General features: G+C 73.9%; 102 protein-coding genes and 5 pseudogenes (2 of these 107 running past the window's edge). 46 read left to right on the top strand and 61 right to left on the bottom strand.

Annotated features, from left to right (window positions below; translation table 11 throughout):
* Both OG956_RS33100 and OG956_RS33095 read left to right on the top strand, forming a co-directional pair.
* Positions 1–219 carry the final stretch of an aminoglycoside phosphotransferase family protein gene (locus tag OG956_RS33100; RefSeq protein WP_330341691.1) on the top strand. The gene continues 927 nt to the left of window position 1, outside the view, so only the last 219 of its 1,146 coding nucleotides appear in the window; the start codon falls outside the window, past its left edge; it ends in the stop codon at positions 217–219.
* 261 nt (positions 220–480) lie between these two features.
* Positions 481–2,451 carry an N-acetylmuramoyl-L-alanine amidase gene (locus OG956_RS33095; protein WP_330341690.1) on the top strand — a complete coding sequence of 657 codons (1,971 nt, stop codon included), beginning with the start codon at positions 481–483 and terminating at the stop codon, positions 2,449–2,451.
* A 16-nt stretch (positions 2,452–2,467) separates the two neighbouring features.
* Here OG956_RS33095 and OG956_RS33090 read toward each other — a convergent pair whose 3' ends face one another.
* The 5 genes from OG956_RS33090 to OG956_RS33070 all read right to left on the bottom strand — a co-directional run bounded on the left by OG956_RS33090 (position 2,468) and on the right by OG956_RS33070 (position 8,043).
* Positions 2,468–2,965: a hypothetical protein gene (locus tag OG956_RS33090; protein ID WP_030339601.1), complete on the bottom strand. Its 498-nt coding sequence runs from the start codon at positions 2,963–2,965 to the stop codon at positions 2,468–2,470.
* Positions 2,966–3,112: 147 nt separating this feature from the next.
* Positions 3,113–4,528, bottom strand: coding sequence for a 3-hydroxybutyrate oligomer hydrolase family protein (locus OG956_RS33085; RefSeq protein ID WP_330341689.1), 1,416 nt, complete (start codon positions 4,526–4,528; stop codon positions 3,113–3,115).
* Positions 4,529–4,661: 133 nt separating this feature from the next.
* On the bottom strand, positions 4,662–5,921 hold the full coding sequence (locus OG956_RS33080; RefSeq protein WP_330341688.1) for an extracellular catalytic domain type 1 short-chain-length polyhydroxyalkanoate depolymerase: 1,260 nt from the start codon (positions 5,919–5,921) through the stop codon (positions 4,662–4,664).
* Between the two features lie 582 nt (positions 5,922–6,503).
* On the bottom strand, positions 6,504–7,406 hold the full coding sequence (locus OG956_RS33075; protein ID WP_330341687.1) for a universal stress protein: 903 nt from the start codon (positions 7,404–7,406) through the stop codon (positions 6,504–6,506).
* A 394-nt stretch (positions 7,407–7,800) separates the two neighbouring features.
* Entirely contained in the window at positions 7,801–8,043 is a 243-nt protein-coding gene (locus OG956_RS33070) for a DUF397 domain-containing protein (RefSeq protein WP_330341686.1), read from the bottom strand.
* Positions 8,044–8,469: 426 nt separating this feature from the next.
* Here OG956_RS33070 and OG956_RS33065 point away from each other — a divergent pair, with 426 nt between their 5' ends.
* Positions 8,470–10,197 (top strand): sulfatase, encoded by a 1,728-nt coding sequence (locus OG956_RS33065; protein WP_330341685.1) that lies wholly within the window; start codon positions 8,470–8,472, stop codon positions 10,195–10,197.
* A 12-nt stretch (positions 10,198–10,209) separates the two neighbouring features.
* Here the strand turns inward: OG956_RS33065 and OG956_RS33060 are convergent.
* Positions 10,210–10,914: pseudogene (locus tag OG956_RS33060) on the bottom strand (alpha/beta fold hydrolase); the annotation flags it as partial.
* Between the two features lie 10 nt (positions 10,915–10,924).
* Positions 10,925–11,818, bottom strand: a complete 894-nt coding sequence (locus OG956_RS33055; protein WP_330341683.1) for an alpha/beta fold hydrolase — start codon at positions 11,816–11,818, stop codon at positions 10,925–10,927.
* A 180-nt stretch (positions 11,819–11,998) separates the two neighbouring features.
* Between OG956_RS33055 and paaK the strand changes: the two genes are divergently transcribed.
* From paaK to OG956_RS33040, 3 genes are all read left to right on the top strand, one after another.
* Positions 11,999–13,303, top strand: coding sequence for a phenylacetate--CoA ligase PaaK (gene paaK / locus OG956_RS33050; RefSeq protein ID WP_330341682.1), 1,305 nt, complete (start codon positions 11,999–12,001; stop codon positions 13,301–13,303).
* Positions 13,304–13,596: 293 nt separating this feature from the next.
* Positions 13,597–13,929, top strand: coding sequence for an ArsR/SmtB family transcription factor (locus OG956_RS33045; RefSeq protein WP_330341681.1), 333 nt, complete (start codon positions 13,597–13,599; stop codon positions 13,927–13,929).
* Positions 13,930–14,094: 165 nt separating this feature from the next.
* Positions 14,095–14,985 carry a TIGR03620 family F420-dependent LLM class oxidoreductase gene (locus tag OG956_RS33040; RefSeq protein WP_330341680.1) on the top strand — a complete coding sequence of 297 codons (891 nt, stop codon included), beginning with the start codon at positions 14,095–14,097 and terminating at the stop codon, positions 14,983–14,985.
* On the opposite strand, the gene OG956_RS33035 is transcribed toward OG956_RS33040, so the two are convergent.
* Positions 14,982–16,478: an acyl-CoA synthetase gene (locus OG956_RS33035; RefSeq protein ID WP_330341679.1), complete on the bottom strand. Its 1,497-nt coding sequence runs from the start codon at positions 16,476–16,478 to the stop codon at positions 14,982–14,984. The genes OG956_RS33040 and OG956_RS33035 overlap by 4 nt on opposite strands.
* 200 nt (positions 16,479–16,678) lie before the next feature.
* On the opposite strand from OG956_RS33035, the gene OG956_RS33030 reads away from it, so the two are divergent.
* From OG956_RS33030 to OG956_RS33020, 3 genes are all read left to right on the top strand, one after another.
* Positions 16,679–18,112 (top strand): cytochrome P450, encoded by a 1,434-nt coding sequence (locus tag OG956_RS33030; protein ID WP_330341678.1) that lies wholly within the window; start codon positions 16,679–16,681, stop codon positions 18,110–18,112.
* Positions 18,096–19,103, top strand: a complete 1,008-nt coding sequence (locus tag OG956_RS33025; protein ID WP_443065630.1) for a (-)-alpha-amorphene synthase — start codon at positions 18,096–18,098, stop codon at positions 19,101–19,103. Before OG956_RS33030 ends, OG956_RS33025 begins: the two co-directional genes overlap by 17 nt.
* 170 nt (positions 19,104–19,273) lie before the next feature.
* A complete protein-coding gene (locus OG956_RS33020) occupies positions 19,274–22,183 on the top strand; it encodes an ATP-binding protein (RefSeq protein ID WP_330341676.1) in 2,910 nt (969 codons plus the stop codon).
* A 1-nt stretch (position 22,184) separates the two neighbouring features.
* Here the strand turns inward: OG956_RS33020 and OG956_RS33015 are convergent, their stop codons facing one another.
* The 4 genes from OG956_RS33015 to OG956_RS33000 form a co-directional block, all read right to left on the bottom strand.
* Positions 22,185–23,750 carry a phytoene desaturase family protein gene (locus OG956_RS33015; protein WP_330341675.1) on the bottom strand — a complete coding sequence of 522 codons (1,566 nt, stop codon included), beginning with the start codon at positions 23,748–23,750 and terminating at the stop codon, positions 22,185–22,187.
* 218 nt (positions 23,751–23,968) lie between these two features.
* On the bottom strand, positions 23,969–26,119 hold the full coding sequence (locus tag OG956_RS33010) for a serine/threonine-protein kinase (RefSeq protein ID WP_330341674.1): 2,151 nt from the start codon (positions 26,117–26,119) through the stop codon (positions 23,969–23,971).
* A gap of 120 nt (positions 26,120–26,239) precedes the next feature.
* Complete coding sequence (locus OG956_RS33005; RefSeq protein ID WP_330341673.1) at positions 26,240–27,082, bottom strand: oxygenase MpaB family protein; 843 nt, start codon at positions 27,080–27,082, stop codon at positions 26,240–26,242.
* A gap of 41 nt (positions 27,083–27,123) precedes the next feature.
* Positions 27,124–27,495 (bottom strand): ferredoxin, encoded by a 372-nt coding sequence (locus tag OG956_RS33000; protein ID WP_330341672.1) that lies wholly within the window; start codon positions 27,493–27,495, stop codon positions 27,124–27,126.
* Between the two features lie 143 nt (positions 27,496–27,638).
* Here OG956_RS33000 and OG956_RS32995 point away from each other — a divergent pair, with 143 nt between their 5' ends.
* Positions 27,639–28,007 (top strand): DUF6479 family protein, encoded by a 369-nt coding sequence (locus OG956_RS32995; RefSeq protein WP_330341671.1) that lies wholly within the window; start codon positions 27,639–27,641, stop codon positions 28,005–28,007.
* A 71-nt stretch (positions 28,008–28,078) separates the two neighbouring features.
* Here OG956_RS32995 and OG956_RS32990 read toward each other — a convergent pair whose 3' ends face one another.
* The 15 genes from OG956_RS32990 to OG956_RS32920 all read right to left on the bottom strand — a co-directional run bounded on the left by OG956_RS32990 (position 28,079) and on the right by OG956_RS32920 (position 44,193).
* Entirely contained in the window at positions 28,079–28,534 is a 456-nt protein-coding gene (locus tag OG956_RS32990; RefSeq protein WP_330341670.1) for an RpiB/LacA/LacB family sugar-phosphate isomerase, read from the bottom strand.
* Between the two features lie 142 nt (positions 28,535–28,676).
* A complete protein-coding gene (locus OG956_RS32985; protein ID WP_330341669.1) occupies positions 28,677–30,209 on the bottom strand; it encodes an ANTAR domain-containing protein in 1,533 nt (510 codons plus the stop codon).
* 138 nt (positions 30,210–30,347) lie between these two features.
* Entirely contained in the window at positions 30,348–30,800 is a 453-nt protein-coding gene (locus OG956_RS32980) for an STAS domain-containing protein (protein WP_330341668.1), read from the bottom strand.
* A 131-nt stretch (positions 30,801–30,931) separates the two neighbouring features.
* Positions 30,932–31,840 carry a glycosyltransferase gene (locus tag OG956_RS32975; protein ID WP_330341667.1) on the bottom strand — a complete coding sequence of 303 codons (909 nt, stop codon included), beginning with the start codon at positions 31,838–31,840 and terminating at the stop codon, positions 30,932–30,934.
* On the bottom strand, positions 31,837–32,784 hold the full coding sequence (locus OG956_RS32970; RefSeq protein ID WP_330341666.1) for a glycosyltransferase family 2 protein: 948 nt from the start codon (positions 32,782–32,784) through the stop codon (positions 31,837–31,839). The genes OG956_RS32975 and OG956_RS32970 overlap by 4 nt, the downstream gene beginning before the upstream one ends.
* A 125-nt stretch (positions 32,785–32,909) precedes the next feature.
* Positions 32,910–33,905, bottom strand: a complete 996-nt coding sequence (locus OG956_RS32965; protein WP_330341665.1) for a glycosyltransferase family 9 protein — start codon at positions 33,903–33,905, stop codon at positions 32,910–32,912.
* Between the two features lie 372 nt (positions 33,906–34,277).
* On the bottom strand, positions 34,278–35,990 hold the full coding sequence (locus tag OG956_RS32960; RefSeq protein ID WP_330341664.1) for a PfkB family carbohydrate kinase: 1,713 nt from the start codon (positions 35,988–35,990) through the stop codon (positions 34,278–34,280).
* Complete coding sequence (locus OG956_RS32955; protein WP_330341663.1) at positions 35,987–36,700, bottom strand: D-sedoheptulose-7-phosphate isomerase; 714 nt, start codon at positions 36,698–36,700, stop codon at positions 35,987–35,989. The genes OG956_RS32960 and OG956_RS32955 overlap by 4 nt, the downstream gene beginning before the upstream one ends.
* Positions 36,697–37,932, bottom strand: coding sequence for a glycosyltransferase (locus OG956_RS32950; RefSeq protein ID WP_330341662.1), 1,236 nt, complete (start codon positions 37,930–37,932; stop codon positions 36,697–36,699). Before OG956_RS32950 ends, OG956_RS32955 begins: the two co-directional genes overlap by 4 nt.
* Positions 37,929–38,891, bottom strand: coding sequence for a glycosyltransferase (locus OG956_RS32945; protein WP_330341661.1), 963 nt, complete (start codon positions 38,889–38,891; stop codon positions 37,929–37,931). The genes OG956_RS32950 and OG956_RS32945 overlap by 4 nt, the downstream gene beginning before the upstream one ends.
* Complete coding sequence (locus OG956_RS32940) at positions 38,888–39,898, bottom strand: glycosyltransferase family 9 protein (RefSeq protein ID WP_330341660.1); 1,011 nt, start codon at positions 39,896–39,898, stop codon at positions 38,888–38,890. The genes OG956_RS32945 and OG956_RS32940 overlap by 4 nt, the downstream gene beginning before the upstream one ends.
* Complete coding sequence (locus tag OG956_RS32935; protein WP_330341659.1) at positions 39,895–40,476, bottom strand: D-glycero-alpha-D-manno-heptose-1,7-bisphosphate 7-phosphatase; 582 nt, start codon at positions 40,474–40,476, stop codon at positions 39,895–39,897. The genes OG956_RS32940 and OG956_RS32935 overlap by 4 nt, the downstream gene beginning before the upstream one ends.
* Positions 40,473–41,468 carry a glycosyltransferase family 2 protein gene (locus OG956_RS32930; RefSeq protein ID WP_330341658.1) on the bottom strand — a complete coding sequence of 332 codons (996 nt, stop codon included), beginning with the start codon at positions 41,466–41,468 and terminating at the stop codon, positions 40,473–40,475. Before OG956_RS32930 ends, OG956_RS32935 begins: the two co-directional genes overlap by 4 nt.
* Positions 41,465–43,099 carry a carbamoyltransferase family protein gene (locus tag OG956_RS32925; protein ID WP_330341657.1) on the bottom strand — a complete coding sequence of 545 codons (1,635 nt, stop codon included), beginning with the start codon at positions 43,097–43,099 and terminating at the stop codon, positions 41,465–41,467. Before OG956_RS32925 ends, OG956_RS32930 begins: the two co-directional genes overlap by 4 nt.
* Positions 43,100–43,134: 35 nt before the next feature.
* Positions 43,135–44,193 carry an NAD-dependent epimerase/dehydratase family protein gene (locus OG956_RS32920; protein WP_330341656.1) on the bottom strand — a complete coding sequence of 353 codons (1,059 nt, stop codon included), beginning with the start codon at positions 44,191–44,193 and terminating at the stop codon, positions 43,135–43,137.
* A gap of 315 nt (positions 44,194–44,508) precedes the next feature.
* On the opposite strand from OG956_RS32920, the gene OG956_RS32915 reads away from it, so the two are divergent.
* The 3 genes from OG956_RS32915 (at position 44,509) to OG956_RS32905 (ending at position 47,013) form a co-directional block, all read left to right on the top strand.
* Complete coding sequence (locus OG956_RS32915) at positions 44,509–45,402, top strand: polysaccharide pyruvyl transferase family protein (RefSeq protein ID WP_330341655.1); 894 nt, start codon at positions 44,509–44,511, stop codon at positions 45,400–45,402.
* A gap of 101 nt (positions 45,403–45,503) precedes the next feature.
* Positions 45,504–46,064, top strand: coding sequence for a hemerythrin domain-containing protein (locus tag OG956_RS32910; protein ID WP_330341654.1), 561 nt, complete (start codon positions 45,504–45,506; stop codon positions 46,062–46,064).
* Between the two features lie 55 nt (positions 46,065–46,119).
* Positions 46,120–47,013, top strand: coding sequence for an IS982 family transposase (locus tag OG956_RS32905; protein WP_330335877.1), 894 nt, complete (start codon positions 46,120–46,122; stop codon positions 47,011–47,013).
* A 335-nt stretch (positions 47,014–47,348) separates the two neighbouring features.
* Here OG956_RS32905 and OG956_RS32900 read toward each other — a convergent pair whose 3' ends face one another.
* The 3 genes from OG956_RS32900 to OG956_RS32890 form a co-directional block, all read right to left on the bottom strand.
* A complete protein-coding gene (locus OG956_RS32900; protein WP_330341653.1) occupies positions 47,349–47,678 on the bottom strand; it encodes a DUF3040 domain-containing protein in 330 nt (109 codons plus the stop codon).
* Positions 47,679–47,809: 131 nt separating this feature from the next.
* Positions 47,810–48,235: a VOC family protein gene (locus OG956_RS32895; protein WP_330341652.1), complete on the bottom strand. Its 426-nt coding sequence runs from the start codon at positions 48,233–48,235 to the stop codon at positions 47,810–47,812.
* 74 nt (positions 48,236–48,309) lie between these two features.
* The gene (locus OG956_RS32890; protein ID WP_330341651.1) at positions 48,310–50,574 is read right to left on the bottom strand and encodes a glutaminase family protein; all 2,265 of its coding nucleotides are present in this window, start codon (positions 50,572–50,574) and stop codon (positions 48,310–48,312) included.
* A gap of 578 nt (positions 50,575–51,152) precedes the next feature.
* On the opposite strand from OG956_RS32890, the gene OG956_RS32885 reads away from it, so the two are divergent.
* The 10 genes from OG956_RS32885 (at position 51,153) to OG956_RS32840 (ending at position 64,139) form a co-directional block, all read left to right on the top strand.
* Positions 51,153–52,271: an ABC transporter substrate-binding protein gene (locus tag OG956_RS32885; protein WP_330341650.1), complete on the top strand. Its 1,119-nt coding sequence runs from the start codon at positions 51,153–51,155 to the stop codon at positions 52,269–52,271.
* A gap of 108 nt (positions 52,272–52,379) precedes the next feature.
* Positions 52,380–54,071, top strand: coding sequence for a sugar ABC transporter ATP-binding protein (locus OG956_RS32880; protein ID WP_330341649.1), 1,692 nt, complete (start codon positions 52,380–52,382; stop codon positions 54,069–54,071).
* Positions 54,068–55,033, top strand: a complete 966-nt coding sequence (locus tag OG956_RS32875) for an ABC transporter permease (RefSeq protein ID WP_330341648.1) — start codon at positions 54,068–54,070, stop codon at positions 55,031–55,033. The genes OG956_RS32880 and OG956_RS32875 overlap by 4 nt, the downstream gene beginning before the upstream one ends.
* Positions 55,030–56,031 (top strand): ABC transporter permease, encoded by a 1,002-nt coding sequence (locus tag OG956_RS32870; RefSeq protein ID WP_330341647.1) that lies wholly within the window; start codon positions 55,030–55,032, stop codon positions 56,029–56,031. Before OG956_RS32875 ends, OG956_RS32870 begins: the two co-directional genes overlap by 4 nt.
* Positions 56,032–56,107: 76 nt before the next feature.
* Positions 56,108–57,133 carry a LacI family DNA-binding transcriptional regulator gene (locus tag OG956_RS32865; protein ID WP_330341646.1) on the top strand — a complete coding sequence of 342 codons (1,026 nt, stop codon included), beginning with the start codon at positions 56,108–56,110 and terminating at the stop codon, positions 57,131–57,133.
* Positions 57,134–57,183: 50 nt separating this feature from the next.
* Complete coding sequence (locus tag OG956_RS32860; protein WP_330341645.1) at positions 57,184–58,275, top strand: aldose epimerase family protein; 1,092 nt, start codon at positions 57,184–57,186, stop codon at positions 58,273–58,275.
* Positions 58,276–58,458: 183 nt separating this feature from the next.
* On the top strand, positions 58,459–61,662 hold the full coding sequence (locus OG956_RS32855) for a TIM-barrel domain-containing protein (RefSeq protein ID WP_330343009.1): 3,204 nt from the start codon (positions 58,459–58,461) through the stop codon (positions 61,660–61,662).
* Between the two features lie 404 nt (positions 61,663–62,066).
* The gene (dhaK, locus tag OG956_RS32850) at positions 62,067–63,059 is read left to right on the top strand and encodes a dihydroxyacetone kinase subunit DhaK (protein WP_330341644.1); all 993 of its coding nucleotides are present in this window, start codon (positions 62,067–62,069) and stop codon (positions 63,057–63,059) included.
* A 67-nt stretch (positions 63,060–63,126) separates the two neighbouring features.
* Complete coding sequence (gene dhaL / locus OG956_RS32845; protein ID WP_330341643.1) at positions 63,127–63,732, top strand: dihydroxyacetone kinase subunit DhaL; 606 nt, start codon at positions 63,127–63,129, stop codon at positions 63,730–63,732.
* Positions 63,729–64,139 (top strand): PTS-dependent dihydroxyacetone kinase phosphotransferase subunit DhaM, encoded by a 411-nt coding sequence (locus tag OG956_RS32840; RefSeq protein ID WP_330341642.1) that lies wholly within the window; start codon positions 63,729–63,731, stop codon positions 64,137–64,139. Before dhaL ends, OG956_RS32840 begins: the two co-directional genes overlap by 4 nt.
* Positions 64,140–64,232: 93 nt before the next feature.
* Here OG956_RS32840 and OG956_RS32835 read toward each other — a convergent pair whose 3' ends face one another.
* Positions 64,233–64,934 carry a glycoside hydrolase family 75 protein gene (locus OG956_RS32835; RefSeq protein ID WP_330341641.1) on the bottom strand — a complete coding sequence of 234 codons (702 nt, stop codon included), beginning with the start codon at positions 64,932–64,934 and terminating at the stop codon, positions 64,233–64,235.
* A gap of 616 nt (positions 64,935–65,550) precedes the next feature.
* On the opposite strand from OG956_RS32835, the gene OG956_RS32830 reads away from it, so the two are divergent.
* On the top strand, positions 65,551–66,525 hold the full coding sequence (locus OG956_RS32830; RefSeq protein WP_330341640.1) for a fibronectin type III domain-containing protein: 975 nt from the start codon (positions 65,551–65,553) through the stop codon (positions 66,523–66,525).
* Positions 66,526–66,845: 320 nt separating this feature from the next.
* Entirely contained in the window at positions 66,846–67,385 is a 540-nt protein-coding gene (locus OG956_RS32825; RefSeq protein ID WP_330341639.1) for a hypothetical protein, read from the top strand.
* 21 nt (positions 67,386–67,406) lie between these two features.
* On the opposite strand, the gene OG956_RS32820 is transcribed toward OG956_RS32825, so the two are convergent.
* The 4 genes from OG956_RS32820 to OG956_RS32805 all read right to left on the bottom strand — a co-directional run bounded on the left by OG956_RS32820 (position 67,407) and on the right by OG956_RS32805 (position 71,607).
* On the bottom strand, positions 67,407–67,952 hold the full coding sequence (locus OG956_RS32820) for a PadR family transcriptional regulator (protein ID WP_330341638.1): 546 nt from the start codon (positions 67,950–67,952) through the stop codon (positions 67,407–67,409).
* 31 nt (positions 67,953–67,983) lie between these two features.
* Positions 67,984–69,999, bottom strand: a complete 2,016-nt coding sequence (locus OG956_RS32815; RefSeq protein WP_330341637.1) for an NADPH-dependent 2,4-dienoyl-CoA reductase — start codon at positions 69,997–69,999, stop codon at positions 67,984–67,986.
* Positions 70,000–70,249: 250 nt separating this feature from the next.
* Entirely contained in the window at positions 70,250–70,621 is a 372-nt protein-coding gene (locus OG956_RS32810) for a hypothetical protein (RefSeq protein WP_330341636.1), read from the bottom strand.
* A 104-nt stretch (positions 70,622–70,725) separates the two neighbouring features.
* Positions 70,726–71,607 (bottom strand): hypothetical protein, encoded by an 882-nt coding sequence (locus tag OG956_RS32805; protein ID WP_330341635.1) that lies wholly within the window; start codon positions 71,605–71,607, stop codon positions 70,726–70,728.
* Between the two features lie 314 nt (positions 71,608–71,921).
* Here OG956_RS32805 and OG956_RS32800 point away from each other — a divergent pair, with 314 nt between their 5' ends.
* Positions 71,922–74,000, top strand: coding sequence for a SpoIIE family protein phosphatase (locus OG956_RS32800; protein ID WP_330341634.1), 2,079 nt, complete (start codon positions 71,922–71,924; stop codon positions 73,998–74,000).
* A 235-nt stretch (positions 74,001–74,235) separates the two neighbouring features.
* On the opposite strand, the gene OG956_RS32795 is transcribed toward OG956_RS32800, so the two are convergent.
* A complete protein-coding gene (locus tag OG956_RS32795; protein ID WP_330341633.1) occupies positions 74,236–75,099 on the bottom strand; it encodes a putative protein N(5)-glutamine methyltransferase in 864 nt (287 codons plus the stop codon).
* Positions 75,100–75,400: 301 nt separating this feature from the next.
* On the opposite strand from OG956_RS32795, the gene OG956_RS32790 reads away from it, so the two are divergent.
* The 3 genes from OG956_RS32790 to OG956_RS32780 are packed head-to-tail and all read left to right on the top strand — an operon-like array spanning position 75,401 to position 79,722.
* On the top strand, positions 75,401–77,197 hold the full coding sequence (locus OG956_RS32790; protein ID WP_330341632.1) for a hypothetical protein: 1,797 nt from the start codon (positions 75,401–75,403) through the stop codon (positions 77,195–77,197).
* A gap of 45 nt (positions 77,198–77,242) precedes the next feature.
* A complete protein-coding gene (locus OG956_RS32785) occupies positions 77,243–78,484 on the top strand; it encodes an AAA family ATPase (RefSeq protein WP_330341631.1) in 1,242 nt (413 codons plus the stop codon).
* Entirely contained in the window at positions 78,481–79,722 is a 1,242-nt protein-coding gene (locus OG956_RS32780) for a vWA domain-containing protein (RefSeq protein ID WP_330341630.1), read from the top strand. The genes OG956_RS32785 and OG956_RS32780 overlap by 4 nt, the downstream gene beginning before the upstream one ends.
* Before the next feature lie 169 nt (positions 79,723–79,891).
* Here the strand turns inward: OG956_RS32780 and OG956_RS32775 are convergent, their stop codons facing one another.
* Positions 79,892–80,992, bottom strand: coding sequence for a hypothetical protein (locus OG956_RS32775; RefSeq protein WP_330341629.1), 1,101 nt, complete (start codon positions 80,990–80,992; stop codon positions 79,892–79,894).
* Between the two features lie 124 nt (positions 80,993–81,116).
* On the opposite strand from OG956_RS32775, the gene OG956_RS32770 reads away from it, so the two are divergent.
* Complete coding sequence (locus OG956_RS32770; RefSeq protein WP_330343008.1) at positions 81,117–81,515, top strand: MarR family winged helix-turn-helix transcriptional regulator; 399 nt, start codon at positions 81,117–81,119, stop codon at positions 81,513–81,515.
* 177 nt (positions 81,516–81,692) lie between these two features.
* Here the strand turns inward: OG956_RS32770 and OG956_RS32765 are convergent, their stop codons facing one another.
* Complete coding sequence (locus OG956_RS32765; RefSeq protein WP_330343007.1) at positions 81,693–82,451, bottom strand: GNAT family N-acetyltransferase; 759 nt, start codon at positions 82,449–82,451, stop codon at positions 81,693–81,695.
* A 5-nt stretch (positions 82,452–82,456) separates the two neighbouring features.
* Positions 82,457–83,380: a quinone oxidoreductase family protein gene (locus OG956_RS32760; RefSeq protein ID WP_330341628.1), complete on the bottom strand. Its 924-nt coding sequence runs from the start codon at positions 83,378–83,380 to the stop codon at positions 82,457–82,459.
* 170 nt (positions 83,381–83,550) lie between these two features.
* Here OG956_RS32760 and OG956_RS32755 point away from each other — a divergent pair, with 170 nt between their 5' ends.
* The 6 genes from OG956_RS32755 (at position 83,551) to OG956_RS32730 (ending at position 89,085) form a co-directional block, all read left to right on the top strand.
* On the top strand, positions 83,551–84,156 hold the full coding sequence (locus OG956_RS32755; RefSeq protein ID WP_330341627.1) for a sulfite oxidase-like oxidoreductase: 606 nt from the start codon (positions 83,551–83,553) through the stop codon (positions 84,154–84,156).
* A 172-nt stretch (positions 84,157–84,328) separates the two neighbouring features.
* Positions 84,329–85,048 (top strand): ferredoxin reductase, encoded by a 720-nt coding sequence (locus OG956_RS32750; RefSeq protein WP_330343006.1) that lies wholly within the window; start codon positions 84,329–84,331, stop codon positions 85,046–85,048.
* Between the two features lie 228 nt (positions 85,049–85,276).
* Positions 85,277–85,861, top strand: a complete 585-nt coding sequence (locus tag OG956_RS32745) for an Rv1733c family protein (protein WP_330341626.1) — start codon at positions 85,277–85,279, stop codon at positions 85,859–85,861.
* 108 nt (positions 85,862–85,969) lie between these two features.
* Positions 85,970–86,938 (top strand): acetylxylan esterase, encoded by a 969-nt coding sequence (locus tag OG956_RS32740; protein ID WP_330341625.1) that lies wholly within the window; start codon positions 85,970–85,972, stop codon positions 86,936–86,938.
* Between the two features lie 108 nt (positions 86,939–87,046).
* Positions 87,047–88,213 (top strand): serine hydrolase domain-containing protein, encoded by a 1,167-nt coding sequence (locus tag OG956_RS32735; protein WP_330341624.1) that lies wholly within the window; start codon positions 87,047–87,049, stop codon positions 88,211–88,213.
* Positions 88,214–88,341: 128 nt separating this feature from the next.
* Positions 88,342–89,085, top strand: coding sequence for a GntR family transcriptional regulator (locus tag OG956_RS32730; RefSeq protein WP_330341623.1), 744 nt, complete (start codon positions 88,342–88,344; stop codon positions 89,083–89,085).
* Here OG956_RS32730 and OG956_RS32725 read toward each other — a convergent pair.
* Positions 89,055–89,807 (bottom strand): class I SAM-dependent methyltransferase, encoded by a 753-nt coding sequence (locus OG956_RS32725; RefSeq protein ID WP_330341622.1) that lies wholly within the window; start codon positions 89,805–89,807, stop codon positions 89,055–89,057. The two genes, OG956_RS32730 and OG956_RS32725, sit on opposite strands and share 31 nt — an antisense overlap.
* Before the next feature lie 90 nt (positions 89,808–89,897).
* Here OG956_RS32725 and OG956_RS32720 point away from each other — a divergent pair, with 90 nt between their 5' ends.
* Complete coding sequence (locus OG956_RS32720; RefSeq protein WP_330341621.1) at positions 89,898–90,296, top strand: nuclear transport factor 2 family protein; 399 nt, start codon at positions 89,898–89,900, stop codon at positions 90,294–90,296.
* 43 nt (positions 90,297–90,339) lie between these two features.
* Here OG956_RS32720 and OG956_RS32715 read toward each other — a convergent pair whose 3' ends face one another.
* Entirely contained in the window at positions 90,340–90,642 is a 303-nt protein-coding gene (locus tag OG956_RS32715) for a hypothetical protein (protein ID WP_330341620.1), read from the bottom strand.
* Positions 90,643–91,350: 708 nt separating this feature from the next.
* Between OG956_RS32715 and rho the strand changes: the two genes are divergently transcribed.
* Positions 91,351–92,499: a transcription termination factor Rho gene (gene rho / locus OG956_RS32710; protein ID WP_330341619.1), complete on the top strand. Its 1,149-nt coding sequence runs from the start codon at positions 91,351–91,353 to the stop codon at positions 92,497–92,499.
* Positions 92,500–92,598: 99 nt separating this feature from the next.
* Positions 92,599–93,432 (top strand): annotated as a pseudogene (locus OG956_RS32705) (D-alanyl-D-alanine carboxypeptidase family protein); the annotation flags it as partial.
* A 59-nt stretch (positions 93,433–93,491) separates the two neighbouring features.
* Here the strand turns inward: OG956_RS32705 and OG956_RS32700 are convergent.
* Entirely contained in the window at positions 93,492–94,880 is a 1,389-nt protein-coding gene (locus OG956_RS32700) for a glycosyltransferase family 87 protein (RefSeq protein ID WP_330341618.1), read from the bottom strand.
* The gene (mptB, locus tag OG956_RS32695) at positions 94,877–96,280 is read right to left on the bottom strand and encodes a polyprenol phosphomannose-dependent alpha 1,6 mannosyltransferase MptB (protein WP_330341617.1); all 1,404 of its coding nucleotides are present in this window, start codon (positions 96,278–96,280) and stop codon (positions 94,877–94,879) included. Before mptB ends, OG956_RS32700 begins: the two co-directional genes overlap by 4 nt.
* A 127-nt stretch (positions 96,281–96,407) precedes the next feature.
* On the opposite strand from mptB, the gene OG956_RS32690 reads away from it, so the two are divergent.
* A complete protein-coding gene (locus OG956_RS32690; RefSeq protein ID WP_330341616.1) occupies positions 96,408–96,554 on the top strand; it encodes a hypothetical protein in 147 nt (48 codons plus the stop codon).
* 22 nt (positions 96,555–96,576) lie between these two features.
* On the opposite strand, the gene OG956_RS32685 is transcribed toward OG956_RS32690, so the two are convergent.
* From OG956_RS32685 to OG956_RS32630, 12 genes and pseudogenes are all read right to left on the bottom strand, one after another.
* Positions 96,577–97,515, bottom strand: coding sequence for a glutaminase (locus OG956_RS32685; protein WP_330341615.1), 939 nt, complete (start codon positions 97,513–97,515; stop codon positions 96,577–96,579).
* A gap of 64 nt (positions 97,516–97,579) precedes the next feature.
* Positions 97,580–98,992 (bottom strand): aspartate ammonia-lyase, encoded by a 1,413-nt coding sequence (gene aspA, locus OG956_RS32680; RefSeq protein WP_330341614.1) that lies wholly within the window; start codon positions 98,990–98,992, stop codon positions 97,580–97,582.
* A 65-nt stretch (positions 98,993–99,057) separates the two neighbouring features.
* Positions 99,058–100,074 carry an asparaginase gene (locus OG956_RS32675; RefSeq protein ID WP_330341613.1) on the bottom strand — a complete coding sequence of 339 codons (1,017 nt, stop codon included), beginning with the start codon at positions 100,072–100,074 and terminating at the stop codon, positions 99,058–99,060.
* Between the two features lie 177 nt (positions 100,075–100,251).
* Positions 100,252–100,986, bottom strand: a complete 735-nt coding sequence (locus tag OG956_RS32670) for a FadR/GntR family transcriptional regulator (RefSeq protein WP_330341612.1) — start codon at positions 100,984–100,986, stop codon at positions 100,252–100,254.
* 118 nt (positions 100,987–101,104) lie between these two features.
* Positions 101,105–101,941, bottom strand: coding sequence for an undecaprenyl-diphosphate phosphatase (locus tag OG956_RS32665; RefSeq protein WP_330341611.1), 837 nt, complete (start codon positions 101,939–101,941; stop codon positions 101,105–101,107).
* 75 nt (positions 101,942–102,016) lie between these two features.
* The gene (crcB, locus tag OG956_RS32660) at positions 102,017–102,391 is read right to left on the bottom strand and encodes a fluoride efflux transporter CrcB (RefSeq protein ID WP_330341610.1); all 375 of its coding nucleotides are present in this window, start codon (positions 102,389–102,391) and stop codon (positions 102,017–102,019) included.
* On the bottom strand, positions 102,388–102,768 hold the full coding sequence (locus OG956_RS32655; RefSeq protein ID WP_330341609.1) for a DUF190 domain-containing protein: 381 nt from the start codon (positions 102,766–102,768) through the stop codon (positions 102,388–102,390). Before OG956_RS32655 ends, crcB (OG956_RS32660) begins: the two co-directional genes overlap by 4 nt.
* Positions 102,765–103,226 carry a fluoride efflux transporter CrcB gene (gene crcB, locus OG956_RS32650; protein WP_330341608.1) on the bottom strand — a complete coding sequence of 154 codons (462 nt, stop codon included), beginning with the start codon at positions 103,224–103,226 and terminating at the stop codon, positions 102,765–102,767. The genes OG956_RS32655 and crcB (OG956_RS32650) overlap by 4 nt, the downstream gene beginning before the upstream one ends.
* A 68-nt stretch (positions 103,227–103,294) precedes the next feature.
* Entirely contained in the window at positions 103,295–104,263 is a 969-nt protein-coding gene (locus OG956_RS32645; RefSeq protein WP_330341607.1) for an SMP-30/gluconolactonase/LRE family protein, read from the bottom strand.
* A 151-nt stretch (positions 104,264–104,414) separates the two neighbouring features.
* Complete coding sequence (locus OG956_RS32640; RefSeq protein WP_330341606.1) at positions 104,415–104,702, bottom strand: helix-turn-helix domain-containing protein; 288 nt, start codon at positions 104,700–104,702, stop codon at positions 104,415–104,417.
* 193 nt (positions 104,703–104,895) lie between these two features.
* Positions 104,896–105,129 (bottom strand): annotated as a pseudogene (locus tag OG956_RS32635) (arabinogalactan endo-1,4-beta-galactosidase); the annotation flags it as partial.
* Positions 105,130–105,163: 34 nt separating this feature from the next.
* Positions 105,164–105,558, bottom strand: a pseudogene (locus tag OG956_RS32630) (beta-galactosidase trimerization domain-containing protein); the annotation flags it as partial.
* 259 nt (positions 105,559–105,817) lie between these two features.
* On the opposite strand from OG956_RS32630, the gene OG956_RS32625 reads away from it, so the two are divergent.
* Positions 105,818–106,168: a VOC family protein gene (locus OG956_RS32625; RefSeq protein ID WP_330341605.1), complete on the top strand. Its 351-nt coding sequence runs from the start codon at positions 105,818–105,820 to the stop codon at positions 106,166–106,168.
* Between the two features lie 85 nt (positions 106,169–106,253).
* Positions 106,254–106,652, top strand: coding sequence for a MarR family winged helix-turn-helix transcriptional regulator (locus OG956_RS32620; RefSeq protein WP_330341604.1), 399 nt, complete (start codon positions 106,254–106,256; stop codon positions 106,650–106,652).
* A gap of 86 nt (positions 106,653–106,738) precedes the next feature.
* Here OG956_RS32620 and OG956_RS32615 read toward each other — a convergent pair whose 3' ends face one another.
* From OG956_RS32615 to OG956_RS32595, 5 genes are all read right to left on the bottom strand, one after another.
* Positions 106,739–107,137: an SseB family protein gene (locus OG956_RS32615; RefSeq protein ID WP_330341603.1), complete on the bottom strand. Its 399-nt coding sequence runs from the start codon at positions 107,135–107,137 to the stop codon at positions 106,739–106,741.
* Positions 107,138–107,300: 163 nt separating this feature from the next.
* The gene (locus OG956_RS32610; protein WP_330341602.1) at positions 107,301–107,852 is read right to left on the bottom strand and encodes an isochorismatase family protein; all 552 of its coding nucleotides are present in this window, start codon (positions 107,850–107,852) and stop codon (positions 107,301–107,303) included.
* A complete protein-coding gene (locus OG956_RS32605; protein WP_330341601.1) occupies positions 107,849–109,363 on the bottom strand; it encodes a purine-cytosine permease family protein in 1,515 nt (504 codons plus the stop codon). Before OG956_RS32605 ends, OG956_RS32610 begins: the two co-directional genes overlap by 4 nt.
* Before the next feature lie 111 nt (positions 109,364–109,474).
* Entirely contained in the window at positions 109,475–109,798 is a 324-nt protein-coding gene (locus OG956_RS32600) for a DUF2795 domain-containing protein (protein ID WP_330341600.1), read from the bottom strand.
* A 10-nt stretch (positions 109,799–109,808) separates the two neighbouring features.
* Complete coding sequence (locus OG956_RS32595; RefSeq protein ID WP_330341599.1) at positions 109,809–109,955, bottom strand: hypothetical protein; 147 nt, start codon at positions 109,953–109,955, stop codon at positions 109,809–109,811.
* Positions 109,956–110,132: 177 nt separating this feature from the next.
* Between OG956_RS32595 and OG956_RS32590 the strand changes: the two genes are divergently transcribed.
* The 3 genes and pseudogenes from OG956_RS32590 (at position 110,133) to OG956_RS32580 (ending at position 111,928) form a co-directional block, all read left to right on the top strand.
* Positions 110,133–110,327, top strand: a complete 195-nt coding sequence (locus tag OG956_RS32590) for a DUF2795 domain-containing protein (RefSeq protein WP_330341598.1) — start codon at positions 110,133–110,135, stop codon at positions 110,325–110,327.
* 105 nt (positions 110,328–110,432) lie between these two features.
* A pseudogene (locus OG956_RS32585) lies at positions 110,433–110,639 on the top strand (helix-turn-helix domain-containing protein); the annotation flags it as partial.
* Positions 110,640–110,854: 215 nt separating this feature from the next.
* On the top strand, positions 110,855–111,928 hold the full coding sequence (locus OG956_RS32580; protein WP_330341597.1) for an NAD(+)/NADH kinase: 1,074 nt from the start codon (positions 110,855–110,857) through the stop codon (positions 111,926–111,928).
* Between the two features lie 62 nt (positions 111,929–111,990).
* Here OG956_RS32580 and msrA read toward each other — a convergent pair whose 3' ends face one another.
* On the bottom strand, positions 111,991–112,512 hold the full coding sequence (msrA, locus tag OG956_RS32575) for a peptide-methionine (S)-S-oxide reductase MsrA (protein ID WP_330341596.1): 522 nt from the start codon (positions 112,510–112,512) through the stop codon (positions 111,991–111,993).
* Positions 112,513–112,760: 248 nt separating this feature from the next.
* On the opposite strand from msrA, the gene OG956_RS32570 reads away from it, so the two are divergent.
* On the top strand, positions 112,761–113,178 hold the 5' end (the start) of the coding sequence (locus OG956_RS32570; protein ID WP_330341595.1) for an archease. 611 nt of this gene lie beyond the right edge of the window; the window shows 418 of its 1,029 coding nt (coding positions 1–418); the start codon lies at positions 112,761–112,763; its stop codon lies off the right edge, out of view.

Genomic DNA, 113,178 nt, shown 5'->3' with positions numbered 1-113,178 from the left:
GCCTTCCTGGTCAACCTGATGCTGCTGCTGACCCGGGAGATCCGGACCTACGAGACGGCGGTGCAGCGTTCGATGCACGAGGTGACCCCGGCGGCACCGGGCACGGCCCACCCGGGTGCTGCGCCGTCCGGCGAGGAACAGCGGCTGCTGCTCAGGCGGCTGCACGACGACTGCCAGATGGCCCGCAGGGCCGTCCGAGCGGCGGTCGGCACTCGCTGACGGGGACGACGGTTCCGCGGTGCGCCTGAGCGGCGGCGCACCGCGGACCTTCGTGCGTCCGGGGCCGGCCGTGGCCACTGGTGTATGCCAGTGACGCCCCGCAGGCCCGCGCACCGCCGTCGCGAAACTCGCCGAAACCCCCTCGTGACGTGGGAAATCGCCTGACCCCAGGCATCATTGACGGATCGTCGGCAAGCGGGTACCACTGACCCAGCTCGGCGCCAGACGCCCCGCCACGCCCACCGGTCACAGGAGGCCGCATTGCGAGGTTCCGCCACCGATTCCCCGTCCACACCCGGCCACAGACATCTGCGGCGCGCCGCCGTCCCGCTGGCCTCGGCGGCACTGCTGCTGCCGCTGCTCGGCGCGGCCCCCGCCCAGAGCGCCGGCGACTCCTCCGCCGGCCGGCTGCAGCACGCGTTCGCCACGGCGTCGGCCGAGTACCACGTGCCGCAGAGCGTCCTGCTCGCCGTCTCCTATCTGCAGTCGCGCTGGGACTGGCACGCCGGCGCGCCGAGCGTGACCGGCGGCTACGGCCCGATGCACCTCACGGACGCCCGCACCGCGATCGCCACCACGGAGCACTACGCCGAGGGCGCCGAGGACGCCCGCGGCGACAGCGAACGCGCCGCGCTGCACCCCGACATCAAGGTGCCGGCCGAGTCGGCGCTCCCGGCCCGCCTGAAGACCCTGCCGAAGGCGGCGGAGCTGACCGGCCTGACGGACCGGCAGCTGCGCACCGACCCGGAGGCGAACGTGGCCGGCGGGGCCGCCCTGCTCGCCGCCGCGCAGAAGCAGCTCGGCGAGCCGCTGAGCTCCGACCCGGCCGACTGGTACGGCGCGGTGGCGCGGTTCTCCGGCGCCGACGACAGGGCGACCGCCGCGGCGTACGCCGACGACGTGTACGACGTCCTGCGCACCGGCGAGGAGCGCGTCACGGACGACGGCCAGCGGGTCGCGCTGGCCGCCCAGCCGGGGCTGACCGCCGACACCGCCCAGCTGCAGAAGGCCGGTCTCGGCACCCTGCCCACGGACGGCGTGGAGTGCCCCATGTCGGTGTCCTGCGAGGCGGTCTGGGCGCCGTACGCGGAGTTCGGGGACGGCGACTACGGCAACCACGACCTCGGCGACCGGCCGGTGTCGCAGGCGATCAAGTACATCGTCATCCATGACACGGAGGGCGCCTGGGACGGGGTGATGAACCTGATCCAGGACCCGACGTATGTGTCGTGGAACTACACGATCCGTTCCACGGACGGTCTGATCGCCCAGCACGTCAAGGCGAAGGACGTGGCCTGGCACGCGGGCAACTGGGACGTCAACGCCCGGTCCGTCGGCATCGAGCATGAGGGTTTCCTCGCCAATCCGGACGCCTGGTACACGGAGGCGATGTATCGTTCCTCCGCCCGGCTGGTGCGGTATCTGGCCGCCCGGTACGGCATCCCGCTGGACCGGCAGCACATCCTCGGCCACGACAACGTGCCCGGCCCGACGGCGTCCACGATCCCCGGCATGCACACGGACCCGGGTCCGTACTGGGACTGGCGGCACTACTTCCAGCTGCTGGGCCACCCCTTCCGGCGCACCGCGGGCAGGTCGGGCGGGCTGGTGACGATCCTGCCGGACTACGCCGCGAACCAGCCGACGTACACGGGCTGCACCACGGCGGGCCAGCCGTGCACGGCGCACGGCTCCAGCGAGGTGCGGCTGTACTCGGACCACGACGTGAACGCGCCGCTGATCAAGGACGTCGGGCTGAAGAAGGACCCGACCGAGGACGTGAACGACCTGTCCTCGCGGGTCTCCACCGGCCAGCAGTACGCGGTCGCGGACCGCTGGGGCGACTGGACGGCGATCTGGTACCTGGGCCAGAAGGCCTGGTTCCGGAACCCGGGCTCGGCTCCGGCCGCGGTGCCCGCCGCGGGGCTCGTGATCACGCCGAAGGACGGCCTGGCGAGCGTCCCGGTGTACGGCAGGGCCTACCCGGAGAAGGAGGCGTACCCGGCGGGCGTGCCCGCGCAGTCGGTCGTCCCGCTGCCGTACACGATCCCGGCCGGGCAGAAGTACGTGGTCGGTGACGAGGTGCCGGGCGAGTACTACTACGCGGTCACCTTCACCACCGACTCGCACCGGGTCGTGGTGGGCAAGGACCTGTACTACGAGATCCAGTACGGCCACCGGGTCGGCTTCGTCCGCGCGGCGGACGTGACCCTGGAGGGCTCGGCCGGCTGAGCGCGGCCGGACGGCCTCAGCCCTGCTGGAAAAGCTCCGCCGGGAGCGGCTTCAGCAGGGCGTACAGGTCATCGGTGATGGGGCGGTCCCAGGCGGCGATGGTGACGAGGACGCCGTCGCTGCGGTCGAACTGGACGCAGGAGATCCGGGACTCGGACAGCTTCAGCCGCCGCACGATGAGGAGGTTGTCGCCCTGGAGGACCGGGGTGTCCTCGACGCCGACGACGGTGACCTCCTCGTCGTTCTCCAGCGCGAGCAGCAGCTGGCCCACCTCGAAGGGGATCTCGCCCTCGGCGACCTCGCGGGCCGGGGAGCCCTCGGGGAGGTTGCCGATGATCATGGCGGGGCCGCGGCCGCCGAAGAGGTCGTAGCGCAGGAAGACACCCTGGCAGGTGCCGTCGGGGGCGGGCAGCAGGCCCGCGCCGAGGTTGCCCGGCCAGTCGCCCGGGTCCATGGCCAGCACGTCGAAGTCTGGTCCGGCAGGGGTTGCGCTGCGGCGGCGGAGGAACGACATGCGGCCATGGTACGTGGGCTCGGCGAGGCGCGCCGGGAAGGGGCCGTCACAGGCTGCGGCGGTCTTTCGGCCGCGGGGCTCGTGGCGGCCGGCCGCGCGGCGCCGGGCGCCCCTCGGCGCGCCCCGCCGGGGCCGCCGCGCAGCCCGTCACCGCAGCGGGCAGCTGGTCAGCAAGGCGGCCGCCGTCGCGCCGGGCGGGCGCGGGACGGTGTGGTCGGCGGGCGGGCGTGCGTCCCCGGTGATCCAGTGCTCCAGGGCTTCGAAGGCCGTGTGGTGGCAGGGCACCATCGGGCGCAGCCGGCCGGGGAAGGCGTCGACGAGGGAGTCGGTGTGCGTGCCGTCCTCGATGCGGTAGTAGCGCAGCAGGGAGCCGCGGCCGGCCGCGTCGACCATGCGGGCGTAGACGTCGGAGTCCTGGCTGATCGGCAGCAGCACGTCGAGGGTCCCCTGGAGGGTGATCAGGGGCTTTCCGATGCGTCCGGTGAGGGCGATGCGCTCGACGGCGCGGTGGACGGCCGGGGGCCGGGACGCGTAGTCGTAGTCGGCGTCGCAGGCGGGTGAGCCGGGGGTGCAGAACGGAGTGCCGGCCTCGGTGGCGCCGTCGTAGCCGGGGTCGAGTTCCTCCCGGTAGATGCGCTGGGTGAGGTCCCAGTAGACCTGGTAGTGGTACGGCCACAGGAACTCCGAGCCGGCCGGGAAGCCGGCCCGGTGCAGCGCGGCTTCGGCGTCGGCCGCTCCCGGGCCGCCCGCGGCGTACGCCGGGTAGTGGCGCAGCGCCTGCGGCAGGAAGGTGAGCAGGTTGGGGCCCTGCGCGCGCCAGAGGGTGCCCTCCCAGTCGACTCCGCCGTCGTACAGCTCGGGGTGGTTCTCCAGTTGCCAGCGCACGAGGTAGCCGCCGTTGGACAGGCCGGTGGCGATGGTGCGGGCGGGCGGGCGGTGGTAGCGCTGGGCGACCACGGCTCGGGCGGCCCCGGTGAGCTGGGTGAGGCGGGTGTTCCATTCGGCTATGGCGTCGCCGGGCCGCGTGCCGTCGCGGTAGAAGGCGGTGCCGGTGTTGCCCTTGTCGGTGGCGGCGTAGGCGTAGCCGCGGGCGAGCACCCAGTCGGAGACGGCCTTGTCGTTGGCGTACTGCTCGCGGTTGCCGGGCGTGCCGGCGACGACCAGGCCGCCGTTCCAGTGGTCGGGCAGGCGGATGACGAACTGGGAGTCGTGGTTCCAGCCGTGGTCGGTGTTGGTGGTGGAGGTGTCCGGGAAGTAGCCGTCGATCTGGATGCCGGGGACGCCGCTGGGCGTGGGCAGGTCCCTGGGGGTGAGTCCGGCGTAGTCGGCCGGGTCGGTGTGGCCGGTGGCGACGGTGCCGGCGGTGGTCAGCTCGTCCAGGCAGTCGGCCTGCTGGCGGGCGGCGCCGGGCACCCGGAGCTGGGCGCGGCCGGCGCAGTGGCCGTCCGGTGCGCTGGTGGGCGCCGCCGTGGCCGGGGTGGTCAGCAGCAGGCAGGCCGCGGTGAGCGACAGTGCGGTCAGGGCGGTTCGGCGGATGGGCCGTCTGTGCGGTGTGGTCGGCATACGGGTTCCTCCGGCTGTGGGTGGACGCGCTGGAGGCTAGGGGCGGAGGGGGTGCACCGGACATGTGTGGGGCCGCCATGAAGACGGCCCCGGCAGCGTTGTCGGCCACCATGAATGCACTACTGACCACCCGTCAGGGGCAGCCGTTGTCCGCGATGGTGAAGTAACCCGCGGGCTGCTCCTTGAGTGTGTGGGTGACGAACGTGTTGTACAGGCCCATGTTCTGCTGGGATCCCTTGGCGTAGGTGTAGCCGCCGCTGGTGGTGGCCCTGCCGGCCAGCACCTGGGCGTAGTTGCTCGCCGTCCAGCAGGAGGCGCTGCCGCCACCGCCGCCGCCTCCTCCTCCGCCGCCGCCCGGATCGGCGGTCTCCAGGCCGAAGAACCGCGCGATCCAGTAGCTGGAGCAGATCGACGCCGGGAAGTAGGGCGCGCCCGTGCTGCCGCACTGCTCGGTGCCGGTACCCGGGTCCACGGGGGTGCCGTGGCCGATGCCGGGGACCTTGTCGACCTCGACGGCGACGGTGCCGTCGGCGGCGAGGTACTGGTCCTGCCGGGTGGCGTCGGGACCGATGGCCGTGGTGCGGCTCGGGGTCTGGGTCAGGCCGTGCAGCGCGGTCCACTGGTCGCGCAGCTCCATGGCGTTGCGCGGGACGACGGTGGTGTCCTGGTCGCCGTACCAGATGGCCGTGCGCGGCCAGGGTCCGGCGTACGACGGATCGGCGTCCCGCACCCGCTGCGCCCACGCGTCGGGGCTCAGGTCGACACCGGGATTCATGCAGGTGTAGGGGCTGTTGTCCTTGGTGCAGTCGTAGGGCAGGCCCGCGACGACCGCTCCGGCGGAGAAGACGTCGGGGTAGGTGGCGAGCATGACGGCGGTCATGGCGCCGCCCGCGGACAGACCGGTGACGTAGACGCGCTGGGGGTCGGCGCCGTAGGCGGTCACGGCCTGGCTCACCATCTGCCGGATGGACAGGGCCTCGCCCTGGTCGCGCCGGTTGTCGCCGGCCTGGAACCAGTTGAAGCACTGGCTCGGGTTGTTGGCCGTGGTGGTCTCCGCGAACACCAGCAGGAAGCCGTCCCGGTCGGCGAGCCGGGGCAGGCCGGAGTTGTCGGCGTAGACCTGCGCGTTCTGGGTGCAGCCGTGCAGGGCGACGACCACCGGCGGGTGCGCGGGCAGCGACGCGGGCCGGTAGACGTACATCGTGAGGGCGCCGGGGTTGGACCCGAAGTCGCTCACCCTGGTGAGCGTCACGGACGCCTGGGCGGCGGGCAGGGGTCCGGCCAGCGCGGTGCCGACGACCACGGCGACGACGGCGAGCAGGCGTAGCAGGATGCGGTGGAGGCGGGCGCCGAGCCGGTCTCGGGGTGCGGCGCCGGACGGGGGCAGGGGCATGGGCGGCTCCTTCGCAGGACACGTGTCCCGGCCGCTCGTGCGCGGGGCGGCGCGGGGAGCGCCGGGTGTGGCGGAACCGTACGTACGCCCGGTCTGCGCCACCATGGCGCGGGGCACCACAGTCGTGCCCGCGCCGGTCGGCACCGGACGGATTGCGGGGCGCCGCGCGCTCTGCTAGGGCCTGGCCAAGGATGCGCGGTGTCACCCGGGGCGAGGCCGGACCGCGTACCCGGCCGGAAGGCGGCCGGGCACGGACCACCTGCCCCGAGACCGGCCTGGTCCCCCAGGCCCGGCAGACCGGCATCATCCTCGAAGCCCGGCAGACGGACGTGGTCGCAGGGCCCGGGGCCGGGGACGCCGCGCGTGCTCCCGGCAGTTCGGGGCCGCACGTGCTCCCGGGCGCTCGGGGCCGTGCGTGCCCCCAGCAGCTCAGGGCCGCACGTGCTCCCGGGCGCTCGGGGCCGTGCGTGCCCCGGGCGCTCGGGGCCGTGCGTGCCCCGGGCGCTCGGTGCCGCGCGTCCCCCCGGCACCTCGGGGCCGTGCGTACTCCCGGCCGCTCGGGGTCGCGCGTGTCCGGGTCGCTCAGGCCTCGCCCGGCGGCGGGGGCACCACCGCGACGGGGCTGGCCGCGTGCAGCAGGACCGCCTGGGTCACCGAGCCCATCATGCGGGCGGGTGCGAGCAGTCGGCGCCGGTGCCGGCCGACGACGACCAGTTCGGCGTCCTTGGAGGCGGCGACGAGCCGGCCGGCCGCGTCGCCGGGCAGCGCCTCGGCGTCGGCGCGGACGTCGGGGTGCCGTTCGCGGTGCGGGGCGAGGAAGCCCTCGGCGAGGACCCGGGTCTCGGCCTCGACGGCCGCCTGGTCGATCACCGGCGGCACGAGCTGGCCGGGCGCGGACCAGGTCTGCACCGGCCAGGGGTAGGCGGCGATCACCTGGAGACGGGCGCCGCGCAGGGCGGCCTCGGTGAAGGCGAAGGAGAGGGTGGCATCGTCGGGGCTGTCCGCGTGCAGGCCGACGACCACCCGGGGGCCTGGCTCGGCCGGCCCCTCGCCGTGCACCTCGCGGCCGGGCCGGGGCACGATGACGACCGGGCACTCCGCGTCCCGGGCGGCGGCGAGGCCGTTCGAGCCGAGCAGCAGGCTGGCGAAGCCGCCGCGGCCCCGGGAGCCGAGCACCAACAGCTGGGCGTCCGCACCGAGTTCGGGCAGCACGGCGCCCGGTACGCCCTCCAGGGCGACGTACTCGACCGCCGGCCCGGCGCCGCGATCGGCGAACCGGGCCCGCACGTCGTCCAGGACCGGGTCGCCCTCCGTCTCGGGCGGCGCGGCGACCAGCACGTCGGCCTGGCCCCAGGCGGCGTACTGCCGTACGTGCACCACGCGCAGGGGTGCGGCGCGACGGCGGGCGGCGTCGGACGCCCACTCCAGCGCGCGCAGGCTGTCCTCCGAGCCGTCGACCGCGGCGATGACCGGCGCAGTGCTCATCGTCCCTCACCTTCCGCCACACGCTTCTCCTTGCCCGGGCCAGCCTGACGCAGGCCGCGTCCCCAGCGGGTCCCTGCCGGTCGCGTGTCCGGAAATCCGCGTGGAACACACCCGGTTCGGCTGCCGGTGTCCGCGGGGGACGGGTTCGGCGCGGGGTGGTGCGGTGCGGTCTGACTGCCGTGCGGCGCGGTGCGAGTACCGTGCGGTGCGTCCCGGTGCCGATGCGGGCGCGCGGCACGGATGCGGCGCGAGGCGGAGGCGGTGCGGCGCGGATGCGGGTGCGGCGCGGCACGGATCCGGGTGCGATGCTGCCGGCGTCCGAGCGGCTCGCGTCCGGCGCCGGTGCCGTCGATCGCGCCGCCGTGTCCTCGCGCCGCCGTGCCTCCGTGCCGGCTCAGGTGAGGTCGAACTCCCCTTCCCGGGCTCCGGAGACGAAGGCGCCCCATTCCGCGGGCGTGAAGATCAGGGATGGGCTCTCCGGACGGCCGCTGTTGCGCATCGCGATGAAGCCCTCGACGAAGGCGATCTGGACATCGCCCAGTCCTCGGCTGCTGGACTGCCACTCGGCCTTGCTGAGATCCAGCTCCGGCTTGTCCCAGCCCGCGAGCGGGTGCTGCTGGATGGTGCTCTCGGCCACGTCCGTGCTCCTCCCGGTTCCGTCGTCCGCGGGTCAGCCTAGCGACCGCTCACGATGCCCGACAGGGCACGTCGGGAGGACTTTCCGGACTCCGGTGGCTCCGCTCCCCCGGGCCCTGCGGAGAGGCCAACTCCCTTACGGGGGCGGTGGCTCCGGTGACGCGCGAGCCGGTCGCCGTGGAGGGGGGCAGCGCGGCGAGAGTGACTGCGGTCGGCGCGCGGAGGCGGCGGTGGCGGCCGACCGCCGGCGGCACCCGGGCGTATCCGGCCCGCACCACACCGTAGGGCTACTCTCTGCGCGCGATCGACCTTGTTCGACTACGTTGGGTGACTGTCGGTCGGACGAGTGGTGCCGGTCCCGACCTTCCGCACCGGCACAGGACCACGCACGGAAGGACTCCGGGTGTCTCACCACACGCCTAGTCACTTGCCGGGGAACACGGACGACGAGACGGACGCAGGGCCGACGGAGCCGGAGCGCGGCACCGGGCCGGTGGGGGGAGCGGCTGCCGGCGCCCGGCCGCCCGGACGGCGGGCCCGCCTGGTGCGGGGTGTGGCCGTGGGGTCGGCCGTCCTCGCCGTCGCCGTGCTGCTCGCCGCACTGCTGCTGCCGGACCGGCCCGACCGTCTCGGGCCCGCCGCGTTCGTGCGGCTGCCTGCCGAAGGCATCCTGCTCGCCGCCGTGCTGCTGGTGGTGCCGCCGCGGGCGAGGCGGGCCGGGGCGGCGGCCACCGGCGTGCTCATCGGGCTGGTCACGCTGGTCAAGTGCCTGGACATCGGCTTCTATTCGGTGCTGTACCGCCCCTTCGACCTGGTGCTCGACTGGGGCCTGCTGGGCAACGCGGCGGACTATGTCCGGGACACCTCGGGCCGCGCGGGCGAGCTGGCCGCCGTCGCCGGCGCCGTGTGCCTCGCGGTCGCCGTCCTCGTCCTCACCGCGGGCGCCGCGCTCCGGCTGAGCACGCTGCTGGTCCGGCACCGCGCGCGGTCGGTCCGCGTGGTCCTGCTGCTGGGCACCGCCTGGATCACCTGCGTCGTGTTCGGGCTGCGGACGGGCGCCGGTCCCGTCGCCTCGACGCTCGACGCGGGGCTTCTCGGCCAGCGCGCCACGCAGGTCCGCGCCTCCCTCGCGGACGCCCGCCTCTTCCGGCGCGAGGCCGCGCACGACGCCTTCGCCCACACGTCGCCCGGCCGGTTGCTGACCGCTCTGCGCGGCAAGGACGTGCTGTTCACGTTCGTCGAGAGCTACGGCCGTTCGGCGATCGAGGACCCGGAGATGGGCCCGCGGATCCAGAAGGTCCTCCAGGAGAGCGGCGACACCCTCAAGGCCGCCGGGTTCCGGGCGCGCAGCGGCTGGCTGCGCTCGCCGGTCACCGGCGGCGGCAGCTGGCTCGCCCACTCGACCTTCCTGTCCGGCCTGTGGATCAGCAACCAGCAGCGGTTCCGCACCCTCACCTCCAGCGACCGGACCACCCTCACGGGCGCTTTCCGCAGCACCGGCGCCTGGCGCACGGTCGGCGTCGTGCCGGGGGTGCTGGTGGCCTGGCCGGAGGGCCGGTTCTTCGGCCTGGACCACGTCTACGACGGCCATCACCTCGACTACCGCGGCCCGGACTTCGGCTGGTCCCAGGTGCCGGACCAGTTCGCCCTGCAGACCTTCCAGCGGCGGGAGTTCGGCAAGCCGGGCCGGGGCCCGCTCATGGCGGAGATCATCCTCACCTCCAGCCACTATCCCTGGGCGCCCGTGCCCCGCATGGTCGACTGGGCGAAGCTGGGCGACGGCTCGGTCTTCCAGCGGATCAGGAGCGAGGGCAGGACCCAGGACGAGGTCTGGCAGACCCCCGAGAGCGTGCGCACCGCCTACCGCGACTCCGTCGCGTACTCGCTGAACAGCCTGGTCGGATTCCTGCGCCGCTACGGCAACCGGAACACGGTGCTGGTCTTCCTGGGCGACCACCAGCCCGTGCCGGCCGTCACCGGGAACAGCCCCCGCAAGGACGTGCCCGTCACCCTCGTCGCCCGCGATCCCAAGGTGCTGGACCGGATCTCCGGCTGGGGCTGGACGGAGGGCCTGAAGCCCGCCCCGGACGCGCCCGTCTGGGCGATGGACCGCTTCCGCGACCGGTTCCTGAAGGCGTTCGGGCCGCGGCCGTAGCCCTCGGTCGCTTCAGCGGTCGAGGAACTCCCGCAGCACGGCGAGGAACTCCTCCGGACGGGTTTCGTGCACCAGGTGCCCCGCGTCCACCGTCACCAGCGACGCGCCCGGGATCTGGCCGGCGAGCTGCGCCACCTGATCCTGCGGGATGGGGCTGGTGGGACCGCCGCCGATGACCAGCGTCGGCATGGTGATCCGGTCCATGTGGTCCCACCACACAGGATCGGGGGCGTTGCGCTGCTCGTCGGTGGCGCGCACCATCGCCCAGTCGAACGGCAGATCTCCCTCGGGCCGTTCGGCGGGCGGCCGGGGCGGGTCGAGCGGCACCGGTGCGCAGACGTCCTCCAGCACCAGCCGCCGTACGGCGCCGGGATGACGCTGGGCCAGCAGATAGGCGACGATGCCGCCCAGCGAGTGGCCCACGAGGTCGACGCCGTCCAGGCCGAGGGCGGCCAGCAGGGCGTGGACGTCGTCGCTCATCGCCTCGGCCCGGTAGTCCCCCGGCCAGGTACTGCGTCCGTGACCGCGCAGGTCCGGGGCGTGCACCCGGCGCGGACGCGGGGGCGACGCCAGCCGCTCGGCGATGTGCGTCCAGTCCGCGCCGTCGGCGCCCCGGCAGTGCAGCAGCACGACCGGCGGGGCCTGCGCCGGGCCCCAGGACCGGCAGGCGAGGGTGATGCCGTTCGCCTCGATGGTGTACGGCGCCGTGGTGTCCATGCCCGGCACGCTAGCGGGGCGGTCGCGCCCCGGCCGCCCACTCTGCCGAGGACAGAGCCGCGCCCGCCGGTCGCCCGAGGAAGGCGAGGGTGCGCTCGCGGAACCACTCCGGGTCGTCCAGCCAGGGGTAGTGGCCGGCGCCCGGCTGGACGGCGACCTCGGCGTTCGGGAAGGCCTCGGCCGCTCGGCGGACGAGGTCCGGGCGGGGGCCGCCGTCGAGTTCCCCGGCGTGGAGGAGGACCGGCGCGGTCAGCCGGGCGAGTGCGGCCCGCGTCGCGTCCGGGGTGAAGGCGCCGTCGGCGAAGTAGCGCTCCCCCGCCTCCTCGTTGGTCTGCTCGACGTCGGCGTCCGCGTGCGCCCTGGCGGTGTCGTCCCAGCGGCCGTAGAAGAACGGCAGGAAGACGTCGTCGAAGTCGGCCTCGCCCGCCAGCCAGGCCCGGAAGGCGGGGAACGCCTGCGCGAACCACCGCTCGTCCGCGCGCAGCCGGGCCGCGGCCAGCCGGTCCTCGGGCGTCGCCCGCAGGCCCAGCGCGGACGGGTTGGGCGTGATCAGGAGCAGCCGCCGGATCCGCTGCGGGTGGCGGGCCGCGTAGAGCACGGCCAGGGCCGCGCCCGCCGAGTGGGCGAGCAGGTCCATGCGCTCCAGCCCCAGGTGCGCACGCCACAGCTCCACGTCGGCGACCATGCGGTCGCAGCGATACGTCGCCGGGTCCGCCGGCGGCCCGGAGTCGCCGGTGCCCCGCAGGTCCAGCAGGGCCAGGCGTCGGTGAGCGGCCAGCCCGCCGAGGTCTCCGAGGTAGGCGGAGGCCCGCATGGGCCCGCCGGGCAGGACGGCGAGCGGTTCGCCGTCGCCGCGCAGGTGATAGGCGAGCCGGGTGCCATCGGGTGTGGTGAGGGTTGGCATGGCCTGATCATGTCGGTCCGCCCCGGCACGCCGCAACGCGTTACCCCTCGGAGCGCCGGGTGCGGAAAAAATCCTCGTCGGCCTCTTGCCTGCGGCGCCATGGACTGTATTACTGACCCCGGACGGAATCGACCGAATGATCGGTCGTCCGGAATGGGAGTGCGGCGAGGAGACGACTCGATGGCGGATGCGACGGACCTGCTGGACGCGGGTGAACGGCTCGGGCACGAGGAGCTGCGCGAGCTTCAGCTGGAGCGGCTGCGCGCCTCACTGCGGCACGCCTACGCCAACGTGCCGTTCTACCGGGAGTCCTTCGACAAGGCCGGCGTACGCCCCGAGGACTGCCGTTCCCTCGCCGACCTGGCCCGTTTCCCCTTCACCACCAAGGCCGACCTCAGGGAGAACTACCCGTACGGCATGTTCGCCGTGCCGCGCGAGCGGATCCGCCGGCTGCACGCCTCCAGCGGCACCACGGGACGCCCCACGGTGGTGGGCTACACGGACAACGATCTCTCCATGTGGGCCGACATGGTGGCGCGGTCGATCCGCGCGGCCGGCGGGCGGCCCGGTGACATCGTGCATGTGGCGTACGGCTATGGGCTGTTCACCGGCGGCCTGGGCGCCCACTACGGCGCCGAACGCCTCGGCTGCACGGTCGTCCCGGCCTCCGGCGGGATGACGGCCCGTCAGGTGCAGCTGATCCAGGACCTCCGGCCGGCCGTCATCATGGTGACCCCCTCCTACATGCTCACCCTGCTCGACGAGTTCGAACGGCAGGGCGTGGACCCGCGCGGCACCTCACTGCGCGTGGGCGTCTTCGGGGCCGAACCCTGGACCGAGCAGATGCGGCGCGAGATCGAGGAGCGGTTCGCCATCGACGCCGTCGACATCTACGGCCTCTCCGAGGTGATCGGCCCGGGCGTGGCGCAGGAGTGCGTGGAGACCAAGGACGGGCTGACCATCTGGGAGGACCACTTCTACCCGGAGGTGGTCGACCCGATCACCGGCGAGGTGCTCCCGGAGGGCGAGCGCGGTGAGCTGGTCTTCACCTCCCTGACCAAGGAGGCCATGCCGATCGTCCGGTACCGCACCCGGGACCTGACCCGGCTGCTGCCCGGCACGGCGCGGGTCTTCCGGCGCATGGAGAAGATCACCGGGCGCAGCGACGACATGGTGATCCTGCGCGGGGTCAACCTGTTCCCGACCCAGATCGAGGAGATCGTGCTGCGTACGCCCGGTGTGGCGCCCCACTTCCAGCTCCGGCTGACCCGGGAGGGCCGCCTTGACCGCCTGACGGTCCGGGCCGAGGCCCGCCCGGACGCGGGCCCGGAGGCGCGGGAACTGGCGGCCCGGTCCATCGCCGCGGCCGTGAAGGACGGGATCGGGGTCTCCGTCGACGTGGAGATCGTGGAGCCGGAGTCGCTGGAGCGGTCGGTGGGCAAGATCCGCCGCATCGTCGACCTGCGGCCACGGGCGGCCGGGTAGGCGGGCGGGGGCCGTCCGGAGCCGCCCCGGCCACCGGGCACGTGCGGGGCAGGGCCGGCGGGCGGGCGGCCACACTCGCCTCGACCACCGAGCAAGGGAGCGCCCGCAGTCGGTTCGACTCCCTGGCAAGGGGGCGCCCGCAGTCGCCTCGACCACCGGGTCAAGGGAGCGCCTGCAGTCGCCCGCCTCGACTCCCTGGCGCGGGAGCAGCCTCAGGCGGCTCGGCTGCGAGGCAAGGGGCCGGTCGTATCGACGTACCGCGAAACGTCGCAGCAGCCCTATACTCCGGATCCATGACGGACACCGCCCCCACCCCGGACCCGCACCTGGTCAACGCGCTGCGGGCGCTGTCCAATCCGATGCGGCTGCAGATGCTGCGCTGGCTGCGCGAGCCCGAGCGGCACTTCCCCATGGAGACGGCCATCGCCGATCCGGCCGAGGTGGGTGTGTGCGTGAGCCACATCCAGGCCAAGGCGGGCCTGGCCCAGTCGACCGTGTCGGCGTATATGGCCGAACTCCAGCGCGCGGGCCTGGTCCGGGCCACCCGCGTGGGCAAGTGGACCCACTACAAGCGGGACGAGCAGCGCATCGCCGACCTGGTCAGGGAGCTGGGGCAGACGCTTTAGACCGGCGAGCCCCTCCCCTCGCACCCCCCTCTCGCGATCCCCGCGTCCGCTCCCCTCCCCCCGCCCCCGCCACGCCGGCTCCCCGCTTGCGCATCGTATCGAGATTCTGCGATATTTCGAATCGAGCAACGGGAATCGTTCGATCCATCTCGCGAGGGAGCACCCATGAACCTCGGAACGTTCGGGATCTACACCTTCGACTTCGAGCACCAGCCGGCCGCGCGGATCCGGGACTCGGTCCAGGAGCTGGAGGACCTCGGCTGGCGGGCCGTATGGATCCCGGAGGCGCTCGGGCGGGACGCGTTCACGCACGCCGGGTATCTGCTCGCGTCCACGCAGCGGCTCGTCGTCGTGAACGGTATCGCGCGGATCTGGTCCCGGGAGGCGACCTGGACGCACGGCGCCTCGGTGCTGCTGGCGGACGCCTATCCGGGGCGGCACGTGCTCGGCCTGGGCTTCGGCGGGCAGCCGCGCGCCGGGGTCAAACCGCTGGCCGCGATGGCCGGGTATCTGGACGCACTGGACGCCATGGAGAGCCCGAATCCCGGCCCGGCCCAGCCGGTGCGGCGACTGCTGGCCGCGTACGGCCCGAAGATGCTGGAACTGGCCCGTGACCGCGCCGAGGGCGCCCACACCTACCACGTGAACACGGCCCACACCACGCAGGCCCGGCAGATCCTCGGCGCGGACGCCTTCCTCGCCGTCGAGCAGGCGGTGCTGTTCGAGACCGACCCGGCCCGGGCCCGCGCCCTCGCCCGCGAGCACCTCGCCGGCTACCTCGAAACCCCGTACAACATCGCGAAGTTCCGCCGGCTCGGATACACCGACGACGACCTCTCCGGCGGCGGCAGCGACCGGTTCGTGGACGACCTGGTGTTCTGGGGCGACCCGGAGACGGTCGTGGGCAAGCTGCACGGGCACGTGGAGGCGGGCGCCGATCATGTCGCGGTGCAGGTGATCGGTGTCGAGCCGGGCGGATCGGCACTGCCGCACTGGCGGGTGCTGGCCGACGCCCTGCAGCCCGGCAAGGCGCCGGCCGGCCAGGGCCTCGGCTAACCGCCGAAGCGGTCCCGCAGTGCGCGCTTGAGGATCTTCCCGCTGGCGTTGCGCGGCAACTCGTCGACGAACAGCACCCGTTTGGGCGCCTTGAAGGGAGCGAGCTTCGACTTCACGTGCGCGATCAGCTGCTCCTCCGTCACCTCGCCGCGCGGGACGACGACCGCCGTGACGGCCTCGATCCACCGCTCGTCGGGCAGGCCGATCACGGCGGCCTCGGCGACCGCCTCGTGCGTGTAGAGGGCGTCCTCGACCTGGCGTGACGCCACCAGGACGCCACCGGAGTTGATGACGTCCTTCACCCGGTCCACGATCGTGAAGTAGCCGTCGGCGTCGCGCACCGCGAGGTCCCCGGAGTGGAACCAGCCGCCCCGGAAGGCCTCGGCGGTCTCCTCCGGCTTGTCCCAGTAGCCCTCGCACAACTGCGGTGAGCGGTAGACGATCTCACCGGGGGTGCCGTCGGGCACGTCCTCGCCCTTGTCGTCCACCACGCGGGCGTCCACGAACAGCACGGTACGGCCGCAGGAGTCGAGCCGGCCCTCGTGTTCGTCGGGGCCGAGCACCATGGCCAGCGGGCCGATCTCGCTCTGCCCGAAGCAGTTGTAGAACGCCAGCCGCGGCAACCGCTCGCGCAGCCGCTCCAGCACCGGCACGGGCATGATCGAAGCGCCGTAGTACGCCTTGCGCAGCCCGTCGAGGTCGCGGGTGGCGAAGTCGGGCCGGTTCGCCAGGCCGATCCACACCGTGGGCGGCGCGAAGAGGCTGTCCACCCGCCCGGTCTCGATCAGCTCGAACAGCCGGTCCCCGTCGGGTGCGTCCAGGATGATGCTGGTCGCGCCGACCGCGAGACAGGGCAGCAGGAACACGTGCATCTGGGCCGAGTGGTACAGCGGCAGCGCGTGCACCGGCCGGTCACCGGCGCTCAGGTCGAGCGCGGTGATCGCGCTCAGGTACTCGTGCACCAGGGCCCGGTGGGTCATCATGGCGCCCTTGGGCAGGGCGGTCGTACCGGAGGTGTACAGCAGCTGCACCAGGTCCTCGGTGCGGGGTTCGGGGCCGTCGTACGGCGGCGCGTCCGCCAGCCGCGTGAGGAGTGAGTTATCGGCGTCCCGCAGCGGCAGCACCCGTACGCCGTCCGGCAGCCGGCCGGCGAGGTCCGGGTCGGCGAGGACGAGGGTGCTGCCGGACTGGCCGACGAGGTACGCCAGGTCGTCACCGGTCAGGTTCTGGTTCACCGGCACATGGACCAGGCCGGCGCGGGCGCAGGCGAGGAAACCGATCAGGTAGGCGTCGGAGTTGTGGCCGTAGGCGCCGACCCGGTCGCCGGGCGTGAGGCCGTGCGCGAGCAGTACCGAGGCCGCCCGGGAGACCGCGGCGTCGAGTTCGCCGTACGTCCAGCGGCGCTCGCCGTACTCCACCGCGAGGCGGGCCGGGGTGCGCCGGGCGCTGCGCCGCAGCACCCCGTCGACCGTGCTGCCGTGTCCCTGGGTCATGGCTCAGGATCCTGGAGCCGGCGCGAAGACAGGTCAAGCACGCGCCGGATTCAACTTTTTGCTTCCGTGTGCTCCCGTGCGCCCCTGTGCAGAAAGGTTTCCGATAAACGCGCGCCGATGAACCTGGGCAAGAGCAGGTGGCAGTTCAACTCCGAAAGAACTCAACACGTTTCGCGTGTCACATCGGTCAGGAGATACCCATGAGCCGTACTGAGCCCGAACAGAACCGGACGTGGACGACAGGTACTGCTCCCGGCATATTCCCGTTCCTCGGTCACGGTATCGCCTTCTACCGCCGGCCGCTGGCGTTTCTGAATTCTCTGCCCGCGCACGGGGATCTGGTCGAGATACGGCTGGGTCCGCAGCGCGCCTGGATGGTGTGCCACCCCGAGCTGGCGCACGAGGTGCTCATGGACCCGCACACGTTCGACAAGGGCGGCCCGCTCTACGACAGGCTCGGCAAGCTGATGGGCGACGGCCTGGTCACCTGCCGCCAGACGGCGCACCGGGACAAGCGCAGGCTGCTGCAACCCGCCTTCCGGCCCTCCCATGTCACCGTCTACACCGGCCTCGTCACCGAGGAGGCCGAGGCGGTGTGCCGCGCCTGGCAGCCGGGCCGTACGGTGCCCGTCACCGAGGCGATGACGGCTCTGACGACCCGCGTGATCAGCCGGGTCCTGCTCTCGGACTCGCTGGACGACGCGACGGCCGCGGAGGTGCGGCACTGCCTCACCGACGTCGTCCGCGGCCTGTTCGTCCGCACGGTCGTGCCGATCGACGCCCTCTTCCGGCTCCCCACGCCCGCCAACCGCCGCTACCGCCGCGCGCTCTCCCGCCTGCACGCGATCATCGACGCGGCGATCGCACAACGGCACGGCGGCGCCGAGCACGACGACGTGCTGGGCGCCCTGCTCGCGGCCGCGCACGGCACCGGCACGGCCAAGCCGATCAGCGACCAGGAGGTGCACGACCACCTGATCACGCTGCTGCTCACCGGCGCCGAGACCCAGGCGCTGGCCCTGGCCGCCGCCTTCAGCCTGCTCGCCCGCCATCCGGAGGCGGAACGCCGCCTGCACGCCGAGGTCGACGCCGTCCTCGCCGACGGCCGGCCCCCCGGCCCCGACGACCTGCCCCGTCTCGCCTACACCCGGTGCGTCGTCTCCGAGACCCTGCGCCACTCGTCCCCCGGCTGGCTGTTCACCCGCGTCACCACCAGGGAGACGGAACTGGCCGGGCGCCGGCTGCCCCAAGGGGCCACCGTCCTGTACAGCCCCTATCTCCTGCACCACGATCCCGCCTCCTTCCCCGACCCCGAGCGCTTCGACCCGGACCGCTGGCTGCCGGGGCGGCCCACCGCGGCACAGCGCCGCGCGATGATGCCGTTCTCCGCGGGCAGCCGTAAGTGCCTCGGCGACGAGTTCGCCATGGTGGAGGCCACGGCGGCACTCGCGACCATCGCGCACCGCCGGCGGCTGCGCCATCTGCCGGGCCGTGTGGAACGGCCTCCGCGTCCCGGCATCACGATGGGGCCGCGGTCGTTGGTGATGGTCTGCGAGGACCGTGCAACGTCAACAGCGGCCCGTCGCGCGTCGGATTCCCGGAGGGCAGGTGACCACGTTGTCGGCAACGCATGAGGACATCCCGGTCGGCGTACCGGCCCGCGCCGCGCTCCTCAATCTGGGGGACCTGATCGACGCCCGTCTCCACATGCCTTTCCCCTGCCTGCGCAATCCCCATGAAGCCGAAGCCGCCGCCGGCGTCGACACGTGGCTGAGCAAGTGCGGGCTCAGCGACGAACCGGGGGTGACGGCCATGATCGCCCGCACGCGCCCCGCCGAACTCGCGTCCTGCAACAGCCCGACGATGGATTCCGGGCTCCTGCAGATCATGGCCAATCAGATCGCCTACCAGTTCGTCTACGACGACCGCGCCGAGGACCTCGGCCGGCGCTGTCCGGACCGGCTCCTGCCGATGCTGTGCGAAAGCATCTCGATCCTGCGGGACGGCCGGCCGCCCAGCACCCCCCTCGGAGCGGCTCTGTCCGATCTCCACCGGCAGGTCCGTGAGCGGTGCACTCCCGCGCAGGCCGCGCGATGGGCCTGGAAGAGCCGCGAATACGTGCACGGCCTGCTGTACGAAGCAGTGGCGCAGACCCGGCCCGCTCGCCTGCGGACCGAAGTCTGCACCGCCATACGGTCGCTGACCGCGGGCATCGAACCGTTCTACCCGCTGTCCGAGGCCGCCCAGCCCCAGGAACTGTCCCCGGACGAACTCCACCACCCCCTCGTCCAGCGGCTTGGGCGCCTGTCGGCCGACGCGGCGGTGTGGATTCCGGACCTGTTCTCCGCGGTGAAGGAACAGCGGGCGGGCGACATGATCAACCTGGCCCTGGCCCGGCAGCGCGAACACCGATGCTCGCTGCAGGCCGCCGTCATCCTGGCCATCCGGCAGATCAACAGCACGATCGAGGAGGTCCAGAAGCTCCGTGCAGAGGTCGAACCGGAACTGAGCCCCGCCGGCATCGGCTACGTGGACGGCATGATCGGCTGGATCAGCGGGTGTTACCACTGGTCCCGCACCGTGCCGCGCTACGCCGATGTGGCCTCGGTGCCCGCCCTGCCGTAACGGGTCCCGGCGCCCTCCGAGAGGAGCGCATCCACGCTACCTACCCAGCGAGCGGCATTGTCGCACCCTTCGGCGCAGGATTCATCCCATGGTGTCCATTCAGGACTGTTGGATCCCGGCGAGGCGTACGCTCGACTTCCCCGGCCGAACGACAGAAGGCGGTACGGCACATGGCGACGGAGCCGCGGCAACCCGTCTCGGAGCAACAGACGTTGATCGAGCGCAGCCGGGAGCTTCGGGCCCTCGACGCCGCGTTCCGCGAGCTGCGACGCACCAGGGACGGTCGGCCACGGGCCAGGCGCAGGGGACTGCTCGCCTTCACCGGGCCGGCCGGACTGGGCAAGACCGCACTCATCACGGAAGCCCGGGACCGGGCCGCGGAGCACGGATTCACGGTGCTGTCGGGCAGGGGCGCGGAGACTGAACAGGGCTCGGCGTTCCGCGTGGTGCGCCAGCTGCTGCAGCCCTCCCTGGCCGCCATGGACGGCCCGGAGCTCCGCGCTCTCCTGGGAAGTTGGTACGACATCGTCGCCGCCGTGCTCGGCCTCGAGGCGAAGGGACGCGCCCCTGCCCCCGACCCCACCGGGGTCCGTGAAGGCCTGGACTGGGTCATGACACGCCTCACGGTGAACAAGGCGCCGGTCGTCCTCCTTCTGGACGACCTGCACTGGGCGGACCCCGAGTCCCTGAAGTGGCTCGCCTCCTTCGCACCACGAGTCCATGACCTTCCCCTGCTGATCGTGGCCGCCTACCGGCCCGACGAACTGCCGCCGGAAGCCGGCGGACTGCGCGCGCTGGCGGGGCACCACGGGGAGCGCCCGCACGACCTGGCGCTGCTCAGCGCCGACGGCGTGGCGCGGATCGTCCGGAAGGAACTCGGAGAGACGGCCGAGGACCGGTTCTGCAAGGAATGCTGGTCCGCCACCGGCGGAAGCCCCTTCGAAGCGGTGGAGCTCGCCATCGGCCTGGCCAAGCGGAAACTCAGGGGCACCGAGGACGACCTGCCCGCTATGCGCGAGCTCGCCGCGGCGATCAAGGGACCGGGGCTGATCGAGCGCCTGGAACGGCTCGACACCGGCACCGTCCGCTTCGCCCACATCGCGGCCGTCCTCGGATCGCCCTTCTCCCCCCATCTCGCCGCCACCATCGCCGCGCTCGGCGAGGACGCCACGGCCGAGGCGATCCAGAAGCTGCGCGCAGCCAGGATCCTGGCCGGCGGTCACGGCCCGGAAGGGGAGATCGAGTTCCTTCACCCGCTGATCGCCACGACCATCTACCGGTCCATCAGGCCGGCCTTCCGTGCCGGTCTGCACAACGCCGCCGGGGAAACAGTCCTGGCCCTGGGATACGGTCCCACCGCAGCAGCCCGCCATCTGCTGGAGGTCCCCTGCGAGGGCCGGCCCGAGGCGGTCACCTGTTTCCGCGAAGCCGCCCGCGAGTATCTCCGCGCCGGGGCGACCGAGGCCGCCCGGCGTCTGCTGGATCGCGCACTGCGGGAACCGCCTCTCCCCGAGGACCGTGCCGCCGTTCTTCACGAACTCGCGTGCGCCACGTTCCTGATCGAGCCCACGGCGACGGTCAGGCATCTCCGTCAGGCGCTGTCCGAGCCCGACGTCGACCCCGATCTGCGCGCCTCCATAGTCTTCCGGCTCACGCAGGCTCTGGCCCACACCGACCAGCTGGCCGAGGCCGTGAGCGTGGCCACCGAGGAAGCGAGGCAGGCGCGGAATCCGCGCGTCAAACTCCGTATGCAGGCCGACCAGTTCGTCTGGGGCATGTTCCGCGCCGACGACCGCGACTCACGCGCGCGCTCCCGGAGACTCGCGCGTCTGGCCGACCAGTTGCCCGGCCGGAGCCTCGAGGAGCGCTACATCCTGGGGCTGCGGGCCTGGGACGCCGTCCTGCGCGGCGAACCGCGGCAGACCGCTGTCGCGTATGCCGAGAAGGCGCTGGACGGCGGCATGAGCTGGACCGACGAGAACCGCGGGTTCGAGGTACCCGCTTCGGTGGCACTGGTCTTCATGTACGGCGACCAGCCGCGACGCGCCGAGGAGCTGTTCAGCAGGGGCATCGCGGAGTGCGTGGCCAAGGGGTGGCGCGGCTCCCACCTGGCCCTCGGCCAGACTCTCGCCGGTTACATCCGGTACCGCCGCGGATGCCTGGCCGAAGCCGACGACCTGGTCCGGGACGGTCTGCGCATCGCCGGTGAGGTGGACGGGGCCGTGCCCGCCCAGTGGTTCGCCCTCGGCATCCTGATCCAGACTCTGCTGGCCCGCGGGCGTGTCACCGAGGCGCGCGCCGTCGCAGACGAACACCACTTCGGTGAGACGACTCTCAACGCCGTCATCTATCCCGACCCCCGCACCGTCTACGCCGAACTCCTCCTGGCCGAAGGCCGGCACGCCGAGGCCGTGCCGCTGCTGGCCTCCGTCGGGGAGTGGCTGGACGGGCGGGGCTGGCGCAACCCGGCGTGGTGTCCGTGGCAGCTGCGGCTCGCGACCGCCCTCGCTCCCACCGCGCCGGAGGAGGCGCTCGGCCATGCCCAGGACGCCGTGAAGCGGGCCCGGGACTTCGGTTCGGCCTCCGCCGTCGGGCAGGCCCTGCACACACTCGCCGAGGTGACCGGCGGGCCGGCGGCGCTCGACCTGTACGCGCAGGCCGTCGACCATCTGGAGCAGTCGCCGGCCGCCTGTGAACTGGCCCGCGCCCAGATCGGGCACGGCGCCGCGCTGTCCCGCAACGGCCGGTTGCAGGAGGCCGCCGACCGGCTGTACCAGGGGCTGGAGGGCGCCGTCCACTGCGGGGCCGAGGCCCTGGCCGCCCGGGCCAGGGCGGAGCTCTCGACCGCGGGCCTGCGCCCGCTGCCGCTGCGCTACGCCCAGGCGGACACCCTGTCCGCCCACGAGCGCCGAGCCGCCGAACTGACCGTCCAGGGGCAGCCGGTGCCGGTGGTCGCCAAGGAGCTGAGCCTGACGGAGCAGGGCGTGCGGCAGTTACTGTCCAGCGTGTACCGCAAAATAGGCACCGACTCCTCGGGCCTCGCCAAGTTTCTGGAGGGCTGTCCTCAGCCGCCCTCGTGACTCATGAGGTGGCCTCCAGCACTGCCATCGCCGCGTTGTGTCCCGGCACGCCGCTCACGCCTCCCCCGCGTACGGCGCCCGCGCCGCACAGCAGGACGTTCGCGTGCCGGGTCTCCACTCCCCAACGGCCCGTGTCCTCCTGGGCGTAGGGCCAGGACAGGGCGCGGTGGAAGATGTTCCCGCCGGGCAGCCTCAGGTCCCGTTCGAGGTCGAGCGGGGTCTTGGCCTCGATGCAGGGGCGGCCGTCGGCGTCGGTGGCCAGGCAGTCGGCGAGGGGTTCGGCGAGGTGGGCGTCGAGCTGGGCCAGGGTGGACTTCAGCAGCTCCTCGCGCACGGCGTCGTTGTCCCGGTCGAACAGCCGGGCCGGGGTGTGCAGGCCGAACAGGGTGAGCGTCTGGTAGCCGCGCCCGGCGAGGTCGGGGCCGAGGATGGTGGGGTCGGTCAGGGAGTGGCAGTAGATCTCCGAGGGCGGCACGGCGGGGAGTTCGCCGGCGGCGGCCTGGGCGTGGGCGGTGGCGAGCTGCCGGTAGCCCTCGGCGATGTGGAAGGTTCCGGCGAACGCCTCGCGCGGGTCGACGGCCGTGTCGCGCAGCCTCGGCAGCCGGGTGAGCAGCATGTTGACCTTGAGCTGGGCGCCCTCGGCGGGTTCGGGCGCCGGGTCGCCGGTGAGGGCGGCCAGTTCGTGCGGGGAGGCGTTCACCAGCACGTGCCGGGCGGCGGCCACGCCTTCGCCGTCGGCCGTGCGGTAGGTGACCTCGGCGCGGTCGCCGTCGGTGGCGATCCGGACCGCCTCGTGTCCGGTCGCGATGACCGCGCCCGCCGTACGGGCCGCCGCCGCCAGGGCGTCGGTGAGGGCGCCCATGCCGCCGACGGGCACGTCCCAGGCGCCGGTGCCGCCGCCGATGACGTGGTAGAGGAAGCAGCGGTTCTGGGCGAGGGTGGGGTCGTGCGCGTCGGCGAAGGTGCCGATCAGGGCGTCGGTGAGGACGACGCCGCGCACGAGGTCGTCCTCGAAGGTCTCCTCGACGGCGACGCCGATCGGTTCCTCGAACAGGGTCCGCCAGGCGGTCTCGTCGTCGATGCGGCGGCGCAGTTCGTCGCGGGTGGGCAGCGGCTCGGTGAGGGTGGGGAAGACGCGCTCGGCGACGCGCGTGGTCATGCCGTAGAAGCGCTGCCAGGCCTGGTACTCGCGCTCGCCGCCGGTCAGCCGGGCGAAGGCCTCCCGGGTGCGCTGCTCGCCGCCGCCGACGAGGAGTCCGGTGGGCCGGCCGTCGCGCTCCGCCGGGGTGTAGGAGGAGATGGTGCGGGCGCGCACCCGGAAGTCGAGTCCGAGGTCCCGGACGATCTTCTGCGGCAGCAGGCTGACCAGGTACGAGTAGCGCGACAGCCGGGCGTCGACGCCGGCGAAGGGGCGGGTGGAGACCGCGGCGCCGCCGATGTGGTCCAGCCGTTCCAGCACCAGCACCGACCGGCCGGCGCGGGCCAGGTAGGCGGCGGCCACCAGGCCGTTGTGTCCGCCGCCGACGATGACGGCGTCGTAGGTGCGGGTGTGCTCGTTGGCAGGCATGGTTCTTCGTAACACGTGATGATCCACGACGGCCAGAGGCATGCCCTGTCCCTGCCGGCCGGGCACGCCCGTGTGACCTGCGCCGGTGCCGCCCGCCAACCGTACTGGGGTGGGCACACGCGATCCCGGGTGCGCAGGGGCGACACGGAGGTCGGCATAGGCGATCCAGGGCGCGCACATGCGATACGGAGGTGGGCAGAGGATCGGCGGGCGCGGGGTCAGGCACCGTCCGGTGCCGGCCGCAGGCGGAGCGCCGCGACCCTGCGGTACAGGTCGCCCGCCTCTCTGCCGTGGCCGAGCCGCTCCAGGCAGTGTGCCTCGTCGTCGCGGGCGGCGAGGGTGTCGGGGTGGTCCGGGCCGAGGCTCTGCTCGCGGGTGGCGGCGAGTCGCCGGTACTCGGTGAGGGCCTCCGCCCAGCGCCCCAGCCAGCCGAGGGCGACCGCGACCTCGCGGCGGCTGACGAGCGTGTCGGGGTGGGCGGGGCCGAGGATCTGCTCGCGCAGCAGGCAGACGTCCCGGGCCTCGGCGAGGGCGTCCTCCCAGCGCCCGAGCCGGCCGAGGTTGACTCCGAGGCCGTGCCGGGCGCGCAGCGTCTCGGGATGGGTGGGGCCCTGGACGCGGGTGCGGTCCGTGATCAGCTCGCGGTACACGCGCAGGGCGTCCGCGCTGCGGCCGAGTCGGCCGAGGCTGAGGGCGGTCTCGTAGCGGGCGGCGAGGGTGTCGGGATGGTCGGCGCCCAGGACCCGGGCCCGGGCCTCGGCGACCGCGCGGTAGAGGGTCAGAGCCTCCTCCCAGCGGCCCGACTGGCCCTGGGCGTAGGCGAGTTCGCAGCGCGAGACCAGGGTGTCGGGGTGGTCGGGGCCGAGCACCCGGGCGCGGGCGGCGGCCGCCTCCCGGGCCGTACGGCAGGCGTCGTCCAGCAGGCCGAGCCGGCCGAGGGTGCAGGCGAGGTTGTGCCGGCAGCGCAGGGTGTCGGGGTGGTCGGGCCCCTGGACGCGCATCCGGGCGGCGAGTACCTCCGCGTACACCTGGCGGGCCTCGACGTGGCGGCCCAGCCGGCCCAGCGTGTAGGCGGTCTCCTGGCGGGCGGCGAGGGTGTCGGGGTGGTCGGCGCCGAGCAGCCGGGCGGCGGCCTCGGCGAGGTCGGTGTAGGCGGCCAGCGCCTCGGTGGCGCGGCCGGCGCGGAGCAGCGCGCCGGCGGACTCGTACCGGCCGGCCAGCCTCCCGGGGCTGTCGGCGGTTGTGCGCTCCGCGTGGGGGACCGGCACGGCCCGCCGTACGGCCGCCGGTCCGGGGCGGCCGGGCGTGTCCGGGTGACGGCGGTCGCCTGCCGGGCACGGCATCGCGTCCCGTCGGGGTGCGTTCCAGCGGCCCGACAGTGCCGCCCCGGCGTCCGGGGGCAGGGCGCCGGGTCCCGTGCCGAGCGCCTTGTGGCCGGTGGTCATGCCGCAGGTCCAGGAGGGCAGGCGGGCCGCGCCTCGCCTCTCCGGGATCCCGATCGCCGTGGCCGAGGGGCCCGTTGGACGAGCGTCCCGGAGCCGGCGGACCAACTCCCCGGCGTCGCAGGGCCGTTCCTCGGGCCGTTTGGCGAGGAGGCCGAGGATGACGTCCTCCAGGTGTCCGGGCAGGTCGGGACGCAGTGCACGCGGGGGCCGGGGCGGGGTGTCGCGGTGCCCGATGAGGATCGCCCAGGCGTCCTCCAGGTCGAACGGCGGGGCGCCGGTGGCGAGTTCGTACAGCACGCAGCCCAGCGAGTACAGGTCGCTGCGCTGGTCCACCCCGTCGCCGCCGATCTGTTCGGGAGACATGTAGTGCGGGGTGCCGAGGGCGACGCCGGTGCCGGTCAGCCGGGCGGTGAGGCCGATGTCGTGGCCGAGGCGGGCGATGCCGAAGTCGCAGATCTTCACGGCGCCGTCGGTCAGGCGCACGATGTTGGCCGGCTTCAGGTCGCGGTGGACGACGCCCTGCTTGTGGGTGTAGGCGAGGGCGGCGGCGACCTGTCCGGCGATGTCGAGCACGTCGTCCACCGGCAGCGGATGCCCCTTGTTGCCCGCCAGCAGCCGGCTCAGGTCGCGACCCTCCAGCAGCTCCATGACCAGGTACGGGATCCCGTCGTACTCGCCGAAGTCGTGCACGACCGTCACCCCCGGGTGCGACAGGGCGGCGGCGACCCGTGCCTCGCGGCGGAACCGCTCCCCCAGGACGGAGGCGAGGGACGGATCGTGGTACGGCCCCAGCGGTTTGAGGCACTTCACCGCGACCCGCCGGCCCAGGGACTCGTCCCGGGCCCGCCACACCTCGCCCATACCGCCGCGCCCGATCAGGTCGAGCAGCCGGTACCGGCCCTGAACCAGCCTGTTCTCCCCCATAGCGATCCGCCGCCCCCGTCGCCGTCCGCCCCGCCGCCGGGAGGCCGCACGGCACCGCGCCCGGCCGCACCGCGCCGGTCCGGTCCGCGTCGTACCCCCCTGCTCGTCCAGTATGGCGGTCTATGGCCGGACTTTGTACGGTGCCGGACGCGCCTGCGGTCCCAGCCTCGCCATGGCCCGCAGGATGTGTTTGGGCGGCAGTTGCCAGCGCACACGTGCGGGAACGCACCGCAGCAGGGCGCCGGTGCCCCGCAGCCGGCGGGTGACGACGGCGGGTGCGGGGGCCGGTCTGCCGTACAGCGCGTGGGCGTACGGCGGCAGAGCGGCGTACGCCAACTGCGCCACGCGCCGCCACAGCACCTCGCGCGCCGGGATGAGGAGGGGGTGCGTCGGAGGGCGGAGCAGGAAGTCGTCCACCGCGCGTGCCTCGGGGCCCGCCGCCAGGTGCGGGCGCACCGCGGCGAAGTACGCGGCGAGTTCCGCCCGGCTCGCGGGGACGGTCCGCGGGTCGAGCCCGACCAGGCGGGCGCTGACCCGGTGTTCGGCTATGTACCGGTCGGCCTGGGCGTCGGTGAGGGGGAAGCCGGAGCGGCGCAGGACGTGCAGATAGGAGTCGATCTCCGCGCAGTGCACCCACAGCAGCAGCTCGGGCTCGTCCACGCCGTAGCGCTCACCGGTGTCCGGGTCGGTCGCCTTCAGCATGCTGTGGATCCTGCGCACCCGGGCACCGGCCCGCTCGGCGGCCTCGGTCGTGCCGTACGTCGTCGTGCCGACGAAGTTCGCGGTGCGCATCAGCCGGCCCCAGGCGTCGCTGCGGAAGTCGGAGTTCTGCATGACTCCGCGCACCGCGCGCGGATGCAGGGCCTGGAGGTAGAGCGCGCGGACGCCGGCGACCCACATCATGGGGTCGCCGTGCATCTGCCAGGTCACGGAGTTCGGCGTGAACAGCCCGGGGTCGCCCATGCCCGCAGGCTAGCGCCGCGTCCTGAAGCCGATCCAGGAGGTCAGCTGAGACTGCGCAGGAACTCCGAGCACGCTTCGGCGCAGGCGCGGCAGGACGCCGCGGCCGACTCGGCGCCGGGCTGCGAGTCGAAGGCGCGGGCGCACTCCAGGCAGACCGAGCGGCACCACTCCAGCCTGACCCGGATCTCCCCCTCGTCCTTCAGGCTCTCCTCGCCGAGGACATGGCACGTGGCGTCGCACACCTCGGCGCACATGATGCCCAGCCTGCGCACCCGCTCGTTGGACTCGGCGCCGTCGGGGTCGACCAGGCTCGCGCGAACCGCGCAGGCCCGGGCGCACTCCGTGCACGCCTGGGCACAGGCGAAGCGGTCCTCCAGGAACCGGTAGAGCTGCTGGGAAGTCGGCGATGTCACACCCAGCGGGTAGCCGGGGCGCGGGGGCGCAAACCCGCTCTCGCGGACGAAGGGCCCATCCCCCGGGCAGCACCGCCACCGGTCCGCTACCGATCATCGAAGCTGTCCGGTTCGTCCGGTTCTGTGCTGGGTATTCCTCTCGTATGGATACTGCCTCGATGCAGCTGGCCGCGACGAGCGGCCTGATAGTCCTCGTGCTGTTCGTCGTGATCGGCCTGGGGCTGATCGGGATGCTCGCCGGAGGTTTCTGGCTGACCTCCCGGGTCAAGTACCGCGAGTCCCCCCGGCCGCGGCCCGAGGAACAGCCGAAGCTGCCGCCGGAGGGCCCGGTGGGCGAGCTCCGGGAGAACAGGGAGTCCCAGGAGGTTCCCCGGACACCCGAGGGCGGCCGCCCGCTCACCCCGTACGAGCTGACCAACATGGACTCCAGGCCGAGCGCGTCGAAGGACCGTCCGCGCTGGAGCCGGGGTTCCAGCGGCTCGTTCGGCGGCGGCGGACTCGGCGCCCACTGAGTCCGTACGCCCGAGCCCGTACGCCGCATCGCCGAGGTCAGGCTCCACCGCCCGTCGGACGCCGTGCGCCGCTAGGCATCCGTCCTGGCGGCGTCCAGGCGGCCGACGCGGGCCACGTTCTGCCGGTCCTCGGGGTCGTCGCTGGGTTCGGCGGCGAACCAGGCGTCCAGGATCTCCTTCAGCAGCGGCTCGGAGGTCAGGCGCAGACTCAGCGCGAGGACGTTGGCGTCGTTCCAGCGGCGGGCGCCGTCCGCGGTGGCGGCGTCCGTGCACAGCGCGGCGCGCACGCCGGGCACCTTGTTGGCCGCGATGGACGCGCCCGTGCCGGTCCAGCAGCACACCACCGCCTGGTCGGCGGTGCCGTCCGCCACCTCCCGGGCGGCCGCCTCCGAGCAGGCCGCCCACTGCGCGTCGGCCCCGGGCCGCAGCGCCCCGTGCGGGCGCACGTCGTGGCCGCGCCGTCTCAGCTCGTCGAGGAGAAGGCGGGCCACGGGTTCGTCCATGTCGGAGGAGACGGAGATACGCATACGGCCGAGCGTAATCGGCCGCTACGGCGCGGCGCAGGGCCGGCGGCCGTGCGGCGGTTCCGTGCTCCGTCCTGCCGGGCGGGCGCCGGTGAGCGCGCCCTTCGGTGCGCTCACCCGGCGGTGCCCGGGACGGGATGTGCGCTCACTCAGGGTGGTCGGGGCGCTGCGCCGGAGGCGTGCCGCCGCCTTCGCCGCCGCCCTTGCGGCCCTTGTCCGTGCCGTGCGGGCGGGCGCCCGCGCCCTGGCCGGCTCCCTGGCGGGCCTTGAGCTCGCCGCTGTCCTGCGGGGTGGCGCCACCCTTGTCACTGCGCCGCTGTTCGGGCTGCTGCGGATTCGACATGCGCCGGTCTCCCTCCGGGTGGTGCGTGCTGCGTGCGGGGTCCGGGTTCCCAGGCCGGCCGGGGTCACCCATGCCGTGCTCGGCGGGCGGCGCGGTGGCGGTCAGCGCCCGGTGGAGGTGCTCGAGGGCGTCGAGGAGTACGGAGCGGTGGTACCAGCTCAGCCAGGCCGCCGCGTCCGCGGCCAGCAGACCGAGGGCCTCCGCCTGGGCCGGGGTCGGCCGGTGCCCGGCGTCGGGCCAGTGCAGGGTGATCACGCCGGTGCAGGAGCCTGCCGAGGACAGCACCGGGACGCTCTGCAGGGCGGCGGTGCCCGTGCTGAGCAGGACGCGCCGCGACTCCTCGGAGAGGAGCGCGTCGGCGGCCACGTCGGGCACGCTCACCCGGCGCCCGCGCAGCCGGGCGAGCGCGTCGGCCGTGCCCTCCTCCCAGCCGCGCACGAGGTGGTCGAGAAACGCGTCGGGGCAGCCGTAATGGGTCTCCGGGACCAGCGCGTTCACGGCCGGGTCGACGAGCAGCACATACCCGGCCGGGGCCCGCCCGATGGCCAGCGCCTCGTGCAGCACGGCGTCGATCATCTGCCGCCGGTAGCGGGGGTCGCGGCCGTCCCGGGCGAGGATCCGCAGCTGCGGCACGGGCAGGGGGCGGCGGCCCGGGAACCACACCTCGCCGTGCGGGGGGCGGGCCACGACGACGGCGGAGACGAGGACGCGCAACGGCACGTTGCACCGCTGCGAGGCCTCGCGCAGCGCCCGGAAGGCGCTGCCGGAGTCCGGCAGGCCGTAGCGGACCATGAGGACGCCCTGCGCCATGCCGATGACGGGGGCGGTGCGCACCCGGGCGCGCAGCGCGCGGACCTCCGTGCGCAGGTCCTCGTAACTGGGCCGCAGCGGATCCGCCATCTGCGACCGCCAGGCGGGCAGGTCCTCCGCCGGTGAGGCGGCGCGGGCCAGCTCGCGCAGCGCCTCGTCGAGAGTGGCGTAGAGCCGTACACCGTCCAGGCGGGCCAGGTGCACCGCCTCGCGCACTCCGGGGCGGGCCCGGACGATGATCAGGTCCGGGCGTCCGGTGCGGGCCCGGGTCGTCTCGCTGAGCGTGTGCAGGACGGCGGCGCCGCCGAGCTGCACGTGGGCCATGTCGAGCACGGGCCTGAGTCCCGCGCGGTCGGCCTCCTCGAGGTGGCCGCGCAGCTCCGCCGACCAGGCCTGGGCGCCCGCGGCGTCGAGGCTGCCGGACATGCGCAGCAGCAGCGCTCCCTCGGCGGGCAGCCCTTCGACGACGGACGACTCGATGACGAGCCGTGCCGGAGCGGCGGGCGGGTCGGAAGAGGGCTTCATGGCATCACCCGGGCGGGACGTCGCGACGGACTGGGGCGGCCTCTTCCCGACCTGCGGCCACGGTAGGGGCCCGGTGGCCGCCGCGCCATGCACCGCGCCGGTCGGGGCCGGGCGTGCGCTCGCCGGCCGGCCGTGCGCTCACCAATCGGTGCCGCCGGGTGCGGGGCCCGTGCGTCTTCGGGCTTCCAGGGAGCTCAGGGCCGACGCCATGGTGGCGTGCACCCGGACGCCGGGCAGCCCCGCGGCGCGCAGCGCCTCGCGCACGTGCGGCCGGGGCTGTACGACGGGCAGGGCGCGGCCGGAGAAGGCGAGGACCCCGGTGGCCCGGTCCACGGACCGCACGGCGGCGGCGCAGGCGAGGTACACCTCGGTCATGTCGAGGACGGCGTGTTCGGCGGCCCGGTCGGCCTGGGCGATGTGCTCGGCGAGCGCCTCGGAGAACTCCACGGCGTTGGAGGCGTCGACCGTGCCCCGCGCCTTCAGGACGCTGACCGTGCCGGTCTCCGGCCGGTGCTCGTGCACGGTCTGCATGAGCAGCGGGGCGGGGCCGCCGGGGCGGGCCCGGGGACGGGACAGCTGACCTTTTTCCATGGGCGTCGGACTTCCTGGCTGGGAAGGTGCGGGAAGGATCAGCCGGCCGCGTCTTGACCGGGAGTTCACTGTGCCTCCGGCCCCACAGGTGATGCAACGATTCGGCTCGGGCGTGTCGCGCCCCGGCCGGCTCAGCCGACGTACCGCCGGGCGGGTGAGGTGCGGCGGGCCCGTTCGAGCGCGGCGAGCCGGCGTTCCAGGTCCGGCGGCACCGGGTCGCGCTGGCGCAGCACCCAGGGCAGACCGGCGGTGGCGTGGGCGAACGCGCGCACCGAGGCGGCGTCCCGGGGCACGGTCCGCAGCAGGTGCCCGGTGCGGCGCAGCGCCGGCAGCAGGGGGCGGCGCAGCCAGGTGAACCACAGGGTGTTGCGGATGCCGAGGACGCGGCGGGCCGTGCTGTCGCGCAGCCGGGAGGCGTGGTGGTGGACGGTGAGCTCCTCGGCGTAGGCCAGCCACCAGCCCTGCCGCAGCAGGTCGCAGGCGAGCAGTTCCTCCTCGCCGCCGAGCCACAGACCGGGGTGGAAGCCGCCTCCGGACCGGAAGGCCTCGGTGCGCAGCACGGTGGCGCCGGCGAGGAAGGAGCCGAGGGCCGGTCCGGGGAGCCAGTCGGGGCCGGTGAGCGGGGACTCGCGCAGTTCGCGGACGACGGGGTCCTCGGTGCCGTCCGGTTCCACGACGATCCGCGCGGTCACGGCGGCGAGCCGGGGCCGGGCGTCGAGCAGGTCGGCGGCGCGCCGCAGGCTGCCGGGCTCCCACCAGGTGTCGTCGTCGCAGAAGGCCACGTAGGGGGTGGTGACGTGCCGGACGGCGAGGTTGCGGCCGACGGCGCCGAGGTTGCGGCCCGGGCGCAGCAGCGTCACCTCGGGGAAGTCGCGGGCGACGGCTTCGGCGGTGCCGTCGCGTGAGGCGTTGTCGGTGACGATCACGCGGGGGCGTTCGGGCAGCCGGCGCAGCAGGCGCAGGGTGCGCAGCAGTTCCGCGCGGCGGTTGTGGGTGATCATGACGACGGTCGTACGGCCGTCGGGCCCGCCCCGGGTCATCGCCGGCCGCCTTCCCCGGCGCCGGCGCGTCCGGCCGGGTGCCGGTCGAGCATGCGGGCGGCGTGTTCGACGTGCGGGGGCAGGGCGCGGCGCCGGGCCAGGGCGGCCGGGAACCGGGCGAGGGCCTCCTTCAGGGCGCGGCGTGCCCCGGGGCGGTCGGCCGCGGCGGCCAGCGCGAGGTCGGTGCCGGCCCGCAGGACGACGGGCCAGGGGCGGCGCAGGCAGGTGGTGAGGACGTGGTTGCGCCGGACCAGGAAGGGGCGGCCGGTGCGGCCGTCGGTGCCGGGGTGGTGGCGGGCGCGCAGGGAGGGTTCGTAGGCGACGCCCCAGCCGCCGGCGGCCAGGTCGTAGGCGAGCAGGGTCTCCTCGCCGCCGAAGAAGAGCAGCGGGTGGAAGCCGCCCACGGCGAGGAAGGCCTCCCGGCGCACCACGCTGGCACAGCCGAGGAAGCCCAGCACCGGGCGGCCGGGCAGGTCGGGCTCGGGCGGCAGGGGCGAGTCGGCGAGGACGGCGTTGAGGGGGTCCTCGTCGGCCTCGTCGCCGACCAGCGTGCGCGCGGCGAGCAGGCCGAGCCGGGAATGGCGGTCGAGGAGATCGGCGGCGCGGGCGAGGCTGCCGGGCTCCCACCAGGAGTCGTCGTCGCTGAAGGCGACGTAGGGCGTGCGGGCGTGCCGGACGGCCAGGTTGCGGCCGAGGGCGCCGGTGTTGGCGGCGGGGCGCAGCAGACGGTCCAGGGCCGGGTGGCCGAGCACGGCCCTGCGGGTGCTGTCATCGCGGGAGTTGTCGACGACGATGACCGGCGGCCGCTCGGGCAGCCCGGCCAGCGCGTCGAGCGTGCGCAGCAGGCTGGCCGGCCGGTCGCGGGTGATCACGGCGACGCTGACCCGCGGATCCCCCGCAGCCGCGGCCCCACGGGCGGTGCCGGGCACGGACTCAGTGGACACGCGCCACCTCCCCTCGGACGCCGGCCCTGCCCGGCAGGACGGCCGGTCCGTCACGGCTGATCATGGCGACACCGACCCGCGGATCCCCCGCAGCCGCGGCCCCACGGGCGGTGCCGGGCACGGACTCAGTGGACACGCGCCACCTCCGGTCGGGCGTCGGGGGCGCCGTCGCGGACCGGGCGCAGCAGGGTCAGGCAGGCCGCGGCGACCTCGCCGGAGCGGATGCGCAGCAGGCGGGCGTCGGGGGTGGGGCCGTGCGGGTCGCCGGGCGGGCCGGGCTTCCACAGGGCCAGGTGGCGGCGGCTCGGGGGCGGCCCCCACAGGCGCGGGGAGACGGGGCCGAACAGGGTGACCGAGGGAGTGCCGTGGGCGACCGCGAGATGCGCCGGGCCGGTGTCGCCGCTGAGGACGAGGGACGCCCCGGCGACCAGTGCGGACAGCTCCCCGTACGGCAGGCCGCCGGCGAGCACGTCGCCGGCGGGCAGTCCGCTGCGCTCGGCGACCGAACGCACCAGGGCCTCCTCGCCGGGGCCGCCGGTGAGCACCACGTGGTGGCCGGCCGCGCGCAGGCACCGTACGACGGCGGCGTACCGCTCCCCCGGCCAGCGGCGGGAGCCGGAGGCCGCGCCGGGATGCACGACCACGGCGCCCGGCACCGGTGACGGTGTGTCCGGCTCGGGGAGGCGCAGGTCCAGGGGGTCCGCCGGGATGCCGTAGGCGTGCAGGAAGGCGCACCAGCGGTCCCGTTCGTGGGCCTGCGCCTGCCAGGGCGGGCCGTCCGGGCAGGCGTGCGCGAGCAGCCGGCGCGGGTGCAGCGCGGCGAGGGCGTCGCGGCTCTCCGGGCCGTTGCCGTGCAGGTCGATCGCCACGTCGGGCGGCGGTCCGGCCCAGTGCGTGAGGGACGGCACCGCCCGCCCCGGCGCCTCGGCCGGGAACACGGCGTCGACCGCCCCGGTGGCGAGGGCCGCCTCGGTCAGCCCCGGCGGCAGGGCGAGCAGGATCCGGTGCCCGGGAAAGGCCCGGCGCACACCGCGCAACGCGGGCACACCGGCAAGCAGATCACCGAGGCCCAGGGCGCGCAGGACCAGAACGGTCGGGGAGCGGTGCAGGGTGAGGGTCACCGGATGGGTCCTCCGAAGGGTGCGGGAGCCGGGACTCGACGAACGGGCGGGTACCACGCGGCGAGCGGCCGACGCCTTGCCGAGGGTCTACGGCCGGGTGGGCGACGAACGGTGGCACGGCGGGCCGGGCCGGGGCGGTGACCGAGGCTCTCTGAGCGGCTCCGGCCGCGTGGACGATGACGGTGGTGCGGCCGACCGCGTCCGGGACGAGGGGGGACGCCCCGCCGGGTGTTGCGCCGCCGGCAGGCATCGGACCGGGCGGGACGCGGGGGTCGCCCGGTGCCTCCACGCCGTCCTCCTGCCGGGGCCGGGTCGGGACGGCGGGCGGGCGACAGCCTCCGGGTGAAGCCCCGGCCGGGCCGGCGGCGGTGGTCACCTTGTGCGGCCTGCGGCCGGGGCCGGGCTCTGGGCGGCGCGGCGGGCCAGACCGGTGGTGGAGCGGCCGTCGAGGTACGGCAGCAGCAGGACCTGGCCGCCCCAGCTCTCCACCAGGGGCTGTTCCGGCAGCTCGGTACGGGCGTAGTCGCCGCCCTTCGCCCAGATGTGCGGGCGGAGTTCGCCGAGGATGCGTTCCGGCGTGTCCTCGTCGAACACGGCGACCGCGTCCACGCACTCCAGTGCCCGCAGCACCCTGACCCGGTCGGCGACGGGCACCAGGGGGCGGCCGGCGCCCTTGCGGCGGCGCACCGAGTCGTCGGAGTTCACGCAGACGATCAGGCAGTCGCCGGCCCGGCGTGCGGCCTGCAGGAGGGCCACGTGCCCGGCGTGCAGCAGGTCGAAGCAGCCGCCCGCGGCGACGACGGTGCCGCCCGCGCTCCGCACCCGGGCAGCCGTGCGCACGGCGTCACTGGTGGTGTCGCCGTCCGCGGGCGCGGCCTGGGGCGGGTCCGGCTGCTCGGCGGCGGCGACCGCGCGGGCCCCGCCCTCGGCGACATACCGGGTCGCGGCGTGCACGGCGGCCTGTACGGCGGCCTCGGTGAGCGCCCCGTCGGCGAGCAGGCCGGCGGCGGTCGCGGCGAACCGGTCGCCGGCGCCGCACGGGTCGCCTGCCGCGGCGGCCGGGGTCGGCACCAGCAGCGGGGTCTCACCGTGGGAGAGCAGCGCGCCGCGCTCGCCGAGGGTCACGGCGACGGCCCGTGCCCGCCAGGCCCGGACCAGGGTGCGGGCATCCCGCGCGGCGGCGCGCAGCCCTTCCTCGTCGCCGGACCCACCTGAGCCGTGAACCCCGTGGGACCCGTCCGGCCCCTCGGATCCGCGGGCCCCGGCGAAGCCGCCGGACGGGTCGGACGCACCGGTCCCGCCAGAGCCGTGAGACCTGCCCGAACGCTCGGCTCCGTGAGCCCCGGCACGGTCGCCGGACCGGCCGGACTCACCGGCCCCGCCGGACCCGTACGCCCCGTCGGAGCCGCCAGCCGCGTGGAACCCGCCGGACCCGCCCGCCCTCTCGTAGCCGCCGGACCCACCGGACCCGGACAGCCCTCCGACCCCGCCGGACCCGTCGCCACCCGTCACGTGCCGGGCGAAGGTGCGGGCCTCCTGCGCCGACGGTGTGACCAGGCGGACGCCGGGGACGGGGGGAAGGCCGCGTACGTGGGGGTCCCAGACCATGGGGGCCGGCGTCCGGGCGAGGGCGTCCCGCAGGACGTCGGCCGTGCCCCGGCCGTAGTCGGCGACCAGGATGCCGCGGGCGCCGGTGATCGCGTCCTCGGCGGCCCCCGTCGCCGCGCGGGCGCGTCCCTCGCCGTCGTCCAGGCGGAGCAGCGGCCGGTCCCCGGCCAGGACCCGGGTCTTGCTGCTCAGCGTGCCCTCCAGCGGCACCTCCACCAGCTCGACCCGGCCCGCCAGCAGCTCGCGCAGGGTCCGGCTGGCGCTGTCGTCGCCGAGCGCGGTGACGAGCGTGACCGGGCGGCCGTCCGCCGCGGCGAGACAGGCGGCGAGGGCCGCGCCGCCGGGGCGGGAGCTGCGCCGGGCGCCGTGCACCACCGGCACGGGGGCGTCCGGGGCCAGGCGCTCGGCCCGGCCGCACAGGTCGTGGTCGAGCAGTGCGTCGCCGACGACGACCAGGGGGGTGCGCGTGCTCGTCATGTCTGTCCCTTCCGGTGCGCGGCGGGCGCGACGGTGCGGGCCCGGCCGACGAGCCGGCCGACGACGCCCGGCCTGCCGTCCACCCCGTCGCCGCCGGCCCGGCCGGCCGCTCCGCGCTCGACGGCCTGGTCGAAGGCCTCGCACAGCATGTGCACGGCGACCAGGTGGAGTTCCTGCACGGTGGCGGCCACCGGCGCGTCCACGCACAGGGCCTCGTCGGCGCCGAGCTGGAGCGGGTTGGGCGCGCGGCCGGTCAGCGCCCACACCGTCATGCCCAGGCGGTGGGCGCGGTCGGCGGCGGCCAGCAGGTTGGCGCTCGCGCCGCTGGTGGACAGCAGCATGAGCACGTCCCCGCGGCGGCCGTGGGCGGCGGTCTGCCGGGCGAACACCTCCTGGACGCCGTAGTCGTTGGCGATCGCGGTGGTGGAGGAGGTGTCGGCGTGCAGGGCGACCGCGGAGAACGGCGGCCGGTCGTCGCGGTAGCGGCCGACGAGTTCGGCGGTCAGGTGCTGCGCCTGGGCGGCGCTGCCGCCGTTGCCGGCGACGAGCAGCCGGGCTCCGGCGCCCAGCCTGCGGGCGAGTTCGCCGCCCCACCGTTCGAGGAGGGGACCGTGGTCGCGGAAGGCGTCCAGGGCCTTCGCGAGGTCGTCGCAGTGAGTGGCGCCCACGGCGCCGTCCACGGGGGTCTCGGTGCCGCTGCCGGTCTTCATCGCACCACTCCCGAGAGCGAGGGGATCGAGGAGACGGCGCCGTACACCGCGGCCACGCCGTCGGCCACCCGGTCCCATGTGTAGTGGGTCAGCACGCGCCGCCGGCCGGCGGCCCCGTAGCGGGCGAGCCGTTCGGGGTCGGCGAGGAGGGCGCGCACGACCGGCCCGAGGTCGTGATCCTCGTCGGCCGGCACCAGGACGCCGGTGGTGCCGTCCACGACCGTGTCGAGCTGGCCGCCGACGGCGGTGGCGACGACCGGGGTGGCGCAGGCCATGGCTTCCAGCGGGACGATGCCGAACGGCTCGTAGCGCGGCAGTGACAGCACGAGGTCGGCGTCGGCCATCAGGGCGGGCATCCGGTCCCGGCCCACCCCGCCGAGCAGGGTGACGCGGTCGGCGACGCCGTACTCGGCGGCGATCGCGGCGAGGCGGCGGGCCTCGGGGTCGGCGCCGAGCAGCCCGGCCCCGGGGCCGCCGGCGACGACCAGTTCGGCGCCGGGAATGCCGGCGAGGGCGCGGATGGCGCGGTCGAAGCCCTTGCGGGGCACCAGCCGGCCGACGGACAGGAGCCGTTTGCGGGCGCCGGCGGGCCGGATCCGGGGGGCGGGCCGGAACTGGTCGGGGTCGACTCCGCAGGGCACGATGCTGATCCGGTCCTCGTCCAGGCCCATCGCCTTCAGTTCGGCGACCTCGTCGCTGCAGGTGGCGATGATGCGGGCGCAGTCGTGGCCGACGGCCTCCTCTATGGCGAGGCGCTGCGGCGGGCTGGTGTCCGAGGCGCCCTGGTAGCGCTTCTTCACGGTGCCCAGCGCGTGGTAGGTCTGCACGACCGGTATGCCGAGCTCGCGGGCTCCGGCCAGGGCGGCCAGGCCGGACATCCAGAAGTGGGCGTGTACCACGTCCGGTGGGTCCAGCGACCACTGCCGGGCCAGGAAGTCGCCGAACTCGCTCATGTGCGGCAGGAGTTCGTCCTTGGGGACGGGTGCGGGCGGCCCGGCGGGCACGTGCACCACCTGCACTCCGTCGTCGAGGGTCACCCGGTCCGGCAGGTCCGCCGAGTCCCGCCGGGTGTACACCGTGACCCGGTGTCCCCTTCTGGCGAGTTGCCGGGCGACCTGGGCGACGTACACGTTCTGGCCGCCGGCGTCGGGTCCGCCGAGCGCGGCCAGCGGGCTGGCGTGCTCGGACACCATGGCGACGCGCCCGGCCGGGTGGCGGGTACGGCTGCTCATCGGGTGACCTCCTTGATCAGGCGCTCCCAGTCGTCGAGGAAGCGCCGCTCTCCGTAGCGGGCCTGTGCCGCCGCCCGGGCCGCCGCGCCGGTGCGGCGGGCGAGTGCGGGGTCGGCGAGAAAGGCGCGTACGGCGTCCTCCAGTACGTCGAGGCGGTTCGAGACCACCCCGGCGCCGTCGGGGACCGCCTCGCGCACCTCGGTGGTGTCGAGGGCGACCACCGGCATGCCCAGGAACATCGCCTCCAGCAGCGACAGCCCGAGCGAGGTCCAGCGCACGGGGTGCAGATAGAGGCGGCAGCGGGCCATCTCCCGGTGCAGCTCGTGCTGGGGCAGGTCACGCGTGCGGCAGCGTTCGGGCGGCAGGCCGAGGTGGTCGGCGAGCCCTTCGGTGCGCATGCCGAAGACGTCCAGGGGTGCGCAGCGGGCGAACCGGGGCAGCAGGTCGGTGCCGGTGGTCCGGCCCCGGCGCACGGGTTCGTTGACCACGACGGCGGCGCGCCGCTCGGTGCCGGTGTACAGCGGGCCGGGATCGATGATGCCGTGCTCGACGACCTCGGTCGGGGCCTGGCCGCTGTCCCACATGAGCCGGTTGAAGTGGGTGACGTGCACGATCGGGATCGCGGACTGCGCGGCCAGCGGGTGGGGCTGGCGTTCGGGCGTCTCGTCGGGACTGTTGTGCTCGACGTACACGGCGGGCACGTCCACGCCGGGCCGGCGGCCGGTCCAGCGCAGGGCCAGGTCGAGTTCGTGCGGCCGCTGCAGCACCATCAGGTCGATGTCGGCGTCCCAGAGTTCCTTCGGGGTGCGTTCCTCGACGGTCTGCGGCCAGTCCCAGGTCACGGCGCGGCCGAGCCCGTCGGGCCCGCGGTCCTCGGTGACCGGGACCAGGTAGGTGTGCAGGCCCTGCACGAAGGCGGTGAGCCACGATCCGTGCACGTGCCAGACGAGGATGTTCATGAGTGGCGCTCCTGGATGAGCTTGTGCACCGCGCGCACCACGTCCTGCCCGGTGACCTCGTCCAGGCAGGGGTGTCCGGGCACGGGACAGGTCAGGGCCCGGGTGTTCGCGCACGGCGCCGACTGGTCGCCGAGCAGGATGGCGGGGACGCCGTACGGCGCCCAGCGTCCGGCGGGCACCACCGGCGCGAACAGGGACACGACGGGGGTGCCGACGGCCGCGGCGAGGTGGGCGGGTCCGGTGTTGGCGCTGATCACGACGTCGGCCATGCGCAGCACTCCGGCCAGGGTGCGCGGGGAGGTGCGGCCGCCGAGGTCGACGGCCAGGTCGCCGCTCACGCAGCGGGTGAGCACCCGCTCGTGCGGGCCGCCGGTGACGACCACGCGGTGCCCGGCGTCGGTGAGCAGGCCGACCGCCTCCGCGCAGCGCCGCGGGCTCCAGGCGCGGGCGGGGGCGCTGGCCCCGGGGTGCAGGACGACGTAGGGGCCGTAGCCGGTCAGGGCGCTGGTGTCGGGGGGCGGCAGGACGCGCAGCCTGCCGTTGTCCCCGGCGGGCAGCCGGAAGCCCATGGCGGCCGCGGTGTCCAGGGCCGCCTCGGCCTCGTGCCGGCCGGGCAGCCTGCGGTGCCGCACGTCGAGCAGCCGTCCGGGGTGGTCGACGCTGTCGGCGCCGATCCGGTGCACGCCCGCGAGGCGCAGCAGCAGGGCGGTGGGCAGGGGGCTCTGGTGGAAGGAGGTGAGGACGAGCGCGGAGTCGAAGGCGCCGGCGCGCAGCCGGGCGACCAGCGCGTCGATGTCCCCCGGGTCCACGTCCGGCGGGTCGAAGCCCTCCCAGGGCGCCTCCCACACCACCAGCTCGTCGACACCGGGCAGCAGTTCCGCGGCGTCGGCGCCGCGCGGCCCGCACAGCAGGGTGACGTGCGTGCTGTGGGCGGCGACGGCGCGCACGGCCGGGCCGGCGAGCAGCACGTCGCCGAAGCTGTCGAGCCGGACGACGAGGGACCTCATGGCGACGGCCTCCCCTCCGGGACCGCCGCCTGCGGCGGGAGCGGGCGCGTCCGGTCCGGGGCCGCCGCGAGCGCGCCGCGTACGGCGGTGAGCAGGTCGGGGGCGCTGTCCTCGGCGAAACGTGCCACCTCCGCCGGCGCCGTGGCCGCGTTGGGGACGAGCACCCCCCGGGCGCCCGCCGCGCGGGCCGCCAGCACGTCGGCGGCGATGTCGCCGATCACCAGGCACCGGGCGGGCGGGACACCGAGGCGCGCAGCGGCCGTGAACACCAGTCCGGGGCGCGGTTTGCGGCAGTCGCAGCCGGCGTCCGGGGCGTGCGGGCAGAACACCCAGGTGTCCAGGCCGCCCAGCAGGGTGTCGGCGCGCTCGTTGACCCGGCGCACCTGGTCGGCGGTGAGCAGTCCGCGCCCGATGCCGGACTGGTTGCTGACCACCCCGGTGGCCAGGCCGTGGGACCGGGCGAGGGCGACGGCCTCGGCGGCGCCGGGCAGCAGCCGGACGCGGTCGGGGTCGCCGTTGTAGGGCACGTCCGCCACGAGGGTGCCGTCGCGGTCGAACAGGACGGCGCACACGGTCATGCGGCGCCTCCCAGGGGTCGGGCGTGCCGGTGGCGGACCACACCGCGCAGCCAGTGCCGGACGGCGAGGGGCGGTATGAGCACGCTGGTGCCGGCCATCGAGGCGATCTCGCGGGCAGTGCGGGGGCCGGGCAGGATGCGGGCGAGGGCGAACTCGGCGGTGCCGAGCGTCCACAGGGCGGCGCAGACGGCCGCGGCGCGGCGGCGGCCGGCGAGGGCGCAGCCGGCGGCGGCCAGCGCGGCGCCGGTGACCGCCAGGTGGCGGGGCAGCCGGCCGCGGGGCGCCTCGGCGCGGCTCCACCAGTCGCGGCCGTGCAGCCGGTTCATCAGCGCGTCGTCGGCGTTGCCGCGCTGCGCGGGCAGCGAGGCCCACCAGTGGGCGGGGCGGACCGGGTGGCGGGTGACGCGCCGGCCGCGCCGCAGCGTCCAGCCGGCCCGCTGCACCCGCAGGGCGAGGTCGGCGTCCTCGCGGAAGGCGCGCGGGAAGCGCTCGTCGAAGCCGCCGGCCCGGGTGAGCGCGTCGGTGCGGTAGGCCATGTCGGCGGTGGCCCAGGCGGCGTTCTCCAGGCCCTTGGTGTTGCGTTCCCAGTCGGTGGGCCGGCGGTCCAGGGGCAGGGGGACATGCAGCTGCCCCTGGATGCCGCCGACGTCCTCCCCGGCCTCCCGCAGGTCCTCGGCGAGCAGCCGGGACCAGTCCGGGAGCACCTGGACGTCGTCGTCGAGGAAGACCGTCCAGGGGGTCGTGACGGTACGCCAGCCGGCGTTGCGGGCGGCGGCCGGGCCCTTGCCGCCGGTGCGCAGGGTGCGTATCCGTTCGCGCAGCGGCCCGGCCGCGTCCAGCGGCAGTGCGCCGTCGGGTGCGGGCCGGTCGTCGACGACGATCACCTCGTGCGGCGGGTTCCCCTCGGCCTCGGCGAGCGCGCGCAGGCACTCGGCGAGGCAGGGGCGGCCGATCGTCGGGACGACGACGCTGTAGGCGGGCGCGCCGGTCATGCGAACGCCCTCCCGCGGCGGACCGCGAACGGGCCGAGCACCAGCAGGTCCACGGGTGCGGAGCCGAAGCACTCCAGGGCGTCGCGCGGGTCGTCGACCATGGGCCTTCCGGCGGTGTTCAGGCTGGTGTTGACGACCACCGGCAGCCCGGTGCGCCGCTCGAACCCGTCGATCATGCGGGCCACCAGGGGCTCCTGGGCGCGGTCGACGGTCTGGATGCGCGCGGTGCCGTCGACATGGACGACGGCCGGGATGCGGGCCTTCCACTCGGCGGCCACGTCGTGCACGAAGAGCATGTGCGGGCTGGGCAGCGGACCGTCGAAGATCTCGGCGGCGCGCTCGGCGAGCACCATGGGCGCGACGGGCCGGAACTCCTCGCGTCCCTTGACGGCGTTGAGGCGTTCCAGGTTCTCCGCCCTGCCGGGGTGGGCCAGCAGGGAGCGGTGGCCCAGGGCGCGCGGCCCGTACTCGCTGCGGCCCTGGAACCAGGCCACGATCCCGTCGGCGGCCAGCGCCTCGGCGGCGGTCTCGGCGATGTCTGCGGGCTCCTCGTACGGTACGGCGGCCCGCTCCAGCCACTGCCGCAGCTCGGCGTCGCTCCAGCCCCGGCCGAGCGCGGCCGTCGGCATCGGCTGCAGGGTGTCCTTCTGGCCCGCGACATGGGCGGCCGCGCCGAGGGCCGTACCGGCGTCCCCGGCGGCCGGCTGCACCCACACGTGCTCGAAGCCGCTCTCCCGCCACAGCCGGGTGTTGGCGACGCAGTTCAGCGCGACTCCGCCGGCCATGGTGAGCGCGTCCTCGCCGGTGTGTTCGCGCAGCCACCGGGCCAGGGCGAGCATGGCCTCCTCCAGGCACAGCTGGGCGCTGGCGGCGAGGTCGGCGTGGTCCTGGCTCCAGGAGCCGCCGGCCGGGCGCGGCGGGACGAACTCGGCCCAGGGCACGGGCCGGGCCCGGAAGCCGCCCCCGTCGCCGGGGCGGACGTACTCCCGCAGCCGCTCGGCGAAGCGCGGGGTGCCGTAGGAGGCGAGTGCCATCACCTTGAACTCGTCGCTGCTGCGCAGGAATCCGAGGTGCTGGGTGAGATCCTCGTAGAACAGGCCGAGGGAGTCGGGCAGTTCCTGGGTGTGCAGGACGGTCAGCTCCCGGCCGGTGTAGCGGCCGGCCAGGTGGGAGCCGCATTCGCCGCGGCCGTCGAGGACGAGCACGGCGCAGTCCGGGTACGGCGAGACGGGCCCGGCGGAGGCGGCGTGCGCCACGTGGTGGGGGACGAACCTCACCTTGGCCGGGTCGAGGCCGGGCAGCGCCTCGGCGAGGAAGCCGGGGGCCTGGCGGGCGTACTCCTGGCGGAGGTGGTCCCAGGGGTCGTTCAGGCCCATCTCCTCGGCGGGCCGGGCGAGCGCCGGATCGTAGGAGTAGGCGACGGCGTCCAGGTCGGACGGGGTGAGGCCGGCCTGCTGCAGACACCAGCGGGCCGACTGCTCCGGCAGCTCCCACGCGGAGAAGGGCACGGGCCGTTTGCCGTGCTTGCGGCGCGAGAACCGCTCCTCCTCCGCCGCCGCCACGACCTTGCCGTCGGTGATCAGGGCGGCCGCGGGGTCGTGGAAGAGTGCGTTGATACCGAGGACGTGCATGCGGTGTCTCTCTCCTGGGCGGCGGGCGGTCGGGGTCAGGGCTGCGACGCGGGCGCGCCTCCCGGGGGCCGCGCGGCCGGCTGCCGCACCGGCGCGCCTTCGGGGGGCGTGGCGGGCGGCTCGTCCTGCGGCTGCTGCGCGGCGAAGTAGGCGATGGTCTGTTTCAGGCCTTCCTCCCACGGGATCTGCGGCGACCAGCCGAGCAGTTCGCGGGCGAGCGCGGTGTCGGGCCGGCGCCGGCAGGGGTCGTCCACGGGCCGGTCGACGAACGCGATGGGTGAGCGGGAGCCGGTGAGGGCGACCACTCGGCGGGCCAGGTCGGCGACGGTGATCTCGTCGCTGCCGCCTATGTTCACCGGCCGCACGGACCTGCTCGCGGCCACCCGCAGGACGCCGTCGACGGTGTCGTCCACGTAGCACAGCGAACGGGTCTGGCTGCCGTCGCCGGTCACCGTGAGCGGCTCCCCGGCGAGCGCCTGGCAGATGAAGGTGGGCACCGCGCGGCCGTCGTGGACCCGCATCCGCGGCCCGTAGGTGTTGAACAGCCGCACGATCCCGGCGTCGGTGCCCCGGGCACCGGCGTGCGCGGTGACCAGCGCCTCGGCGAACCGCTTGGACTCGTCGTACACGCTGCGCGGCCCGATCGGGTTCACGTTGCCCCAGTAGCCCTCGTGCTGCGGGTGGACCAGCGGGTCGCCGTAGACCTCGGACGTGGAGGCGAGCAGGAAGCGCGCCCGGTCGCGGGCGGCGATCGTGAGCGCGTTGCGGGTGCCGAGACTGCCGGCGTCCAGGGTCTCCAGGGGCAGCCGGAGGTAGTCGGCGGGCGAGGCCGGGCAGGCGAAGTGCAGCACCAGGTCGTACGGCCCCGGCAGGTGCTGCACGCAGTCCGGGGCGGAGACGTCCACCTGCACGAACCGGAAACCGGGCCGGTCCTCGAGGTGGGCGACGTTCTCCCGCCGCCCGCAGACGAGGTTGTCGGCGCAGTCGACTTCGACCCCCGAATCCAGCAGCCTTTCGCACAGATGGGAGCCGAGGAAGCCGGCGCCGCCGGTCACGAGAGCGCGCCGCCAGGAAAACGGTGTGTCACCAGTCATGGGGCTGTTCCTTCGTCCACGTCGTCGCGCCCCGGGAACGCTCCTGCCTGGGCGTTCGGCGCGTACCGCGTCGCCGGGCCGGGCTCGTCGGCCCCGACTCGGGTATCGGGGACAGGGCCTGGGTCCCGCTGGTCCGGAGGACCGCCCTGTACGGCCGCCGCTGGCTGGACGGCACTGGCAGCGGAGTGCCCCTGCCAGTTGGTTTCACACGTTGGATTCTTATTCTCCGGAACCACGGGTACTCGCGCGACTCCGGCGTCACACGGCGCTCCGGCGCAACGCCGCGGGCAGGTCCGGACAGGCCGGGAGAGGGGCATGCACGACGAGATCACCGACGCGCTGCTGGGCGCCCTGCGGCGCGCCGGCCGGTCTCCGCGGCGCGTCCTGCTGACCGGTTGGTTCAGTTTCCGGGACGGCGAGGCGACCGCCGGGGACGTGCTCGCCGAGCGGCAGGTGTCGGCCGCGCTGACCCGGGCGGGCATCCGGCACGACACGGCGTGGAGCCCCGGTTTCCGTCCGGGTGCGCTGTCGCTGGAGACGGCGCGCCCGGAGGCGTACGACACCCTGCTCTTCGTGTGCGGTCCGGTGCACGGACCTCAGGTGGCCGCGCTGCATGCCAGGTTCGCGACCTGTCGGCGACTGGCCGCCGGTGTCTCGGTCGTCGATCCGGCGGATCCCGCGGCCACGGGCTTCCATGAGATCGTCGCCCGGGACGGCGCCGCGGCCCCGGCCCGGCACGACCTCGCGGCCACGGCCCCGGCGGGCCCGCTGCCGCCGGTCGCCGCGGTGGTGCTCTCGCACGGGCAGGGCGAGTACGGCGCCCGCCGCCGCCACGAGGAGGTCAACGCCAGGATCACCGGCTGGCTGGGCGGGAAGGACTGCGCGCGGATGCCGGCCGACACCCGGCTGGCCTCGGACGACTGGCGGCTGTGCGGCACGGCCGAGCAGTTCCTGGCGCTGGTCTCCCGCTGCGACCTCGTGGTCACCACCCGGTTGCACGGCCTGGTGCTGGCCCTGCGCACCGGCACCCCGGTGATCGCCGTGGACCCGGTCGCGGGCGGCGCCAAGGTCACCGCCCAGGCGCGGGCGGTGGGCTGGCCGGCGCTGCTGAACGCGGCGGAGCTGCGCGAGGAGGCGCTGGACCACTGGTGGCGGTGGGCTTTGTCCGAGCCGGGCCGGACGGCCGCGGCCCGCCACTCGATGGGCTGACGGGGCGCGGGCGGGCCGTGTAGCGCGCCGTACGCGGGGCACTCGACGCGGCGACGGCAGGCCGTCATGGGTCGCCGCGATGTCTCGCAGGAGGTAAGGACATGGGTCACGGCGGAAACGTCATCCAGGAGCTGACGACCGATCACCGCGAGGTCGAGGAGATCTTCGGCCGCATCGAGGCACTGCCGCCCGGTTCCAAGGAGCGCAAGGACCTGGCCGACGAGGCCACGATCGAGCTGGTACGCCACTCGGTCGCGGAGGAGGCCTATCTGTACCCGGCGGTGCGCGAGCACATCACCGGCGGGGACGCCCTGGCCGACAAGGAGCTCGAGGACCACGCCAAGGCCGAGCAGATCATGAAGGACCTGGAGAGCTGCCAGGCGGACGATCCGCGGTTCGACTCGCTGATGGCGCAGCTGATGAGCGAGATCCGGTCCCACATCACGGACGAGGAGCAGAACCTCTTCCCCCGGCTGGAGGCCGCCTGCCCTCCCGACGCGCTGATGGACCTCGGTGACAAGGTGCGCCGCGCGAAGAAGACGGCCCCCACCCGCCCGCACCCGTCCGCCCCGGACACTCCCCCGGCCAACAAGCTCCTCGCCCCCGGAGCCGGCCTGGTCGACCGCATGCGCGACGCCCTGACGGGCCGCGGCAAGCACTAGACGAGTAAGTCCGAAGGGGCCGAGTGCATGAAGCGAGGGTCTCGTTGGTCCGTTTGTGACGACAGACCTCGAAACCCTCGCGACTGCACTGTACGTGAAGATCGATGACTCTCTGGCAGGATCGCGTCGATGGGGCCGCCCGCCGAGCCTGAGCGATGCCGAGTTGTTGACGCTGGCGGTGATGCAGGCCCTGCTCGGGTTCGTCTCCGAAGCCCGCTGGCTGCGGTTCGCCCGCGTCCATCTGGCGGCCGAGTTCCCCTACCTGCCCGGGCAGTCCGGGTACAACAAACGCCTGCGGGCCGCGAACACGCTGATCAGCAGGTTCATCCGCACCCTGGCCCGGGACAGCGACCTTTGGCACGACGACGTGTGGATCGTGGACTCCACCCCCGTGGAGTGCGCCCGCTCACGGCCCACCGCGAAGCGCTCCGACCTGGCCGGCTGGGCCGGCTACGGCTACTGCCCCTCGCACTCCCGGTTCTTCTGGGGCCTGCGTCTTCACCTTGTGTGCACCCCCGGCGGCCTCCCGATCGCCTGGGCCCTGGCCAACCCCAAAGTTGACGAACGCGAGGTGCTGGCCGACATGCTCACCGGCGACCAGGACCTACTGGCCACCCACCCCGGACAGACCATCGTCGGCGACAAGGGCTACGTATCCAGGCACCTCGACGCCTTCATGGCCGAGCACGGCCTGACCCTGCTGCGGCCGACCTACCGCAACATCACCCCCCGGCCCGGCGAACACCTTCTCAAGCCCATCCGTCAGCTCATCGAGTCGGTGAACGACACCCTCAAGGGCCAGCTCGACCTCGAGCGTCACGGCGCGAGAACCCCCGCCGGCGTTCTCGCCCGTGTCGGACAACGGATCCTCGCCATGACGACCGCGATCTGGCACAACCGCAACACAGGCCGAGCCATCACACGCTCACTGATCGCCTACGACCACTGACCAACCCTTCGGACTTACTCGTCTAGAGCCGGAAAGCCACGGGGGAGGCGGCGGTACCGGGGGGCGTGGACGCGCTGCGGCCCCGCGAAGGCTCGCGCCGGCCTCACCCCGCTTGGAGCTTCGGCTTTCATCCGCCCGGCGTAGGGTCGCTTCTGCCCACCGCCCACCCGGTGTGTTTCGGTCTCGCCCAGCCGTCCGGCGGCCCTCGCCCTGCTCCTCGTGCCCTGCGCTGCGAAGTGCCGCCGAGGTACGGGCCGACCCGCCACTCCGCTGGCCTGCCTCAACGCGCGTAGCCGGAGGTCGCCCCGGGCGCTCCAACTCGCCCCCGACACCGCTCAGAACCACGGCCGCGTGGACTCTCCTTGGCGGGTGCGGTGCCGTACCGTTCGGCACAGGAGGCGGAAGGCCTGGACGAGGGTCAGCGGCCAGAGGAGCGCGAAGCACCCCAGAAGTGCGGGGTCCGAGGTGCGGACGCCCATGACGGCCGCGAACGCCGAGGCGGCTCCCAGCAGCAGCACCGCAAGAGGGAGCCACACTTCCCGTCGGGCGTCTCCCATGCGGCGCGCGAACCGGCGGTCCCGCCGGAGGTCCGTCTCGATCTGCACGAGCGCCAGCCGTTCGCGCAGCGACAGCCGTACGTCGTCGTGCATCTCCCAGTCGTCCACGGCAACGGCACCTCCTCCGCCGGTCAGCGGCTCCCGCCCCGCAGACCCGAGTTCCCCGAACCGCCCGCCCGATACGGAACCCGATCCGCACCCGCGCGGCGCCCCGGCATCCCGGCGCCCCGCGCGGGTGCTCAGTCGAGACAGAACTCGTTGCCCTCGATGTCCTGCATCACGATGCACGAATCGTTGTCGTCGGCCAGCAGTTCCACGCGTACCGCGCCGAGCGCGACCAGCCGTGCGCATTCGGCCTCGAGCCTGGCCAGGCGCTCCTCCCCCACCAGCCCTGTGCCCACCCGCACATCGAGATGGACCCGGTTCTTGACGACCTTGCCTTCGGGAACGCGCTGAAAGAACAGTCGCGGCCCGGCACCCGAAGGATCGGCGCAGGCGAACCAGGAACCCCGGTCCTCAGGCGGCCGCGAGCGATCGAACTCGTCCCATGTGGCGAACCCCTTCGGCGGCGACACGACATACCCCAGTACCTCGCACCAGAAGCGAGCGACCCGCTCGGGTTCCGCGCAGTCGAAGGTGACCTGGAACTGCTTGGCCGATGACATGCGCGCACCCTAACAACGCGGCTGTGTCGGAGTGCCGGTGGCAGATGTGCTGCCGCCGGCACCGGTCGGACCGGCTAGCGGCGCAGGCTCAGCAGCGCGAACACGCCGCCGGCCACCGGGCGGGCCTGGAAGCCGCTCTGGGTGTTCGCCGCGGTGTCGTACCAGTCGGTGAACGGCACGCGTGAGGGCGAGGTGTGCGCGAACCGGTAGAGCGCGGAGATCAGCACGTCGCTGACCGGGTGGTCGTGCAGCCACGCGGCCGTCCACATCTCCCAGTCGCCCTTGGTGTAGCTGTGCCGCAGGTCCAGCGGGACACCGAACTGGTTGGCCTGCGACAGGTACCAGTCGCCCTCCTTGTGGGCCACGTCGCGCGGTACGAGGTTCAGCCCGAGCAGCGAGTCGGGGTAGCCGTTGTACTTCAGGCTCCACGTGCCGGGCTGGTCGTAGGCGAGCCTGAGATGGTCCTTGTCGGTGTCCTGGGCCTTGTCCACCCACTGGCCGATGTAGTCGCGGGCGGTGCCGCCGTAGTGGGAGCTGTCGGAGGGGTTGCCGGCCGCGGTCGCGATCCGGCTCATCGCGCCGATGGCCAGGATGCCTTTCAGGGCGAGGTTCGCGCTGTGGGCGATGAAGCCGGTGAAGTCGTCGGTCTGGTTCTGGTAGCCCGGGTCGAGGGCGTTGTCCACCAGGTAGTCGGCCCACTGCTTGAGGATCGTGTAGTGCGCGGACGCGAACGCGGCGGCCGTGGCGGAGGTGCTGCGCGCCAGGTAGGCGGCGGTCATCAGCAGCATGTTGGCGGACTCCTCGACCGGCATGTCCTCTTCGTTGCCGTCGTTGTGCCCGCTCGCGTCGGGATAGCTGGAGCCGAGGTCGTGTTCGGCGAACTTCTTGGGCCAGCCGCCGTTCTCCGCGTAGTCGAAGAGCGGTTCGAGGAGCAGGCCGAGGTACTGCGGGTCCAGGTAGAGGAACACCGGCATCGCGGGGTAGGTCACGTCGATGGTCGAGACGTTGCCGTCGGAGGAGATCTCCTTCAGGAACGCCCAGGGCTTGCCCTTCCTGCTGACCAGTTCGGTGCCCGCGAACGCCTGCCGGAGGGAGAGCGCGCACAGCGCGGCGTACTGCGCGCCGCCCGCGGCCGTCGCCTCCGCGCGGACCTTGTGGTCCAGGGCCGCGGTGCGCTTCTGCGCCGCGGCCGCGTCGGAGTGGAAGAAGGCCGCCATGTCCTGCCAGTTCGGCCAGTACGACGTCCACAGCGGCGGCAGCTGCTCGCCGAGGTAGCTGACGGCGGGCTCGCGGACGTGCCCGACCGACAGCAGGGCGCGGGTCGAGCCGCGCACGCTGCCGAGGTCGAAACGGAAGGCGAAGACCGGCCAGTTGTCGTTGATGGCGCGCGGCTGCCGGGTGTCGGCGGAGTCGGCCAGTGCGTGGCCGGCCAGCGCGGCGGCGCGGACGCTGGTGTCCGAGCCGATCTGCCAGCTCAGCCCCGGGCGGTTGGTGGCGCTCCACACCACGGTTCCCCAGGAGGCCATGTCGCCGTTCTCCCTGAGCACTCCGGGGCTGTCCGGAGCGAAGGACAGGGAGGTCGCCGTGGTGCCGCCGGAGCCGGACAGCTGCTGCTGGGACCACCGGATCTTCGTCCCGGAGTCGCCCGAGGCCCACTCGCCGGAGATGTCGAAGTACAGCGAGACGTCGTGCGCCGTGCCGTCGGAGCTGCGCACGTCCGCGATGACGTACGACAGCGGCATCGACTGGCGGCGCAGGTCGCCCGGTTCGACCGGGGAGAGGAACGTCAGGGTCAGTTCCGCGCCGCCGGCCTCGAAGACGAACTCCGAGCGGGTCGCGGTGAGGGTCAGCGAGCGCTGCGCCGCGCCGCGGGAGAGCGGGTGGTCGGGGACGTTGGGCGCGCCCAGGAACAGGTAGTTGGTGCCGTCGACCCGGATGACGCCGGTCATGGCGGTGGTGTGGCCCGTCCAGAACGCCGGCCAGTGGCCGGTCGGCAGATCGGCGTTCAGCCACGTGCTCAGGTACGGCGAGCGTACGGCCAGCGGTACGGCGGGGGGCCGGATCGGCTCGAACGACGGAGCCGCCAGGCCCGGGAAGCGGCTCCCCGAGGAGTCGGGGACGGCCGTGGACGTCTGCTGCGACGGCCGAGCAGCCGCGGCCTGCGCGCTGGGAGTGAAGCCCGGCAGCAGACCGGCGCCGGCCGCACCGAGGCCGACGCCGGTCCACCGGATGAGACCGCGGCGGCTGAGTCTCCCGTCCTCGGCGTCGTGGCTGGCCGGGGAATCGGGGACGTTCGAGTCGTTCGCAGGCAGCTCGGTGTTGTCGTTCCTTGGTGTCATTCGGTTCTCCTGGAGGAGCCGCTCGGGGAAGAGGGTGAAGAACTGGCGGGAGCGCGCGGGGCGTTGACGCGCTTCGGTCCGCCGGGAAGGAGCCATGAGGGGACGACGGACGGCACCGGCATCGAGCACAGGGCTGAGCGTGAAGGTCGCAGAAGGTCGCTACTACAACGATAGAAAAGCGAGCAGGACGATGACAGCACAGCCTGGTTGCCGTGTCCACCCTTCGGCGCCGACCGGGATGCCCGGCCATGGGTACCGCGGCGCTTTCGGGCTCAACTACCCGTTTCAAGTGGGTACTTGGCGCTTGCGACGCCTTCGGATGACCGACTGAAGACGGTCTCGGGAGCCGGCCTTTACCCGCGGTACCGGCGTTCACGTGGTCTGCGCTCAAGTCGATTGCTGTGAAAGCGAGCTGACGTATTGACAGTTCCGGCGGCCGTCCTCCACTGTGCCTCTACATCGTTGTATGGATGTGTCAGGCCAGGTCGCCCCACAAGCCCGCCCGGCCGGTTCTCCCGCTCTGACTTCCTCAGAACTCCCGCACGCTCCGACCGTTTCGACGAGGATGTGATCGGCGCATGTACTCCTTCCTCCGGGCCAAGGCCGTGTCCGCCGCGGTACTGACCGCGGGCCTGTGCCTGGCCGCGACCGCCTGCACCAACTCCGGTGACGGCTCTCCCTCTTCCAGCGCCGGCGCGAGCAGCGGCGACAACACCGCGGCCGCCCAGCAGCTCGCCTCCCCCAGCGCTTCCGCCGCCGGCCCGGCGTGCACGTACCAGAGATACGCGGGCGGCGTCCCGAAGCTCGACATCACCGACGGCAGGACCGTGGTCGGCTTCTCGCAGTCGGAGTCCACCAGCAACCCCTTCAGAGCCACCGAGACCAAGAGCATCGAGGCGCAGGCCAGGAAGCTCGGCGTCAAACTGATCGAGCGGAACGCCAACGCCGACGTCAACACCCAGAACTCGCAGATCGAGGACATGATCGCGCAGGGCGCCAAGGCCCTGATCGTGGCCCCGGAGAACTCCGACGGCCTCGGCCCCGCGCTGGCCAAGGCCAAGGCGAAGAAGATCCCGGTCCTGACCATCGACCGCTCCGTCACCGGCACCGCCTGCACGGACTTCATCGCCTTCATCGGTTCGGACTTCTACGGCCAGGCCCGGACGGCCGCCGACGACCTGGCGGGCGCCACCGGCGGCAGCGCGCACGTGGCGATCCTCACCGGCAGCCCCGGCAACAACGTCACCACCGACCGGACCAAGGGCTTCGAGGACCAGGTCAGGGCCAAGTACCCGAAGATGAGGATCGTGGCCTCCCAGACCGGCAACTTCGCCCAGACCGACGGGCAGAAGGTGATGGAGCAGCTGCTCCAGGCGCACCCCGGCATCGACGCGGTCTACGCGGAGAACGACGAGATGGCCCTCGGCGCCATCCAGGCGATCAAGTCCGCCGGGAAGACCCCCGGCAAGGACGTCAGGATCGTCACCATCGACGGCATCTCGCAGATGGTGCAGAACGTCGCCGCCGGCCAGGCCGTCGCCGACATCGAGACCAACCCGCGGTTCGGCCCGCTCGCCTTCCGGTCGCTGCAGGACTTCTACGGCACCACCGGCGTACAGCCCAAGGTGATCATCAAGGACGGTCACTTCACGTCCGCCAACGCCAAGCAGGCCCTGTCCCAGGGCCTGGTGTACTGACCGAGCCACCAGGTCCGGTGGCCGTGGCAGGCCCACGGCCACCGGGCCCGCGGCACCGGCCGCCGAACAACGCCATCGCGTCCGGCGGTTCCGCATGAGGAGGCAGACGTGGTCCAGCAGGACCCGGATCCCCGGGGCGACTTCGTCCTGGAAGTCACCGGGGTGAACAAGAGCTTCGCCGGCGTGCACGCGCTGCGCGACGTGGACTTCGCGTTGCGCCCCGCCGAGGTGCACGCGCTCATCGGCGAGAACGGCGCGGGCAAGTCCACTCTGATCAAGGTGATGACCGGCGTCCACCGGCCGGACTCGGGCACGGTGCGGCTGGAGGGACGCCCACGCGCCTTCCGCAACCCGCTGGAGGCCCAGGCGGCCGGCATCTCCACCATCTACCAGGAGGTCAACCTCGTCCCCCTGATGTCGGTCGCGCGCAATCTGTACCTCGGCCGCGAGCCGCGCCGCTTCGGACTCGTGGACGTCGCCCGGATGAACCGCGAGGCCACCCGGGTGCTCGGCCGCTACGGCGTGCACGTCGACGTCACCCGCCCGCTGCGCACCCTGGGCCTGGGCGCCCAGCAGATGGTGGCCCTGGCCCGCGCGGTGCAGATCGACGCCCGGGTGGTGATCATGGACGAGCCGACCTCCTCGCTGGAGCCGCGCGAGGTGGACATGCTCTTCTCGGTCATCCGCGGCCTGAAGGAGCAGGGCATCGCGGTGGTCTACGTCAGCCACCGGCTCGACGAGCTGTACGCGATCTGCGACCGGGTCACCGTGATGCGGGACGGCGCGGTCGTGCACACCGGTGCGATGGCCGGACTGGAACGGCTCCGGCTGGTCTCCCTCATGCTCGGCAGGGAGATGTCCGCCGTACGGGACAAGGGCAGCACCGCCTTCGACACCGAGCGCCACGACCGCCGCGAGGGCCAACCCGCCCTGCGCGCAAGGGACCTGTCGGTGCGTCACCGGCTGCACGGCGTCTCGGTCGACATCCGTCCCGGCGAGGTCGTCGGCCTCGGCGGGCTGCTCGGGGCCGGCCGCAGTGAGACCGCCAAGGCGATCGTCGGCGCGCTCGCCACCGAGGGCGGCTCCGTGGACGTCGAGGGGCGGACGCTGCACCGGCGCAGCCCCGCCGCCGCGATCCGCAACGGCGTGGTGATGCTGCCCGAGGACCGCAAGCTCGAGGGCATCATCCCCAACCTGTCGGTGCGGGAGAACATCTCGCTCGCCGCGCTGCCGCGCCTGTCGCGCGCGGGCCTGGTCTCGCAGGCCAGGCAGGACGAGATCGTCTCGTTCTTCATGAAGCGGCTGCGGATCAAGGCCTCCGGCCCCGAGCAGAAGGTGGGTGACCTGTCCGGCGGCAACCAGCAGAAGGTGCTGCTCGCCCGCTGGCTGTGCCTGAACCCCAAGGTGCTGCTGCTCGACGAGCCGACCCGGGGGATCGACGTCGGCGCCAAGACCGAGGTGCAGGCGCTGATCGACGAACTCGCCGGCGACGGCCTCGGCGTGCTGCTGATCTCCTCCGACCTGGAGGAGCTGATCGAGGGCTCCGACCGTGTGGTGGTCCTCAAGGACGGCCACGTCGTCGGGCACCTGGCCGAGGGGGAGGTCACCGAGGAGGGCCTGCTCGGCACGCTGGCCACCGCGTCGGAGGAAGCCGCCCGGGCACCCGCCGCCGGGAAGGAAGCCGGCGGCCCCGCGGCGGGCGAGGATGCGTCCAGTGAGCCGCCCGCAGCCGATGAGGCGGCCGCCGCGGACCGGGCCGCGGCGGCCGAACCGGCACCGGTCGAGGAGAAGCAGCGATGACGTCTCTCGCGTGGAGCGGTCCGGTGGCCGACCGGGCCCGCCTGTTGCGCCTGTTGCAGGAGTACGGCGTCTACGCCGCCCTGATCGTGCTGTTCCTCGTGGCCGTCGGCCTGGACACGTCGTTCGTCGAGATGAGCAACCTCCGCGTCCAGCTCTTCCAGCTCGCGCCCACGCTGCTCGTCGCGCTCGGCATGGCTCTGGTCATCGGCACCGAGGGCATCGACCTGTCGGTCGGCGCCGTCATCGCGCTGGCCGCCTCCGTCGTGCCGCTGTACGCCGGGTACGGACTGGGCGGGGTCCTCCTCGTCGCCCTCCTGATCGGCGCGGCCTCGGGCGCCGTCGGCGGCGCGATGGTCGCGTTCGCCCGCATCCAGCCCATCGTGGCCACCCTGTCGCTGATGATCGGCGTGCGGGGCCTGGCCGAGATCATCAACGGCAACTCCGCCAAGCCCGTCACCCAGTCCGGCGTCCTCGGCCTCGGCTCGCGCGTCGTCGGCGGGCTGCCCGAGATGGCGTGGATCGCCGCGGTGTGCGCGCTGCTCACCGGTCTGCTGGTGCGCCGTACCACCTTCGGCAGGCAGTTGGTGGCCGTCGGCGACAACCGGCAGGCCGCGTGGCTGTCCGGGCTCCCCGTGCGGCGGGTGCTGATCACCGTGTACGTGGTCTCGGGGGTGCTGGCCGCGCTGGCCGGTGTGCTCATCGTCGGCCACGGCGCCGAGGCCGATCCGGCCAACCAGGGCCTGAACATGGAGCTCAACGCCATCACCGCGGTCGTCGTCGGCGGCACCCCGCTGTCGGGGGGCCGGGTGCGGGTGCTCGGCACCGTCGCGGGAGCGCTGTTCATGCAGCTGATCACCGCGGTGCTCACCCAGCACAACGTGCACACGTCGTACACCCAGATCGTCGAGGCGGCCATCATCTGCTGCGCCGTGTACGCCTCCCAGGAGCGTGGTACCCGATGACCTCCACCGTCCCGGCCGCCGCGCGGACGGCAGCGGACGCACCGCGCCTCACCCTCGGCGAGCGGATCGCCCCGCAGATCCAGCGGCGCGGCGCCCTGGCCGTGCTGGTGCTGGTGGTCGCCATCGCCTCCGCGACCTCGTCCACCTTCCCGACCTGGTCCAACGTCAGCAGCATCCTGGGCAACAACGCCTTCGTGTGGCTGCTGGCCCTCGGCATGACCTTCGTCATCATCACGGGCGGCATCGACCTGTCCGTCGGCTCCATGTACGCGCTCGGCGGAGTGCTCGGGGCCTACGGTTCCACCCACGGCACCTGGCAGGCGATCCTGCTGCCCCTGGCCGTCGGCGCCGCCTGGGGGGCCGTGCAGGGACTGCTCGTCGCCCGGGCCCGTATGGCCCCGTTCATCGTCAGCCTGGTCGGGCTGCTCGGACTGCGCGGCCTGATGCAGGCCGTCACCGACGAGGGCGCGACCACCTATCTGGTGCCGCAGCACTCCGCTTTCCGCTCCCTCGGCGCGGGCACCTGGACCCCGGTGCTGATCGTGGCCGTCTTCTTCGCCCTGGGCGCGCTGCTGCTGACCCGGACCGGCTTCGGCGCCACCCTCACCGCGATCGGCGGCAACGAGAACGCGGCACTGCTGCTCGGGCTGCCGGTGGCCCGCGCCAAGGTGCTGGTCTACGTGCTCTCGGGCACCCTGGCCGCGGCGGCCGGCGCACTCGGCGGCGCGCGTCTGGGCTCCGGTGTGACCACGATCGGCGTCGGCTACGAACTGACCGCCATCGCCTCGGTGGTCATCGGCGGCACCCTGCTCACCGGAGGCAGCGGCTCGGTCGGCGGAACCGTCGGCGGCGTGCTGCTGCTCGCGGTCATCCACAACCTCATCGACCACTACTTCTCGCAGTACGGCTCCGCCTTCACCGATACGGTCAACGGCGCCTTTCTGGCCGTGGTAGTCCTGATGCAGGCCCTGCTCAGCCGCACCCAGCAGCTGGAATGAGCAGCCGCGTCCGGCCCGGCACGGCCGACCGGCGTACGGCCGCAACCACCCCTCCCCTTTTCGAGAAAGGATCGCCGTGGGCGTCAGCCTGAAGGACGTCGCGCTGCGCGCCGGCGTGTCGGTGAAGACCGTCTCGAACGTCGTCAACGACTACCCGCACGTGACCCCCCGCACCCGAGAGCGGGTCCAGCGTGCCATCGACGAGCTGGGCTACCGGCCCAACCTGACGGCGCGTCACCTGCGCAAGGGCCGTACCGGTCTGATCACCCTGGCCATTCCGGAACTGGGCAACCCCTACTTCGCGGAGGTGGCCGGGGCGGTCATCGACGCCGCCGCCCGGCACGACCTCACGGTGCTGCTCGACCACACCGCCGGGCTTCGGGAGAGGGAGCTGCTGGTCTCGCAGGGCTTCCGCTCGCACGTCATCGACGGCCTGATCCTCAGCCCGATCCAGCTGGAGCACACGGACCTGCTGGACCGGCCCGAGGGTCCGCCCATGGTGCTGCTGGGCGAGCGCGAGTACGAGGGCCCGCACGACCACATCATGATCGACAACGTGGGCGCGGCCCGGATCGCGGTGCGCCATCTGCTCGACCTCGGCCGGCGCCGGGTGGCCTTTCTCGGAGCGCGCCGCGAGAGCGCCCGCCAGCCCGCCCACCTGCGCCTGCGCGGCTGGCGGGAGGCCATCACCGCGGCCGGCCTGGTCCCCGACGAGTCCCTGGTGGTGGCCACCGAGGGCTACGACCGGGCCGACGGCGCCGCCGCGATGGCCTTCCTGCTGGACCGGGACCAGCGTCCCGACGCCGTCTTCGCCTACAACGACCTGATCGCGCTCGGCGCCATGCGCACCCTGGTCGAACGCGGACTGCGGGTGCCCGACGACATCGCGGTCGTCGGCTTCGACGACATCGAGGAGGGCCGCTTCGGAGCGGTCTCGCTGAGCACCGTCGCACCCGACAAGGCCGGACTCGCCCGCCTCGCCGTCGACTGTCTGGTGGAGCGCATCGCCGCCCGGGGAACGGACACGCCGCCGGCGCCCCGCCTGATCCAGCCCGGCTACCGGCTGATCGTGCGCGAGTCCACCGCGGTCCGCAGGGCCTGACCGGACACCGTCCGCGCGCCGCCGTACACCTCCGACGACCGAGGACGAGGATGTCGACACCTCACTGCACCGTGACCGGCTCACCGTACGGCACCGCGCCCGACGGCACGGCGGTGCACCGCTGGCGGCTGGACTCCCCCAGCGGCGTCAGCGCGGACGTGCTCACCTTCGGAGGCATCGTGGCCGGCCTGCGGGTGCCGGACCCCGCCGGTGACGTCGGCGACATCGTGCTCGGCCTGCCCGGCATGGCCGCCTACCGCGCCGCCCATCCCTACCTCGGCGCGCTCGTCGGCCGGTACGCCAACCGCATCGCCGGCGGTGAGTTCACCCTCGACGGACACACCCATCGCGTGCCCGCAACCGACCGCGGCCACGCGCTGCACGGCGGCCCCGACGGCTTCCACCGGCGGGTCTGGAAGGGCGGCCCGGCCTCCGGCGGCGGCGCCGGGCCGGCCGCGCTGAGCCTGCGCCTGCGCAGCCCCGACGGCGACATGGGCTTTCCCGGCGCCCTCGACGTCGAGGTCACCTACAGCCTGGACCGCCGCGGCACCCTCGCCGTCGAGTACCGGGCCCGCACCGACCGCGCGACCGTGGTGAACCTCACCAACCACTCCTACTTCAACCTCGCCGGCGCCGGCCACGGCGACGTGCTCGGTCACACCCTTCAGCTGGACTCGGACGCGTACCTGCCGGTGACCGCCGAGGCGATCCCGCTCGGCCCGCCCGCGCCCACCGCGGGCACCGCCTTCGACTTCCGTACCGCCCGCCCGATCGGGGACCGGATCGCCGAGGAGGACCCGCAGCTGGCCGAGGCCGGCGGGTACGACCACTGCTGGGTGCTCGCCCCCGCCGCGATCCCGGGCGCGTTGCGCCGCGCCGCCCGCCTGGCCGACCCCGGCAGCGGCCGGCGGATGGAGGTGTGGACCACCGAGCCGGGCATCCAGGTGTACACCGGCAACGCCCTCGACGGATCGCTCGCGGGAACCGGCGCCGGACGCTACGAGCGCCATGGCGCCGTGTGCCTGGAGACCCAGCACTTCCCCGACTCGCCGAACCGGCCGGAGTACCCGAGCACGGTCCTGCGCCCGGGCCAGGAGTACCGCAGCCGCACCGAGTTCCGCTTTCCGCACCTGACGGCCTGAGCCGCCCTCTGGTGCCGCGGCGGCGCCGGGGACGTCCTGCGACGCCCCGGACAGCACGGCAGCCACCAGTCAACCGACCGATGAATGAACGGAGTTGACATGACAGTCCCCTCGAGGAGACGACGGCGCGGAACACTGCGGCGTCAGCTGGGCGCGGCCGCGGCGCTGGCCGTGGCCGCCGCCATGACGCCGGCGGGCGCCGGCCCCGCCGCGGCCGGCGAGGCGCGGCAGGGCCACCGCGTTCCGGCCGTCACCTCCGGCGACGCCCGCTTCGAGGTTCTCTCGCCGACGCTGATCCGCACCGAATACGCGGGCGACCACCGGTTCACCGACGACCCCACGTTCAACGCGACAGGCCGCGACGGCTTCGCCCCGGCCTCCTACACCGCCGAGACCTCCGACGGCTGGCTGACCATCACCACGAGCGCGCTGACCCTGCGCTACCGGGTCGGCTCGGGGCCGTTCGACGCCCGGAACCTCTCGGTGCGCCTGAAGGCGGGCGACGCCCCGGTGACCGCCGCCCCCTGGCAGCGGCTGACCTGCGGGCCGGGCGAGCTGTGCGAGGCGGAGAACCTCCGGCTCGACGGCGTGTCCGTGGCCTCCGACCACGCCGGCCACACCGGCGCCGGCTTCGCCGCGGGGTTCACGGCGATGGGCAGCTCGGCGTCCGCCGACATCGATGTCAAGGACGCGGGGACCTACGACTTCGCCCTGCGGTACGCCAACTCCGTCGGCGGCGACGGCAAGGACGAGACCCGGACGCTGACCCTGTCGGTCGACGGCGGCGCCCGGCAGACGGTGACCCTGCCCACCACGGGCAGCTGGGACACCTGGAAGCTCGCCACCGCGAGCGTCGCGCTCGGCGCGGGCCACCACACGATCGCGCTGACCCGCAGCGCCTCGGACAGCGGGAACGTCAACGTCGACAGCGTCGCGCTGGTGCACCCCGGCGAGCCGTACCCGCCGGTGTCCCGCACGGCGATCACCGACTGCCTGCTGGGGGTGAGCTGCGAGGCGGAGGCCGGCCGGATCGCCGGCACCGCGACCAGCGCCACCGACCACCAGGGCTACGCGGGCAACGGCTTCGTGGCCGAGCTCAACCAGGGAGCGGGCCTGACCACCCATCTGGTCGGGGTGCCCGCCGACGGCACCTACACCCTGCGGGTGCGCTACGCCAACGGCACCGGCGGCGACGGCCTGCACCAGACCCGCACCGCGTCGGTGACCGCGGGCGGCACCACCGGCACACTGACCCTGCCGGCGACGAAGGACTGGGACGACTGGCAGACCGCCTCCGTGCCGGTGACCCTGAAGGCGGGCGAGGACGACATCACCCTCGGCTGCCCCGGCACGACGAGCTGCCACGTCAACCTGGACACCGTCTCCGTGACCCCCGCCGGCGCCGCGGCCCCGCAGCCGCACCTCGCGCTCGGCGGCTACCGCCGCGGCCTGGACGGGGTGACCGGCAACGGCGCCGCCCCCGCGACCACCCCCGGCCTGCTCCACAAGGACGGCTGGTACCTGCTGGACGACACCCCGTCGGCGCTGTACGACACCGCGGCGCAGAAGGTGACACCGCGTCCCTCGCACGGCGGCGAGCCGTACCAGGACGGCTACCTCTTCGGTTTCGGCCACGACTACAAGCAGGGCCTCACCGACCTCGCCACCCTGACCGGTCCGCCCGCGCTCCTGCCCTCCTGGGCGTACGGCGTGTGGTACTCGGAGTACATCGACCGCACCGCGGCCGACTACGAGAACACCATTCTCCCCGCCTTCCGGTCCGAAGGCGTCCCGCTGGACGTGCTGGTGACCGACACGGACTTCAAGGCCGTGAACAACTGGAGCGGCTGGGAGATGGACCCGGTCAAGTTCCCCGATCCGAAGGGGTTCTTCGACTGGTCGGCCGCGCAGGGGCTGCACAACACACTCAACGTGCACCCGAGCATCCTCGCCTCCGACCCCCAGTTCGCCCAGGCGCAGGCCACGGCCAAGGGCAAGCTGACGAAGGGGGGTTGCGCCGCGGGCGCCTCGGTGGAGAACAACTGCTACACCTTCGACTTCGGCGACCCCGACCAGCTCAAGGCCTATCTGGACCTGCACCGCACCATGGACGAGCAGGGCAACGACTTCTGGTGGCTCGACTGGTGCTGCGACTCCTCGCAGTCCTCGCTGCCGGGCGTGACGCCGGACGCCTGGATCAACCAGCAGTACGCCACGCTCCCCGGCAGGACCCTCGGCCGCGGCTTCGTCCTCTCGCGTGCCTACGGCTCCCTGCAGGCCGGCGGATACAGCGGCCAGCAGGCGCTGCCGACCGGCCCCTGGGCGGACAAGCGCACCACCGTGCACTTCACCGGAGACACCTCCTCCACCTGGGGAGCCCTGAAACTGGAGGTCGGCTACACCCCGGGCGAGTCAGCGGCGACCGGCATGGCCGCCATCACCCACGACATCGGCGGCCACAACGACACGACGGGACTGACCGGTTCGGAGACCTACACCGACGGCGGGCAGACCCGCACCACGCACAAGCTGCCCGACGACATGTACGCCCGCTGGGTGCAGTTCGGCGCCTTCCAGCCGGTCGACCGCCTGCACAGCAACCACAGCGACCGGCTGCCCTGGCAGTACGGCGCAGAGGCACGCAGGTCCGCCGACCGGTTCCTCAACCTCCGCGAGAACCTGGTGCCGTACACCTACTCGCTGGCCGAGGAGGCGAACCGCACCGGCGTGCCGATCGTCCGCCCCACCTACCTGGAGTATCCGGAGCAGGCCCAGGCGTACGCCACGGCGGGCAGCGAGTACTTCTACGGCCCGGACGTCCTGGTCGCCCCGGTGACGACGCCGGGGACGACCGCGACCACCTCGGTGTGGTTCCCGCCCGGGCAGTGGACCGACTACTTCACCGGCAGGACCTACCAGGGCGGCACCACCCAGGACGTCACCACGGGCCTGGACACCATGCCCGTGTTCGTCAGGGCCGGCGGCATCCTGCCGGCCCGCACCCACGACGTCGCCAGTGACAGGACCGAGCTGACCGGCGTCACCCTGACCGTCGCCACCGGCGCGCCGGGGTCGTACCGCCTGTACGAGGACGACGGGACCACCACGCAGAAGGGACACAGCGCCACGACCACCATCCGGTACGGCCGCAGCGGCTCGCGCCACACCGTGTCGATCGGCCCGGCGCGGGGCTCCTTCCCCGGCCAGGTGAAGAACCGGCAGTGGACGCTGTCCCTGCTGGGGATGTCCCACCCGCCCACGAAGGTCACCGCCTCCGGCGTCCGGCTGGCCGCGTCCGGCTACCACTGGAACAGCGCCACCGGGACGCTCACGGTCACCCTGCCCCCGCACAGCGTCCGCGCGCCGGTCACCGTCACCTGCCAGTAAAGAGCGTGCGGCCGCCCGTGTCCGGCGCGGGCGGCCACACCGGCTCCGCTCTCGGTCGTCTCCTCACCTCTCCGGCGCGGAGCCGGGACCGGGACGAGGCCCGGGCCCTGCCGGAGGGCCGGGTCGACGCGCTCGTCGCCCGCGTCCGACTCCGCGCAGAACCTCCTCACCCGCGCAGCCTGACATGCCGGGCCGAACAGCCGCAGCGCCGCAGGTGACCTCCGCTGCCGCAAGGCCGATACTGCCCATAGACGGGACAGGCGATCTGCCGCATCGGGCGGCCGACGCGACCTGACGGCCCGTCAGCCAAGTCGACACCGAGTCGGCGAAAGCCGCCCTGACCGCCGGTGACCTGCGAAGACGCAGGTCAGGAGCCCTAGTGTTAAGCTCGCGAGGAGACACCCATGAGGATGCTGATCAACGTGCCGGAGACCGTCGTGGCGGACGCGCTGCGCGGGATGGCGGCGGCGTATCCGGATCTGACCGTGGACGTGGAGCACCGGGTGATCGTCCGCCGGGACGCTCCGGTGGCCGGGCAGGTCGCGCTGGTCTCCGGTGGCGGGTCGGGGCACGAGCCGCTGCACGGCGGGTTCGTCGGCCCCGGCATGCTCTCGGCCGCCTGCCCCGGAGAGGTGTTCACCTCACCGGTGCCGGACCAGATGGTGCGTGCCGCGGCGGCCGTGGACAGCGGCGCCGGCGTGCTGTTCGTCGTGAAGAACTACACCGGCGACGTGCTCAACTTCGACATGGCGGCCGAACTGGCCGAGGACGAGGGCATCCAGGTGGCCAAGGTGCTCGTCGACGACGACGTGGCGGTCACCGACAGCCTGTACACGGCCGGCCGGCGCGGTACCGGCGCCACCCTGTTCGTGGAGAAGATCGCCGGCGCCGCCGCGGCCGAGGGACAGCCCCTGGAGCGCGTGGAGTCGATCGGGCGTCAGGTGAACGCGGGCTCCCGGAGTTTCGGCGTCGCGCTCAGCGCCTGTACGACGCCGTCGAAGGGCTCCCCCACCTTCGATCTCCCGGACGGCGAACTGGAGTTGGGCATCGGCATCCACGGCGAGCCGGGCCGGGAGCGGCGGCCGATGATGACCTCCGGGGAGATCGCCGACTTCGCGGTGAACGCGATCCTGGAGGACATGCCGCCGCGCAGCCCCGTACTCGTGCTGGTCAACGGCATGGGCGCCACCCCGCTGCTGGAGCTGTACGGCTTCAACGCCGAGGTGCAGCGGGTGCTGCGCGAGCGCGGGGTCGCGGTGGCCCGCACGCTCGTCGGCAACTACGTCACCTCCCTGGACATGGCGGGCGCCTCGGTGACGCTCTGCCAGGCCGACGAGGAACTGCTGCGCCTGTGGGACGCGCCGGTGCGGACGCCCGCGCTGCGGTGGGGGATGTGATACGGCCGACGAGGCGACCACATCCCGTATCACGGCGCCCAACTTTCCTACCCTGCAAGGAGATCCAGTGCTCGACGCCGACTTCTTCCGCCGTTGGATGGCGGCGACCGCCGCGTCCGTGAACCGCGAGGCGGACCGGCTCACCGCCCTCGACTCCGCCATCGGCGACGCCGACCACGGCAGCAATCTGCAGCGCGGTTTCACGGCCGTGCGGACCGCCCTGGAGAAGGAGGCGCCGGACACCCCCGGCGCGGTCCTGGTGCTGGCCGGGCGGCAGCTCATCTCCACGGTGGGCGGCGCGTCCGGGCCGCTGTACGGCACCCTGCTGCGCCGGACCGGCAAGGCACTGGGCGATGCCGCCGAGGTCGGGGAGGAGCAGCTGGCCGAGGCGCTGCGCGCCGGCGTGGACGGGGTGATGGCGCTCGGCGGTGCCGCCCCCGGCGACAAGACCATGATCGACGCCCTGCTGCCGGCCGTGGACGCGCTCGGCGACGGCTTCGCGGCCGCGCGGGCCGCCGCCGAGGAGGGCGCGGTGGCCACCACCCCGCTGCAGGCCCGCAAGGGCCGGGCCAGTTATCTCGGCGAGCGCAGCATCGGCCACCAGGATCCGGGCGCGACCTCCTCGGCGCTGCTCGTCGCCGCGCTGGAAGAGGCGGCGGAGGGCGGCCGGTGAGCGACGAGAAGGTGGTCGGGATCGTGCTGGTGTCGCACAGCGCGGAGGTGGCCGCCTCGGTCGCCGAACTGGCCAAGGGCCTGGCGGGCGGGGCGCCCGCCGTGCCGGTGGCCCCGGCGGGCGGCACCGAGGGCGGTGGGCTCGGCACCAGCGCGGAGCTGGTCTCCGCCGCGGCGGCCTCGGTCGACCGGGGGGCCGGGGTGGCGGTGCTCACCGATCTCGGCAGTGCCGTGCTCACCGTGAAGGCGCTGATCGCCGAGGGCGACGAACTGCCGGACGGGACCCGGCTGGTGGACGCCCCGTTCGTCGAGGGCGCCGTCGCGGCGGTGGTCACGGCCGCCGCGGGCGCCGATCTCGACGCGGTGGAGGCCGCGGCGAAGGAGGCGTACGGCTACCGCAAGGTGTGACGCGGCCGCAAGGTGTGACGCGGCCGCGAGGGGTGAGGCGGTGCCGAGGGGCGACGTGGCCGCGAAGTGTGAGGTGGCCGTGGGGCCGGCCGGTCATCTGTTCGCGACGAACAGCCTGGCCAGGCGCGTTCCCGCGGCCACCGCCGCCGCGTGGTCCTGGAGGGGGGCCACCCGGGAGTTCTTGAAGACGACGTAGGTGACGCCGGAGGGGGTCCCGCCGACGCGCGGGTCGGCCCCGATGCCGAGGCCCCGGGCGGTGGCGTAGGACGCCTCGCCGATGATGTCGCGCGGACCGGTGTCGCCGACCACGGCGTACTGCACCCGGTCCTGGTAGATCACGGCGGCGACGGAACCGCCCCGCACGCCGTGCGCGCCGGGGTTCCAGATGCGGCTCCGGGCCGGGACGACGATGTAGGGCAGGGCGGCGGCGTTCAGCTGGCGGCCGTCCGACTGCTGACAGGCGGTCGTGGCGGCGAACTGCGGGTCGGTGCGCCGGTTGCAGCGGGCGGTGGGCCGTCCGTCGCAGTCGACGTCCAGGTCGGCCTGCCAGAAGACGGCGTCCCGGGTGTCGCAGACGGGCACGGTCGCGGGGCCGCCCGCGTCGGTGCGGTACCGGCCGTGCGAGATCCGGCGGCACTCGCCCAGCCGGGCCAGCAGGTCGCCGGCCGCCACGGCGCCCTCGCTGTGGGCCCCGTGATGGGCCCGCGGCGGGGCGGCGACGGCCGGGTCGGGCAGCGTGGCCGGGGTGAGCAGCGCGGCGCCGATCATGGCCGGCGTCAGCAACGGGACAAGCACGATGAGGGACCCTCTCGTCGGGGACGGGGCGGACGTCCGGCCCCTGGGGGCCGGACGTCGAGCACACTTTGGTGCGGGTCCGCACCCGCGAACGCCCCGGCCGCACGTCGAGGGGGCCGGATGGAGCACCTTCTGACCACCCGTGAGGGACATCGCCCGCAGAGAGCGGCGGCGGCAAGCAGACGGCGGCGACGGTGACGGCAGGGGCCGGGGGCCGGGCCGATACCGGTCCGGATCCCCCGGCCGCCCGCGTCGGCGCGGGATCGGCGACGACAGCGTGTCCGCGCCACAGGCATGAACTTCCCTGCTCGCGCGGGGAGTTCAGCCGTAGGGAGCCTCAGCATACGTAACCTTCCGGCTCGGTCACCAACGCGGGCCCCGCAGCGGTCACTCACCTGGCCCGTCCTCGGTCACCTGCCTGGAGCCGCACGCGTCACCCACAGGAACCAGCGCGGCTCCCCACCGCTGCCCTCTTGCCCTCGCCGCACCGGCACCGCCATATTGGTCCGGACCTTTGCGTGACGGGTCTTTGCATGACGGGTCTTTGCGTGACCGTCTTCACGTGACGGCCCTTCTGCGTGATGTGCCGATGCCGCCGTCCCCGGGAGGCAGAGCCGTGCGACGCGTTCCCTGGCCGCTCGTGCCGGTCTGCTGGGTCCTGCTGCTGGTCGCGGCCTGCGGCTGGGGCGGGGCCGGCGAGGGCGACGAAGGGCGGGCGCCCGGCGCGCCGGCCGGGGTCACCGCGCAGGCGGGCAGCGCCACCAGCGTGCACGTGATGTGGGACGCGGTGCCGGACAGCACGCGGATCCGCGTCTACGAGGTCTATCGCGGCACCACGAAGGCGGAGGAGGTGCCGGGTTCGCAGCACATGGTGGACGTCACCAGGCTCAGGCCGTCCACCCTGTACTCCTTCACCGTGCGCGCCCGGGACGCCGAAGGGCGGCTCGGCCCGCCGAGCCGTGCGGTCCGCGCACGGACACCGGCCCTGGCGGCGGCGGACCGCTCGGCGCCGGCCCGGCCCGCCGATCCCGCCGGGCGGGTGCTCGGCGCCCGGGAGGTCCAGCTGTCGTGGGGCGCGTCCCGCGACGACCGGGGCGTGGTGTCGTACGAGATCCGGCAGGGCGGGACGGAGATCCACAGCGTGGGCGGGGACCAGACCGCGGCCGTGGTCACCGGGCTGCGTCCCGGCACCGCGTACGTCTTCACGGTGCGGGCCCGGGACGCCGCCGGCAACCTCTCCCCCGCGAGCGCGCCGGTGCGCCTCACCACACCGGGCGCCGACGACGGCCGGGACACCGCGCCCACCGGCTTCACCGCGCACACGCACCGCTCCGGCGGGGCGTACTACATCGACCTGGCCTGGGACCCGCCGCGCACGGACGGCGTCATCACCGAGTACCAGATCCGGCTGGACGGCACCGCGACGACCTCCCTGGTCTGGGGCGGCACTCCCCCGCGCGGCCGCTCGGCCTACAGCTTCTACGCCGGCCGCACCGCGGGAGAGCACCACCGCGTACGGCTCCGGGCCAGGCTCCCCGACGGCACATGGGGCGGCTGGACCCCGCAGCGGGCGGTGACGACAGCCGGCTGACAGAGCCACGCTTCCCGCACCCGCTGAGGGCAGCCGCCCCGAAGGGGCGCGGGGAACCGCGCGATCAGCCGCAGGCGAGCCGCACCCGCCACCGCACGGCACGGCGTCCTGCACGCAGCGAGGCGCCCCCGGCCCCGTCCCGGGCACACGCCCAGGCGCCCCCCTGCGCCGGCCGGAGGACACGGCCACCCGCCCGGCCGCCTCCCGGGTGCGCGCGCACGGGGACCCGCGTTGGCTGCTGACCAGGCAGCACGGACGTTTCCCGGCCCCCGGCGGCGCGGCGGACGTCCCGCCGACCGCGCCCCCCGAAAGGCCAGCCCATGCACACCTCGCACCACCTCCTCCGCTCCGGCCCCGCCCTGGCGGCCGCCGTCGTGCTCCCGGTCGCCCTCGCCGGGCCGTCCGCCGCGGCCCCGGGCATCTCCGTCAGCACCACCGGATCCACCGTCTCGGTGGTCACCAGCGCATGCTCCGAGACCAACGGCAACTGGGGCACGGCGGCCCTGCTCACCGGCAAGCAGAGCACCTTGGCCGAGGGCCGGCAGGCGGCGCTGGCGGGCACGGCAGAGCGTCAGTCCGCGGCCTGGAAGGGGGTGAGACCGGGGACGTACACCGTGCTCGTGGTGTGCTCCGACGGCAGCGCGGCGGGCAGCCAGGCGGTGACCGTCTCCTCCCGCCCGGCGCCGAAGACGGCCTCGTCGGCCTCGCCGGCGCCCGCCCGGGGCGTGCTGAGCGGTCTGGCCGGAGCCGCCCGGGACCACGGCCCGCTGACGCTGGGCGTCGGCGCCGCCGTCGTGGGCACCGGGATCGTCGCCACGGCCTGGTATCTGCGCCGGCGCGCCAAGCCGTACCGGCTCTGATCACCGGCCGCGGCCCCCGGATCAGCCGCCCTCGGGCAGTTCGGCGAACTCCGCCAGCGCGTGGCCGAGCCACTGGGTCCAGAAGGTCTCCACCTCGATGCCGGCCCGCAGCACGAGGTGGCGCAGCCGGTCCTCGGGGGCGTCCCGGCCCGGCGGGAAGTCCCGCTTCTCGATCTCCTCGTACTCGGCCAACTGCCGCCGGTGCAGCTCCAGATGGCGGCGCAGGTCCGCCTCCAGGCCGGCCGTGCCGACGACCGCCGCGGCGCGCAGCCGGAGCAGGAGGGCGTCCCGCATCGGCTTGGGGTCCTGTGCGGCGGCGGTCCAGCGGGCGAGTTCGGCGCGGCCCGCGGGCAGGACCTCGTAGCTCTTCCGCTGCCCGCGGGCCGGCGCCTCGGCCGGCAGGGTGCGGATGAGGCCCTCGGCCTCCAGCCTGCCCAGCTCGCGATAGATCTGCTGGTGCGTCGCGGACCAGAAGTAGCCGATCGACTTGTCGAACCGGCGCGTCAGTTCCAGTCCCGACGACGGCTTTTCCAGCAGCGCCGTCAGGATCGCGTGCGGCAGTGACATGGCCCCATCCTAGGGATCGCCGCGCGGCGCCCTACAGCGCCGCCGCCAGCTCCGTGCCCTGCTTGATGGCCCGCTTGGCGTCCAGTTCGGCCGCGACGTCCGCGCCGCCGATCAGATGGACGCTGCGCCCGGCGGCGGCCAGCTCGTCGTACAGGTCGCGGCACGGCTCCTGGCCGGTGCACAGCACCACGGTGTCGACCTCGAGGACCGTGCTCTCCCCGCCGACGGTGATGTGCAGGCCGGCGTCGTCGATCCGGTCGTAGCGCACGCCCGGGACCATGGTGACGCCGCGGTGCTTGAGCTCGGTGCGGTGGATCCAGCCGGTGGTCTTGCCGAGGCCGGCGCCGACCTTGCTGGTCTTGCGCTGGAGCAGGTGCACCTGGCGGGGCGGGGCGGGCCGCTGCGGCGCGGCGAGGCCGCCCGGTGCCCGGTAGTCCATGTCGACGCCCCAGGCGCGGAAGTACGTCGCGGGGTCCTCGCTCGCCTTGTCGCCGCCGTCGGTGAGGTACTCGGCGACGTCGAAACCGATGCCGCCGGCGCCGAGGACGGCGACCCGCTCGCCGACGGGGGCGCCGTCGCGCAGCACGTCGAGGTAGCCGAGGACGCGGGGGTGGTCGACGCCGGGGATGTCCGGGACGCGCGGGGTGACGCCGGTGGCGACGACCACCTCGTCGTAGTCCTCCACGGTCCCGGCGGTGACCCGGGTGCCGAGGCGTACGTCGACGCCGTGCGCGTCGAGCTGGTGGCGGAAGTAGCGCAGGGTCTCGTCGAACTCCTGCTTGCCGGGGACCTTGCGGGCGACGTTGAGCTGGCCGCCGATCTCGTTCGCGGCGTCGAAGAGGGTGACGTCGTGGCCGCGTTCGGCGGCGCTGACCGCGCAGGCGAGGCCGGCCGGGCCGGCGCCGACGACGGCGACGCGCTTCTTCAGCCGGGTCGGGGCGAGCACCAGCTCGGTCTCGTGGCAGGCGCGTGGGTTGACCAGGCAGGAGGTGATCTGGCCGCTGAAGGTGTGGTCGAGGCAGGCCTGGTTGCAACCGATGCAGGTGTTGATGGCCTCGGGCGTCCCGGCGGCGGCCTTGGCGACGAAGTCGGGGTCGGCGAGCATCGGACGGGCCATCGACACCATGTCCGCGTAGCCGCCGGCGAGCAACTCCTCGGCCAGCTCCGGGGTGTTGATGCGGTTGGTGGTCACCAGCGGCACGGACACCTCGCCCATGAGCTTCTTGGTGACCCACGTGTAGGCGCCGCGCGGCACGGAGGTGGCGATGGTCGGGATGCGGGCCTCGTGCCAGCCGATGCCGGTGTTGATGATCGTCGCCCCGGCGGCCTCGACGGCCTTGGCGAGGGTGATCACCTCGTCCAGGGAGGAGCCGCCGGGGACCAGGTCCAGCATGGAGAGCCGGTAGATGACGATGAAGTCCTCGCCGACGGCCTCGCGGACCCGCTTGACGATCTCGACGGGGAACCGCATCCGGTTCTCGTAGGAGCCGCCCCAGCGGTCGGTGCGCCGGTTGGTCTGGCGCGCGATGAACTCGTTGACGAGGTAGCCCTCGGAGCCCATGATCTCCACGCCGTCGTAGCCGGCCCGCCGGGCCAGGCGGGCGGCGCGGGCGTAGTCGTCGATGGTCCGCTCGACGTCCGCGTCGCTCATCTCGCGCGGCACGAAGGGGCTGATCGGCGCCTGCAGCGGGCTGGGCGCGACCAGGTCCTGGTGGTAGGCGTACCGCCCGAAGTGGAGGATCTGCATCGCGATCCGGCCGCCCTCGCGGTGCACCGCCTCGGTGACGGCCCTGTGCCGCTCGGCCTCCGCCTCGGTGGTGAGCCTCGCGCCGCCCTCGTACGGCCGCCCCTCGTCGTTGGGCGCGATACCGCCGGTGACGATGAGGCCCACCCCGCCGCGGGCGCGCGCCGCGTAGAACGCCGCCATCCGCTCGAAGCCGCGCTCCGCCTCCTCCAGGCCGACGTGCATGGAGCCCATCAGCACCCGGTTGGGCAACGTGGTGAAGCCCAGGTCGAGCGGGGTCAGCAGATGCGGGTAACGGCTCATCGGGCCCTCCGTGCGCGGTGTCGTCGCCTCTTGTTGTAGAGGACACGCGCACCATTGTGCAACTAGTTGCACAATCACCGGGGGTGACACGGACACGGACCACTGTGTACCTACTGGTATGTACACGCACGGTACGCGCAAGGACGACTCGAGAACACGGCCGCCGACTGGTCCTTCGGCGACGGCGAGGCGCGGTACGCCCCGGCGGGCCAGGAGCCGGCCGGGGCGCTGCCGCAGGGCCGCCGGAAGGTCAGCGGCTGCGCAGCCGCAGGTGGAGGTCCCGTTCCTGGTCGCCGGAGGCCGTGCAGGTCTCCTCGACGGTGAACATCGAGTCCAGGGTGTGCCGGAACCGGTCCACGGCCCAGTAGCCGCCCTGGACGTCCGCCTGGACGGGTGCGTCGAGGTGGACCGGCGGGCAGCCCGGCCCCCGGGGGTCGGCGACGTCGTAGGTGCCGAGCCACACCATCGGCCGAACCTCGTGGAGCTGCTGGGGGATCTCGTCCTCAGCCCGGTCGGACGCGAAGCAGTGGCTCAGCGCGTCGAAGACGAGCCGGGCGTCCTCCTTGGAGCCGCTGATCTCCACCGTGACGGTTTCCGGGTGCGACCCCTCCGTGCGTGCCATTGATCGCTCCTTTCGTGCCGCGCCGCGGTGGAACGGGGTACCCCGTCCAGCCGCTTCCATCCTCAGCAAAGCACCACCGGCCCGCCGGCACACCCCAGACGGGGTCAGCCGCGGGTGAACCGGTACGTCTTGCTGTCGGTCAGGACGCAGAAGCCGGGCGACATCACGATCACGCGCAGGGTCCCGGTGCGGCGGTCGTAGTCGATGCCCTCCGCCTCGAAGGTTCCGGAGCAGGAACTGCGCAGGGGCAGCTGGCGCAGGGCCGTGACATGGCCGGTGACGTCCGAGGAGCCGTTCGGCGGGGCCGACAGGTCGATCTGGAGCAGCGGCTTGGTGATGCCGAAGAGGCTGCCGTCCGGGTCGTCCGAGGAGCACAGCAGGGTGGTGGGGCCGGAGAAGTCGCAGCCCTGGACGTCGCGGACGGCGTGGTCGAGGTTGACCGTGGAGGCCTGCGGGAGGTTCGCCGAGGGTGAGGTGGAGGGGTTGGCTCCGGGGGTCGGGAAGACCAGCAGGCGGTTCATCGTGCCCCATTCGCCCGACAGCATCCACTGGCCGTCGGGCGAGACCGCGTCCCAGGAGTTGTTCAGGGCCTCGCCGGGGCCGAGCGTGTGAACGTACTCCGACCAGGTGCCGTCGGGCGCCTGCACGCGGTACATCTTCGAGTTGCCGGAGTCCTGCTGGTAGGGCTCGATGTAGTAGCCGTTGTACGAGGCGTCGGGGTCCCCGACGTGATTCCAGCCGCGACCGGAGACGCTGATGGGAATGGTGCCGATACCGGTGTACCGGTTGGGGCTGCCCGCCGGGACCTCGACGGAGGTCAGGCCCTGGCTCTCGTCCAGCGCGCGGGCGTGGTCGGAGCCGGTCTCCGTCCAGGTGTCGGCCGCGGCGGCGGGCCCCGGGGCGGACAGGGACACGACGGCGGCGGTGGCGAGGGTGACGAGTCCGGCGAGAGCTGCGTGACAACGTTGCCGGGCGGGCGCGGGCATGGCCGACTCCTCGGACGGGGTGGGGGGCGGGAACACTCGGTCGGCGGACAGTCTGGCGTGGCGTGATGGTCATGTACAGACCAATGCAGCAACATGAACGTGAACTCTCCCCGTCCGGCCGCAAGACGTGCAGGATGTGCGGGAAAGGAGCGCTCCCCCCGGCGTGACGGCTTCGGCGGACGTGCACCGCTGTGGTGAGAGATGGTGGAGGTAACCGGCGAAGGCGCCGGAGAGTCGGGTGTGAGCACGGTGGACCAAGGGGAGTCGGCACGGGGGACGACGTGCCGTGCGGACGGGCGAAGGCGGTGCATGGCATGAGTGCAGCCGAGGCTCCGGCGGCGGAGGGCGGCGAGCCCGTGCGCGGACCGGTGCGGCCGGGCGGCCTGCTCGACGTGCTGCGCGTGGCGTCGGTGGTGCTGGACGCCACCGGCCGCATCGTGCTGTGGAGCCCGCAGGCGGAGGAGCTGTTCGGCTACAGCGCCGAGGAGGCCCTCGGCCAGTACGCGGCCCGGCTCATGGTCCACGAACGCCACTTCGAGCTCGTCGGCAGGCTCTTCGCCGATGTGATGCGCACCGGGCAGAGCTGGGCCGGCGGCTTCCCGATCCGGCACAAGGACGGCAGCACCCGCGTGGTGGAGTTCCGCAACATGCGGCTGCTGGACGACCGCGGCGACGTGTACGCCCTCGGGCTCGCCGCCGACCAGTCGACCGTGCGGCGGCTGGAGCAGGACGTGGCGCTGTCCGAGCGGATGGTGAAGCAGTCGCCGATCGGTTACGCCGTCCTGGACACCCAGCTGCGGTTCGTCTCGGTCAATCCGGCCCTGGAGAAGATCAACGGCGTGCCCGCCGCCGAGCACATCGGGCGGACGCTGCGCGAGGTGCTGCCGATGCTGGAATCCGGCGGGGTGGAGGCCGGCGCCCGCCGGGTGCTGGAGACCGGCGTGCCGGTCATCGACGACACGACGGTCGGCCGCACCCCCGCCAACCCGGACGAGGACCGCATCTGGGCCTACTCGCTGTACCGGCTCGAGGACGCCATGGGCAACGTGCTCGGCGTGGCGGTCACGGTGGTCGACATCACCGAGCAGCACCGGGCCTCGGTGGAGGCCGAGACCGCCCGGCGCCGGCTCGCCATCGTCGCCGACGCCTCCGCCCGCATCGGTACGACGCTCGACCTGGACCGCACGGCCTGTGAGCTGGCCGAGGTGGCCGTGCCGGAACTCGCCGACGTGGCCGCGGTGGACCTGCTGGACGCGGTGGTGGAAGGCCGGCGCAGCACGCTCGGTCCCTCGGAGGCGGCGATGATCCGGGCGCTCGCCGTGCGCCCGCAGGACGGCTCGGACGCCGTACGGGCCGCGGATCCGCCCGGCCGGATCGCCCGGTACGGATCCGACCGGCTGGTCACCGAATGCGTGCGCACCGGCGAGCCGGTGCTGGTGCCGCAGGTGAAGGACGCGGACCTGCCGCGCATCGCCCGCTCCCCCGAGGCGGCCGAGCTGCTGGGCCGCGCCGGGCTCCACTCCTACCTCGCGGTGCCGCTGATCGCGCGCGGCGAGGTGCTGGGCGCCCTGGACCTCAAACGCACCCGCAATCCGGCGCCGTTCGACGAGGACGACGTGCTGCTCGCCCGGGAACTGGCGGCCCGCGCGGCGGTGCAGATCGACAACGCGCGCTGGTACCAGAACGCCCGCAACACCGCCCTCACCCTGCAGCGCAGTCTGCTGCCGAGCCGTCCGCCGGTGACGACCGGCCTGGAGGTGGCCTCCCGCTACCAGCCCGCCGGGGCCACCACCGAGGTCGGCGGCGACTGGTTCGACGTCATTCCGCTGGAGGGCGGCAAGACCGCGCTGGTGGTGGGCGACGTGATGGGCAGCGGGCTCAGTGCGGCCGCGACCATGGGACGGCTGCGCACGGCGACCACCACGCTGGCCGCGCTGGACCTGGACCCGGCGCTGCTGCTGGAGCACCTGGACAAAACGACGTCGGCCCTGGACCACTCGATCGCGACGTGCGTGTACGCCGTCCACGATCCGCATCTGCGGCAGTGCCGGATCGCCAACGCCGGCCATCTGCCGCCGGCCCGCGTGCGCGCGGGCCGGCCGCCGGAACTGCTCGCCCTGCCCACCGGGGTGCCGCTGGGGGTGGGCGGGGTCGCGTTCTCCACGGTCACCGTCGACCTCGCCCCCGGCGACGAGCTGGTGTTCTACACCGACGGGCTGGTGGAGACGCGCCGCCACTCCCTCGACGAACGCCTGGACTTCATGCTGTCCCTGCTCGACGACCCGGGCCGCCCCCTGGAGGAGACCTGCGACCTCCTCCTGCGCACCCTGCACCACCCCGACAACCACGACGACGTCGCCCTGCTGATCGCGCGGGCGCAGGAACTGGCCTAGGCGTACTGCCCGGGCGGGTTGGCCCAGTCTGTGCTCCGACACCGTCCGAATCGGGTGACGGGTGAAGGCCTCCGGTTGAAGGCCTCCGGTTGGGGAGCGGAACTGTCGAGGAACCGCTCCGCCGGCCAGGAGGCCTTCGTGTCTCACGCTGACGGCGGTTCCGCAGACGCAGCCACTCTCCGTACAGCAGGCGGGCGCGGACTGGTGGCTCCGCCAGGGCAGCCGTCGGCGGCAATCATGGCCGGGGCTGAGGATCGATGCCCTGGGACCGTGACGGGCTCGGAGGCCGGACGCCGATCACCACGTGCGCGGACAGTTCCTCCGACACCGCCAGACGGGTCGTCAGGCCGGCGTCCGTGAAGGCCCGGACGGCGGCGGGCGCCTGGCGTTCGCTGGTCTCGGACAGCAGGCAGCCGCCCGGCGCGAGCCACTCCGGGGCGTCGGCTGCCACCCGGCGCAGCAGGTCCAGACCGTCCGCGCCGCCGTCCAGGGCGGCGCGCGGTTCATGGTCGCGGGCCTCGGCCGGCAGCAGGGGCAGTTCGCCGGTCGGTACGTACGGCACGTTCGCGGTGAGGATGCCGATGCGGCCGCGCAGCGCGGCGGGCAGGGCCTCGTAGAGGTCGCCCTGGTGGGCCCGGCCGGTGAAGGCGGCGAGGTTGCGTCGGGCGCACCGTACGGCGGCCGGGTCGATGTCGGCGGCGTGCACCTCGGCCCCGTCCAGGGCGGCGGCCAGCGCCGCGCCGAGCGCACCCGAGCCGCAGCACAGGTCCACGACCACCCGCGCGTCCGGAGCCTGTGCCAACGCCTGGTCGACCAGGAACTCGGTGCGACGGCGGGGGACGAACACCCCCGGTTCCAGCAGGATCCGCAGGCCGTGGAACCGGGCCCAGCCGAGGACCTGCTCGAGCGGCAGCCCGGCGGCACGCCGGTCCACCATCGCGGACACCTCGTCCTCGGTGCGGGCGGTGTCGAGGATCAACTCCGCCTCGTCCTCGGCGAAGACGCACCCCGCGGCACGCAAGGCGGAGACGACGGCGGCAGCGGAGGAAGCAGAAGGGGATGGGGAGGGGGAAGAGGAAGGGGGACCAGAAGGAGGCATGGAGGCCGAATGCCTTTCGGAGCGCGGGGGTCGAGGGGCGCTCCCGCGGTCACCGGTGCCGGCGCACCGAGCCGTCACGAAGGGGGAGCACTCCCGAGGGCACAGCGGTGATGGGTCCCACCTCCTCGGCGCTCGGGGCCGCGTACCTCCGCGACCGGACGGCCACCATACCCCAAGGGACGGCGCCGGATTCGCGCGGGAAAACGCGTGGCGCGGGCGACGGACGGGCGGCTACGCTCGCCGGGATGACGACTCACGCCTCGCACCGATTGGGGGTCCCGTCCGCGCAAGGTGAGCGCTGATGCTCCCTTCCACCGCGCACGGGGATTCCCGGCTTTCCTTGTGGCTGCGCGTACGGATGTACGCCGTGCCACCGTCCATGATCGAGCTCGCCACCCGCCGCCGTCTGGCCGGGGACTGGGCCGGGGCCTGCGCCGCCGCCCGGGTCGACGTCGACCTCGAGCTGCGCCGCGTCGCCCGCGCCCACGGCCGGGAGATCGCCGCCTCGGTCCGCGCCGACCTCCGCCGTCTCGCCCCGGACCTGCTGCGCTGGCACATGCCGAGGATCGCGCCGGACGGGCTGCTGCGCCCCGGCCTGACCCTCACGCTGGCCCGGTACGAGCGACCCGGCCGCACCGGCCCCCTGCACCTCGTGGCCCGTACGCCCCCGGCCTGGGCGGACGCCGGCCAGCGGATCGGCCTCGCCCTGTGGGATCCGGCCGAGCCGTCCGCCGGCCGCCATCCGCACCCCCGCCCGAACCGCCGCTACCGGCTCGATCTGCACCGGCATCTGTGGGACGCCGACAGGGCCGGTGAGCTGCGCGAACGGTCGGGGGCCGACGATCCGGCGCCGCCGGACGCCGATCCGCTCGCCCTCGCCCCGCCCGGGCACGGCTGCGCCGTCGGCCGGTGGGCGGCCGAGGCGGCCCTGCTGCTGCACGCCGAGGGCCGCACCGGCGGCCCCTTCGCCGTACGGCTCAGCAGCCGCCGCCGACTGCTCCTGACGGTGGCGGAGGACGCGGGCGAGGCCCGGAATCCTGCGGGGGATCGGGGCGACGGCCGGAATTTTGCTGAAGGCCGGAACGACGGCTGGAACCCTGCGGGGGACCGGGCCGACGGCCGGAACCCCGCTGCAGAGCAGGGCAACGCCCGCAACGCCGCTGGAGACCGGAGCAACGGCCGGAATCCTGCGGGGGATCGGGGCCACCCCCGAAACCCCGCCCGGGGCCGGGACGACGGCCGGAACCCCGCTGGAGAGCGGGGCAACGCCCGGAATCCTTGCGGAGATCTGATCGGCGCCCGGAGTCCTGCTGGGGATCGCCGGAACCCCGCTGGGAGCCGGGACCACGGCCAACCCGCCGAGGGGGACGGGCGCGTGGTCGGCCCGGGTGCCGGGGCGGTGCCTTCGGCCGGGCTCGGGCGCCGGGCTGAGAGCCCCGGCGGCGCGCCGCGGCTTCGGCTCGTCGGCGAGCTTCCGCCGGGCGGCTTCTCCGCGGTGCCGGTACTGCCCGACGCCGCGACCTGGGTGGCGCCCGACCTGGAGTTGCTGCGCGCCGGGCTGCTCGGCCCGGAGCGGTTGCACCCCTTGGTCGCCGCCGCGCTCGCGCCCGGCCGGGAGGCGTCCGGTGCGGTCGCCGGACCGGATCCGGTGGCGCGGGCGCGTCAGGTCGAGTGCCGGGGCGCCGCCCACCGGATCGGCCTGGTCGACGGCGTCCTGGCCCCGCTGGACCACGATCCGGACGAGATCCGGCGCGAGGAGCTGCTGGCCGCGCTCGGCGGACCGCCACTGCCCTGCATGCGGGCCGTCGACGAGGCCCACCGGCGTCCGGACTGCCTCGCCGGTGTGCGGGAACGGCTCGACCACGGCGACATCGAGGGCGCCCTGGCCGTGGTCGAGGGGCTGCTCGGTCCCGGCGCGGTGCTACGCGAGGGGCCGCTGCGGGACGAGCTGACCACGGCCGCCGAGCGGCGCATCGCCTACGGCCTGTACCGGGCCGGTTTGGCGGCCCCCGGCGGCATCTCCGCCCACCCGGTCCGCCGCACCGCGCGGAACCGCCGCCCCACCCGACGGCAGACCCGCACCGTCACCTTCTTCTGAACTCACCCCCGCTCACGCCTACTTCACACCCAAGGTGATTCCCTCATGACCTCACGCGCTTACGCGCCCCTGCCGGCAGACCGGCCCGCCGCCTCCCCACTCGCCGTGGCGGACGCCCTGTCGGCCCTGCTGCGCGACACGACCACCGAACCGCGCTCCGACGACCAGCTGGAGGCACTCACCCTGGCCGTGGCCGCCGACCTCCCGGTCCTGCTGTGGGGCGAGCCCGGCATCGGCAAGACGGCCGCGCTGACCCAGCTCGCCACCGCCCTGGATCTGCCGCTCACCACCGTGATCGCGAGCGTGCACGAGCCGTCCGACTTCTCGGGCCTGCCCGTCGTAGGAGAGGATCCCGCGGTGCAGGGCGTCCCGCTGGCCCCGCCGGACTGGGCGGTCCGGCTGGTGCGGGCCGGGCGGGGACTGCTGTTCCTGGACGAGCTGTCCACCGCTCCCCCGGCGGTGCAGGCGGCCCTGCTCCGGCTCGTGCTGGAGCGGCGGATCGGCGCGCTGCGGCTGCCGCCCGGAGTGCGGATCGTGGCCGCCGCCAACCCCCGCTCCTCGGCGGCCGACGGCTGGGAGCTGAGCCCGCCGCTGGCCAACCGGTTCGTGCATCTGCAGTGGGCCCACGACCACGACGTCGTCGTACGGGGGCTCGGCGGGACCTGGCCGCGGGCGACCCTGCCCCGGCTCGACCCTGAGCGGCTGTCGGGGGCCGTGGCTTATGCCCGGCGCGCGGTGTGCGGGTTCCTCACCGCCCGGCCGGGGCTCGTGCACCGGCTGCCGGGCGGCGAGAGCCACCGGGGCGGCGCCTGGCCGTCGCCCCGCAGCTGGGAGGCGACCCTGCGGCTGATCGCGTTCGCGACCGCCGCCGGGTCCTCTCGGGATGTGCTGTCGCTGCTGGTGCGGGGCGCCGTCGGGGACGGCCCCGGGCTCGAACTGCTGGCGAGCCTGGACCGGATGGACCTGCCCGACCCCGAGACGCTGCTCGCCGATCCGGCCGGAGCGGAACTCCCCGAGCGCGGGGATCTGCGGCAGGCCGTGCTGGACGGGGTGGTGGCCGCGGTCCGGGGCCGCCCGGAACGGGCCCGCTGGGACGCGGCCTGGGCGTTGCTGGTGCGGGCCGCGGAGACGGGGGCGCCGGACGTCGTGGTGGTCCCGGCCACGACCCTGGCCGCCCTGCGCCGGGACGACTGGGCCGTACCCGCGGCGATCGAGCGGCTCACCGGGGTGGTGTCGCTGTCCCGGCGGGCCGACGAGGCCGCCCGGGTCGCCGGAGCCCGCCGATGACGGCGGACGCGCCCGGCGCGCTGGACCTCGGCAAGCTCTTCGCCGCGCGGCTGCACGCGGCCCGTGTCCGGCCGTACCTGGCGACGGCCCTGTTCGCGCTGCGGCCGGTGGAGTCCCCGCAGGTGCCGACGATGGGGGTGGACCGGCACTGGCGGTGCTATGTCTCCCCGGCGTTCGTGGACCGCACGCCGGTGGCGGAACTGGCGGCGGTGTGGGTGCACGAGGTGGCGCACCTGCTGCGCGACCATCACGGACGCGGCGACCGGTTCGCCCGCGAGCACCGGCTGACCGGTCCGGCGGAACGGCTGCGCATGAACATCGCCGCCGACTGCGAGATCAACGACGACGTGTACGGCGACGGGCTGCCGCGGCCCGAAGGCGCCGTGACACCGGAGAAGCTGGGGCTGCGCCCCGGTGAGCTCATGGAGGACTACCTGCGGCACTACCGGCTCGGGCCACGCCTGGAGCGGCTGGCCTGGCTCGACTGCGGCAGCGGCGCCGACGGGCTGGACCGGGAGTGGGAGCTGGGGCCGGCCGGCGCGCACGGGCTGAGCGCACAGGAGCGGGACGCGATCCGGTTCCGGGTGGCGCGGGGCATCAAGGGCACCCCGGGCAGCGCCCCGGGGGGCTGGCGGCGGTGGGCGGAGGAGGTGTTCCATCCGCCGCAGCCGTGGCGCCGGTTGCTGGGCTCGGCGCTGCGGTCCGCGGTCTTCGCTCCGGGCGTGGGCGACGACTACAGCTACGGCCGGCCGGCGCGGCGTTCGGCCGGGCTGCCCGGTGTCGTCCTGCCGAGCCTGCGGCGCAGGCCGCCGCGGGTGTGCGTGGTCATCGACACCTCGGGGTCGGTCAGCGACGCCGAACTGGGCAGCGCGCTGCTGGAGGTGGCCGCGATCTGCCGGGCCGTAGGCGGCCGGCGGGACCTGGTCTCCGTGCTGTCCTGCGATGCCGCGGCCCGGACGGTCCAGCCGCTGTGCCGGACGGAGGGCATCGAGCTGGTGGGCGGCGGCGGGACGGACCTGCGCACCGGGTTCGCCCGGGCGCTGCGGACACGGCCCGACGCGGTGGTGGTCCTGACGGACGGCCAGACACCCTGGCCGGCCGAACGGCCCCCCTGCCGCACGGTGGTCGGACTCTTCCCGCGGACCGGCGGTGCGTACGGCGAGAACGGCCCCGACGACTGGGCGAACACACCACCGGCGTGGGCACGGGTGGTGACGATCGGGTCGGGGCGCGGGTGAGGGAGTGCGGGGGTGAAGGCGGTGGGGGTTGCGGGATGGGTGAGGGGTGAGCGGGGGCAGGGCGGGGGTGCGGGGGTGCCGGGGGTGCGGGACGGGTTGAGTGACGGAGTTGGGGGCCGGCAGGGGGGCGGCGCCCGTCGCCGGGCACGCCCCCTGTGTCCGGGCCGGGTCAGACGCCGACCGTTTCCTCGGCCTCTTCCTCGGCCGTGCGCGCGTCCACCTCATCGGTCAGGCGCGGCGCCGGGTGCGCGCCGTGCGTGGCGGTCGCCGTCGTGCCGGTCGCCGTGCCGGTGTGGCCGACGGCGTGGCGGGCGTGCCGCGGCCGCTCGTACAAGGCCGCGACGCCGGTCACCACCAGGCCCACGAGCAGCCAGACCAGGAGCGTCCAGACGTTGCGCGAGAGACCGTCGTCGCCGAAGTACAGCACGCTGCGGACGCCCTCGACGAAGCCGGCGCCGTTCCAGAAGGCGTGCAGGGTGCCGAAGAAGCCGTTCTGCAGTTCGGGGCGGAACAGCCCGCCGGAGCTGGTGAAGTTGAGCATCACGAACAGCACCATCATGGCGAGCGTGGTCCACCGCTCCAGGAAGGTGTGCAGGCCGGTGCCGATGAGGAGGATGCCGGCCGAGTACAGCCAGGCCATGCCCCACACGCTCGCGAGGTCGTGGTGGGCCAGCTGGAACACCGGCCCGGCAAGCAGCGCTCCGATGCCGCTGACCACGGCGGAGACGCCGAGCGCGAGCAGGGCCCGCACCCGCATCGGGAGGGCGGCGCCGGCCGCGCCGATCGCGGCGACGGAGGCGTAGGAGCCGATGCTGAGGGCGATGAGCAGGAAGAACAGGCCCTGGCCCGTGGGGTCGTCGGCGACCGGCTCGGCCACGTCGGTGACCTTCAGCGGGACGCCCTGCCGGGCGGCGACCGGTGTGAAGACCTTCTCCACGGCGGTGGCGCCCATGTCGGAGGCCGCGCTCGCCACCAGCAGCTCGGGGGACGTGGCGCTCGGCACGTAGGCGCCGGTGACCTCGCGGGACTTCAGGAGGCCGACGGCGTCGGCGCGGTCGGCCACCGTCCGTACGTCAAGCTTGTCACCCGCGGCGTCCTTGACCGTCTGGGCGAAGACCTTCGCCTGCGGGGTGTGGCCGACGACGGCGACCGGCATGTGGTGCGGCTCCGGGGTCACGAAGGCCCCCATGTACGCGAGCCCCATGCCTATGCACATCAGCAGCGGGGTGATCAGATGCGTGAGCACATGGCGCAGCGCCGGTGACCTCATCGCGGGACAACCTCCAATGGTTGGCTTATACAACTTCCAGTCCAGTTGTACTATACAACTACAACGTCGGAGGAGGTATTCCGTGAGCGCAGCGGAGTCGGCCGTCGAGACGATCCAGCGCGAGATGACGATCTTCGCGCGCCGGGCGCGCGCCTCGGCAGGCCGGATGCACCCCGAGCTGTCGCTGGTGTCGTACACCCTGCTCAGCCATCTGGAGGAGCACGACGGCCGCCGGGCGACGGACCTGGCCGCACACTACGCGCTGGACAAGTCCACGGTCAGCCGCCAGGTGGCCGCGCTGGAGCGGGCCGGGCTGATCGAGCGCCGGCTGGACCCGGACGACCACCGGGTCCAGGTGCTGCATCTGACGGAGGCCGGCCGGGAGATCCTCGCCCAGGTCACCCGCAGCCGCCGGGCGGCCTTCCGCGAACGGCTGGCGAACTGGCCGGAGGAGGACCTGGTGCGTTTCGCGGCGTACCTGGAGCGCTACAACGCGGGACCGGACGAGACCGGCTCCGTCTGACAGGCCGCCCCCTCCCGACCGTCACGCCACGCCGACCGCGGGGCCACCGATATCGCGGCATGCCGCACCCGCCGCAAACGCCCGCGCCCGCCCCTCATGCAACCCCCACCGCGAGAGCCACCGGCATGGGGGCATCCCACCCCTTCAACAAGCCTCCCAAGCCCACCCCCACGCCCCTCACGCCACCGGAACCGCCGCCGCCGACGCCTCATCGGACAGCCGTTGCGGTGCGCGGGCCGCGAGGAACGCGGTGCGGCGGCGCAGCCGGAAGCCCAGGGACTCGTACAGCCGGATGGCAGGCGTGTTCTGGGCGCTGGTGTGCAGGAAGGGCGTCTCGCCGCGCTCCCGTATGCCGTGCGCGACGGCGAGGATCAGCCGGGTGGCGAGTCCCTCGCCGCGGAAGGCGGGGTCGGTGCAGACCGCGCTGATCTCGGTCCAGCCGGGCGGGTGCAGCCGCTCCCCCGCCATGGCGACCAGCGCGCCGCCGCGGCGGATGCCGAGGTAGGTGCCGAGCTCGACGGTGCGGGGCAGGAAGGGGCCCGGCCGGGTGCGGGCCACCAGGTCGAGCATCTCGGGCACGTCCGCCGGGCCGAGGCGGACCGCCTCCGCGTCGGGCGCGGCGGCCAGGCCGTCGTCCACGAGCTGCACGCCCTCGATCCGGAAGGTGGTCTCCCAGCCGTCCGGCACCTCGCCGCGGAAGCCCGGCAGCGGTATCTCCGCGCCGGGACCGGCCAGGGCGGCGAGGTCCGCCCAGTCCCGCGCGTCCGGGTCGTCGGGCAGCGCCAGCCACGGGGAGACGTCGACGGGATAGCGCAGCACCCGGCCGCGCCGCTCGGCGAAGTGGGCGTGCGGGCCGGTCAGCGAGGCGAGGGCGGGGTTGTCGAGGACGTGCGGGGCGTCGGCGGCGACGGCGTCACCGGCGCCCCGACCGGCTATGCGGCTCACTCGGCCACCTCGATGACGACCTTGCCGAGGGCGTGCCCCTCCTCCACCGCGCGCAGCGCCTGGCCGGCCTGCTCCAGCGGGAAGACGCGGGTGACGTGGGGATTCAGGGCGCCGCGCGCGGCGAGGTCGGCCACCGCCTCCAGGACGGCGGCGGTACGGGCCCGCCGGACGGGGGCGCCGCCCAGCGCGGCGACGGCCTCCGGCGGCGATCCCGCGGTGACCAGCTTGCTCCGGTCCTTCAGCAGCTCGGCGCTCTCGGCGAGCACCGGGCCGCCCACCAGGTCGTACACCCCGTCGATCCCGTCCGGTACGGCGGCCCGCACCCGCTCGGCCAGATCCGGTCCGGAGGACACGTGCACGGCGCCGAGCGACTCCACGAAGTCCCGCTTGCCCTCGCTCGCCACGCCCACGACGTGCAGCCCGAAGGCGCGGGCGATCTGCACGGCCGCGCTGCCGACACCGCCGCCCGCGCCCGTCACCAGCAGGGTCGCGCCACCGGGCAGGTCCAGCTGGCGGACGCCGTCGTAGGCGGTGGCGGCGGCGACCGGCAGCGTGGCGGCGTCACGGAAGGACACCGCAGCGGGCTTGTGAGCGCTGACGGCGGCGGTCAGCAGGGCGTACTCGGCGTAGCCGCCGTCGGCGGTGGCGCCGAACACCTCGTCGCCGGCCGCGAAGCCGGTGACACCCGGGCCGGCCTCCTGGACGACACCCGCCGCCTCGCTGCCGAGGACCCGCGGGAAGACGGGCTCGCTCTCGCCGGGGCGGCGGAAGCCCTGGCGCAGCTTCCAGTCGACGGGGTTGACGCCCGCGGCGCGGACCGCGACCAGGATCTCTCCGGGACCCGGGCGTGGGCGGTCCAGGTCGATCAGCGCCTCGGTCTCCGGTCCCCCGTACCGCGTGTGGACGTACGCCTTGGGCATGCTCTTCCCTCGCTTCTCTCGCGCTGCCACCGGTCTACCGGTGCCGGCACCGAGGGCAAAGGAGAAGCGCCGCAGGGCTATTCCCACGGCCCGAAAGAGTTCATACGGCTGCAATCATCCGGGCGATGACCAGGGACGGAGCACCCGGAACGACCGCGTACGGTTGAAGGATGAACGTAACGCGAGGCTTCACGGGCCGCCCGCGCGTGCACAACCCCGGGCTGCCGCCCGGGCAGTACGACGCGGGCGAGGACTGGCCCGTCCTGTCCGCCGAGGTCACCCCCGACCTCGCACCGGCCGACTGGTCCTTCCGCATCGACGGCCTCGTGGAGCGGCCGCACACCTGGGACTGGGACGCGGCGCACGCGCTGCCGGCGTCGGCGTACGACGGCGACATCCACTGCGTGACCGGCTGGTCGAAGTTCGGCGTGCGTTTCGGCGGTGTCTCCCTGGACGCGTTCTTCGACGTGGTGCGCCCCCGGGCGTCCGCCACCCATGTGCTCGCCCGCTCCCACACCGGCTACACCGCAGGCCTGCCGCTCGCCGACGTCACCGGCGGACGGGCCTGGATCGCCTGGGAGTACGACGGCCGGCCCCTCCCCGCCGAGCACGGCGGTCCGGCGCGGCTGCTGGTGCCCCACCTCTACTTCTGGAAGAGCGCCAAGTGGATCGCGGGCCTCACTCTCCTCGACCACGACGAGCCGGGCTTCTGGGAGCGCAACGGCTACCACGAGCGCGGCAACCCCTGGCAGGAGCAGCGGTACTCCGGTGACTGACACGACGACGACACACGCGAACACCCCCGGCACGCCCCCGGCTTCGGCGCGGGAGACGGCCGCCGCCCCGCACGCGGCCCCCGCCACCACCGCCACCAACCCAACCCCGGCCCCGGTCCCGGTCCCGGACACGACCGTCGCCGTCCCCGCCCGCCCCGCCCTCCGTTTCGCCGTGCCCGCGCGGATCGCGGTGAGTGAGCAGGTGGCGGCGGTGTGGCAGACCGCCACGGTGGCGGAGATCCGGCGTGAGACGCCGCGCGCCGCGACCTTCCGGCTGGCGGTGCCGGGCTGGGCGGGGCATCTGCCCGGACAGCATCTGATGCTGCGGCTGACCGCGCCGGACGGCTATACGGCGCAGCGGCACTATTCCATCGCCTCCGCGCCGGACGACTCCGGGCACATCGAGCTGACCCTGGACCATGTGCCGGACGGCGAGGTGTCGGGCTGGTTCCACACGGTCGCCCGCCCCGGTGACACGGTCGAGGTGCGCGGGCCGCTGAGCGGCTTCTTCGCCTGGCCGGGCGACCGGCCCGCGCTGCTGCTCGGCGCCGGCTCCGGGATCGTGCCGCTGATGTCGATGGTGCGGCACCACCGCAGGCTCGGGCTCACCGTGCCGCTGCGCATGCTGGTGTCCGCGCGCAGTCCCGAGGAGCTGATCTACGCGGCGGAGCTGGGTGCGGAGACGACGGCCGTCTTCACCCGCAGCGCGCCACCGGGTGTGCCGGTGGGCCGTATGGCGGCCGCACATGTGGCGCCGCTCCTGGCCGGGTCGCCAGCCGGTGGGTGGGAGGCCTATGTGTGCGGATCCAACGGGTTCGCCGAGCACGCCTCCCGGCTGCTGGTCGCGGCGGGCCAGCCGGTGGACCGGATCCGTATCGAGCGCTTCGGCTGAACCGCCGCTTCAGCCCTCGGGTTGCGCACCGGGACCGGTGGCGCGACCGTGGGCGCGCGGCGCGTTCCGTGCTCCAGGTGGGCTTGAACTCGCGGTCGGTCGCATGAGCGAGGTGCTCCGTACGGGGTACGAGACGAGTGTGGACGCTCGTGTGCGCGAGCGGCGGGGTGGCGGACCTGGAGACCCGGTCCGCCCGTTCTCCGGCTCCGGCGGTGCGAGGAGGTGGACATGCGTACCGGGGTGCGTGGCTGGCGCTGGCGGCGCAATCCGCTGCGGCGCCGCTCGGATGTCGTGGAGGCGTGGACGGTGCTGATCACCGCCGTCCTGCTGTTCGTCGTCACGCCCCTGGTCGGGGTGGCCGCCGGCCTGCGGGCGCATGACACGGCCCAGCACGTCGCGGCAGCCCAGCGGGCCGAGCGCCACCAGGTACGCGCGCGGGTGATCGGCGACCCGCCACAGCGGCTCTCCGGCGGGCAGACCGACCGCGGCTACCCGTACCGCGCGCGGGTCCGCTGGACCGAGCCCGGCAAGGGCGTCCGTACGGCGTGGGCCCGGGTGCCGGCGGGCACCCTGACCGGGGACACCGTCTCCGTGTGGTTCGACGCCCGCGGCCGCAGTGTGGCTCCGCCGCCGAACGCCGCCGCGGTCTGGCAGCACACGGTGACCGTCGGGCTGGTCGCGGCGGGCGGTACGGCGTCCGCCGTGCTCCTCGCACACGCCGTCGAGCGCCGGATCGCCCTGCGCCGCCGGCTCGCGGAGTGGGAGCGGGAGTGGGCCCGTACGGGACCGAAGTGGACTCAGCCGCGCGCCTGACCGGCCCGGCCGTCCGGCCGCCGAGCGGGAGCAAACGCTTACTGGTCAGCCTTCCTTCCCCCACGTACGGTGAGCTGACACATTCCCCCTTCGCCAAGGCGGTTGTTGATGGCCCTGTTCGACCTCCCCCTCGACGAACTCCGCGAGCACCGCAGTGAGTCCACCGAGCCCGAGGACTTCGACGCCTTCTGGGACAAGACCCTCGAGGAGGCCCGCGAGCACGATCTGGACGCCCGCTTCGAGCCGGTGGACACCGGACTGTCGACGGTCCGGGTGTACGACGTGACGTTCGCCGGGTACGGCGGCCACCCGGTCCGGGGCTGGCTGCGGCTGCCGGCCGGCGCGAACGAGCCGCTGCCGCTGGTCGTGGAGTTCATCGGCTACGGCGGCGGGCGCGGACTGCCGCACGAAGACCTGCTGTGGGCCTCCACGGGCCGGGCGCACTTCGTGATGGACACCCGCGGCCAGGGCAGCGCCTGGGGCGCCGGGGGCGGCACGCCGGACCCGGTGGGCGCGGGGCCGGCGTACCCGGGGTTCATGACGCGGGGCATCGACGCGCCGGAGAACTACTACTACCGCCGGGTGTTCACGGACGCGGTGCGCGCCGTCGACGCGGCCCGCTCGCATCCGCTGACCGACGCCGCGCGGACCGCGGTGACCGGCGGCAGCCAGGGCGGCGGCATCACGCTGGCCGTCGGCGGCCTGGTCCCCGACCTGGTCGCGGTGGCGCCGGACGTGCCGTTCCTGTGCGACTTCCCGCGCGCGACCACGCTGACGGACCGTCACCCCTACCGCGAGATCGGCCTGTTCCTCAAGACGCACCGCGGCCGCACCGCGGAGGTGCTGCGCACGCTGTCGTATTTCGACGGGGTGCACTTCGCGGCCCGGGGCCGGGCGCCCGCGCTGTTCTCGGCGGCGCTCGAGGACCAGACCTGCCCGCCGTCGACGGTGTTCGCCGCGTTCAACGCCTGGGCGCACGAGGACAAGGCGATAGAGGTCTACGACTTCAACGACCACGAGGGCGGCGGCCCCTTCCACGAGGCGGCGAAGCTGCGCTGGCTGAGGTCGTACGCCTGAGAGCGGCGCGGGCGTGCGGGGACTTCCCTCCAGTCCGACCAGTCGGTACGTTCGGGGGACCCGGGCCGCGGCGTCGCCGCCCGGGCTCCCTGCGACGACGGAGGTGCCATGTCCGCGCACGAGACACAGGTCCACGGCCACTGCGACGCGCGTTTCACGGCGGTCCGGGAGGCGTTCGAGGAGAACTTCCTGAAGCGCGACGAACTGGGCGCCGCCGTGGCCGTGACCGTCGACGGGGCCACGGTGGTGGACCTGTGGGGCGGCTGGGCGGACGCGGCCGGTACCCGGCCGTGGCAGCGGGACACGCTGGTGAACGTCTGGTCGACCACGAAGGGCCCGGTGGCGCTGTGCGCGCACCTGCTCGCCGACCGGGGGCTGCTCGACTTCGACGCGCCCGTGGCCGCGTACTGGCCCGAGTTCGCCGCCGCGGGCAAGGAGAGGGTGCTCGTACGGCATCTGCTGTCGCACCGGGCCGGGCTGTCCGGGCTCCGGGAGCCGCACTCCCTGGCCGATCTGTACGACTGGGAGCTGACCACCGCCCGGCTGGCGGCGACCGAGCCGTGGTGGGAGCCGGGCACCCGGTCCGGGTATCACGCGCTGACGTACGGCTTCCTGGTCGGCGAGGTCGTCCGGCGGATCTCGGGGCTGCGGCCGGGGGCCTTCCTGGCGCGTGAGGTGACCGGGCCGCTGGGGATCGACTTCACGGTCGGACTGCCGGCCGGGGAGGCGGACCGCGCGGCCGAGCTGGTGCGTCCGCCGGCCCTGTCCGGCAGCCAACAGGCGTCCCTCTTCGGGCAGTTGCCGCCGGCCGCGCTGGCGGCGCTGGCGAATCCGCTGGTCGGCGCGGCGGAGGCGAACACGCCCGAGTGGCGGGCCGCGGAGATCCCCGCGGCGAACGGGCACGGCACGGCCCGCGCGGTCGCGGCACTCTACGGCGTCTTCGCCGGGCGCGGCTCCTTCGGCGGGCAGCGCGTCCTGTCGCCGGAGGCGGCCGAGCGGGTGCGCGAGGGACAGGGCAGCTGCCGCGATCTGGTGCTGGGCGCGGGCTTCGAGGGCGAGACCGAGGTCGGGCTCGGGCTGTGGCTGAGCGGTCCGCACGGGTCGTACGGCCCGAACCCGCGCGCTTTCGGCCATGACGGCTTCGGCGGCTCGTGCGGGCTGGCCGATCCGGAGGCGGGCGTGTCACTGGGGTACGTCATGAACCGGATGGGGCCGCGCATCGCCGACGACCCGCGGAAGATGGCGCTGATCGACGCCCTGTACAGCGCCTTGTGACCGAGACCGCGCGGGCGGGTTTCGGCCGAACCGGAAGACCGCTCTTCCCTCGTGGTTTAGACCAATGCTAAGTGTGGTCGCGCAACGAGCCCGCACGACTACGTCTTGTCACACCAGGAGGGCGCGGCATGGCCCGCACCACCCCGCACGAACCCGACCAGAGCGACGGCCGGCCCCTGTACGGGCGGATCGCGGCGCTGCTGCTCGACGAGCTGCGCGCCGGCACCATCCCGCCGGGCGAACGGCTGCCGGGCGAACGGCACCTGGCCGCACACTTCCAGGTCAGCCGGGAGACGATCAGGCAGGCACTGGAGGTGCTGCGGCGCGGCGGACTGATCGCCACGGACCGCCGGGGCAGCCATGCCACGCTGCCCGCCCGGCCGGTCGGGGCGCCGGCGACGCCGGCCTTTCCGCTGGGCGCCCGCTCCGCGGACCCGGCCGCGGTCGACCGGGCCACGGTGACCTGGGAGGCGCCGCCGGAGGAGCACGCGCGGGCGCTGGGCCTCGCCCCGCACCGCCCGACGCTGGTGCACCGCTACCGGTCGGCCACGCCGGACGGCCGGTCGCTGCGGACGGCGGTGACGTCGTTCTCGGCGGTGGCGCTGGCCGAGGTGGCGGAGCTGGCCCGCTACCGGGACCGGGCCGACGGCAGCACGCCCGCACAACTGCGGCGCGCCTACGACTGGATGCGCAAGGCCGGCCTGTCGCTGCACCACCACGATGCCATCACCCAGGCCGACGGCGCCCGTTCGGTACGGGTGACCCGGCGGGTGCACGACCAGTACGCCCGGCCGCTGGAGATCACCGATCTGGTGGTGAACGCCGAACAGGAGACCCTGGTCTACGAGTTCACGCTGCCCGCCGCCGGCTGAGCCCGCCGGGCCACCACCAGCCGGGCCCGCGGACTGCCGTCCCCGCGCCGCCCGAACCCGGGCAGGGCGTGCAGGTCGACGGCGAACCCGGCGCGCTCCAGTTCCCCCAGCACACGGCCGAGCCGGAAGGCCCGGTAGTACATCACGAACGGCGGCCGCCACAGCGCGTTGCGCACCCGCATCACCGCGTCGAAGCCGAGCAGCATCCAGAAGCCGGCCTGTGCCGGCTTCGGCGGGGCGAGCACCGCGAAGGCGAACCGGCCGTCCGGCCGCAGGACGGAGTGGACCTGGGCGAACAGCCCCGGCAGTTCTCGCGGCAGGAAGTGTCCGAACGCCCCGAAGGAGACGACGAGATCGAAGGCGGCCGTGAACGGCAGGGCCCGGGCGTCGCCGCGCACCCAGGCGACGCGGGGCCCGCCGGCGGGCCGTACCCGGCGCCGGGCGACGTCGAGCATCCCGGCGCTGAAGTCGACACCGGTGACGCTGCGGCGGCACAACCCGGTGAGCACCTCGGCGCCCGCGCCGGTGCCGCAGCACAGGTCGAGCCCGTCCTGGAAGGGGCCGAGCGGGGTGAGCGCCTTCGCCACGGACTCCAGGACGACGTCGGGCGTCCGGAAGGGCGTGTGGTCGAACTTCGGGGCGAGCAGGTCGTAGCCGCGCTCGACGGACGACAGCGCCTGCACGGCCAGTTCGCGCAAGGAAGGGCCTTCGGGACCGAACATCTCCTCAGCCTACGGCCACCCGCACCGCGAGAACCCGCCGGTATTAGTCTCATCGGCACCTGTTCGCTCACTTGACTATGAGGTGGTCCGATGCACGCGTTCCGTGCGGCGGTCGAGGCCGGGGACTTGGACGCCGTGGAGGCGCTGCTGGCGGAGGACGTCGTCTTCACCAGCCCGGTCGTCTTCAAGCCGTATCCCGGCAAGGCGATCACGGCGGCGATCCTGCGCGCTGTCTGGCAGGTCTTCGAGGACTTCCGGTACGTCCGGGAGATCGGCGATCCGGCCGCGGCCGACCACGCGCTGGTCTTCACGGCCCGGGTGGGCGACCGCGAGCTGACCGGCTGCGATTTTCTGCACGTGAACGAGGAGGGGCTGATCGACGAGCTCATGGTCATGGTCCGCCCGCTGTCGGGCGCGCACGCCCTGGCCGAGGCCATGGGCGCGCGGTTCGAGGAGATCGCCGAGGAGGCGCAGGCGCGGTCGGCCTGAGCGGTCCGCGCTGCCCGGGGAGCACCGCCGCCGGGCCCGGAGGTCAGCCCTTGAGCTGCCCCAGCGTGGCCTTGGCGTCCTTCCTCAGCCAGTCGTCCACGTCACTCAGCGCGGGCGGGTTCGTGTCCTGGTCGTACTGCTCGAGGAGCCGTCGCCGGTGTCCTGGCTGACGAGGCAGGCCTCGTCGCCGATGCCGCCGACCGGCGCGTCGTAGGAAGGACGAGTAGTCGGCGCTGGAGCACATGTGGGACGGCGCCGAGTAGCCGCGCAGGTCGGCGTCGCTGCTCTTGCCGCCGATGAGGAAGAGGCCGGCCGCCCAGGCGGCGGAGGCGACCGCACCGACCACGGCCCACAGCACCGCTCTGCCGGCCCCGCCGCTCCCGGCCGGCGGCGTCCCGGTGCCGAACTGCGGAGCCTGCGCGCAGGGATTGCCCGGCTGCGGCTGTCCGAACTGCCCTTGCTGCGCGGGCTGCCCCGCGTGCGGCTGCCCGAACTGCCTGGCCTGGCCCGGCTGGGGGCGGTGGTCTGGCCGGTCGGTGTGGGCTGCGCGTAGACGGCGCCCGCGGCGGGAACCGCGGGTTGGGGCAGGGGTAGGCCGCGGGCTGCGCGGGACGGCCGGCTGCTGCGCGGGCGGCCGCGATGGCTGCGAAGCCGGCTGGCCGGCCGCGGCCTTGACCCGACAGCTCGTCAGAATTCCGGATTGCGGCCCCCGCGGGGCTGGTCCTGGCGGCCGGGCGGGCGGGACGGTTGCGAGCCGGGGCGGGAAGAGACGCGGACGGCATCATGTTGACCGGACCGGACGCACGGGTATAGTGCGATCAGCGCGTGTGCGTGTCCCGTCGTACGGACGCCGGCGCCGCTCCTCTCCATCAGCCCCATGGCCGAGGTCTTCGACCGGCTCGGGCTTCTTCTGTGCACCACCTCGTGACTGACCAGGCCGTTTCCGCCGTACCCGAGGTGCCGTTCCCGCCGCCCGGAGGCAGGTGTCACCGCCTCCCGTTCGCGGCCTCTCCCCCTCCCCCTCGCCTTCCGTCCGCTGAAAGGACCTCCCACCATGACCACCACACTCGAGCACCCGCCCGCGGTCCGTCAGGCCCCCGCCGCCCGGCTCGTCACCGGTGTCCTCGACATCGACGCGCAGGGGAAGGGGCATCTGCGGGCCGCGCACCTGCTGCCCTCCCCCGCCGACCCCCAGGTCCCGCCGGGCCTGATCCGGCGGCACGGACTGCGCAGGGGCGACCTGGTCGAAGGCGTCCCGGGCGACCGGCGCGCGCTGACCGAGGTCACCCGCGTGGACGGACGCGACCCGGCTTCCCTGCGCGCCCGGCGTCACTTCCGCGACCTCACCCCGCTCCACCCGCACCAGCGCATCCGCCTGGAACACCCCGGCTCCGGGCCGGCCGGGCGCGTCACCGATCTGTTCGCGCCGGTCGGCAAGGGCCAGCGCGGGCTCATCGTGGCCCCGCCGAAGAGCGGCAAGACCGTCCTGCTGCAGCAGCTCGCCGCCGCCGTCGCCGGCAACCACCCCGAGTGCCGGCTGATGGTGCTGCTGCTGGACGAGCGCCCCGAGGAGGTCACCGAGATGCGCCGTTCGGTGCGCGGCGAGGTGTACGCCTCCACCTTCGACCGGGCGCCCAGGGAGCACATCGCCCTGGCCGAGCTGGTGATCGAGCGGGCCAAGCGGCGGGTGGAGGCCGGCGAGGACGTCGTGATCCTGCTGGACTCGCTGACCCGGCTGTGCCGTGCGCACAACAACGCCTCCGCCGCCGGCGGGCGCACTCTGAGCGGCGGTGTCGACGCGGGCGCGCTGATCGGCCCCAAGCGGTTCTTCGGCGCCGCCCGCCAGGCGGAGGAGGGCGGCTCGCTGACCATCCTCGCCACCGTGCTGGTGGACACGGGCTCCCGCGCCGACGGCTACTACTTCGAGGAGCTGAAGAGCACCGGCAACATGGAGCTGCGCCTGGACCGGGAAGCCGCCGCCCGGCGCCTCTTCCCGGCAGTCGACCTGGACGCCAGCGGCACCCGCCGCGAGGAACTGCTGCTCACCCCGGCCGAACTGACGGCCGTACAGGGCCTGCGCCGGGTCCTGCGCCCCCGCGACGGCGGCCCGTCCGGTCTGGAGACCCTCCTGGAGCGGCTGCGCTCCACGCCCGACAACGCCGCCTTCCTGCGGCGGATCCGGCCCACCCTGCCCTCCGGCTGAGCCCGGCGCCGGGGCCGGGATCCGGCATCCGGGTTACCCGCGTGCGCCGAACGGCCGCTACGGCGAGAGACACGGCCGACCCCTTCGTACGTTGACCATATGATCACCGGACTTTCTCATCGGGTGGCCGCGACGGCCTGTTCCCTGTGCGTGGCGGGCGTGCTGGCGCTCACGCCGGCCACCGCCTCCGCCGGCCCCCGTGCCGGAGCCCCCGCACCGCCCGGCCCGGGAGCGGCGATGCCCGCGCCGTCCCTGCTCTACCGCTCCGGCGTCCAGGTCCGCCCGCACCGGGACGCGCCCGAGGTCCCTCAGGTGTCGGCGCTGTCCTGGGTGGTGGCCGACGCCGGCAGCGGCAGTGTGCTGGCCGCGAGTTCCGCGCACCGCAAGCTGCCGCCGGCGAGCACGCTGAAGACCCTGTTCGCGGTCACCGTGATGCCCTCCCTGCCCTCGACGATGCGGCACACCGTGAGCAACGCCGAACTCGCGGGCATCGGCGAGGGCAGCAGCCTGGTCGGCGTCAAGGAAGGGCTCTCCTACCAGGTGGCCGACCTGTGGCGCGGTGTCTTCCTCAGCTCCGGCAACGACGCCGTGCACGTGCTCGCCGCGCTGAACGGCGGCTGGCACACCACGGCCAGGCGGATGCAGGACAAGGCGCGTGCGCTCGGCGCCCTGGACACCCATGTGGTCTCCCCCGACGGCTACGACGCCGACGGCCAGGTGTCCTCCGCCTTCGACCTGGCCGTCTTCGGCCGGGAGGGCCTGCGCAACCCCGACTTCGCCCGCTACTGCTCCACCGCCGAGGCGCATTTCCCCGGTGACGGCCAGTCGTACGGCATCCGGAACACCAACCGGCTGCTGACGGGCGCCAACGGGGTGGCGAAGTATCCGGGGCTGATCGGCATCAAGAACGGCTACACCACCAAGGCGGGCAACACCCTGGTGGCCGCGGCCCACCGGGGTGGGCGCACACTCGTGGTGACCGTGATGAACCCTCAGGCCGGCGGCGGGTTCGCCGTGTACCAGGAGGCGCGCAAGCTGCTCGACTGGGGCTTCGCGGCGGCGGGCCGGGTGGACCCGGTCGGCTCGCTGGACGGGCTGCGCGTCGTGAGGTCCCGCCCGGCGTCGGTGACCACACCGGTGGCCGCGGCCGCGTCGCCGGCGGCCGACGACTCGGGCTGGTCGGCCACCGCCGTCGCCGCCGGACTCTCGGGGCTCGGGGTGGGCACCGTGGCGCTGATGCTGACCCTGCGGGCCAGGGGCAGCCGGGCGCCGCGCGACTGACCGGCCGGCAGGCCCAGGAGCAGGCCCAGCGTGATCCAGGTGTAGGTGTTGCTGCCCAGGAAGCCGCCGATGCCGGACGCGTCGTCGAACCACAGCCAGACCACGCTCGTGCAGAGTACGGCGAACAGGGCGCCCGCGATCCGCGGGCGCCCGGCGCGCAGCAGCACCGCGAAGGACGGCAGCAGCCACACCAGGTGGTGCACCCAGGTGATGGGGCTGACCAGGCAGGCCGCCGCCCCGGTGAGCGCGAAGGCCGCCGCCGGGTCGCCGGCCCGTACCGCCCTGCGCGCCCGCCACGCCCAGACGCACAGGGTCAGCAGCACCGCCGTCGCCCACAGCGGGCGGCCCGGCTCGCCGAGGCGGGCCAGCACGCCCTGGAGCGACTGGTTCGACACATAGTCCAGCCGGCCCACCCGGCCGGTGTCCCAGAGCGCCTCGGTCCAGTAGAACCGGGAGGCCCCCGGGTCGGCCCAGGCGGCCAGCCCGGTCGCCGCGAGGGCGACGGCCGTCGCCACGCCCGCCGCCCGGCGGCGCCCGGCGAGCAGCAGCAGTCCGATGAACAGGGCGGGCGTGAGCTTCACCGCGGCGGCGAGCCCGGTCCCGGCACCCGCCCAGCGCTCCCGGCCGGTCGCGAGCAGCAGGCAGTCGCCGAGGACGAGGGCGAGTAGCACCAGGTTGACCTGGCCGAAGCTGAAGGTGTCCCGCAGCGGCTCGAACAGGGCGAGCAGGCACAGGCACAGCGACCAGCGGTACCAGCCGTGCCGCCGCCAGCCGGGCCCGGCGAGGATCCGCAGGACCACCGCCAGGGCGGCCAGGTTGACCAGCAGGGAGGCCACGATCGCGGAGGTCCGGCCGAGCGGGGCCAGCGGCAGCATGACGAGCGCCGCGAACGGCGGGTAGGTGAAGCCGTAGGAGGTGCCCGGCACCCGGTAGTCGTAGATCCGGCCGCCGTGGTGCACCCAGGTGTGCACGGTGCCGTAGTAGACGCGCAGGTCGAAGAAGCCGCGCAGCAGCGGCACGGTGGCGGTGAACACCGTCACGGCGGCGGCGAGGGCGAGGACCAGCAGCAGCCGGCCCCCGGTCGTGCGCGGCCCGCTCACGCCATGCGTCCCGGCGCCGGGGCCTGGGCCGCCTGGTGTGCCTGCCACAGGACGACCACGCCGAGCACCCCGCCGGAGACGGCGAGCACCAGCTGGCCGGGGTCGGCCGGGCCGCCGCTCGGCAGTACGGCGAGGGCGAGGACGCCCGCCAGGGCCGCGACCCGGTGCCGTACCGAGGTACTGGGCGCGGCGGCGGCGATGAGGAACAGGCCCCACAGCACGTACCAGGGGCGGATGGCGGGGCCGAGCACGGCGACCGTGAGCAGGCTGAGGCCGAGTGCGTACACGGGTCTGACGCGCGTCCGCAGCCATATCAGCGCCACGGCCACGGTGGTCGCGGCGAGGCCGAGCACATGCCAGGCGGGCACGGCCAGTGGGGCCAGGCTGCTGCCGAGGTGTGCCAGCAGGGCGCCGGTGGCGCGGCCGAGCAGGCTGGTCAGGGCCCAGTTGTGCGGGGAGACGGGGGTGTTCAGGGCGCCGATCCAGCCGTAGCCGGTGCCGGCGACGGCCGTGGCGGCGACCGTCGTCACGGCGGACGCGGCCGCCGCGCTCAGGACGGCCGGCAGCGGGCGGCGGCCGGAGCGGATCCCAAGGGCCACGACCGCGAGCAGACCGAGCGCGGCCGGCGCCTTGACCAGGGCGGCCAGGGTGACGAGGACGGCTCCGAGGACACCGCCTGCGGGCCGGTCCCCGCGGGCGGCGACCAGGCCGAGTCCCAGCAGGCCGAGCATCAGGGCGTCGTTGTGGGCGCCCGCGACCAGGTGCAGCAGCACCAGCGGGTTGAGGGCGCCGAGCCAGAGGGCGGCGGCCGGGTCGGCGCCGCTGTGCCGGGCGAGGCGGGGCAGCGCCACCGCCATCAGGGCCACCCCGAGCAGGGCGACCAGGCGCATGCCGAGCAGACCGGCGGGCAGCCGGCCGTGGGTCAGGCCGGACAGCGCGGAGGCCAGGGCGAGGAAGGCGGGACCGTAGGGGGCGCCGGTGTGCCGCCACATCGGGGCCACCTCGTCGGCGAGCGGGCCGCCGAGCTGGGCGGGCCCCTGGGTGTAGACGTCCATGTGGGCGTCGACCATGGCTCCCTGCGCGAGATAGCTGTAGACGTCCCGGCTGAACAGCGGCGGTGCGAGCAGCAGCGGCGCCGCCCACACCGCGAGCACCAGCAGCAGGGCGCGCGGAGCGGGCGGCTGCGGGCCGCGCACCAGGCGGCCGAGGAGCAGCCAGGCCGCCGTCAGCAGGACGACACCGAAGTACACCCCGACGACACCGAGCGCCGCCTGCGCCGAGGCGGGCGCCAGCAGGTCCCTCACGGGCAGGGCGCCGGCCGTCTCACCGCCGAGCGCGAGACATGCGGTGCCGGCCAGCCCGAGCACCTGGCAGCGGCGGAGATCGACGGGGAACGCCATGGCCAACACTCGGGCAGCGTGTCAACGCCGGGTGGCCGGAAGACGACGCTCCAGTCACCGGCGGGCGGCCCGCACGTGACCGGCGTGTGAGCGACGATGCCTTCCGGGCGTCCGCAGGGTCACCTCTGTGACGGCAACCGACGGAACGGACATGATCACCGTGGCGCACAGCTCCGCCTGCACCAGGACCGGCGACCTGGAGACGTACTGCGAACTCCACAGCGAGGCGTCCGCGCACCGGCCGCTGGTGCTGCTGCACGAGTTCCTGGACTGAGGGCCCACGGCGGCCGGAGCGGTCAGAACACCGAGAGCCCGGTCAGCGTGGTGAACCGGTCGAGCGCGGCCACGCCGGCCACCGAGTTGCCGCGCTCGTCCAGGCCCGGGCTCCACACGCACAGCGTGCACCGGCCCGGTACGACCGCGATGATCCCGCCGCCGACCCCGCTCTTGCCGGGGAGTCCCACGCGGTAGGCGAAGTCCCCGGCCGCGTCGTACGTCCCGCAGGTCAGCATCACCGCGTTGACCTGTTTGGCCTGGCTGCGGGTGAGCAGCCGGCCGCCGTCGGCGCGGATGCCGTGCCGGGCCAGGAAGCCGGCGGCGAGGGCGAGGTCGGCGCAGGACGCCCGGATGGAGCACTGCCGGAAGTACTGGCCGAGCAGGACGGGCACGTCGTTGTCGATGTTGCCGTAGGACGCCATGAAGTGGGCGAGGGCGGCGTTGCGGTCGCCGTGCGCGCTCTCGGAGGCGGCGACCTCCTGGTCGAAGTCCAGGGAGGCGTTGCCGCTCTCGGCGCGCAGAAACGCCAGCAGCTCACCCGCCGCGTCTCCGGTACGGGTCTGGAGGCGGTCGGTGACGACGAGGGCGCCCGCGTTGATGAAGGGGTTCCGCGGGATGCCGTTCTCGTACTCCAGCTGGACCAGGGAGTTGAAGGGGTTGCCGGAGGGCTCGCGGCCCACGTGCTCCCAGAGTTCGTCGCCCTCGCGGGCCAGGTCCAGAGCGAGGGTGAAGACCTTCGTGATGGACTGCGTGGAGAACGGCTCGCGCCACTCCCCCACCCCGTACACCGTGCCGTCCAGCTCGGCGACGGCCATGCCGAAGCGGCGCGGGTCGCAGGCGGCGAGGGCCGGGATGTAGTCGGCGGCCCGGCCGCGGCCGGGGGTGCGCTCCATCTCCTCGGCGATGCGCTCCAGGACCGGCAGGAAGGTGAGGGACGACGTCGTTGTCATGATCACCATTGTGCCTCCGGACCGGCCCCGGAGCCCACTCGCACCAGGGCCGATATCCGCCTGTTACCGCAGGTCAGGTGGTCGGCGCCCCGCTGCCGGCGACGACCTCGGGGCGCAGCAGGCCGGCCAGCCGCTCGGCGGGCAGCAGGCCCTTGTCCAGGACGAGTTCGGCCACGCCCCGGCCGGTGGCGAGGGCCTCCTTGGCGATCTCGGTGGCGGCGGTGTACCCGATGTGCGGGTTGAGCGCGGTGACCAGGCCGATGGAGTTCTCCACGCTCGCCCGCAGCCGCTCGGTGTTGGCGGTGATGCCGGACACGCAGCGCTCGGCCAGCGTCAGGCAGGCCCTGCGCAGATGGGCGACGGACTTCGACAGGGAGTGCAGGATGACCGGCTCGAAGGCGTTCAGCTGGAGCTGTCCGGCCTCGGCGGCCATGGTGATGGCGACGTCGTTGCCGATCACCTCGAAGGCGACCTGGTTGACCACCTCGGGGATGACCGGGTTGACCTTGCCCGGCATGATGGACGAACCGGCCTGCACCGGCGGCAGGTTGATCTCGCCGAGTCCGGCGCGCGGGCCGGAGGACAGCAGCCGCAGGTCGTTGCAGCTCTTGGAGAGCTTGACCGCGATCCGCTTGAGCACACCCGACATCTGCACGAAGGCGCCGCAGTCCTGGGTGGCCTCCACCAGGTTGGCGGCGGTGACCAGCGGCAGCCCGGTGATCCCGGCCAGGTGCCGGCGGGCCGACTCGGCGTAGCCGGCCGGGGCGTTGAGGCCGGTGCCGATGGCGGTGGCGCCGAGGTTGATCTCGTGGATCAGCTCGACGGCCTCGGCGAGCCGGCTGCGGTCCTCCTCGATCATGACGGCGAACGCGGAGAACTCCTGACCGAGCGTCATCGGCACGGCGTCCTGCAACTGTGTACGGCCCATCTTGAGCACGTCACGGAACTCGACGGCCTTGCGGGCGAACGCGTCCTGCAGGACGGCCATCGCCTTGAGCAGTCCACGTACCGCGAAGGCCGTCGCTATCTTGACGGCGGTCGGATACACGTCGTTGGTGGACTGGCTCAGGTTGACGTCCTCATTGGGGTGCAGATAGGCGTACTCCCCCTTGGCGTGGCCGAGCAGTTCCAGCGCGCGGTTCGCCACGACCTCGTTGGCGTTCATGTTGGTGGAGGTGCCGGCGCCGCCCTGGATGACGTCGACGACGAACTGGTCGTGCAGCTTGCCCGCGCGGATCTCCTGGCAGGCGGCGACGATCGCGCGCGCCTTCCGGGGCGCCAGCAGGCCGAGTTCCTCGTTGGCGAGTGCGGCGGCCTCCTTGACGGCGGCCAGGGCGTCGATCAGATGCGGGTAGGCGGAGATCGGGGTGCCGGTGATGGCGAAGTTCTCCGTCGCGCGCAGGGTGTGCACACCCCAGTACGCGTCGGCGGGTACGTCACGGTCGCCGAGGAGGTCGTGTTCGGTGCGGGTGGCGGCGGCGGTCATGAGGGTGAGGGCTTCCTGGTGAAGGGGTGGGTGAGCAGGCCCCGGAAAGGGCGCGGGGCGGCGAGCTACGCGCATGCGGGCTCGGACACGGGGTCCAGGGCGCGCACGGCCCGCACGCACCCCACCGGCTCCCCGCCACCCAGCAGCGGCTCCCCCGCGAACTCGGTCAGCAGCGCGGGGTCGACGCCCGCGCGCGCGAGCGCAGCCGCCGCCACGGGAATCCGTGCCCGGTTCGCCCCGTCGGCGATCTTCACGGCGACGGCCCGGCCGTCGGGCAGCGCGGCGACCTGCACGCCCTCGAAGCCGTCCTTGGCGAGCAGCCCCGGCACGGCCCGCATCAGCGCGGCCACGTCACGGCGGGCGCCGGAGGCCATCTCGGGGTGGGCCCGCATCGCGTCGGCGACCTGCGCCTCCGGCGTGCCGGGCGCGGCCGACGCGATCCGGGAGAGGGCGCGGGCCAGGCCGTGCAGGGAGAGGGAGAACAGCGGCGCGCCGCAGCCGTCCACGGTGACCCGGGCGACCCGCTGCCCGGTGAGGTCCTCGACGGTCTCCCGGATCGTCTGCTGGAGCGGGTGCTGCGGGTCGAGGTAGTCCGGCAGGGACCAGCCGTTCAGCCGGGCGGTCCACAGCATGGCCGCGTGCTTGCCGGAGCAGTTCTGGGCGAGCCGGGAGGGGCCCCGGCCCGCGCGGATCCAGTCGTCCCGCACGACCGGGTCGTACGGCAGGTCGGGGACGTTGCGCAGGTCGTCCTCGGTGAGCCCGGCGAGGTCGAGGATGCGCCGGGTGCCGGCGAGGTGGCGGTCCTCGCCGGAGTGGCTGGCGGCGGCCAGCGACAGCAGTGGGCCGTCGAGCGGCAGTCCGGCGCGCAGCATGGCCACGGCCTGGAGGGGCTTGACGGCCGAGCGCGGGTAGAAGGCGGCCTCGATGTCGCCGAGCTGCAACTCCACCCGGCCGTCGGCGCCGAGGACGACGACGGAGCCGTAGTGGATGCCTTCGACGACTCCGCCGCGGACGAGGTGGGCGACGGGAGCGTGGAGGGGTTCGCGTATGACGGGTGCGTCGGCGAGGGAGCTGCTGTACATCACTGCCTGTGTCGATGGGTCGGGTCCGGCCGGTACGCGGGTCACGCGCCGGCGCGGGCGGAGGTGCGGGGCGTCCGGCCGCGCAGGGCGTACCGCCCGGCGGCCGTGCTTGCGGTGATCAGCGGCGGACGGAGCACGGTGGTGGGTCCGGGAACGCCGTTCCGAGGTGCTGCTCGCTCATCCCCCGGGGCCGCCTTCCGTGGGCAGGCCGTCCGCGCGCTGGGGTCGCACGATGTCGGTGAGGGTCGTCTCGACGCGGTCCAGGTGGTGGCTCATGGCCTCGACGGCGTCGTGTTCGGATCCGTCGATCAGCGCCTCGACGATGGCCCGGTGCTCGCGGTTGGACTGGTCGCGGCGGCCGCCCAGCTGGTTGAGGAAGGCGGACTGACGCGCCAGTGCGTCGCGGATCTCCTCGATGACCCGGCGGAAGACCGGGTTCTGGGCGGCCTCGGCGATGGCGAGATGGAAGAGGGTGTCCATGGCGACCCAGGCCGTGGTGTCCGTCTCCCGCTCCATGCGGTCGAGCAGGTGGGCCAGGTGGTCCAGGTTCTCCGGGGTGCGGCGGACGGCCGCGTACCCGGCGACGGGGATCTCGATGTGGCGGCGCACCTCGAGCAGGTCGCTGGCCGCGTAGTCGCCGAACGTGGGGTCCTCCACGGCGCTCGCGACGACGAAGGTGCCCTTGCCGGTCCGGGAGACCGTCAGGCCCATGGTCTGCAGCGCGCGCAGCGCCTCGCGCAGCACCGGCCGGGAGACCTCGAGGGTGCGGCACAGCTCGGCCTCGGAGGGGAGCTTGTCGCCGACGGCGTACTCGCCGCGTTCGATGGCGCCGCGGAGGTGGGCCAGGACCGCTTCCATCGCGCTGACACGGCGCGGGCCCGGGCCACCTGTCTGGCTGTCTGACAGGTTCACGGAAGCGATCCTGCGGCTTCGGGACCCGGACTGTCAAGCCACCCCGCATACAGAGGTTCACGGGGTGCGGACGCCTGAATACAGGCATCCGCACCCGTGGGTGGCCAGGAGGGTTCGGTCAGGCGTTGAGGGTGCCCGTGGCCAGCAGGCCGAGCAGGCCGAGCCCGATGACGACGCGGTAGATCACGAACGCGTTGAAGGAGTGCTTGGCGACGAACTTCAGCAGCCAGGCGATGGAGGCGTAGGCGACGACGAAGGACACGATCGTGCCGACGGCCAGCGGGGCGGCGCCCACACCCGCTCCCAGGGCGTCCTTGAGCTCGTACAGCCCCGCGCCGGTCAGGGCGGGAATGCCGAGGAAGAACGACAGGCGGGTGGCGGCGACGCGGTCGAGGTCCAGGATGAGGGCGGTGGACATGGTGGCGCCCGAGCGGGAGAAACCGGGGAAGAGCAGGGCGAGGATCTGCGAGCAGCCGACCCACATGGCGTCCTTGAACGAGGTGTCGTCCTCGCCGCGCTTGTGCCGGCCCATCTGGTCCGCGCACCACATCACGGCCGAACCGCCGATCAGCGAACCGGCCACCACCCACAGCGAGGCCAGCGGGCCGTCGATCAGCGGCTTGGCGGCCAGGCCCACCAGGACGATCGGGATCGTGGCGCAGATGACCCACCAGGCGAACTTGTAGTCGTGGTGGTAGCGCTCCTCGCGGTTGGTCAGACCGCGGAACCAGGCGGAGACGATCCGCTTGATGTCCTTGAAGAAGTACACGAGCACGGCGGCGATGGCGCCGACCTGGATGACGGCGGAGAATCCGACGACGGACTTGTCGTCGACGGGGATGTGCATGAGCCCCTCGGTGATCTTCAGGTGCCCCGTGGAGGACACCGGGAGGAACTCTGTCACCCCCTCGACGACTCCGAGGACGACGGCCTGACCGACGGAGATGGCGCTCATGGGATCCAGTTCTGAGGAGAGTTGGTCGACATTGCTGTAGACAGTACTTGCTGCGCCCGGCGCCCTGGCAAGCGCCTAGGCCCACAGGGCTTCGGCGATCGAGACACCGGCGAAGGCGGCGGCGAGCCCGGCCGCAAGGCTTCCCAGGACGTTGGCGGCGGCGTAGGCGCCGGAGCCGGCCTCGGCCAGCCGCAGGGTCTCGTAGGAGAACGTCGAGTACGTCGTGAGCGCTCCGCAGAACCCGGTGCCCACCAGCAGCTGCACATGCGGTCCGACCGCCCCGGCGGAGAGCGCGCCCGTGAGCAGGCCGAGGATCAGCGAGCCGGTGACGTTCACCACGAAGGTGCCCCAGGGGAAGACGGAGTCGTGGCGGGCCTGCACGGCACGGTCGGTGAGATAGCGCAGCGGTGCGCCGACCGTGGCCCCCGCGATGACGAGCAGCCAGTTCACGTCGACTTCTCACCCTTCCCGTGCGCGCCCCCGGTGTCGCCGGAGCGCCCCACGTACCGGACGACCTCGCACTCCTCCAGGGTCACGAGCCCCTCGCCGACGAGGTCGTCGAGCTGCGGCAGGAAGGCCCGCACCCGCTCCTCGGTGTCCACGACGACGATCGCCACGGGCAGGTCCTCGCTCAGGGACAGCAGGCGGGAGGTGTGGATGCGGGAGGAGGCGCCGAAGCCCTCGATGCCCCGGAAGACGCTCGCCCCGGCGAGTCCGGCGGCGTGGGCGCGGTGCACGATCTCCGAGTAGAGGGGCCTGTGGTGCCAGGTGTCGTCCTCGCCGATGTAGACGGTGAGCCTGAGGGCCCGGCCGGCCGGTGATGTCATCGCTGCCTCCCGGTCAGCAGCCGGCGGGCGGCCACGGAGGCCAGCCACACCGCGGCGAGGGCCGCGCACGGCGTCGCGGCGAGATAGGCGAGCCCGAGGCCCGGGCGGTGCGCGTCGACCAGCTTGCGGATGTCGACGGCGTAGGTCGAGAAGGTGGTGTAGCCGCCCAGCACACCGGTGCCGAAGAAGGGGCGTGTCAGGCGGTGGGCGGCCCACACCTCGGTGATGAGCACCATGAAGACGCCGATCACCGCGCAGCCGGTGACATTGGTCCAGAACGTGGCCCAGGGGAAGCCGCCGGGCGCTGTCGGAAAGGCGAGGACGAGACCGTAGCGGGCGCAGGCGCCGACGGCGCCGCCCAGGGCGACCACCGCCACGACGGGTGCCTGGCTGCGCCACTCGGACCGCCGCCGTGGGCCGGGGCGGACACGGAGGCTCTCGGCTTCCGGGGCTGTCATGCTGGTACGTCTCCTCTTGGGCCTGCCCCGAACGGGTGATCATGGCCGGGCACCAGCCTACCGCCGGGTCAGCGGGCGGCGGGCCGCGCACAGACCGCGACGCCGGGCTCCCAGAGACTACCGAGTACGAGATGGTCCCCGGTCGCGCAGACGCTGGTGACCATGCGGAAACCGGAGCGGCGGCGGGTGAGGTGCGCCACGGTCCGTCCGGCGTCGTCGAGGGCCATCACACCGATCGTCCGGCTCGGGCGGTACGGCGCGTGGACCGCGGCGCGGGCTGCGGCGGCACGCACGGCGGGCGAGGCGCGGTGCAGCAGCTCCAGCGGGGGGACCCGGGGACTGGGGAGCGAGACCCACAGCGGGCCGCCGGGGCCCTCGCGCCAGAGGTTGTCCGGCATGCCGGGGAGCGTGGCGAACAGGTCGGTGTGACCGGCGCGCGGGCCGGTGAGGTGGTAGCGGGTGAGCCGGCAGGCGCCGGTCTCGGCGATCACCAGGAAGGAGCCGTCGGCGCCGGCAGCCAGGCCGTTGGCGAACTGCAGGCCGTCCAGCAGCACTTCGGGCTCGCCGCCCTCGGGCGCGACACGCAGCAGCCGCCCGGTTCCGGTGTGCTCGACGATGTCGCCGATCCACTGGTCGAGCGGGTAGCGGCGGCTGGAGACGGTGACGTACACGGTGCCGTCGGGCAGGGCGACGGCGTTGCTGCAGAAGCGGAGCGGCTCCCCCGCCACCGAGTCCGCGAGGACGCGGACCGTGCGACCGGTGCCGGTGCCGGGATCGACGCGGAGCAGGCCGCGTTCCGCGTCGCACACCAACAGGGCGCCGTCCGCGAGCGGTTCGAGTCCGAGGGGACGGCCGCCGGTCTCGGCCAGCACCTCCACGCGGGCCGTCCGGGGGTCGCCGAGGTGGTGGACGCGCAGGATCCGGCCGTCCGCCACTCCGGTCAGCACCCGGCCGTGCGCGTCGACGGTCACGTCCTCGGGGCCGTGCCCGCCCAGGGAGACGTAGTGCAGTGGGACGAGTGCCGTGGGTCGGTCCATGTCGGGGTGCCCTTCCGTCGGTCGGCCCATCATCTCCGGCCCGCCGCCTGCCCGCAGGCCCCTCGCGCGGCGGTGCTGCGGACCGGCCCCGTACGGCGCGCCGGGCGGCGGCCGGTTCACCGCGGCTCCGGGGCGGCACCGCGGGCGTGCGTCACCAGCCCTTCTCGAAGACCCGGGCCACCTCGGCGATGCGGATCTCGTCGCGCCGGTAGTAGGTGCGGCACCAGCCGCGGCGGGTGCGCAGCACGCCGAGCCGGGTGAGGAAGTCCAGGTGGGCGAGGGCGGTCCGGCGCGGCACGCCCAGCTTCGCGGCGACGGCGCGCGCGGTGACGCCCGTCTCGGCGAGGTCGCGGCCAGGGGGCGCCGGGAAGTGGGCCGCCGGGTCCTTGAGCCACTCCAGGATCGTCCGCCGCATCCGGCCCGAGGGGGTTCCCATCATCGTCCGCCTCCGTCCCCGGCCTCCTCGTACGCAGTGTTCCCACTGTGCCGCCGGCGACTCCGCCGCGGCCGGGACTCGGCGGTCGTTGTCCGGTACCCCACCGCCGTACGGCCGGGGCGGGCCGGTGTGCGCCGGACGAACGGCGGGGGCCGGGCCGCTGATCGGCAGAAGGCACAGCGCCGGCCCGGTGGCAGGCCGAAGCGGAGTAGTGGGTGAGGCGGCAACTGCCGCCGTGACCGCCGGCCTCGGTGTACGAAGCACCCGTGTCCCCGTACTCGGACCAGCCGGCGGAAGTGGCCGCCCCGGTGCCGTCCGCCTCGAACCCGCCGTTGGCGAGCGTGCTCGCGGCGGAGGCGGACTGCGGGGGCAGGGCGGTGACGAGCGGCGGCAGCAGGACTCTGACGGTGCGTCCGGGACGGAACTTCATCGTCCGTGGCACACGCGGACGGAGGGGAGCCGGCTCAGCCGTCGAGTCGTACGACCCGGACGGCCCCCGCCGGGACCGGAACGCGGCCCGCGGCGCATTCGCCGTCAGCAGCTCGGTCCCGGGCGCGTCCAGCGGCACCTTGGTGTCGCCGGCGGTGTGGCGGATCGCGAAGAGGTAGGTCACATCCGCCGGGGCCGGTGAGCCGTACCCGCTCGTCCTGCAGCAGTGGCGAGAACTCCTCCACCGTCAGACCGAGGACGTCGCGCAGCGCGCCCGCGTAGGCGCCCTCGGGCACGGCGTCGTGCTCGTCGACGATGCCGGGAGGTACAGGGCCAGCACGACGACAAGGGGATAGGCCGACAAGTCGGCTTCCGGCTGGGCGAGGTCGACGGTGAGGTGGCGGTCGTAGCGCCACGAGAGGTTCTGCGCCCGGCGACCGAGCGGGTGAGGTCGGCCGCCATGGCGAGGTTGACGTGGGTGCGGCGGTCGTCGGTGACCAGGCCGGCCTCGCGGTCCCAGGCCCAGTAGTACACGGAGTGGCGCGGCACGGCGGGCAAGGGCGCCGGGAGGGAGCAAGCGGTCAGGATCGAAGAAGCCGAGGCGGGCGCGGCGGGCCTAGCGTGAAGTGCGTCGGAAGCGCACCGGTGGAAAGACCCGCCGGGCCACGCACCTGAGAATGGAGAGTCCCATGACCGTCGGCCTGCAGACGATCATCTACCCCGTCAAGGACAGGAACCGGGCGAAGGCCCTGTTCACCGCGCTGCTCGGGGTCGAGCCGTTCGTGGACGAGCCCTACTACGTCGGCTTCAAGGCCGAGGGCCAGGACGTCGGCCTCGACCCGAACGGGCATGCCCAGGGCCTGACCGGGCCGGTGCCGTTCTGGCACGTCACCGATCTGCGGGAGCGGCTCGCGCGGCTGCTGGAGGCGGGCGCCGAGGTGGTCCAGGACGTGCGGGACGTCGGCAACGGCCGGCTGATCGCCTCGGTGAAGGACCCCGACGGCAACCTGGTGGGCCTGCTGCAGGACCCGGTCGCCTGAGCACCGGCAGGACGCGGCCGGGCCCGCCCGCATCCGCACTAGTTGCACACTCAACGATTGGCTGGATCGGTGCTACCGTGCGGGTATGGCAGTCAAGACGGCCGACGCCCGGCTCGAGGAACGGTGGCGGGACATCCTCGCCGTGCACGCGCGCACCATGTGTGAGATCGACCGGGCCCTGCATCCGCACGGGCTGGGTGCCAGCGACTTCGAGGTGCTGGACATCCTTGCCGCGGAGTCGCCCGCGGAAGGCGACCAGTGCCGGGTGCAGAACCTGGTCGGCCGGGTGCATCTCAGCCAGAGCGCGCTGTCCCGGCTGATCAGCCGACTGGAGAAGGACGGCCTGGTCGAGCGTTCGGTGTGCGCGGAGGACCGGCGCGGGGTGTGGGTGGCCCTCACGCCGAAGGGCCGCGCCCTGCACGCCGAGGTACGACCGCTGCAGCGCGCGGTGCTGGAGCGGATGCTGGCCGGCCGGGAGCGCTAGAGGACCGGTCCGGTCCCGGGGAGCGCCTCGGCGTCGGCGGCATGCGGCCACGCTTCACCGAGGCCCGGTGCGGCCAGGGCCCCGCCTCACCTGGCCAGCAGCGTGCGCACCCCCTGTGACGTCAGCGTCAGGGCGTGGGTCGAGCTGCCGTCGATGGCCAGGGAGAGGTCGTCGTCGGGCCACTGAGAGGCCAGGGCGCCCAGCGGGATCAGCCGGTAGCGGGAGACGAACGGCAGCAGGTCGGTCATCTCGCCCTCGGTGGTGAAGACGGGGACGACCGGATCGCCTCCGGGCTGTTCGAGCACCGGCAGAGCGACGCTCGTGGCGTCGGCGCCCTCGCCGTCGATCGCGTCGTCCGGCACGGGGACGAGCACGTCACTGTGGGCGAGGACGTCCAGCGCGGTCTCGTCCTCGGCGTTCACCGCCAGCGCGTCCAGCGCCTGCTGGGCGGGCGTCGGCAGGTCGTTGTGTGCGGGTGTCTCCATGGCAGATCCCCTGGTAGCGACGGTGTTTCGGCCCACCCGGGAGCGGACGGCACCCGGGCGTGCTCCCGCCACGCGTACCCGGCGGGCAGCGGGCCATGCGTCGAGGACCGGAGGAGATGCGGTGACGGCCCGGGTCCCGTGATGGCGGGGAGGTGAAGGCAGGTCACGGCCCCGCCTCCGCCAGCACGGCGTCCACGCCGGTGACCCGGATCAGGGGGCGGTACGTCTCCATGATCTGCAGGGCCTTGACGTGGGAGTCGTCGTCCGCGCCGGCGCAGGCGTCGGCGACGACCAGGACCTCCGTTCCCGCGTCGGCGGCGGCCAGGGCGGTGGAGAGCACGCAGCACTCGGTGCTGACCCCGGCCAGGACCAGCCGGTCGGCGGGGCCGAGGCGGGCGGCGAGTTCCGGGGTCCACTTGCCGAAGGTGGAGGCGTCCAGGACGGCGCCGGCCAGGTCGGTGAACTCGTCGGTGAGCTCCCAGAGCGCGGCGTCCGGGGGCTGGAGGGCGAAGGGCCACTCGGCGTAGTAGTCGCGCCAGGCCCCGGCGGGTTTCGCCGGGGCCACGAAGCGGGTGAAGGTCGCCCGGCCGGCGAAGGCGGGCAGCAGGGTGCGGACACCCGCGGCCGCGTCGGCGTAGCGGGGAGCGGCCCAGGGGCTGGCCGGGTCGGCGAAGACGCGCTGCATGTCGATCACGACGAGGTGTCCGGCGGTCATGGGTGGAGCGCTCCTTCGACGGCCGGCGGGCTGGGTGCCTGTGCCTCCTGGGCGCGGACCCGGTGCCGGCCCGTCGGCAGGGTGCCGAGGAAGGCGAGGGCCAGCGCGGCCAGGACGCCGAGGTTGGCGTACGCCCAGGCGCCGGTCCTGCCGCCCAGGCCGAAGGGGCCGAGGAGGTAGCCCTGCCAGGTGAGCCAGCTCGCCGCGGTGTTGGTGACCAGGCCCCAGCCGACGGCCGTGGCGGCGAGGGTGACGAGCAGGGGCGGCAGCGGGATGTCGCCGTAGCGGCCGTGCGGGCGGTAGAGGTCGCGGTCGTCGTAGTCGCGGCGGCGCAGGGCGAGGTCGGCGAGCATGACGCCGCACCAGGCGGCGACGGGAACGCCGAGCGTGGTGAGGAACCCCATGAACTGGCCCAGGAAGTCGCCGGCGAAGAACACGATGTAGACGGAGCCGGCGATCATCAGGATGCCGTCGAGGAAGGCGGCCATATAGCGGGGCACCGGGAGGCCGGCGGAGAGCAGGGCCAGACCCGAGGAGTAGATGTCGAGGACGGCGCCGCCGACCAGGCCGAGGACGGCGACCACGGCGAACGGCACCAGGAACCAGGTGGGCAGGATCGTGGTGAGCGCGCCGATCGGGTCGGCCGCGACGGCCTTGCTGAGCTGCTGCGAGGAGCCGGCCAGCAGCAGGCCGAAGACCAGCAGAAGCAGCGGGGCCAGGGACGCGCCGAAGGCGGTCCAGCCGATCACGCCGCGGCTGGAGGACCCGCGGGGCAGATAGCGGGAGTAGTCGGCCGCGGCGTTGACCCAGCCCAGGCCGAAGCCGGTCATCATGAACACCAGCGCGCCGATGAACTCCTGTGCGGAGCCCGCGGGGACGGCGCTGACCGCGCTCCAGTGGACGCGGTCGGCGACGAGGCCGGCGTAGCCGACGGTGAGGACGCCGGTGATCACGGTGATGGCCGTCTGCAGCCGCATGATCAGGTCGAAGCCCATGACGCCGCCGACGACGGTCAGCACGGCCACCACGGCCAGGGCGACGATCTCGGTCTCGGTGCCGCCGCCCCAGCCGAGGCGGCGGAAGACGGTCGCGGTGGCCATGGCGGCGAGCGCGGTGAGGACGGTCTCCCAGCCGACGGTGAGCATCCAGGAGACGACGGACGGCAGCCGGTTGCCGCGTACTCCGTACGCTGCCCGGCTGAGCACCATCGTGGGCGCCGAGCCGCGCTTCCCGGCGACCGCGACGAACCCACACAGCAGGAACGAGACGACGATGCCGAGCACGCCGGCCGCGAGAGCCTGCCAGAAGGAGATGCCGAAGCCGAACGCGAAGGCGCCGTAGCTCAGTCCGAGAACGGAGACGTTGGCTCCGAACCAGGGCCAGAACAGCGTGCGCGGGGCGCCCTTGCGCTCGGCGTCCCCGATCACGTCGAGGCCGTGCGTCTCCACGCGCGTCGCGCGGCCGGCGGATCTGCCGCCGGTGACGCCGAGCGGGTCGTGGGGTTCCGTCATGGCCGCGCCACCTGCCCTACCTGTGCGGACGTGTGCGAGCACGCTAGGCGGGGGCACCAGGGGCGTCAAGGACGGGGTCCGTGACGGAACTGCCCGGCGGACGTGGGAGGTTCAGCGGTCGAACTCCTCCTGGATGGGGGTCTTCGGCTCCTCCCGCAGGTGCTGGGAGAGGCCGGGCTTGCCTCCCTCGCGAGCCTGTTCCGCGCGCTGCGCGGCGGTGCGGTCGAGGTCGGAGTCCGGGTCCACCCGCACCGACCTCGCGACGTCCTCGCGGCCCGTGTACTGCTCGGCGGGTATGCCCCGCAGGGCCTTGAGGACCTCGTCGGACGCGCCCGCCTCGCGCGCTGCCTCGACCAGGCGTTCCTTGTCGGCCGGGTACGACACGTCCTTCACTGCCGCCAGCACCTCGGGGACGCTGGTGTGTGCCGTGCTCATCTTGCCTCCCTCAGTCGTCGCCGTCGCCGACGTCCTGTTCGCCGGTGTCCTCTCCCTCGGCCTGGGACGGAGTGGTGCGGGGCGGCACCTCGGTGCCCGCCTCGTCCGCCTCCCGCTCACCCTCGGCCTTGGACGGGGTGGCCATGTCGTCGCTCATGGGGCCTCCCGGACGCGTCCGGTCTGTTTCCGAAGCCCCGGGTACCCGCCCCGCCGGATGTCCCATCACCCGCCGGCATGCGTGAATCCGCGGCCCGGGGATGGGTACCTGGGCAGTCCCGGCGCCGGATGCGGCGCGCGGGAGAAATCACCGCCCTTCTCACCGCCTGGAGGAACCATGGCGGGTATCAGCCCCCCCGATCTGCAGAAAGCCCTGTCCGGCGCGGAGTACCCGGCCAACCGGGAGCAGCTCGAGAAAGTCGCGCAGGACAACCACGCGCCCAAGGAGATCACCGAGCGGATCTCGCACCTCGGGAAGAAGGAGTTCCAGAACCCGGCCGAGGTGAGCAAGGCCATCTTCCAGAACGAATGACCGCACACCGGTGAGAGAAGGCCGGGGCTGCCCGCCCCGGCCTTCACGCGTCCGCGGCCGTTTCTCCGTCGCCGTCGGTCACCGGCGCCGGGTGGATGAGCGGTCATGACGTTCCCGCAGTGGCGCACCCAGCTGCGGCTGCACCGCGCGCTGGTCCTGCTGGCGGAAGGCACGCCGGTGACGACCGTGGCGCACCGGTGCGGCTGGTCGTCGGCCAGCGCGTTCATCGACGTCCACCGCCGCGCCTTCAGCCGCACACCGGGCTCCCGGACGGCGGACACCGGGGAGCCGTCCGGCCGGTGGCCTGGCTGATCGGTGCGTGCGGTACCGCCGGGCCGTACACGGTCGGTGCCGCCCGGCCGTCGTGCGGACGACACAGGACCGTACGTCCGGCACCGCCAGGCGCCGGGCCGGGCGGCCGCGTCCCGCGGGCGTGGCGCGTGTCGCGCCGGCAGCGATCCGCGGTGAGGATGGCGAACGGGGGCGGGTCGGCAGTGAGGCGGACGTACGACGGTGCGGAGGCGGTCATGGCGGTGAACCGTGTCGGTCTGGTGGTGCACGGCGGGCGTGCCGAGGCCGTGGCCGCCGCGCAGGCGGTGCGCGAGTGGTGCGCGGAGCACGCCGTGGGGTGCGCCGACATCGACGTGTGGCAGGAGGGAGCGCGGCACAGCGCGCGGGAGGAGGTCGACGCGGCGGGCGACCCCGATCTCATCGTCACTCTCGGCGGCGACGGCACCTTCCTGCGCGGCGCCCGGCTGGCGGCCGAGAACGACGCCATGGTCCTCGGCGTGGACCTCGGACGCGTCGGCTTCCTCACCGAGGTCCCGGCGCCGGCGGTGCGTGCGGCCCTGAACGCGGTGCGCGAGGAGCGGATCACCGTCGAGAGCCGGATGCTCCTCACCATGCGGGCGTCCTGCCGGCTGGAGGTGCCCGCGCAGATGGAGGCGCTGCTGCGGTACGGCCGCGGGCCGATGCTGCCGCCGCCGCGGGTGCGGTCGGAGTGCGAGGTGGGCGACAACTGGGGCGTCGCGCTGAACGTCACCGCGCTGAACGACGTCGTCGTGGAGAAGCTCGCCCGGGACCGGCAGGTGTCGGTCGCCGTCTATCTGGCCGGCCGGCTCCTGGCCTCCTACTCCGCCGACGCGCTGCTCGTGGCCACGCCGACCGGCTCCACCGCCTACAGCTTCGCCGCCGGCGGCCCGGTGGTCTCACCGCGCGCCGAAGGCCTGGTGTTCACGCCGGTCGCCCCCCACATGGTGTTCAACCGCTCGGTCGTGGCCGCCCCGGACGAGCCCGTCGCGCTGCGCGTCCTGCCGCGCTCCGGCCAGGCGGCCGTGAGCATCGACGGCCAGCTGCGCGGGGTGCTGAGCCCCGGTGACTGGATCGGCGTGTACGCGGCGCCGCGCCGGCTGAGGGCGGTCCGGCTGGGACCGACCGACTTCTACGGCAGGCTGCGCGAGCGCATGAACCTCACCGACGCACCCGCCGCGCTCGCCGACGGGGAGGCCGCTCCCCTGTGGCCGGTCACCAGTCCCCCGCCGGGCGACCTGGCCCACCTCGCCCTGCCGCCGGCGCCCGAGGACGCGCACCGGCTGTCGTGAGACCGGGTGAGTGAGGTGCGCGGGCGGGTCCGCCCGGCGCTGGGGACGCGGCCCGGCGCCGCTCAGTCCGTCGTGGCCGACTGCCGGCGCGGCAGCTTCCAGTTCGGCCGGGGGAAGTGGCAGGTGTAGCCGTTGGGGTAGCGCTCCAGGTAGTCCTGGTGCTCGGGTTCCGCCTCCCAGAAGTCGCCGAGCGGCTCGACCTCGGTGACCACCTTCCCCGGCCACAGGCCGCTGGCCTCGACGTCCGCGATCGTGTCCACGGCGATGCGGTGCTGTTCCTCGTCGGCGTAGAAGATGGCGGACCGGTAGCTGCGCCCGATGTCGTTGCCCTGGCGGTCCTTCGTGGTCGGGTCGTGGATCTGGAAGAAGAACTCCAGGATGTCCCGGTAGCTGGTGACCGCGGGGTCGAAGAGGATCTCGACGGCCTCGGCGTGGTCGCCGTGGTTGCGGTAGGTGGCGTTCGGGGTGTCGCCGCCGCTGTAGCCGACACGGGTGGACACCACGCCCGGCTGCTTGCGGATCAGATCCTGCATGCCCCAGAAACAACCGCCCGCCAGGACGGCCCGCTCGGTTCCCACGGTCATCGGTCACTCCCTGAAGCTCGGTCCCGGCCCGGTCGTCGACGTGCCGGCCGGACGGTCACCCAGCCTAATACGCCCCGCGCGCGCTCAACGAAGGGCCGCCGTGACGCCCCCTTCCCTCTGGGCGGCGGACATCCGGGCTGCCCCCAACTTGGTCTAGTCCTCTTGACGGAGCGCACACCGGCACTTTGGCATGTACCAACCTCAGGCCCCCCCTCCAGGCCCGAGGCATCCCCGGGAGGGGTGCTGTCATGCACCTGGCAAGATTTGCGGCTTCCGCATGCGCGCTCGCGCTCGCCGTCACCGGCGCCGTCGCCGCCCTGGCGGCCTCCGGCAGCGCCGCGCCGAGCAGCGTCTACTCCGTGGCCCCCTATGTCGACATGTCCAACGGCCAGGTAGGCCTCCTCGAGACCGCTGTCACCGGACACCGCCTGAAGGCCTCCACCGCGGCGTTCGTGCTCGGCGAGGGCTGCACCCAGATGCCGGATTTCCGCGGGCACGGCAGGAGCGACAGGCCGCAGGACGCCGCGGCCTGTCCCCCGGACGTCCTGGCCGACGACGCCGATGCCCGTTGCCCGCGCACGAGGAGCGCGGCCCGTTCCGCCGAGGTCATCCGTTCCGGCGCCACCGCGCCGGGCGGCATCGCCTCGCGTATCCGCCGGGTCATCG

The sequence above is a fragment of the Streptomyces sp. NBC_00557 genome (assembly GCF_036345995.1).
Classification (GTDB): domain Bacteria; phylum Actinomycetota; class Actinomycetes; order Streptomycetales; family Streptomycetaceae; genus Streptomyces.
The sequence above is the reverse complement of the archived record's forward strand: the minus strand, read 5'-3'. Positions and strand labels throughout refer to the sequence as shown.

Bases quoted from the DNA above. Each gene is read 5' to 3' on its own strand.
- OG956_RS33090 (WP_030339601.1), bottom strand. From the start codon at position 2,965: ATGTCGTTCCTCCGCCGCCGCAGCGCAACCCCTGCCGGACCAGACTTC.
- OG956_RS33085 (WP_330341689.1), bottom strand. From the start codon at position 4,528: ATGCCGACCACACCGCACAGACGGCCCATCCGCCGAACCGCCCTGACC.
- OG956_RS33080 (WP_330341688.1), bottom strand. From the start codon at position 5,921: ATGCCCCTGCCCCCGTCCGGCGCCGCACCCCGAGACCGGCTCGGCGCC.
- OG956_RS33075 (WP_330341687.1), bottom strand. From the start codon at position 7,406: ATGAGCACTGCGCCGGTCATCGCCGCGGTCGACGGCTCGGAGGACAGC.
- OG956_RS33055 (WP_330341683.1), bottom strand. From the start codon at position 11,818: ATGCCAACCCTCACCACACCCGATGGCACCCGGCTCGCCTATCACCTG.
- paaK (WP_330341682.1), top strand. From the start codon at position 11,999: ATGGCGGATGCGACGGACCTGCTGGACGCGGGTGAACGGCTCGGGCAC.
- OG956_RS33045 (WP_330341681.1), top strand. From the start codon at position 13,597: ATGACGGACACCGCCCCCACCCCGGACCCGCACCTGGTCAACGCGCTG.
- OG956_RS33040 (WP_330341680.1), top strand. From the start codon at position 14,095: ATGAACCTCGGAACGTTCGGGATCTACACCTTCGACTTCGAGCACCAG.
- OG956_RS33035 (WP_330341679.1), bottom strand. From the start codon at position 16,478: ATGACCCAGGGACACGGCAGCACGGTCGACGGGGTGCTGCGGCGCAGC.
- OG956_RS33030 (WP_330341678.1), top strand. From the start codon at position 16,679: ATGAGCCGTACTGAGCCCGAACAGAACCGGACGTGGACGACAGGTACT.
- OG956_RS33020 (WP_330341676.1), top strand. From the start codon at position 19,274: ATGGCGACGGAGCCGCGGCAACCCGTCTCGGAGCAACAGACGTTGATC.
- OG956_RS33015 (WP_330341675.1), bottom strand. From the start codon at position 23,750: ATGCCTGCCAACGAGCACACCCGCACCTACGACGCCGTCATCGTCGGC.
- OG956_RS33010 (WP_330341674.1), bottom strand. From the start codon at position 26,119: ATGGGGGAGAACAGGCTGGTTCAGGGCCGGTACCGGCTGCTCGACCTG.
- OG956_RS33005 (WP_330341673.1), bottom strand. From the start codon at position 27,082: ATGGGCGACCCCGGGCTGTTCACGCCGAACTCCGTGACCTGGCAGATG.
- OG956_RS32995 (WP_330341671.1), top strand. From the start codon at position 27,639: ATGGATACTGCCTCGATGCAGCTGGCCGCGACGAGCGGCCTGATAGTC.
- OG956_RS32990 (WP_330341670.1), bottom strand. From the start codon at position 28,534: ATGCGTATCTCCGTCTCCTCCGACATGGACGAACCCGTGGCCCGCCTT.
- OG956_RS32985 (WP_330341669.1), bottom strand. From the start codon at position 30,209: ATGAAGCCCTCTTCCGACCCGCCCGCCGCTCCGGCACGGCTCGTCATC.
- OG956_RS32980 (WP_330341668.1), bottom strand. From the start codon at position 30,800: ATGGAAAAAGGTCAGCTGTCCCGTCCCCGGGCCCGCCCCGGCGGCCCC.
- OG956_RS32975 (WP_330341667.1), bottom strand. From the start codon at position 31,840: ATGACCCGGGGCGGGCCCGACGGCCGTACGACCGTCGTCATGATCACC.
- OG956_RS32960 (WP_330341664.1), bottom strand. From the start codon at position 35,990: ATGACGAGCACGCGCACCCCCCTGGTCGTCGTCGGCGACGCACTGCTC.
- OG956_RS32955 (WP_330341663.1), bottom strand. From the start codon at position 36,700: ATGAAGACCGGCAGCGGCACCGAGACCCCCGTGGACGGCGCCGTGGGC.
- OG956_RS32950 (WP_330341662.1), bottom strand. From the start codon at position 37,932: ATGAGCAGCCGTACCCGCCACCCGGCCGGGCGCGTCGCCATGGTGTCC.
- OG956_RS32945 (WP_330341661.1), bottom strand. From the start codon at position 38,891: ATGAACATCCTCGTCTGGCACGTGCACGGATCGTGGCTCACCGCCTTC.
- OG956_RS32940 (WP_330341660.1), bottom strand. From the start codon at position 39,898: ATGAGGTCCCTCGTCGTCCGGCTCGACAGCTTCGGCGACGTGCTGCTC.
- OG956_RS32935 (WP_330341659.1), bottom strand. From the start codon at position 40,476: ATGACCGTGTGCGCCGTCCTGTTCGACCGCGACGGCACCCTCGTGGCG.
- OG956_RS32930 (WP_330341658.1), bottom strand. From the start codon at position 41,468: ATGACCGGCGCGCCCGCCTACAGCGTCGTCGTCCCGACGATCGGCCGC.
- OG956_RS32925 (WP_330341657.1), bottom strand. From the start codon at position 43,099: ATGCACGTCCTCGGTATCAACGCACTCTTCCACGACCCCGCGGCCGCC.
- OG956_RS32920 (WP_330341656.1), bottom strand. From the start codon at position 44,193: ATGACTGGTGACACACCGTTTTCCTGGCGGCGCGCTCTCGTGACCGGC.
- OG956_RS32915 (WP_330341655.1), top strand. From the start codon at position 44,509: ATGCACGACGAGATCACCGACGCGCTGCTGGGCGCCCTGCGGCGCGCC.
- OG956_RS32910 (WP_330341654.1), top strand. From the start codon at position 45,504: ATGGGTCACGGCGGAAACGTCATCCAGGAGCTGACGACCGATCACCGC.
- OG956_RS32895 (WP_330341652.1), bottom strand. From the start codon at position 48,235: ATGTCATCGGCCAAGCAGTTCCAGGTCACCTTCGACTGCGCGGAACCC.
- OG956_RS32890 (WP_330341651.1), bottom strand. From the start codon at position 50,574: ATGACACCAAGGAACGACAACACCGAGCTGCCTGCGAACGACTCGAAC.
- OG956_RS32885 (WP_330341650.1), top strand. From the start codon at position 51,153: ATGTACTCCTTCCTCCGGGCCAAGGCCGTGTCCGCCGCGGTACTGACC.
- OG956_RS32875 (WP_330341648.1), top strand. From the start codon at position 54,068: ATGACGTCTCTCGCGTGGAGCGGTCCGGTGGCCGACCGGGCCCGCCTG.
- OG956_RS32870 (WP_330341647.1), top strand. From the start codon at position 55,030: ATGACCTCCACCGTCCCGGCCGCCGCGCGGACGGCAGCGGACGCACCG.
- OG956_RS32860 (WP_330341645.1), top strand. From the start codon at position 57,184: ATGTCGACACCTCACTGCACCGTGACCGGCTCACCGTACGGCACCGCG.
- OG956_RS32855 (WP_330343009.1), top strand. From the start codon at position 58,459: ATGACGCCGGCGGGCGCCGGCCCCGCCGCGGCCGGCGAGGCGCGGCAG.
- dhaK (WP_330341644.1), top strand. From the start codon at position 62,067: ATGAGGATGCTGATCAACGTGCCGGAGACCGTCGTGGCGGACGCGCTG.
- OG956_RS32825 (WP_330341639.1), top strand. From the start codon at position 66,846: ATGCACACCTCGCACCACCTCCTCCGCTCCGGCCCCGCCCTGGCGGCC.
- OG956_RS32820 (WP_330341638.1), bottom strand. From the start codon at position 67,952: ATGTCACTGCCGCACGCGATCCTGACGGCGCTGCTGGAAAAGCCGTCG.
- OG956_RS32815 (WP_330341637.1), bottom strand. From the start codon at position 69,999: ATGAGCCGTTACCCGCATCTGCTGACCCCGCTCGACCTGGGCTTCACC.
- OG956_RS32810 (WP_330341636.1), bottom strand. From the start codon at position 70,621: ATGGCACGCACGGAGGGGTCGCACCCGGAAACCGTCACGGTGGAGATC.
- OG956_RS32805 (WP_330341635.1), bottom strand. From the start codon at position 71,607: ATGCCCGCGCCCGCCCGGCAACGTTGTCACGCAGCTCTCGCCGGACTC.
- OG956_RS32800 (WP_330341634.1), top strand. From the start codon at position 71,922: ATGAGTGCAGCCGAGGCTCCGGCGGCGGAGGGCGGCGAGCCCGTGCGC.
- OG956_RS32795 (WP_330341633.1), bottom strand. From the start codon at position 75,099: ATGCCTCCTTCTGGTCCCCCTTCCTCTTCCCCCTCCCCATCCCCTTCT.
- OG956_RS32790 (WP_330341632.1), top strand. From the start codon at position 75,401: ATGCTCCCTTCCACCGCGCACGGGGATTCCCGGCTTTCCTTGTGGCTG.
- OG956_RS32785 (WP_330341631.1), top strand. From the start codon at position 77,243: ATGACCTCACGCGCTTACGCGCCCCTGCCGGCAGACCGGCCCGCCGCC.
- OG956_RS32780 (WP_330341630.1), top strand. From the start codon at position 78,481: ATGACGGCGGACGCGCCCGGCGCGCTGGACCTCGGCAAGCTCTTCGCC.
- OG956_RS32775 (WP_330341629.1), bottom strand. From the start codon at position 80,992: ATGAGGTCACCGGCGCTGCGCCATGTGCTCACGCATCTGATCACCCCG.
- OG956_RS32770 (WP_330343008.1), top strand. From the start codon at position 81,117: ATGACGATCTTCGCGCGCCGGGCGCGCGCCTCGGCAGGCCGGATGCAC.
- OG956_RS32760 (WP_330341628.1), bottom strand. From the start codon at position 83,380: ATGCCCAAGGCGTACGTCCACACGCGGTACGGGGGACCGGAGACCGAG.
- OG956_RS32755 (WP_330341627.1), top strand. From the start codon at position 83,551: ATGAACGTAACGCGAGGCTTCACGGGCCGCCCGCGCGTGCACAACCCC.
- OG956_RS32745 (WP_330341626.1), top strand. From the start codon at position 85,277: ATGCGTACCGGGGTGCGTGGCTGGCGCTGGCGGCGCAATCCGCTGCGG.
- OG956_RS32740 (WP_330341625.1), top strand. From the start codon at position 85,970: ATGGCCCTGTTCGACCTCCCCCTCGACGAACTCCGCGAGCACCGCAGT.
- OG956_RS32735 (WP_330341624.1), top strand. From the start codon at position 87,047: ATGTCCGCGCACGAGACACAGGTCCACGGCCACTGCGACGCGCGTTTC.
- OG956_RS32730 (WP_330341623.1), top strand. From the start codon at position 88,342: ATGGCCCGCACCACCCCGCACGAACCCGACCAGAGCGACGGCCGGCCC.
- OG956_RS32725 (WP_330341622.1), bottom strand. From the start codon at position 89,807: ATGTTCGGTCCCGAAGGCCCTTCCTTGCGCGAACTGGCCGTGCAGGCG.
- OG956_RS32720 (WP_330341621.1), top strand. From the start codon at position 89,898: ATGCACGCGTTCCGTGCGGCGGTCGAGGCCGGGGACTTGGACGCCGTG.
- rho (WP_330341619.1), top strand. From the start codon at position 91,351: ATGACCACCACACTCGAGCACCCGCCCGCGGTCCGTCAGGCCCCCGCC.
- mptB (WP_330341617.1), bottom strand. From the start codon at position 96,280: ATGGCGTTCCCCGTCGATCTCCGCCGCTGCCAGGTGCTCGGGCTGGCC.
- OG956_RS32685 (WP_330341615.1), bottom strand. From the start codon at position 97,515: ATGGTGATCATGACAACGACGTCGTCCCTCACCTTCCTGCCGGTCCTG.
- aspA (WP_330341614.1), bottom strand. From the start codon at position 98,992: ATGACCGCCGCCGCCACCCGCACCGAACACGACCTCCTCGGCGACCGT.
- OG956_RS32675 (WP_330341613.1), bottom strand. From the start codon at position 100,074: ATGTACAGCAGCTCCCTCGCCGACGCACCCGTCATACGCGAACCCCTC.
- OG956_RS32665 (WP_330341611.1), bottom strand. From the start codon at position 101,941: ATGAGCGCCATCTCCGTCGGTCAGGCCGTCGTCCTCGGAGTCGTCGAG.
- OG956_RS32655 (WP_330341609.1), bottom strand. From the start codon at position 102,768: ATGACATCACCGGCCGGCCGGGCCCTCAGGCTCACCGTCTACATCGGC.
- crcB (WP_330341608.1), bottom strand. From the start codon at position 103,226: ATGACAGCCCCGGAAGCCGAGAGCCTCCGTGTCCGCCCCGGCCCACGG.
- OG956_RS32645 (WP_330341607.1), bottom strand. From the start codon at position 104,263: ATGGACCGACCCACGGCACTCGTCCCACTGCACTACGTCTCCCTGGGC.
- OG956_RS32640 (WP_330341606.1), bottom strand. From the start codon at position 104,702: ATGATGGGAACCCCCTCGGGCCGGATGCGGCGGACGATCCTGGAGTGG.
- OG956_RS32625 (WP_330341605.1), top strand. From the start codon at position 105,818: ATGACCGTCGGCCTGCAGACGATCATCTACCCCGTCAAGGACAGGAAC.
- OG956_RS32620 (WP_330341604.1), top strand. From the start codon at position 106,254: ATGGCAGTCAAGACGGCCGACGCCCGGCTCGAGGAACGGTGGCGGGAC.
- OG956_RS32615 (WP_330341603.1), bottom strand. From the start codon at position 107,137: ATGGAGACACCCGCACACAACGACCTGCCGACGCCCGCCCAGCAGGCG.
- OG956_RS32610 (WP_330341602.1), bottom strand. From the start codon at position 107,852: ATGACCGCCGGACACCTCGTCGTGATCGACATGCAGCGCGTCTTCGCC.
- OG956_RS32605 (WP_330341601.1), bottom strand. From the start codon at position 109,363: ATGACGGAACCCCACGACCCGCTCGGCGTCACCGGCGGCAGATCCGCC.
- OG956_RS32600 (WP_330341600.1), bottom strand. From the start codon at position 109,798: ATGAGCACGGCACACACCAGCGTCCCCGAGGTGCTGGCGGCAGTGAAG.
- OG956_RS32595 (WP_330341599.1), bottom strand. From the start codon at position 109,955: ATGAGCGACGACATGGCCACCCCGTCCAAGGCCGAGGGTGAGCGGGAG.
- OG956_RS32590 (WP_330341598.1), top strand. From the start codon at position 110,133: ATGGCGGGTATCAGCCCCCCCGATCTGCAGAAAGCCCTGTCCGGCGCG.
- OG956_RS32580 (WP_330341597.1), top strand. From the start codon at position 110,855: ATGGCGGTGAACCGTGTCGGTCTGGTGGTGCACGGCGGGCGTGCCGAG.
- msrA (WP_330341596.1), bottom strand. From the start codon at position 112,512: ATGACCGTGGGAACCGAGCGGGCCGTCCTGGCGGGCGGTTGTTTCTGG.